The following is a 115,343-nucleotide window of genomic DNA, read 5'->3' as shown; positions in this document are numbered from 1 at the left end:
TATACTTCTTATGCTGAAGAACCTGTGAACATTGGCGTATTATACAACGATGTGGTTTCGAAGAATTCAGCAGGGGTTGAACAGGTTATTAAATATGCGGGATATCGCCAATTATATATTTCTTATGTCTACAACTTTTCAAACGAAAGTACGGCTACGAATTTTATCAATGCCCCAGTAGCGACCTCTGATTTGCAGACATCTACTGGCGTATTACATGTCCTCAATTTTAGCAAACATAATTTTGGATTTAATGCATATGAATTTTCTTCCACCGCCTATAGTACGGGCATAAAACCAGCAAGTAAATAATGAATAAGCTCTTTATATATCGCCTACTCATCGCTTTGATTGCGTTGGTAGTGACATCAAGTTGCCATAAGGATGACCCGATAGGAGAAGATCCTTATGCAGGTGGAAAAAGCCCTTTAGGTGTTTTTTTTCTAAATGAAAAGCCTATCCCTGAGACTGCAGCACCTGGAGAAGTTGTAAGGTTTCTAGTAAAAGGGTTAAAGAAATATGAAAAGAATTTTAAGTTCTTAATCAATGAGATGGAGACTGAAATTGTAGAATTAAGTGACTCTACCATTGATGTTCGTATTCCAAACCTTGCAAGTACAGGTGGTGTTTCCGTCAAATTACAGAACCAAGTATTCTTTGGTCCAAGGTTTTTTGTGGGAGGGAAGGTTTCAGTTGATGAGGACTTTGGAATAAAAAGTGGATTCGATGGTTCTGTTACGGATATATTACCATTTGGAGGAGGATTCATTGTGACGGGAGATTTTACAGATTTTGATAATGAGAAAGCTGAAAATATTTATAGAAACGGGATTCATTATATCAATAGTTTGGGTAAAACAGATGGAGGGTTGAATTTCGGATATGGAAGCTCTGACGTAATCAGTTCAATAATTCGGTTTCCAAGTGGGAAGTTTTTAATCGCCGGTGCTATGACTAACTTCAATAAGAGGTTGGTGTTGAATGCTGCGCGTTTGAATGCAAACGGCTCATTGGATACATTAGTTACCCCGGTAATTAACCCAAATCCTGAAAATGAATTAAATGATATTGATACTGTAACAGCTTTTAATGGCGGTTCATTGGACGGAGCAATTCTAAAACTTATTCCTACTTCTGATGAAGGAGCAATTGCATTTGGACGTTTTTCAAATCATATCAAGATTGACTACAGGTATTCCTCAAGAGAGAATAAGCGTGCTGTTTATACAAAGGTTCGCAACATCATGAAGTTTCAACCAAATGGATCTTTGGATTCAACCTTTGCCTCTAAAAACAGTGGAACTACAGGAAATATAGCTGGGGCAGCTCAGAATGAATTAGGACAAATAGTCATTGTTGGTGATTTCACGAACTTCAACAATCAAGCTAAAGGAAGAATCGTTCGTATTAATTCGGATGGGTCTGTTGATCAGAGCTTTAGTGTCGGTTCCGGAGCAAACAATACCATATTTTCTGTGAAATATAACAGCGTAGTTAAGAAGTATGTTATTGCTGGTAATTTCACCCAGTTTAATGGCCAGGCAATGAAAGGATTAGTTGTGTTAAATGCTGATGGCAGTATAGACAATGGCTTTAAAATGGGCGATTTAGGAAATGGTATTCCAATTTTTGCTCAAATCTTAAATAACGGTAAAATCGTTGTTTCAGGGTCATTCACTAGTTATAATGGTATTAAAAGATCGCAACTATTAATTCTTGAACCAAATGGAGACGCCTTGCAATCCTATAACAATATTGGAGATTTTGATGGTTTCGTCAATACCGTTGTTGAAACAACATCAAGTCAAGGGTATCCAGCAATCCTGATTGGAGGATCATTTAATCAGGTAAATGGAAAACGAATTAGAAACATTGTAAAACTGGAAATAAGAAATTAACATGAAAGCGATATTTATAAGATTATTAATATTAATTCCTTTTATAAGCTCATGTAATAAGGAATTTCCAAATCGTTTGCTTGAATATAGTGAACAACAAGGCTATGATGCTGGTACTTCTAAAGTGCTCTATATTATAGTCGATGGATTAAGAGGGGAAGCCGTTCAGGAAATCCTTCCAACCCAATTAGTGAAAATGCAGCAAAATTCTATGTTTGGCTATGGTAGTTTGATTGATTTTAAATCAAACCCTCATACAAAGGAGATTGGCTGGACTAATTTATTGTCTGGAACAACCTCGGACAAACATGCGGTTGTAAACTCAGATTTGAGCACTTATAAAAGCAAAGAATATCCAAACTTACTAAGCAGGATCAAAGCCCTTGATTTGGGTTATGAAATAACTGCAAATTCAAGTTCTGATGAGTTCACAAACACTTTCATTAAAGGGGTTACGGATGCTTCAGTTTCTAAATCTGATCAGGAAGTTGTAGATAAGACAAAAGCTGCATTGAAAGAAAATGAAAGAAGTGTATTCTTGGCTCATTTTTCAGAAGTTGATAAAGCTGGGCAGTCTGGAAGCTATGAATCAAGTGATGCTAAATATATCGCTGCCATTAAAGCATTTGATAAACAAGTTTCAGAATTGATTACAGAAATTCAATCTCGTCAAAATTTCAAGACAGAAAACTGGTTAGTTATTGTTACTTCAAGTGCTGGAGGTGCAATTGAAAACAATGGCGAAATTAATAACACATCCTATGGGGATTCTAAACGTAATATCTTTACGCTTTTTTATTCTCCCAAGTTTGATCGTAAATTCTTCCCAACTCCAAACTCATCTTCTATTCCATATCAAGGAGCAGCAGTTCGTTATACCTATGGGACACCATCTACGAATGCAGTGCTTCAGGATGCAGCGGCATTTAATTTTGCCAACAATAAAAACTTCACTATTTCCTTCAATTTTAAATCGAATATTAAAGATGGCAACTGGAACTACCCAATTTTCCTTTCCAAAAGGGATGCTGGATTTTCGGGTCCAGGATGGAATATTTTTGGGGAAGTGAGGAATGGTAATATGGCTCTTGGTATGAACTCCAATATCGGCGGTCAGGCATTTGGAACGGCTGTAAATAATGGGGAGTGGCATAACTTCACCGTAACAGTTACAAGAGGAGATTCATTAAGAGTGTTTACAGATGGAGTTCCTAACGATAGGCAAGCATTAACCAATGGAAATAATCTTGACAATAATGCACCACTTGTCGTTGGAAAAAAAGCAGGTAATGACAACTCTGCTCCTGATGTTTTGATTAGTAATATTCAGATTTATAATGTTGCTATTCCAAAAGAAAATATCAAAGCCGTTTATGGTAAAACTTTAATCGATGACAGTCACCCTTACTATGAAAATCTGATTGGTTATTGGCCAGGATATGACGATATAGGCAAGGGGCAGATTCGTGACATGACAGGCAATGGAAGACATTTAAACCTAACGGGGAATTATAATTGGGTTTCATTCAACGATATCGTGAGTTATTTCTCACCTCCGATTTCAGATTCATTCTACAAAATTGTTCCAAACGGAGTTGATGTACCATTTATGATTTATCAATGGTTGGGAATTATTCCACAAAAAGAATGGAAACTAGATGGTAAGAGCTGGACTCCAGTTTATAAAATTATGAAATAAATTATGAAAAGGATTTTAATACAAAGCGCAATTTGCGTCTGCATCTTTGCAAGTTTGATTTCCTGCGGCAAATATGGCTATGATTTTGTTGATGGTTATCAAAAAGGGGATACTACTGCGACTCCAATAGAAACGGATACAGCCATGAACGTTGCAGATAGGAGTATGTATAGTAAAGCAAGGATCTTTCCAGGTTTAGTTGGTGAAAATGTAAAAAGAATAGCTGATACGACAGTAACCTTTGATCTTGATTTTAAATGGGTTCAATCCTATGATATCAAGGTTAGTACAACGCCAAAGCCTATTTTTAGTACTGGTTTATATGCTCCTGCTGGAGAGAATATCAGAATTGTTGTACCTGAGAATGTGATAGGTCTTACAGCACAGATTGGTGTTCATACGGACAATCTTTCTGGCTCGGAGTCCTTAAGAAGAGATGCTATTATTTATACTGTAAAAGAGTTATTCCCTGGGGTTAATTATATCAAGAATCTTTATGGTGGAACTATCTGGATTAAACCATCAATCTCCATTGATAATCCTGTAAAATTAAAGTTTGCAGGGGCAGTTCGCTCGCCAGATTTTATTCTTGGAAAAACGAATGTTGCGCAATGGTTGAAGGATGTAGAGAATACAGAAGTTCCTTGGATAGAACTAAGATCCGAGAGAGTAGTGTTCTCCGTTCCGCGTCGATTTGTTTTGACCTATAGAAACGAAAGTTCTCAGGTTGAAAAAGCCTTACAAGAATGGAATGAAATCTATGTGAAGGATTATTATGACTGGATGGGGTTAGAAGAAAATTCTTCAGATCTTAAAAATTCATATCCAGATCTACCAGAGCGTGGGGTACTTGATATTCAGCCGGTAGTAGGATATGGTCATAACGGAAATCCATGGGTTGGAATGATGGATAGATACTGGTATTCTACATTTGTTCAATGGGATGCCTTGATGGGTAAAACTGGCGGAGCCTGGGGAACCTTCCACGAGGTAGGACATAACTATCAACAGACAGGAACATGGAGTTGGAATGGATTGGGGGAAACCACAAACAACTTATTTGTATTCAAAACGGCGAATCGTCATCAAGATTTTAGTATAGCAACACATCCAGCATTGGCAGAACAATTTCCATTAGCTCTGGAGTATGCTAAGAGAGATGGTTCTAAAAATATTATTGCTGACAAAGAATCTCAGGATCCATTTTTCAAGATTGTACCGTTTCTTCAGATCTTCAATAAAGCAAAAGGCAAAAAAGGGGAGTCAGGATGGGACTTTATGCCTTATGTATATCGTGAAGCAAGAAATACAGAGTATGGATTTGGTTTAGACGAAGCAAAACGTGATTTCTTCTATAGAGCATTATGTGACTTTACAGGTAAGGATTATATCAGGTTTTTTGAAGCATGGGGGATTCGTATCAGTACCATTGCTAAACGCGAGATGAGGGCTAAATACCCACCTATGTCTCAAACTATTTGGACTTATGATCCATTAACAAATAAAGGTGGTGAAGATCCATTACCGAGTAAATATGACCTAGACCCATTGGATTTCGTTTACTCATCTAATGCAGCTACTGCTACAGGTGAGAGTACAGGAAAAATTGATGCAATGAAAGACGGGGATAAATCCACCTATTGGCACACCTGTTATTCAGGATGTAATCCACAAACAGTACTTCCAGTTCATGTAGATATGGATATGGGTGCAATTACAAGTATTCGGGGGGCTTATTTTGTGAATCGCCAAACTGCTACATTCCATAAATCAGCAAAAGTTTATACGCGTGAAACCACAAATGACAACTGGAAACTGCAGGGCGAAATCAGGCTGTCTACATCTAATTCTGATCCTACGCGTGCTGATCGTAAGGAAATAAAATTTGATAAAATTGAGGATGTTCGTTTTGTAAGATTTGAATTCACAGAGCAAAACTGGGTAGGACAACCGCATGTTGCAATTGCAGAATTAGGGGCCTTCTTTGATATCAATTAACCTAATAATTATGAAAATGAAATTTCTTAAATATTGTGTTCTTGCTGCTGTAATTCTAGCATCAGGTAACTCATGTACAAAATATTATAATCCTCCACAAATTTTTGAAGACTATGAACAAGAGTCTGAAAAATCTGTGAAAAGGAAAGTGTTGGTGATCTCTATTGACGGTTTAGTGGGGGAAGAGATGAAGAAGAAAACACCGGCAAAAATTGCCTCCTTAATGAAGAAGGGGAAATATTCCTTTCAAGCTCTAACTGATGAAAACACCTCTGATGCTGCGACTTGGACAACAATGATGACAGGCTATAGTTCAAGCAAACATCATGTATTGGACGAGAATTTCCTTCCAACTGAGAATCCAGATGATCCACATGGTGAACTGGAGTTTTCTCCAACCTTGTTTGCAAGAATTGAAAGCCAACAGCCAGAGTTAAGTACTGTTGCCATGGTTCGCCATGAAAGTTTAGCAACAATCCTGTTAATGGATGCTGACCAAACAAATAATTATAAATCTGATGAAGCCGTTAAAAATGCAGCTGTTGATTTATTAAAGAAATCGGCTCCAGATTTATTTGTACTTCAATTTACAGATGTGTTGGAAGCTGGCAAAAATGGTGGTTTTTTGATGTCTAACAGTAAATATCAAACGGCGCTTGAAAAAGTAGATGTTTATGTTGATGAGGTAGTTAAGGCTGTTGAGTCTCGTGAAAATGCTGAGTTTGAAAATTGGCTGATTATCATTACTTCTAACCATGGTGGTCTTGAGAATGAGTATGGTGGTGATAGTTTTCAGGAAAGAAATATCTTCACGCTTTATTACCAAAAGGATTTAAAAGGTCAGGAGATTGTTCCTGAAATTATCAGTTCGCCACGTTTTTATGGCTACAATGGTCAGGAGAACGGGCCAAAAGAAGGTGTAAGGGCTAGAAATGATGTTGCAGAAAATGAGCAAGATTATAATCCTAATCCAGAAACAGGATTGACTATAGAAGCTAAAATTAAGGTTAACAGAAATGCCAAGGGTAATTTTAGTTATGTATATCCTCCGTTTTTGAGTAAAACAGATGGAAGAACGGGATCAACTCCAGGATGGTCATTTTTTAGAGGAGGAAATAATGTTCATTTTTGGATGGGTGATGGCGGTAAATCAATAGAAATTTCTGCTGGTCCAGCGTCAATTGATGATCAATGGGCACATATCAGTTCTACTATTCAGAAAGTGGATGGAGGCGTGAAAGCAACACTTTATATTAATGGTGTAAAAGCATCTGAGAAAACAGACGGATTGAATATTGCAAATATAAAATCTAATAGTCCTTTGACTTTCGGATTTCAACCTTATGTGTTTTTGGGTGAATTTATTGACCTTCAAATATCAGATGTCCATATCTGGAATACGGTATTAACTGAAGGAGAAATTTTGGCAAACTCACGTCGAGTAGGAATAGCTCCTGAACATGCTAAATATAAAAACCTTAAAGGATTTTGGCCATTAAATGATGGGAAAAGAGTTTTACAAAATAAGATTGAAGGTATGCCTAATATCAATCTTCAGGGTGATTTTCAATATAAAGTAACCAACAATAACCTACCATATGTGGATCCCAATGCGATCCTTATGCAGAACTTGGATATTTCAAGCCAATCTCTTTATTGGTTAGGAATAACGCCAATGGAGAATTGGGCATTAGAGGGAAAACCATTTCTTACAAATTTTGAAATAGAATTTTTAAAATAATATCATGAAGCATACTCTAAAAATTTCAAGCTTCTTAATGATTTTATTAAGCTTGGTTGTCAGCTGTAAAGAAGAAGACATTGTATTTCCAAAGCAAATTGCTGAAGAAAATCCTGCTGAAAGCAATAGAAGACCTGTAAAACCAGATTATCTGGCTTTCGTAACGGACTTTAATGAAACAGTAGAAATTAATTTTGAAAAAACCGATACTGAAAGGGTTTCAAAATTACATCTGGTTTATCAATCTGACAGTAAAAAAGATAGTATTACAGTAACAGATTTTAGCAAGGTGTTGAAATTAAACAATTTTCAAATTGGTAAAGCCACAGATCTAACTGTAATAGCAGAGAACAAGGAGGGTATTTTCTCTAATCCTTTTATTTATAAAATTACAGCTAAACCTTATCCTTCAAGATCGGTGTTTGAGTCAATTTCTATGTTAGGTGGTGAAGGTGAGATTACTATCCTTTGGGAGAATCAAACTAAAGTTCCTGTAAATATTAAGGTTGATATATCCGGGAAGCAATATGAATCTGGAATGAATAAATTAGGATCTTCTGAAATGTCTATTGCCTTAAAAAGGGGAGTTTATAATTTAAAACTTAGTGTATTGGATAGTCTTAATAAGGTTTCTTCGGTGAAGGATACCAGTATCAGAGTTGTTGAGGAAGTCGCAATTGATAGAAAAGATTGGACTGCTACGGCTTCATCATCATATCCTGGCGAAGGTCCCGGTACTCCTGAAGGGGTCCTTGATGGAAATCTGAATACAAAATGGCACTCATCGTATTGGCCTGAGGATCTTCCATATCCACACTGGTTAATGTTTGACATGAAAACAGAATATCTCGTTTCTAAAATTCAATTGGCACCAAGGAATGATAATAATTCATCGGGTTTCAGAACTTTTAGTCTCGAGGGTAGCCTAGATGGTAAAACATGGTTCATGTTGCATGCAAATGGTACTCATGACCCTGCTGTTAAAGGTTTGCAGTCAACAATCTTGAATAATCCTGCAAAAGCACGTTATCTAAGATTAAATATGCTTACTGGAGGTTCTAACAGCACCCATCTATCTGAATTTGTTGCGTTTTCGATATATTAAGGCTTGGAAAAAAGGTAAAGTTTTGCTCGATAATACTTGATAGTGTGGTATTGGCTTTACCCTAATGATATGCAGGATCTAATAAGTTAAATTCTGTTGTTGTCTTAATCCGTGACTCCTGAGTTCGAGCCTCAGCGTAGTCACTTTTCAAAAAGCCGCTTCATGAAAATGAAGCGGCTTTTTTTGTGGATACTCATAAGTTAATTCCCAATAATTTTCCTTTCTCATTATCTACTAACTGCGTTTGATTTTCTTAGCCTTATTGGATTTCACATAAATTCAGTTATTTTTATATTGAACTTTTTCACCCTCACTACATCCTAATAAAATAATATAAACCGCATAATTTCCAATCAATTATGAACAGATTCAAAAGCATATTTTTTTTAGTTATTGTTTTGTTATTTATAATTGCTAATCAGTTAGCAGCACAAACTAAGTCTGCGGGGATATCTCTAAAATCAGCTTTTGCTGGGAAATTTGACATTGGAGCAGCATTGAACTTGAAACAGATTTATGAGCGGGATGAAAAGGCTACTGCATTAATTAAGTCGCAATTTAATTCCATTACAGCGGAGAATTGCATGAAAGCAATGTATCTTCAGTCTCGAGAAGGGGAGTTTAATTTCAAAGATGCTGACCGATTTGTAGAACTGGGGGAGAAATTTGGAATGCGAATTATTGGGCATACCTTGATTTGGCATTCACAGGCTCCGGATTGGTTCTTTATTGATAAAGACGGCAAGGAAGTTTCCCGGGAGGTTTTAATTGAGAGGATGAGAAAGCATATTCACACGGTTGTATCAAGATATAAAGGACGGATAAAAGGCTGGGATGTCGTTAATGAGGCAATATTGGACAATGGAGATTGGCGACAAAGCAAGTTTTATCAAATCATAGGTGAGGAATTTGTTCGCTTGGCATTTGAGTTTGCTCATGAGGCAGATCCGGATGCTGAATTATATTATAATGATTATTCCATGTTTTTGAAGGGAAAAAGGGAAGGGGTTGTTAGAATGGTTCGTAATCTCAAGGATAGTAGAATGAAAATTCATGGGATAGGAATGCAAGGACATCTTGGTTTGGGATACCCTGCTGTAAGTGATTTCGAAGAGAGTATATTAGCATTTTCTACCTTGGGTGTCAATGTTATGATTACTGAGTTTGATATCTCCATTTTACCAACACCTAATCATACTCAAAGTGCTGAAGTCAGTGATTCTTATAAATATGATAAACAACTTAATCCTTACTCAGAAGGATTGCCGGCGGAGGTGGAAAGCAAGTTAGCACAACGCTATAAAGACTTTTTTGCCTTGTTTTTAAAGCATCATGATAAAATTGATCGAGTAACCTTTTGGGGGGTTACTGATGCTGATTCTTGGAAAAACAATTGGCCTATAAAAGGGAGAACAGATTATCCATTGCTGTTTGATCGGAACTATAATTCAAAGCCTTTTGTAAGGGAGATTGTGGAAAAGACTATTCAGAATACAGGGTCATAAATTTTAATCTATACTCCATAGGTGTCATTCCAATTAAAGTCTTGAATTGTTTGTTGAAGTTGGATAATGTATTAAAGCCTGATTCATAACAGATCTGTGCTACATTCTTGGATTCGGCGACTGAAAGAAGCTTACAAGCATGTTTGATTCGCAATTCTGTAATAAAATAAGAAAAGGTCTTTGAGGTCTTGGCGTTAAAATATCTACTAAAGGAGGTTGGTTTCATATTTAATAGGGCGGCGACCTCCTCTAGGGTAATTTTATTTCTGAAATGATTTAAAGCATAGTTATAGACGATGTTGATGCGGTTAGTTTCTAGATCTTTGGGTTGATATTGGAACTCATCATAATGTAATAACGTAAAATCCTTCCCTTTGGCTAGAACATTCATGATTTTTAGTAGATGAATGATGCTTTCCATACCGTGTAGATTTAGGAGTTCATTCATTAATTTGATAATTTCCTTTGCTGTAGATCCTTGAATTTCCATTCCACGTCTTACTTTTTCCAACAGAACCTTCAGCTGATTAAACTCTTCTTTTTCTATGAATTTCTCTAATGCTGAACCATTAATATAAATAACCAGACCCTCACTGTTTTTCTTTGATTGAGGATCAAAGTAAATATCATCACTACGCCATAGATGTGGAATATTGGGTCCGATAAAAGAAAGGTCTCCTTTTACAAAGGATTTCATGGTATTTCCTATAAATCTAGTTCCCGATCCTTCAATAACAAGAAAGAGTTGATATTCCGAATGAGCATGCCAAGTGGTATCAAAATGCTTATCAGAAAGCCTTCGCACAAAAAATATGCGAGATGAAGGAATCCTGGTTTTCTGGACTGCGGTTTTTTTGAAGTTGATATCCATGATGGAGTATAAATGGTTGCCCCATAGAATAGCTTTTGGGGATTATTAAAATTAAGTGTTTTGATGTCAACTATCAAGATTTTCTATGGGTAAATGTCTGATTGTTATCCATTGTACTCCTGATTTGTAAATATCTGTGATAAAATACAGTCATCATTGGGCATTAAATAGGTATGTTAAATTCTTGTTGAGTCTTAATTTAGAGTATTAGGATAACCATTTTAAACCAGCCTTGAAAATGATTTAGAAATGTTCTATTTCATTTGATAAGGACAATGCTATACTGTATGGCCTATAAACCTTTAAGAATCATTAATTTATTTAAAAGATAATATGCAATTACCTGTAAAATTAGGCGTAAGTACATGGTTATGGACCTCTCCATTCCGAACGGATGATGCGGCAAACTTGTTTGAGAAAATAGCAAGTTTGGGGTATGAAGGAGTGGAAATAGCTGTAGAGGATCCCACACTTATCGATAGCGAAAAGATTTATAAAGAACTTAAAAAGAATGGCTTGCAAGCTATTGTCTGTGGTGCCTTTGGTCCAAGTAGAGATTTAACCAGTGATGATGAAGATTTACAAAAGAATGGCCTCTTATATATTGAAGATTGCTTGAATATCTCAAATGATTTGGGTGCTAATTTTTTCGCAGGGCCGATGTATTCAGCCGTAGGCAAAGCAAGGATGGTTCCGGATGCACAGCGAAGAACAGAATGGAACCGAGCGGTTGATAATTTAGGAAAGGTTTGCGAGATGGCGGCTAGTAAAGGTTTGGAATTAGCATTGGAGCCATTGAACCGTTTTGAATCTGATTTGATCAATAACGTAGATGATGTTCTGCGATTGATTGATGAACTCAATCACCCAGCAGCCAAAATATGTCTTGATATGTTCCATATGAATATTGAGGAACCAGATCCCGGTTTAGCTATCCGTAAGGCAGGTGATAAATTGCTGCATGTTCAGGTTTCAGAAAATTATCGGGGAACTCCAGGAACAGGGAATGCAAGTTGGGGGGCATTTTATGAGGCACTTTTAGCCATCAATTATAAAGGTGCGGTATCGATTGAGAGTTTTACACCAGAAAATAAGGAGTTAGCAGGGGCAGTCTGCATCTGGCGCAATCTTGCTGAAGACCAAGATACATTTGCTAGAGAAGGGCATGAATTTTTGAAAAGATGGGCTGCTAATCAATTAGACTAATATAATCAATGAACGAAATGGAGAAGAAAGAAAAAATTAATGTTGCCATTATTGGTTTAGGCTTTGGAGCAGAGTTTATTCCTATTTATCAACAGCATCCTGATGCGAACTTATATGCTATTTGTCAAAGGAATGAGGAAAGTCTGAATGAAATTGGCGATGCCTTTGCAATTGAAAAGCGATATACCAGTTACGATGAACTTCTGAAAGATGAAAATATTGATGCCGTTCATATCAATACTCCTATTCCAAATCATGCCGAGCAATCGATTAAGGCGCTTCGGGCAGGCAAGCACGTAGCTTGTACTGTTCCAATGGCTACGACGGTTGAAGAATGCCAGCAAATCGTGGAGGCTGTCGAGGAAACAGGACTTACTTATATGATGATGGAAACCGTGTTATATGCTAGGGAATTCCTGTTTATGAAAGAACTCTATGAAAAAGGTGATCTTGGAAAGATTCAATTTCTAAAGGCGAGTCATCAACAAGATATGGATGGCTGGCCAAACTATTGGCCGGGACTTCCACCCATGCATTATGCTACACACTGTGTAGGACCTGTGCTGGGACTAACTCGCAATGAGGCAGAATATGTGTCATGCTTTGGGTCAGGAACTATTCGAGAGGATTTAGTAGGACATTATAACTCTCCATTTGCCATCGAGTCCGCACATATAAAATTTAGGAACTCAGATTTAAGTGCCCAGGTATATCGGTCCTTATTTGATACAGCGAGGCAATATCGCGAAAGTTTTGAGGTATATGGATCCAAGCAATCGGTGGAATGGCCATTGATTGAAGGAGAACCTTTGGTTTTACATGTGGCAAAAAGACCTGAACCTGAAATTCCGGAAGAGGTAAATTGCCCGGATTATGCGCACTTACTTCCGCAATCCATACAGCATTTTACAAGAGCAGGGGTTTATGATGAAGGCGAGAATCAACATCTATCTTTTTTACAAGGAAGTGGGCATGGAGGCTCGCATCCGCATTTAGTTCATGAATTCATTAGCGCCTTGAAGGATGGTAGGTCGCCATTTCCAAATGCCCGACAATCAGCAAATATTACTTGCGTTGGTATTTTGGCGCATGAATCGGCCATGAAAGGGGGAGAGATTATTCCTTTACCTGAATTTACTTGGGAAACAACCTAATATATTGGAGTTTGCTGACTAAAGAACCTATATCTCAATATTATTTAAAATGAATAAGATTTTAAAAATATGCCTTCTATTATGCATTGTTTTGTCGGTACTGGGATGTACTGAGGATAACAAGCCTAGAAGACTAGAACTATTTTTTCTGGGACATGATAGTAAGCACCATGACTCAGAACTGCTTGCCGATATCTTGGCGAAAGAGTATTTTAATGATGGAATAAATATTACTTATTCTATCGACCCAGATGATTTGACACGTCCGGATCTGAAGAAATACGATGGCTTGATTTTGTATGCGAACCACGATACAATTAGTCCGGCACAAGAAAAAGCATTGTTGGATTATGTTGCTTCAGGCAAAGGATATATTAATATCCATTCTGCATCCTATTGCTTCCGAAATTCCGATGAGGTAGTAGCCTTGATTGGTGGTCAATTTAAGAGTCATGGAGGCGGTTCGTTTGGCACTGAGATCATCAAGCCAGATCATCCTGTTATGCAAGGATTATCACCATTTGTCACCGAATGGGATGAAACTTACGTTCATGACCATCTTGCAAAAGATATTGATGTCTTGATGGAACGTGTGGATAGTTCACATAGAGAGCCATATACTTGGGTAAAGGAACATGGAAAAGGTCGGGTGTTTTATACAGCTTTTGGTCATGATGAACGCACCTTTCGTAACCCTGGATTTCTACAGTTAGTGAAGAATGGGATTCTTTGGGCAGTGGGTGATAAAGCGGTGGAAAGAATGAAGAAATATGAAATCGCGAAACCAGAATATGAGGAAGCTCGGATGCCAAATTACGAACGTAAAGATCCAGCTCCTCGCTATCAGCAACCATTGGACCCTGTGCAATCGCAGACACTAATACAAGTACCTGTAGGCTTTCGCCTGGAGCTCTTTGCTAGTGAGCCTGACATTAAAAAGCCTATTTCAATGGATTGGGATGAAAGGGGAAGGCTATGGGTAATAGAAACAGTGGATTATCCTAATACAGTAAAAAGTGATAAAGGAACAGGAGATGACCGGATTACGATCTGTGAGGATACAGATAATGATGGAAAGGCGGATAAATTCACGGTATTTGCTGAAGGGCTTAATATTCCAACTTCTTTTGTTTTTGCTGATGGTGGAATTATTGTTGCTCAGGCTCCTCACTTTTTGTTTTTAAAGGATACCGATGGGGATGATAAAGCTGATGTTCGGACGGTACTGATTGACGGATGGGGAACATTTGATACGCATGCTGGTCCATCAAACCTGAAATATGGCTTGGATAACAAAATTTGGGGAACCGTAGGATATTCAGGTTTTGAAGGCACTATAGCTGGGAAACCCTATAAATTTGGTTCCGGGGCATATCGATTTAATCCCAAAGCTCAGGATTTTGAGTTCTTAGGGAATACCAGTAATAACACTTGGGGATTAGGATTCTCTGAAGACTTTGATGTTTTCTTGTCAACCGCGAATAATGAGCACAGTAATTTTATGGCTATTCCAGCTCGATACTATGAAAAAGCAAATGTTAATGAGCGGGGAATTGAGAAAATAGATGCCCATTACAAGATCCATGAGTTGACCAAGGAGCTGCGACAAGTGGATGTATTTGGAGGCTTTACAGCGGCATCAGGTCATAATCTATATACTGCACGTGCATTCCCTCAAGAATATTGGAACCGGGTAGCATTTATCGCTGAACCAACCGGTCGCCTAATCCATCGACATATCCTAGAGCCATCAGGTTCTGGGTTTAAAGAAAAGGGTGATGGTTGGAATATGGTAGCGAGTTCGGATAACTGGTTTGGTCCTGTGGAAGCTAAAGTAGGACCCGATGGATCGTTATGGTTCTTGGACTGGTATAACTTTATTATCCAGCATAACCCAACGCCTCAAGGCTTCGAAAACGGCCCTGGGAATGCCTATATCGATCCATTACGAGATAATACGAAAGGACGGATTTATAGATTAGTTTATGATGATGCTGCCAAACAAAAGAAGTTTAATTTAAAAGGTAAAAAGGGCTCAGACCTAGTTGATGCCTTATCAAGTAATAATATGTTTTGGCGGACAACAGCGCAAAGATTATTGGTAGAAGCTGCTGATAAATCTGTTGCTGATGATCTACATAAGCTTATCAATGATAAGTCGGTCGATCAGGTCAATGTCAATGGTGCTGCCATTCATGCCATCTGGACCTTAAAGGGCTTAGGATTATTATCGAATGGAGAAAGTCCTAGTGTTTCAGTTGTTCTTAAGGCTCTCAAACATCCTGCTGCAGGAGTGAGAAGGGCGGCCATACAAACCTTACCTAAAGATGCTAAGGTTATCGATGAATTGATATCCTCAGGGGTTGTTCAAGACAAGGATCTTCGCGTTAGATTAGCGGCTATTTTAGCTTTATCAGAAGCTCCATCTAGTCAAAAGGTTGCGAAAGTGATTTTTGATGCCGTGCAGGATTCTGAAAATGAAAAGGACAAATGGATATTCCATGCTTTGATGATTGCAGGTAGCCTTCATCAACCAAATATGATGCATGAATACCATTCGAAGTTTGGCCATCCTCACTTTTCAAAGGCTACAGGTTCCTTGGCGGAAAGAATTATTGCCGGTAATAATATGAGTGTTTTACCTCTTAATAGTTCGAGAGATGGGATTATTAGTTCCAGACAGATCCCTGAACTTTCAAACCGTGAAATCCACTTTGTAAGTACCGTTCGTCAAAAGGATCAGCATCCTCTAAATGGAGCCCTACTATCATATGGTACGAAAAGGGATGGTTATGCTGTTTATATCAAGGATGGTATAGTAGAGTTTAGAGTAAATCAAAAAGGAAATAAGTCCATCATTCAATCGGAAAAACTTACTAAACCGAATTTTAAAGTTAAAACTTCATTGCTTGCTGATGGTAAGATGTTACTATTTGTAGATGATGTGAAAGTAGCGGAAGGTAAAAGTTTAGGTCTGTTTCCAGAGAAACAGGACGGTTTTCTTTTAGTAGGAAGAGCTAGTGCCACGAAAGAATCGGCTCAAGATTCTAATGGAAACGCCGGTGAATTTCCTGAGGATTTTAACTTTACAGGGATCCTGGAAGATAGCCGCTTAATTGCAATGAATAAGGCCGTCGGTGCAGAAGGTAATACCATTGAAGCCGATAAAGTATTAAAGATTAAGGCTGTCGTGGGTGAAATGAAATATGATATTACTAACTTTTCAGCTAAAGCAGGCTCAAATCTGAAAATAATATTTGAGAACCCTGATCATATGCAACATAATATGTTGATCTTAAAACCAGGTAGTTTGGAGCGGGTTGGGGAGGCCGCAGATAAATTGGCGACACAAAGCAATGCAATTGAACTTCAATACATCCCTAATTCGGCAGATGTGTTATTTAGCACCTCTCTGATTGATCCAGCAGGTTCCTACGAATTGAATATCAAAGTGCCGAATGAACCAGGAGATTATCCATTTGCTTGTACATTTCCGGGACATTGGCGAATAATGAATGGCGTGATGAAAGTAATTCCATAATTAAAAAGGGGAATAGATATTGAAATCTATTCCCTTTTTTTACTACCTGTTGGTTTTTGAGTGTTCAATTTTCTTTTCGGAAATAAGAAATCTACACATTTTATTGATTCTTAGTATATTTAGTGCTATGAAAAAGATTATTTACCTAATCCTGGCGATGGTTATTATTTGCAGTAACTTAACTGGTCAGGTTAATTATTCCAATGATATTATTAAGATTGGCGCTGAGCGAACCGACCAATATATTCCAAAGCTTGAAGGAAAGAGGGTTGCATTGATTGCTAATCAAACTTCTTTTATTGGAGAAACACATTTATTAGATAGTTTGGTTCGACGTGGAATCAATATTGTAAAAGTATTTGGCCCTGAGCATGGATTTCGTGGGAATGCTAGCAATGGTACAGCAGTTGGCGACGAGGTAGATGCAAATACAGGAGTCAAAATTGTATCCCTATATGGTAACAAAAGAAAACTTACAAAGGATGACCTAGCCGATGTAGATATCTTGGTTTATGATATTCAAGATGTTGGTTGCCGTTTTTATACTAATATCAATGTTTTACGGGATGTGATGCAGTCTGCAGCTGAAAATGGAAAAGAGATGCTTATCTTGGATCGTCCTAATCCGAACGCTTATTTTATTGATGGTCCTATTCTGGACATGAAAAATAAATCAGGTATTGGACAGTTTCCTATCCCTATTGTTCACGGTCTTACTATTGCTGAATTCGCACAAATGGTTAATGGAGAAGGTTGGTTAGGAAATGGTTTAAAATGTAATCTAAGTGTTGTGAGAAATGGAAATTATAAGCATAGTATGTTGTATAAATTGCCTGTGCGGCCTTCACCAAATCTCAATACTCCTGAAAGTATATTACTATACCCAACTACTTGTTTATTTGAAGGTGTTTCTTTAAATCATGGACGTGGTACAGACTTCCCATTTACGGTTGTTGGAGGTCCAATGTATAAAGGGATTTATGAGTTTTATTATACTCCGATTTCGATGCCTGGTCGGGCAGAGGATCCCCTTTATCAAGATCAGGTATGTTATGGCCTTGATCTTCGAAATATTAATTTTGAAGAGTTGGTAAAGTCTAAAAAGATTAACCTGCAATGGATGATAGAACTTTATGCCAAACATCCCAATAAAGATCAGTTTTTTGAACGATTTCATCGCCAAATCGGGAATATAGATTATCTCGCAGGAGTATCAGAATTTAAGGATCAAATCCGCTCTGGAATGAGTGAAGAGGAAATCCGAAAAACATGGCAACCAGGGATAGATAAGTATAAAAAGATGCGTAAAAAGTATCTTCTTTATAAGTAGGAAATAATTATTCCAATTCATAATGATCTCTCCTCTAAAATATTAATCTGATGTTATTTAAACTAGAACAACTGAATATTTTAATAAAGAATAGTACCCTATTATTTTTTTGGATTATGACCATATTGATTAGTAAAGGGCTTACCATCTACGAATACCAACCAAAAAATATAAAATGGAATTAGTTGAAGCCATCCAGAATTCCCGATGTCATGGCTCCTTTTCGCTGCTTGGGCACTTCCAAACCACATAGCTGGAATAATCAGAAATAGAAAGGTAAAAACTTCGCTGTCATCGACATTTGCACTGTAGGGGTCTCTTAGTATTTCACCAATTATACTCAGGTATATCGAGCAGATAATAAAACTAATTATGAATTCAGATCTTCGAATTCTGCCTTCAAAACCAAATGGATTCGAGAAATAACCTTGGGGTTCTTGCGGAATAACTGATTTTTCCTGATTACTGGTCTGATGTAGATTTTGCTGTATGTTATTGATTGGGGGTGGAGTATTAGGATTGAAGAGGTGTCTTAGATCATCCACTTCAACTGCTCGTTCCCAGGTTTGTAATCCTTGGTACCACACCAAGGTATCCCGATAAATATTTTTGTTTTTTAGCTCTTCAAGAGTATAAGGTCCTACTTTTTCAGCATCCTTTACATAGTAGTATAGCCGCATATGTTAATAAATAATTTGGTAGATTGAGTCAATTTGTGCCGCAAATTAGTCAATAAACCGTAGTGTATTTATGGGAAACCGTAATACTCAGACTTTTCTATGTTTTGGATATTAAGTCTTTTATTTATCTTGTGAAATCTAATTATTTGCCGAATGTTAATCGCCCTAATTATTATCAGTTTAATCTTTGTAGGAGTTGGATTTCTCTTAAACACTGAAAATGCCGATAGCTTGCTATCAGGCTATAATAGCATGTCTGTAGAGGAGAAGGAAAATTTTGATATCAATTCCTTTGTGCCCTATTTTAGAAAGTTTCACTTACTATTGGGCGGAACTCTATTAATCATAGGCCTACTCCTTTATTATTTGATTAATCCTCATTGGACAGGGGTTTTTATGTCTACTTATCCCTTGATTGCCTACTGCTTTTTAATCTGGAAGACCAATAAGTTTTACAAGGTTCCTAATAAAAAAGACCGAGTTAAATCTTTTGTGGTTATGGTTTTTATCCTTGCAGTTTTTGTAGCTATTGGAGGTATGTTTATTTATACCTTACAGGAAAACCAAGTCATTGTTGAAAAAGAGATGATAAAATTTACTGGAGATTATGGACGTGAAATTGAAAAGTCTAAAATTAAGTCTATTTCTCTTGTTGATACCTTGCCGAATATAAAAGTTAAAACCACTGGATTTTCTCTTCAGAAAATTAAAAAAGGAGCTTATAAAACTGAGGATGGTGAAGAGATAACTTTACTCATCAATTCTGATAAAAAACCTATTATATTAATTGAAGAAATTAATGGACATAAAATTTATTATTCAGCCAAGGAACGTCCGAATCAGAAGGTTTTTGTCGAGTTGATAAAGGGTATCAAATAGCATAAAAAATGGAGAATATTTAATAAATCAAATATTCTCCATTTTAGAAAATAGAAGTTGTAATGAATAAAGGATACCTTCCAAAATAATCCTGTATATTGCAATGAAATCAACCTAATTACCAATTACATGAAAAAAAGTATTTATGCCGTATTGTTTGTCTGCCTAGCTTTAATGGGCTGTAAAAGTCATGTTTCTCAAAAAAATATAGGGGAATGGAAACCTCTATTTAATGGTAAGGATATCCACGATTGGTTTGTTAAGATTCATCACCATGAAGTAGGAGAGAATTTTGGAAATACTTTTCGGGTAGAGGATGGAATTATTAAAATTAGATATGACCAATATGAAGACTTTAATGATCAATTTGGACATCTTTATTATAAAACTCCTTTTTCATATTACCATTTAAAGTTTGAATATAAATTCGCTGGCGAACTACAACGTGGGGCACCGGAATACACTTTATTAAATAGTGGAGTAATGTTCCATTCTCAAGATCCTCGTACCATGTTGAAAGAGCAAGATTGGCCAATCTCGGTAGAAATGCAACTCTTGGCAGGCTTAGGCGATGGAGAACCAAGACCTACAGGAAATATGTGTTCTCCTGGAACTAATGTGGTGTATCAAGGTAAAATCGCAGCCTCACATTGTTTGAATTCTACTTCTAAAACATATGATAAAGATCAATGGGTAAAAGCCGAGCTTATTGTCCTTGGAGATTCCTTGATCCAACATATTATTGAAGGAGATGTTGTCCTAGAATATTCAAAACCTCAAATCGGTGGTGGTACAGCCAATGGTTTCGACCCAAAGATTAAAATTGATGGTAAACTATTGAGCAGCGGCTTTATTGCTTTGCAAAGTGAAGGGCAGCCTGTAGATTTCAGGAATATTTATATCAAAGATCTTTCGAAGACCTTTTAATCGCATATAGCGAAATGCCCACTAGGAATAATACTATGGTTCAAAGACCTTAAAATTTCCAAAAACTAAGCTGTCTTTATCCTATATGGTTTTCAATAACTGCATACCAAAACCCGGTAGATCAGGCGGAATTAATTTTCCGTCTTTTACCGCATAGGCTGTGAGGTCCATATCATCTGAACTGCTTGTTACGCCTTCAATGGTGACGGTGTTGCCCAAACCACCAGCCAAATGCGCTGTATAATTGGTTTTAAGTAATGAACCCCAAGCATGTGGAGAGGCGAGGGTGTCAGTCTTAACCAGTTCAGGCATCATCCTTCTCCAATTGGTAAAGCCTAATCCTTCAATATCACTCAACTGCACATCCAGGAGTTTCTGTTCAAAGAGTTTCTGGAGGAAGGCTTGGTCTGGATCTGCTTCTCCATCTGCCAATAAGGTGTCCAACTTTTCCTGTTTGACAAAGTCCCGAAGCTTTTTATAGTCTTCTACCGTTTCATGGAATGGCTCTTCAATCCAGAAAAGCTTAACCCCGGCAATCCCCTTTAAATATTGGATAAACTCATCACTGGTAAAGCCATTATTTCCGTCGACCAGGATCTCACAATCTGGAAATGCTGCCGCAACGGCTTTAGTGACCTCGATATCCCTTTGCATACCTTCGGCTTTCGGCATCCATTTATTTCCACGTCCTATTTTTAACTTAAACTGTCTGTATCCCACGCCATAATCGAAAAGACACTCTTCTAGGATTTTATCAATTCCTGCAGGTTTATCCTTTGGCTCTAGATCGTCAAAATAGATCATGCCGCTGTAATACTTGGTGATAAAAGGATCTTTCTTGCCAAGCAAAGCATAGACAGGTTTCTGTAGAACGACACCGGCTAGGTCATGCAGGGCCATGTCAAAAGCGATATGTTTTTCAGAGAGGGTCCCAGCATTGGGGGTAAAGAGATCCGATATTTTTTTACCAACTAACTCAGGGATCAACTGTTCGGCATCTTTTTTTGATCCACGAAGGGATGCCCAACCCATTGCTCCTTGATCCGTTCTCAAACAGCAGATGTCTAATTCAGGCCCATGACCATGTAGGTCTAGTCTGGCATTTTTTCCAACCAGTCTAGGATAGTTTAGTTTTACTTTGGAAAAGACAATACTATCTATTTTATGTTCGGCAAGTTCCCTCTCGTCTGCTGCCAATTCCAATAATTCTGACAAAGGATTTCCATATCCATTGAAATTTAAGAGTAGGGAGGAGGCAAAGCCAATACCTAAGGAGTTGATAAAGAATCTTCTTTTCATAGGTTTTTTGTGGTAAGTTGATTATACAAAATTACAACAAAAATTATTTCCTTATGTTTGGTTATTAGTTATTTAGCTTAGTTTTTTAAAGTCAATTAATTGTAATTAAAGTTTTTGAATAATCAATTTAAGGTTTTTGCCAGGTTTTAAATTAATTTTGATCCCATGAAAGATCTTTTGCTTGATATCCGGCAAACCTTAATGGACAATGCTGATAAGACTACCTCAGATGCCATGACTCGTTTTTTTAAAGAAGGTGAAGGAGCCAAGCGTTATGGTGTGCCCATTGAAATCGTACGGAAAATCGGCAAGGAGGTTTATCAAGATATCAAGAAAGATCCTAAGCAGGAGATCTTTTCCCTTTGTAACGAGCTTTGGATATCCAAGATCTTTGAAGAAGCTTATATTGCTTGTATCATCACCAAATCCATCCGCAAACAATACGAAGCGAAAGACATGGAAATCTATGAAAACTGGGTCAATCTATATGTCAACAATTGGTCGGATTGCGATACACTTTGCTGTACGACCATTGGTTATAATCTAATTCAATTTCCAGAAAATGTAAATGTGTTGAAGACCTGGGCTAAATCCAAAAATCGCTGGACCAAGCGTGCCGCTGCGGTAAGTTTAGTTGTGCCGGGTAAAAAAGGTTATTATCTGGAGGATGTTTTTCATATTGCTGATATCCTGATGATGGATCCTGATGATATGGTTCAAAAGGGGTATGGATGGATGCTGAAGGAAACTAGCAAAGCCTATGAAAAGGAAGTTTTTGATTATGTAATGAAACATAAATCTAAAATGCCTCGAACGGCTTTGCGATATGCTATCGAAAAACTACCCGATGAAATGAAAGTCGAGGCAATTAAAAAATAGAATACTATTAAAAAGATAAGCCTATTCGAATATAAGGAAGTACTGCTTCTTTACTCACCCCAACGGTTGCTTGGATGGTCATCAAATCCGCCGGCATAAAATAAATTCCTCCACCAGTACCCATATGCCATTGATCAGACTGCTCATTCGGCATCCAAACACGACCCACATCATAAAACCCAATTAATCCAACTGTTCCTGGGACCAAATAAGAACTGTAACTAAATAATTTAAGCCTGGCATCCAAATTATTATAAACTGCTGTTTTGCCTGTAAAACGCTGTGAGTTAAATCCTCTTAAGCTTCGCTCGCCACCAATCTGCGCATGTTGATAGAAATAAGGGTCGCCCCAAACAGTATGAACTCCGGTCCGGTTTGCAAGGGTAAGATGGTCATTAAAGATGGTTTTATACAAGCTTAAGGAATTGTCCCAAGATGTAAATTTTCTTTTCAAACCTTTAATCTCTGCCTTCCAATCGAACCTTGAAAATAAACGAATCCCTTTCTTAGCATTGTTTTTATTATCTCGGCTATCATAATCGAAGCCTACTGTCGCTCCAGTAAAGAATTTACTGTCGAAAATATTTTCTTCAGGATGTAAAAGATTAAAATCGTTGAAAAACTTTTCAATATTGTTCTTCATCCGACTAGTATAAAACTCAGAGCTTGACCCATAGAAAAGCTTTAGTTTTTCCAACGGTGAATATTCTAAAAAGATATCGGTGTTTATTAAATCATATCGATTTCGGTAATATGATATCTCAAATTCCTCACTTTTATTATAGATTGAGTTATTTCCATAACCAAAAAAGTTGCTTTGATTAAATGGTCCTAATGCTCTAAAATCAATTGCTAAATCTTGTTCTCCAACGAGCTTTTTGATATTCCCTTTGTATTCAAAAATAAAGGATTGCCTTCCAGTCAAGTAGCTCGCCATAAACTCATGGCGGTAGGCATAAGGGCTCTTTCGGAATCCTTGGTTCTCGATCAGATAACCAGCCCCAATTATTAATCCGCGATCAATTCCGTAATTAAAGTTCACTAATACGCCTTTCCTGTCATAGACAAAATTGTCATATTGAAATTGATGTACAGAACTATCATTCTTAAGCCGATAGTGAATATTTCCTAAACTATTAAACGTATTGCTCTTGTCAACTTTGCTATCGTATAAATAGGTCTTTCTTCCATTGCTGAAAGCATCCGTTGCGCTGTATATATCATGCCCTGAACCTCCAATTATCCTTAGCTTAATAGGCGATTTTCCTTTGCCATGCAGCTTGTACTCATCCTCCCCAGCCATTCCATATATTCGGATTTCCTCGGTCTCCAAGGGATGGAATCTACGTTTAAATATTCTAGCACCTTCTGTTCCATCCTTCTTCTTATTATGAATGTCAATGCTGATACTCCCGTCCTTTTGAAAATCAATGTCGATGAACTCTCGCTTAGCAGACAAGGGAAGATCAACAACCTTTGCCAAGGAATGATAATAGTCTGTTGCTGCGCTTTGCAGCTCATCTCTTCGCGACTTGATATTAGTTTCAAGTTCTTCAGCACTTAATTTCACAATGGTATCAGGCATTTGAAGCATCGCCCGATGGATTAATGAATCGGTTAATGTGTTTTGAAGGATTTGAATTTCTTCATTCCAGTCAGATTCATTCAAATGATTCAAGAAAAAACGATCAAAGTGTCTAGCATTAAAATTCCAATGAGCAACATTTCTGATATGTGGACTAAATGGCTGTAAATGCGCCTTTAGCCATTGGTATGAAAGCAAGACCGGAAAGATTCCCGATGTTTTGTAATATACTTTATCACGGTCTCGAGGAACTGGCGAATAGATTTTCTTTCCTTTTTCTTTCTCAGGATCCCAACGCCAATTATCCTCATGCCGATCCCAATCACCCAGCACAAAATCCAATAATCTAGCACGTAGGGTAAGCCTTTGGTCAACTTTAGTATCATTATCGTCCAGTACCTGGGAAATAACTTTCAGTGTATTGTCTGTTTTCTCATTCTCAAAAGGCATCCGAGGCTCAAACATATACGGTCTATTTCTGAATATGGGTTGGAATTCACCTAATCGAGGATCATCCGCGACATAAACCAATTCTGGAGCCGCATGCGGTATTGCTAATGCAGTGTTAAAAGTCGGGACAGTCAATGCTCCGAATGGATGGGCAATGGAAATCTGATCTTGAACAATGTCCTTTGCAATAGTCTTCCGCAGGCTCTCAGGTAAACTCCGCTCCGGATATTTCTGAATAGAACGCAATACCCATTCCGCACCATTGCCATCCAGCAAACGCAAGGATTGAGTTTGCATACCGCCACCCAACTTGACAATATTCAATCCTCCTTTCTCTTTAGATAAATCCATAATCCGCATCTTAACCGGCGTATTGTACAGCTTTCTATAGCTATCGCCCAACCAATAGCGATGTATCATAGAAACCTGATCATATTCTGGTGCTATAACCGTCGTGATGCTATCCTTTGATTGCGAATGTAGATTTCCAGCAATAAAAAATAGGATTAAGAAAATATATATTCTAAATGGAGTATGCATGGATTAATAACTAGTTTCTTCAAATTTTATTCTGACACGCATGGCTTTCAAATCACTGATCCCCTGTAAGTTTTCTAGTTCCAGTTCCTCTATCTCCGGTTCAATAAACCCTAACTCTGAAACCTCTTTTAAGCAGGCCCTCAATTCTTTGGCAATCTTATTTCTACTATAAACAATAGCTATCGTATCTGGTTTAACCAATCTTTCCGATGAGTTTTTGATGAGTGCTTTATCAATTCTTTTTTTGATGATCTGATACCTGATATTGTAGGACCCTTCTACATCAAATCGCCTCTCATCTTCCCGAAAACTAATGTCTATTGGATTCGGATGGATAAAGACCAATTGTGTCGTTTCAAGGGGTATACCCAGATTCTTTTTCAATCGTTGGGTTTGTTGACCAATCTTGGAAATATTGATAATCTGTTCCTTTCTAAAATCCCGCAATAACTTCGGATTAAATGGAGTTAATGGAGAAATAGATTGCCCAACATAAAGGTCATATTCAATCCCATCAGTACGAAAAGATTCAAAATAAGATGGATAGATTTCTTGGACCTTACTATTGAATCTCTTTAATTCCGCGTTGATTGTTTGATTCAGCTTCTGCAGCGAATTTTCAAATTGTTGACTTTTTGAGTGCAACTCATTTTGACTATAGCTTAGTTTTCTGCGGCACTCCCTCAGATCCGAAAGAACCTCAGGATGTTTCTTTTCGAGTGAATCCAAGAAGTTGGAAACATCTTCCTGAAAAAATGAAAGGGTATCCAAGAGATAATGATCCAAATTAGGACCACTAATCCATTTCTTGGTTTCCAAAAATCGCTCCTCGAAATTAGAGTCAATATTAAATTGTAATTGCTTCTCGGCTCTTTCGATTAACTCCTCAACATAACCAATCCGAATCATCAGATCATCCCGATATGATTTATTACGTAGAAAACTTGAATCCTTAACATCTACCGCTGCATAAAACGGATAGACTTGCTTGAAAACTATTTTTGGAGGCTCAGGCTCGGACTGATTATTTAATAATTCACCCAGATATTCCGCCGCAACCTGATTGAACCTCCATTCTACTGCAGGTTGTAGGGCAGTATATTGATGAAGAATTACATTGTTCAATTCGTTTTTGAAGCTATAGACAATTTCATTGGCCAGCTGAGCCATTAAGCTGTAATAGGACTGAACCTGAACCAACATGTTTCTAGTCAGTTGCGTTCCGTTGCGACTATAAACCTCAAATATTCCAACAAGATTATCATTATGGATTAATGGAAAACAAACGTAAGAGGATATGCCAGTTCGTTTCAAGCTGTTCTTTAATTTGCTATCCTCAGATTCTAATCCTTCTAGAACCCCAAAGGAAAGTATAGTTGGATTCTCCATAAATTGGAGAAGCTCCCCCTGATTAAAATAATGCTCATAGAACAATTCATCACTCAGAATAACGCTATTCTTCGCAAGTTCAGTGGATAGAATTGGCGCACCATTTAATTTTAAGATTGGATAAAATGATGTTTGAATATCTTCAATGGAAAGCATTCCTCTTAAGATCTTATTTAACTTGCCCAATCCATCAGCACCCTTATAGATACTTAGGTTATTGACCAAATCCTGCAAACTTTCCGTAAGAAACTCCTGCTGATAATCCTTGATGGTACAAATGGTAAATCCAGAGAAAATAAACTTGCTGAGATCGAATTCCTTCAATATCGGTGCTAGATCATCATAATCCAATGATTCCTTATTCTTCAAAGGCGTAAGGTCAATCTTTGGTATTTCTCCCTTCACCTCAATTTCTACAAAGGTATAATCGATATCAAGTTCATAATAACGGTCAAAAACACCTGCTTTTTTAACATACCTCAGTTTTGTATTAAAAGGCCCAATATTATACAGCCGTCCTAATACGAGTTGGAATAATTGTTTGTTGGTAAATTCAATATCCCAAAAACTAACTTTTGAATAGGAGAGGATCTTCTTAAAATCATTTTCTACCAACTCATAAAACGCATCCGTGCCATAAAATACTCGATCGGGAATCGGAAATCCCAAGCCCCATTTGATATTCTTATCAAGCGGTACACCTTTTGCTAAATGATAGATGACCTCGAAAACATCAATAAATGAAGAAATATTATCAGAATTGATATCTCCAAATTGCTCCATTTGTTTTCGGATGATATCCTCCGTCAATTTGGGGATCAACATTCCAGAATCCTGGGTAGTCTTAGTCAGATAGTTTAGGAATGGCCATAAAGATAGATTCTCCTCAAGGTTCCCATCTTGGAGTATATCATTATCAATATGTACGGTTTTCAGCAACATAAAATTGGATTGGTAGCAAAACTATTTCGTGACGTTGAAGTCGATGATAGTCTCATATGATTTAGTCAAGGAGTCTTTAGGATTATCGATATAGAAGGTTAATCGCAATTGATTATTGTCTAAAATATCAATTATACTAAATCCTTGTTTGTTATATCCATACTTCAATGGCTCGCGCTTATGGATGTCAGATTGCTTGGAACCCGATCCACTCACCACCTGACGAATATTGTCCTTTTCTATATATTGAAGCCCGTGATCATGCCCCGAGATAAAAACGACCTTAGGATGATCTTCACAAACTGTCGTAACGCGTTTGATCATATCCTGATAGATTGGATGTTTTAAATCTTCAGCAAATTTGATTACATGACTTCGGAGTAGGGGATAGAGCGATCCAATTCCCGGAAGTGGAATATACAAGGAAGACTTAATATCTGTTAAGGGGAAGATATGATCTTTCCAACCATAGATTAAACTATGATCCCCATAAGATACCATGGGATGATGCGATATCATCAATACCGTTTTATCCTTGTTTGCTTCTAAGATCTCTTTAATTTTCTGAATAAATGCTTCTTTTTCTGGCTCAACATCGCGGTTATGATATGGGAAAAGCCAAAATTCGCTATCATAAAGTATAGCGACAGTCTGATCATTCAAGGTTAGTACCTCCGGACCTAAAGTCCCCGCTTTTTTAGGGAGAAACTGCAATCCTGAATCCCCATAATTGTTGAGGTAATTTGCTTGAGCCTCTACTTTCGCTAATCCTTTCTTTCCAGATTTATCCCAGTCGTGATTCCCCGCTAAAAAATATACAGGTACATTCAGTTTACGGAATCCCTCGAATTGAGATTTTAAGATCTCGGCAGTTTCTTCCTTCCCAGGGCTTGTTAATCCCAAGCCATCCGGATAAATATTATCCCCAATGAAAAAAGCTCTCGTTTTCGTCGGAATTTGTAACCCGTTCGCCTTCTCTATCAAGAAACTTTGTTTGGTATTTATCTCCCCAGCATCTCCAAAAATGATTAATCGCTGATCAATCTCCTGTGCAGAAGCAAAGTGATAAATAAATAAAAGTAATAGGTAAAAAAGCCTTCTCATTAATTTAAGTTAATCTGATAAATAAATGCATTCTTCGACTTTCCTTTTTCACTGCTAATAAATAGCTTGTCCTGATTGTTGAAGCTAATTCCTTCAGGTTGTTCAAACTGTTTTTTCTTGAATCGATGAACCTCCCTAGGAACAAAATTCTCATCTAATATTAACAAGAGATTATCAATAGATGACAACAAGTACCATTGATTGTCAGAATTCCTTTTAGAGATTGCAGAAGGCTTCAATGACTCAATGTTTTTGGAATCTATCTCTGCAATTCCACTTAAATCAATCGAAAATGGATTCTTTAAACTCACTTCACCCATTTCCGCAATATTCAGAACATAGCCTGTAAGCTTGGGTTCACCTTTGTCTAGCTTACAAGTTTTACAAATCACCACTAAGCTTTTGGATTTTGAATCATAAGACATCGATTCATATTCTCCTTTATCCAATAGACCCTTGAAAACTGAAACTTTTCCTTGATCAATATCCATTGTTACTGGAAAACTAAAGATCGTCCCATTGCTTTGCAGCACATAAAAGTATTCCCCATCTGTAGTAATTTCTTCATAATCCGCATCGGGACCAAACTCAAATTGTGATTTGATAACCCCATTTTTGAGATCATAGGTAAAGACAATTCCATCTTCATCTTGAATAACATACGTTATATCATCACTGTTTGATAGAAAGGTCATTCCTGAAATTTCATTCAGTTCTGTTGGAAGAGTATAGGTCTTCTTAGCATATAGTTCCGATGAACCTGATTTTACTTGGTCCGTGTCATTGTAAGTTGTTTCTCGCGTCTGTGTTTGACAAGCAGACAAACTTGAAACCATCAAAAAACTCAATAAAAATTTATATCCCATCATTATTTTGCGAAAAGTACTGCAATGCAAAATGCAGCGATTGAAAGAATTAATCCACCCATAAATATAGCATAGGCATATCGGAGCAATTGGTATTTTCTGCCGAGAACGACTCCTTGGGAATAAACATCCTTGGTTAGCATTCCATATAAAAACTCCTTATCATCCATTGCTTTATTCATAGCCTCTTGATATTCCTCAAATTTGGTTTTATAGAAGTTGCCAAAAAACAGGAGGTTAACTGATTTGTTCTGAACTTCCGTAGGGCTAAAATGACCTTTAGGAATTTTTGGAATCGTAGCCAGGATAGCTAAAACCATTGTTGAGACCGATGTGCTCATTAGTAAGACTGTAGGTACAATCAAGTGTGAGTTGCTGTCCAAGGCCTTGAGTAATACTGCGACAATGATGGATAGAATAATAGAATTAACTGTCAGGAGGATATTGGATTTGTTATCCGCCATATCACTTAATCGCTGGCTATTGGCAGAGGTAATTCTAAACATAGTTTCAATCCCACGTTCTGGTTTTTTCAACCTATCTGTATCCTCTCCTTGCTTTGTTTCCCTTTTCTTTTGTTTTCTAATCAGGGATTCAAGGTTCTCCAACTTTCCTGCATTTAATTTATTTTGAGCATAATCTGTATGGTAGACGTGATTTTCCATTAGTTTGATGGTTCTATCTCGCCAAACTGATTTGTCGATTTTGATGCCTTTAACATATTCAGCTTCCTTCTGCATCAATTTATTCCGCCCATCAAAATCCTTTGTCCCCAAATGGAATAAGTCAGCATCACAGATGATGCTTTCCAATAGGGTCCGTGGAGACTGAGGCATCTTGGTCGCCAAAATACAGGACTTTACTTTTTCAATAACATCTCCAGGAACTTGATTCTCTTTCAGAAAGTTCTCAGCAATTTCCTCACTTCGCTTTTCATGCCCCTTTGCACCACCAAAAATATAGCCTATATCATGAAAGTATGCCGCACAGATGACCACAAACCTATCTGTTGCATCCAAGGCATAATGATCCGCCATTTCCTTAACCGCAAGAACGACATCCTTGGTATGCTCGTCATTATGAAAGCAAAATTCTGCCTTATGCTCAAAAGCAATCTTTCTTAAATAATCAACAATCTTTGGTATTAAAAGCTCATAATCCATATTGTATTGTGTATATGCCTAATTTTATCCAAAATTAATGAGATAAACCTTGTTTTATGCAGGTTAACTGAAAAATGACCGTAATAACGAAAATCCATAAAAAGTAAAGAAAATTATTTTCATTACATTATTTAGATTCGTTGGAAAATAAAAAATCCCCAGGATTACTGGGGATTATGTTAAAGTTTTAAAGGCTTTGTATGACCTTATTTGTCTACTTTGATGAAAACGCCATCAAGATCGAAATCCAAATCTGTACCATCAGTTAATTCAATCTCATACCCATCATCTTCAATCTCGATACTATTAATGCCTAATCCAAGATAATGCTCTGTAACGTAGTCTAGAATATCCTTAGGAACAAATTCTGAAGGAATTGTACCAACGTCTTTTACAGCTTCAATTTCAACCCAATTGCCATCCTTATCAAACTCAATCTTAATTCCGTTGTCAAGAATAACTTCAAATTCTTTCTTCGTTAGGTTATCATTTACTTTGGATAATTTAACATTCTTAGATCCTTTAAAGCTTGCTGTTAAAAAACTGTTTGCTTTACCTGGTAAAACAACATCGTTTCCATTGTCATCTTTGCTACATGATACCGCAAAAATTGCAATCGCCAGTAGTAATGATAATCCTAGTAATAATTTTTTCATAAATTTTTTTTTTGTTATCAATAAAATGTTTTTCATGCAGTGTCAAAACCTTATTTAGATAGTTTCTACACTGTTGATGTCTTATTAACGATATCAATTCCAATCCATTAGGCATTACCACTTATCAATATTTAATCATTAAACTATTTGATATAAAATTGGTAAAACATTGAATTATAGCGGTTATTGCATTGAGTAATAATTTAATTCGACCATTTTAATATGTTAAATTTATGTTGCCAATATGTTATGTAATTATCCTTATTAATATTCAGTTTGTATCATTTCGAAAACAATTTGAAAGAAAAACATAGTTTAAATGCAGTAGGGGCAGTTTTTGAAAGGCTTTTTTCTTTTAGCATCACCTATAGACCTTATCATTTTATGAGAATTTGAATAAAAAAGAAAGGCTGCCTAATTATTAGACAGCCTTCAATCAAATTTCTTGTAATTGGATTATTTCTCCCACCAAACTTTGGTATGGTAAGTATCACCTCCCATTTGTTCTACTGCCTTTGCGTAGTTCGTAGGGTTGAATCTTCTTACCTCATTTTTATACATAAATCTTGATGGCATAACCCCATCATGTAGCATAAATTCTGTTTTTGGTAATTTCGGAAAACCTGTTCTTCTATATTCAAACCATTGCTGATAGTCTACCATAAACAAACCCAAGTATTTCTGTAACATAATTCTTTCCAATGTTCCATTAAATTGTGCCTCTGGCTTGTCAAAGTAATTCGCTGGAAGAACCCCACCATATTGTTCTATGGAGGCTTTTACTCCTTTTTCATATGCCGCCTTTGCTTCTGCAGTCTGTCCCAAGGCTAAATAGGTCTCTGCCTTGATAAATTCAACCTCTGAATAAGGCATGATGATTTCCTTTATCGGAGTACCAACTACATTAGGATACATTAAATCTCCATTTGGTGTACTTGGACTATATTTAATCCCAGATAAATCGCCAGAATGACCCGCCGGTATGCCTTTGTATCCTATTTTAACAATCTTGTTATCCACTAATTCCGTGGCTTCGGTCATAATAAATGGTCTTCTAGGATCCTCTAAACTATTTAAATGATCAACAAAGAAGGAGGCCATTGCTGTAAAATTCACATAATCTTGACGACGACCCCAAGCATAATCATAGGGTGGAATTCCAGTGATGGTTACCATAGCAGCCTCGTCATTGGATGTGAAAATTGGATAATTCTCAGGATCATCTAGAATAGCCTTGATCTTAGCATATGCATTTGTCCTTTTTGATGTCCTTAAAATATAACGTAGTAAGATGGAATTGTTGAATTTCCGCCAATTCTCCTTTTTGTTATTATATAAAAGATCATTTCCATTCATGGTTGAAGGATCCGTATATGTTGTGTTCGCCTTTTCTAAGGCCGCAATCATATCCATATAAATCTTTTCTTGGGTGTCGAATACAGGTTGATCCACCCCTTCCTCAGCTTGCATAGCTTCTGAAAGTGGAACATCTCCAAAACTATCGGTAAGGATTCCTACAATATATGCTCTTAGAGTAGTTGCTACAGCTTCATACACCGGGAGCTTGGTATTCCCATTAATTGCTGCACTCTCTAACTCGCGTACATTTCTTAGAAATCGGTAGCAATTGTTCCAGGTTCCATCACCCGAGGTTTCCGTAAAGTAATAGCGATGGGTCCCATTTGCAGCACTTGGATTTGATAAGCCATCCTGCATAATTTCCCAGGTAAAACTGTTGCTCCTTGTGGTAAAATAGGTCGACATACCATAAACCGTTGGTGTTACTAAGGTTCCTGGGGCAACCACCTCTAGTTTATTTGGATCTGTGTTCAGATCATCAAAATTTTTGGTGCAACTTGTTAATCCTCCTGTCAATACAAGAGCAATTAATATATTTTTATAGTTGATTTTCATTATTTTCTGCTTAGAAGTTTACTTTCAAATTCATCCCAAATGTTCTTGTACTTGGCATCTGCCCCATTTCAACACCAGGCATAATGGTAGCACCATTCAAAGCTGCTGTTTCAGGATCGTACATCGGAAAATTGCTAATCATGAATAGATCTCTTCCAAAAAAGGCGACCGAAGCGCTATTCATCTTCCATCTTGATACCCATGTTTTTGGTAATGCATATTCAAATCTAACCTCGCGAAGTTTCAAATAGGAAGCATCAAAACTGTTGGTTTCAACATTCGCTCTTCTATAATAATCGGCGTAGTAGGTGTTAATTGCAACTTCTTTCGTATTTGGACTGAAAGACCCATCTTCATTCTGAATAACTCCTTCACCAACTAATTTCCCTGTCTCACGGCCACGTAATGTGTGCTCCAACTTTCCTTGCTCCGTCATCTTATGATGCGTTTGAGAATAAACAATACCGCCGTATTGGCCATCAATTAAGGCGCTAAGGGATAAATTCTTATACCTGAATTCATTGTGGAAGCCCCCACGCCAATCAGCATAGGCATTGCCAATTTTCACTTTATCCTCAGGACGAACTGGCAACCCAGTTTTCGCATCATAGATAACCTGCCCTTGATCATTGCGAACTAAGCCATAGCCCCATAGGTCTCCTGTAGAACCACCAACAGTGGCAATGATCTCTGCAACTCCTGATCCGCTGGATGCAATTATCTGCTGTGGTGTCTCAACACCTTCACTCAATTCTAATATCTTGTTGTTGTTCTTCGCCCAGTTTGCACTTACATTCCATTGGAAATTTTCATTTCTAACTGGAGTGCCTGATAAACTCAATTCCCAACCCCTATTCTGAATCAAACCACCATTGATAATCTCTGAACTAAAACCCGTCGTCACATCTCTGGGGACCCGTAATATTTGGTTTCTCGACCTGTTGAAATAATAGTTTACATCTGCGGTCAAGCGATTGTTAAAAAAGGAAATATTCAATCCAGCTTCTGTAGAGTTTGAAATCTCCGGTTTTAAATTAGCATTATGCAACAAGGATGGTGCCTCCGCTGAACCTGGAAAAATCGAGGAATTAAAATATTTGATAGTTTGATATGGATCGGCATCATTACCTACCTGAGCCCATGAAAAACGTAGTTTCGCAAATGAAATTGAACTCGGCATCTCCAGCATCTCACTCAATACAAAACTACTGCTTACGGATGGATAAAAATATGAACGGTTATTACTTGGCAGGGTAGATGACCAGTCATTTCTTGCTGTTAAATCAACAAAAATCATCTCTCTCCAACCTAAGTTGACCATTCCAAAAATACTTTGAATCTCTTTTTGCGTGATAGTGTTGTCAGCAAATGGAGAAGTGGAAGCGTTAGAAAGTTTATAAACTCCAGGAGATGTCAGGCCACGTGCTAAACCTATGTTTTCTTTGAGATCTCGTCTCATCAAATTTCCCCCTAGGGATGCACGTATGCTGAAATCCTCATTGATCTTATCATTGAAGGAAAGTAACGCATCCGTATTTGATTCCATATAGAATAGATCTTGTTGTTTGTAATATCCTAAAGGAAAGTTCGCGGTATCCCAAGGTCTCCGTTGCTGTCTCTGATCGGAACGCATAGAAATACCCGATCTTAACATGATCTCCCATTTTGGGTTAAAAGTATACTGCCCCTGCAACATCCCATCAATACCATGACTCTGCAGTGAGTTTGTCATCTCATATGCAATGATGAATGGATTCTCGATGTAGGAACTGAATGGATGGATTTGTTCAATGTTTTCTCTATCCTTCTTCCACATCGGACGATACCAGTCCAAACTGATACTTGGATTTTGGAAAATCATAAAGTATGCAATAGATTGATTGTTATATCCTGTCCCAGGTAGATTATCACTACTCTTATTTGTATAGTTCACCTTCATATTGATGCGCAATTTCTCACTGAGCTTTGCTGAAGAGTTAATGGCAGCTACCAATCTTTGAAAGCCTGTATTCGGCATGATCCATGAATTCTTGGTATGGGTTAAGGATGCCCTTGAGCTAAATACCTCATTCCCTCCATCCAAGGAAATACTATTCATATAGGTTTCTCCGACATTGAAGAAATCTTTTACCCCGCCTTTATATGCAACCCAAGGTGTGCGTGTTGTTCCACCGGTTTCTGTATTTGGATCATATTGGAAATATTCTTGGCCATTAAACTTAGGTCCATAGGCACTGGAAGTAGATCCTGTGTTCTTTCCGTCTTCGGTAAGTCCGTATGAATAATATTGCTCTCCATCAGCATTTCGGTCCAAATTTCCTTGACCATATTCGTATTGAAAGTCTGGCCATTTCAATATGGATTGAAAACTGCTGTTTGAATTGATGGAAATACCAATTCCTTTTTTATTCTTATTCCCTGACTTAGTGGTAATAATCAAAGCTCCATTTCCTGCTCGGCTACCATAAAGCGCAGTCGCAGCAGCTCCCTTTAGTACCGAAATCGATTCTATGTCGTCGGGATTGATATCCCCTAAACCATTTCCAAAGTCAATCGGAATATCTTTGTCCGGTCCGCTTGAGCCTGCACCATATGCATCAGTAACGCCTGAACTAAAGCGGCCATTCACCATTGGGATACCATCCACAACTATTAAAGCCTCATTATTTTTAGGATCCAATGAACGGTCACCTCTTAAATTGATCCTAGCGGTATTTAATGGACCTGAACTTGCTTGGGTAATAGACAATCCTGCAACCTTCCCTTTCATCGCATCTACCCAATTGCTAGGTGTCGCATCCGTCATTTGCTTACCTGTTACCTGACTTACTGCATATCCTAATGATTTCTCCTCCCTCTTTATCCCCAATGCAGTAACAATTACTTCCTCAATCGACTCATCTGAAGTAGTCAAATTTATGCGGACTGATTGACTATCTGAAGTCCATTGCTGTGTCTTTGAATGGTATCCTAGACTCTGAAATATGACTGGCTTGCCAGCTTCAACTTGGATAGAAAACTCGCCATTAGCATTGCTGCTTGCGATGACTTTGCCCTCTGAAAGAATGGTTACCCCACTCAAACGGGTATTAGTACCTTCGTCATAAATAACCCCAGAAATACTAATCTTTTGTTGATTGGCCCAGACCTTTTTGGCAACCTCGGTTGGATAGGAATTAGCCAAAGACGGACTAAAGCCTAAACCTAATAGTAAAATAAGTGTACTGTAGGTTCGTGTGGAACCTCGATGAAAATCAGAAAAAACCTTTTTCATAAAATTTGGATGTTAGATGGAGAGGGGTTCATGGTTGAATTCCTCAGCAGGCTCAAAATTAATTAGGTGTTGTTAAGATAATGTTATCAAACGGTTAACAATTAATAAATCAATAATACTGAAAAATGTTTTAGCTAATTAATAATAAATAATTATTGATTTTAGGCAATGCTAGAAGGGCTGTTTTTGAGAATTGTAAAATTTAGGTTAACCATATAACCCTTGTCATGATTGTAATAATCATTCAGTAAATCCTGTTCTAAGTAAAATTGAATGCTTCCAATGGACTTTGGAAGAAAAGGAGAGGTGAAATCTTGTGTTGAAATAAAGCTTTGATATTTTTGGCTTTCCCTGGAGCTGATTTAAGAATTCTTAAATCAGCTCCAAAGAGTTTTTATAATAGACGAGCAACAATTTTTTTATAGATCCTTTCGAGGATAGGTTTTTTTCTGCTACCTTCTTCAAAGGCTTTAAAAGCATTTGAATCTTCAGCTGAATCTTTTCTTTTTACAAAAATTGAATTGTGCCCATCCCTAAAAGCAATTGATTCGGCTTCTGGCCTTCCATAGGAATAGTAATATAAAGCCAAAGATTTTCTGCTGTCATCTTCCGGACATGTAATAGGATTGGGTAATCCATGATAGGAAATTGAAGTCGTTGAAAACATAGCAATCGTATTGAATGAAGGTAATACTTTCTCAACACAGCCTGTCAATTCCTTATTCCATAACTCAAAATGACCACCATACTCTTCTTTCCAATCTTTGTTTAAATACACAATAAAGTTGACCCTACGATCTAATCCATTGATAGGATGTTTATTGAAATCAGCATGAACCTTTAATAAACCTTCTCTTTTCATCTCATGTAAACCCGCTCCTGAAAAATAAGGATCCCCAAACAAAGTCTCGTCAATCTCTGTGATCTCCTTCACAAAATTTAAAAACGGCTCCGAATTCAGAAAATGCATTAAGGCCTTGGTCTTTGGTCCAAATAATTCTTCCCCATTCCCAGCAAATTTCTTCTGCAAAGGGTCATTGTAAACAATGTTGTTTCCTTTGGATAAATCCGGAAATTCTGCCAATACCTCTGATAAAAATTTAGGGTTGAAAAAGTTCTCAAAACTGATGCTTGGAAAGGGATTCGCATTCCTGTATTTGGCCTTATACTGTTTAGCATATGCCATTAAATCTTGATTATGTGAATTAAGATAAGGGTTCATAGTAGTAAGTATGATTTCGGCTTTTAGCCTATTAAGTTAAAATTGATTTGATTACATAAAGTTCGACAATAATATTTCTTTACTTAGAAGCATTAATTGATTAAACTTGCTTTTGTCAACTTTTATCTACAGCCTTTTCGATAATTATTTAACCCCATATTAAAATTTGACATTTTTAAACAAACTATTGAATACTAGTAGGTTAAGGTTTCGCGCTAAGGCCATATTTTTAAATAAAAACATTTGTTGTCACAAACTGTTATTCATGGGATTATAAACTTTAAAACATCGAATATGAAAGGAAATTGGATTCTAAAATTCCGCCCATTAGCATTCATTATGCTCTTATTTGTTTCATTACAATCATGGGCTCAAGACAAAGGATTAGATATCAATGTAGATATTGATAAAGGGGATGATGGTATGTTCTCCAAACCCTGGGTATGGGTAGTCGGAGGTGCTGTATTTATTCTACTACTCGTAGCTTTGTTGAGGGGTGGGGGAAAAAAATAATAAGAAATAAAAAAGGCTTTCATTCGAAAGCCTTTTCTTCTGAAATTAACTTTATAAACAGTTAGTGATTTCCCATCCAAAACCCAAAATAGGTTCAATCTCACCCTCCTGAGTTAACTTTTCTTGATAAGCATCCATTTCTAAATATTGGCTACTCGTCAATCCTATTTTTTTTAATTCTAAGCGGAAATCCTTGGAAATAGAATTGGATGTGCCTAATAGAAATGTCCCCATTACTATTAATATGCTTATGCTCTTTTTGTTGGTGATACTTGACATATTTGCTTCCTCCTAATTTCTGTTTCTCAAATATGTTTCAATATCAGCTCTCTAACAAACAATGGATTGGCGGATTTATATATATCAAGGAATATAACTACTCAAATTATATAATTTAAGCAGAGATATGCCTTTTTACAAGTCTTATTGCTATGCCAACCCCTGAAATTATGCGCTTTTAAGAACTTTACTCTTTCTTTTTCTTATCTTGAAATTAACAATACCTGATCTAAACCATCATCGTGTTTATTGCATTTATAAATCTAAAACTTACTTAAACCCATGCTAATGAAAAAATTCTTGAAACCCTCTTCGCTAAAAATCCTCCTGTTTTTAAGTCTATTTCTTGGAATAAAAAATCATTTGATCGCCTTCAATAGCGTTGATCAACCTAAAAAAGTCAAGGTCATTTTTGATACAGATATGGGGCCAGATTACGATGATATCGGTGCAATAGCTATATTGCATGCCCTGGCTGATCAGGGTAAAGCAGAAATCCTAGCAACGGTAGCAAGTGATGCTCACAAGGATATCCCTGCAACTATTGAAGTCTATAATAAGTATTATAAGAGGGATGGAATTCCAGTAGGAAAAACTTCGAATCCATTGGCTCCTAATTTTACGGCTCCTAACAATTGGAATGAAAAAATTATTAAAAAATTCTATCCCGAATTGCTGAATAAAAATTATGAAAATGCGGTCTCTATTTATAGAAAGGTGCTGGCAGAACAACCTGATAATTCTGTTACCTTAATTACAGTTGGTTTCATGACAAATATCAGTGAGCTATTACAATCCTATGCCGACCAATATTCTAAATTAAATGGAATGGATTTGGTCAAGAAGAAAGTTAAGAATTGGGTAGCAATGGCTGCTGCATTCCCCCAGGGAAAGGAGTTTAATGTTTTTAAAGATGCTGAGTCAGCCAAATATGCATTCGATAATTTCCCGAAACCTATTTTGTTTTCTGGATTTGAAATTGGTGACCGTATAAAAACAGGTGGTAAAATCGCTGAACGTAATCTGCTAAATAGTCCGGTATCTGTAGGATATAAAATCAATTTAGAGACTTATGCAAATGAAGCCGTAAAGAACAGAAGCTCTTGGGATCAAACCGCCGTACTGATCGCCATTGAAAACCCCGAAGACTACTTCTACCTAAGCGGACCCGGAAAACTAATCGTTGATGAGGAAGGAAATAACCTTTGGGAACCAAATAAGAATGGGCTACATGAATTTATCATACATAAATACCCATATGATAAATTAGAAAGTGTTATAGATGAATTGATGTTGCAACAACCAAAGTAAGTTTGAGCAATAATTACCCTTTCCCAATAAATACCATTTTTGGGCTACTGCCTGAATAGTTAAATTCAGTAATTTGGTTTGGCGGCTGGTTCCTTAAAATTTTCCAAAATCTATGTTTATTTGAAAGAATACTTTGAATCTGGAGAACTTATAAGAACTTTTTAATGTAATAACTGAAAAAATAATGAATGTTAGTGTGATCACTCATTAACCTCTTTCTCGTAGAATGTACGATGTTTTATTGCATTGATTGCAAGAATACCGTTTAACCGGTAGAAAAAACAAGAATGATTTCACCCACCATGGCCTGCGAACTCGTGAGTAGAGATAGGCTTCTCCACAGTGAGGACACAAGGGGTGTGATTGACTCATCGCAGTTGTTTTTAAACTGATAATTTTCATATATTATTGTAATAAATTTTAATGAATTAATATAATACCATCATCCCGGAAAAAGATTGGTTTAGGGTCTAGTAATACTATTAACGCCCAAACTATGTATTTATTTTGTCTTTTTAAGGGAGAAATAATACTCGTGAAAACATACTTGATTAACCAGCAAAATTCAAGTCGTTTAAACGCATGTAAGTTAGCCGATTGAAATTAAGACGCTGTTAAGTAAATCCTAAAAAATAATTAAATATTGCAGGAAAGAAAACCCACAAATTAATGGTTTACGTGCTTAAATAACTAAATTGATAAACAAATGTTTACATGTGTTACCAATTCTTGTTAATGGTTTCGTGTGATAGCGATAATACTTTTTAAAAGTAACAAAAAGCAATGAAATTTGTTCTGTATTTAAATCAATATTTTATCCAATATATGACTAGAATATTAACATTCATCCTATTATTCTCCTGCTTGTGCAGTATTACTTTGGCTCAAGAGAAAAATCCTAAAGCTAATGGCTGGATATTCGGACCCTCATTAGGCTATCAATATCAGAGTGGAAGCTTCCTGAAAGCCTCTGCGTGGACTTTATTCGCCCCCAATCAATCCCAATACATAAAATTTGATGCCGGCGCCAACTTTAATTGGATGATGAATCAAACAACGGTTATCCCTGAGTTTGGAATCACATATTATTTAAATAATGTAGCTGTTTGGCCACTCCTTAAAGGTGAAATTACCCCATATACCGCAACTGCCAAAGCTGGAATTAGTGTTTTTTCTATTCTTGAACTTTCCGCAGGTTATGGTTTTGATATAAATACCAAAGAAAATTTTAAGACAATTGATGGTTTCACCGTTGGGGTAGGGGTGAATATCCCACTGAAATTTCACCTTTACTAAGGGTTATTCTAACCAGTCTTTAAAATCATTCACCCGTTCTCGGCTGACAATTAATTCATCCGATGGAAAATGTTGAAGCTGAACCCTTAGACGTGAACTCGTATGAACCGAGATGCTGGTTATTGATTTAATATTGATTATAGTTCCCCTGCTGATCCTGAAAAACTGTCGCGGGTCTAACATCGCTTCAATTTGCTCCAAGCTCTGGTCCAGTAAATAAGAGGTATTCCCTGTGCCATAAGCATAAGTGCCCTTATTCTCTGAATAAAAACACTCGATCTCATCCACTGCTATTAATTTTATCGTATTGCCAACCTTGATGCTGAACCTCGTTTTGTAATTTCCTTTTTCAGAATGGATAAGGTTTTTTATCTGTTCAATATCTACAGCAGGTGGTTTAGAACTTATACGTTCAAATTTCTCAATAGCATTTTCCAGCTCCTCCTCGGAAATAGGTTTTAATAGATAATCAATACTGTTCAACTTGAAGGCTCGAATGGCAAATTCATCGTACGCAGTCGTGAAAATAATTGGACTTTCAATGCTTAGACCCTCAAAGATTTCGAAAGATAGACCATCAGATAATTGAATGTCCAGAAATATCAATTCAGGTGCTGGATTCTCTGCAAACCATCGCTTTGATTGCTCTACAGAATGACACATCTCAATCTGATTGATACCTAAATTATTTAACTTCCTGCTCAGTAATCTTGCCGCCGGCTTTTCGTCCTCAATAATTAATGTTTGGTAACTTCTCATGCATGAAGGATTGGCAACTTTACAACAAACTTTTCCATAGTCTTGATAACCTCAATCTCCTTTTTACTCGTCAATTGATAACGTTCTCTAATATTTCTTAATCCAACTTTCGTGGAAGGCGTTTTGTTTTCTTTTTCCTGAAGATTGTTCTCAACTACCAAAAAATCATTCTCCCGATAGATATCTATCTTCAATGGTGATTCCTCCGTGGCTTTATTATGCTGAATACAGTTTTCCAACAGTAATTGTAAGGCCAAAGGCACTGTTGAATAGGAATCGTCTAGGTCCTCAACCTTACTCTTTTTATAAATTATGGCATCCTCGAATCGAATTTGTAATAGGGAAATATAATTGTTCGCAAATTCCAGTTCTTGCTGGATGCTAACGTATTCCTTGTCCTTATGTTCCAGAATATAGCGATATATTTTTGATAGTGACTTCGTATAGGTAATCGCATTCTTCTGATCCTCTTCAATTAATCCAATTAAAACGTTCAAACTATTGAATAAAAAGTGTGGATCGATCTGGTTCTTTAAGGATTCCAACTGTGCAGTTGCTTCTCCTGCAATCATTTTCTGTTGCGCAATTTGCTTGTTCTTATGAACTTTATAATAGTAAAAACCATAGAACCCCAATCCGATGAAAATCGAAATTATGGTTATTGGAATATAGCTGAACCAATATTCGTTTTTTAGAAAATAATCCAGTGAATTCCCTTGCCAAAGGACAGAAATCGTCACATTAATGCAAAATATGACAATGGGAGCGAGGATGCAGGTTAGTAGGATATATCCAATTACCCGTTGGACGGCTCGGCTTTTATCCGGAATAATAAAGTTGAGAATTTTACCACTGGCTATACCTGTCAGATATAAACAGATTCCATAGGCTATCCCAGTTATGGATTCGGGAGCAGTGATAAAAGACATTTCTAAACTCCCTGTACTGAACAATACTATGATCGCAATAATACTATAGATTGCTAAACTGATGAGGACAGCTGTAAGTATGGAGATTAGAAATGTCTTCATTGATACTTTATTTGCATTCTTTTAAAAGTGCTTCTGCTCTTTCTTTTCCCCATGATGGATAAAAAGGTTGATCCGATTTCTTAGTGTCATATAAAGGTAGCGCTTTTTGAATACTTTCGCATTCTTCCTTGCTGTCTCCTCCCATAAACTTTTTGGATTGCATGCTGAATTCTGCTAACCCGACAATGGCGCGAGGATTGTTAGGATCCATTTTTATTGCCGTTTCATAATCCCCCATGATGGATGGAGCCAATATTGCAGCCTTGCCTGCAGGATCGGTAATCATATCCGAAGTCGTTGCTAAGGCCCGAACAACAAGCCATTCTGAATTGAGATCCTTTTCATCTGTCGGAATTAATTTGCCGATCTTCTTTAACACATTGGATTTCTCAGTTTCATCATGAATCTGAAATGAACTTGTCACCAAGGTTAATGCCTGATAATATTTTGGCAACCAATTGTCTTTCTCCACCTGTGCAATTCGTTCAAATTGAGCGCTCGCCTCTTTTGCATTCCCTGAACTCCAGGTCTTTAAAGCTTCCCCCATCGCTTTTTCGTATTTACCTTGGCCATAGCTTGATAAGCTAAATATGACCATGAATGTGAAGATTAGTGTTTTCATCGTTTTTTCGTTTTTATTTATTTAAAATTCTGCTTTCTGAAATTATCCATCAAACTTGCTTGGATGAACCGTCGTTTTTTATGGATGAATGGTTATAATTGATCCAATTGATTGTCCTTTTTATTTTTGCTGATTGTCCAAAAGAATCCTACAAAGGCAAACCGCTTAGCTGTTGGAATAATTGCCCTACCTTTATATTGACCTGATGGGTTAGCAACTGAACTGTATTCATACCCAAATACAGGCTTATTTCCCAATATATTAGTGACTGAGAAAAATAATATCTTTTGTTGCGTCAATAAAAAGGACCAACTAAAGGAAAGATCATTCTGAGCTTTTGTCATCGACTGCATAAACCCACCCAGGTTCGGATTATCATATGGACGGCCAGAAATAAAGGTGTTTGTCAGTCCTAGCTGGGATCGAAGCCCCGAAATCCAATATTTGCCAACAAGGGAAAAATAATGCTTCGCTAAATAACTGGGTTGAACAGCATACTCATAATTTCGCTCCAATTTCTTAGGATCGGTATAAGAGTAAGATATCCAATATTGAAGATTCGGAATAGTCTTGCTATCCTTCCAGAAAAAATCAATCCCTCTTACCTTGCCATACCCATTATTGCTGAACTCGGAATTATATTGTGGAATCTGATTATTATACGTGATCAAATGGTCATAATCCTTAATGAATCCTTCGAGTCGAAGCATCCGACCTTTCTGATTAAAGGTGTAATTGAAGATATAATGATCAGCAGATTGCCAATTTAAGGCTGGGTTAAATTTTGAATATTCGGTATTGGGTTCCTGATGATACTTTCCATAAGAAATGGATAAGACATGTTGGGTGCTAGGTAAATAGGCAATAGATGCCCTTGGTTCTAAAAATCGTTGTGACTTGAAGTCATCGGAATACCTCAAACCCAAATCCAAACTCATCTTTGGTAAAAATCTATAACTTCCTTCTGTAAAACCAGCAATAACAGAACGTTTGAAACCGTAACTGATAGGGCTTATTTCCGATTGTTGGAACTTCTCATCGATATCTTTAAAGAAGTGCTCCGCACCAATTAACCAGGTCCATCGATTTGCATTTTTCTTGATCAGTAATTTCACATGCGATCCAATCTCTTGATTCGGGATGTTGAAATTATAATAATCTAGCTTCCTATCTAGATAACCTACACCTATCCCGGTTTCAAGCTTCCAGTTTGAAGGTAGATAGTAGGATAGGTTGCTGTTTAAATAGTAATTGTTGGACTTAATTGCCGTCTTTACTTCTTGGGAATATAGTACGCTGTAATCGCTACAACTAAAGTCTTCAGCAGCAAAGGATGCATATAGATTAAAAAAATGATGCTCCCCCTTGTTTCGGAAAATAGCCTCTCCAGAGGCTTGTTCATACGGTTTTTGCCAAACGAGGTTTTGTTTGATCAAACCGTTATAAGGCTTAAGGTTGGTATAACTTGCATTTAGGCTCAATGAGCTATTTCCCCATTTTTGTGAATTGCTCAAGCCTAACCCAACGGTAGAAAATGAAAGCTCTGTTTTGGGCTCTTCAATGGCTTGCGAGCTGCTGAGATTTAGGATTCCTGAAATTGCATTCCCATATTCTGCGCCATACCCTCCGGTGGAAAAGTTTGTCCCTTTGAATAAAAAAGGAGAGAACCGACCTCGAACTGGTACTCCATTGGCTGATGCGGTATAGGGTTGAGTTACTAGGATGCCGTTGATGTAAGTTTGAGTCTCACTTGGATCACCTCCTCGAACCATCAAGCGACCATTCTCACCTGCAATCTGGGCTCCAGGTAGTTTGCCTATGGCCGCAACTATATTTCCCATACTCCCTGCAGTCGTGACAATGTCCAATGGTGTCAATACTGCACTGCTCTGATTCCCAACACTTAGTTGTCCTGCACGAATCACGACTGTTTCTATCTTATTGTCATCACTTACAAGTTGCAAATCAATGATTACACTATCCTTGACCTCGAAGGGGACCTGTTGACTTATGTAGCCAACTGAACTAACCATCAGCATTTGTTGACCTGTTTCCTCTGTTTTGAACTGATAATATCCTAAACTATCTGTGTAACCACCATCATAACTCCCTGAAATAAAAACATTGATATTGGCCAAACCCTTATGTTTTTGGTTGGTAATCCTCCCTTTAATGGTTTGAGCATATAGGGAGACTGAAAGTATACTACAGCAGAATAAGAAGAGGATCGATTTCATGGTACAATTTTTTACAATACTATCTTATCCTGCTCAGCTCTAGAATTTGAAAAGGCTCAATGGTAGAAAAGATGGGATGAAATGCTGGATTTGCAGTTTGAAAGGTTTTCGTACATTTGCTTTCAGATAACATTTACCATGACCTCCTTTAGAAATCTGAATCAAACTACTGGAAGAATTATTAGCCTCGACAATGCTGAATACTTATTTTTTGGTGGAACTGCATACTTAGGTTTGTTAGCAAATCCTGAATATATCGAACTCTACAAACAAGGGATTGACCGCTATGGATTGAACAATGGAACCTCGCGAACCAACAACGTGCAGTTGGGAATTTATAAGGAAGCTGAGGACCACTTGGCTAAACGCTTCGTCTTTGAATCTGCAGCCTTGCTTTCCTCTGGTTATCTCGCCGGTCAAGCGACTGTCAGAGCCTTGACGAAAGGCAAATCGGTCCTGTATGCTCCCGGAAGTCACCCTGCTCTTTGGTTGCAGGATTCTCCTTTGCAAGATGGCGACTTTGACCAGTGGATTTTAAATACCATCGATTTTATCAATAATACTAATCAAGAAGAATTCGTGGTTATTTCTAATTGCATTGACAATCTGACGCCACAACAATTCGATTTCTCCCCATTCAAAAGTTTGAATGCAAATAAGAGAGTTACTTTGATTCTTGATGATTCTCATGGTATTGCTATTCTGAAAAAGGATGGTATTTCAACAGAATTATCGGAATTGAAAAGACCAAATATTGAAATTGTTGTACTTGCATCCTTAGCAAAAGGTCTTGGAACGGATGCAGGCTTGGTTTTGGGATCGAAGGAAATTATCAATGAAATTAAAAAGCACCCGATATACAATGGCGCTTCACCAACAGCGCCTGCAGCATTTTATGCTTTGATGGAGGGAGCGAATTTGTATGAGGAAGCCTTTGATAAAATGCAAAGTAATACGCGATTATTGGCTGAAATGGTAACCAATACAAACTTGAGTCATATTGAGAATTTCCCAGTGTTTAGTTCCAAAAAACCCGAACTTTACAAGCATTTATTACAAAAGAAGATCCTAATTTCTAGTTTTCCTTACCCATTAGCGACAAGTCCACTACTAAATCGCATTGTTATATCAGCCTTGCATACTGAACATGATGTTCGTCATCTTGGAGAAGTATTGTGCTCAGAAAGTTCATTAATTCTTTGATTGTCAACAAAATAATTGTAGCTTTGCAAGCCTTTTGAAATGTAATATTGGGGAGTGCTATACTAAATCATTGAATGATAGTGGTTTGGATTTTAAAAAAACACAAAAATATTTCCATTACTCATTTTAAAAAGATACTTTTGCATCCCCAAACGGGCTAATAGGCTTAGGGTATAGATTAATTAGAGTAAAAATAGATATGACTAAAGCAGAAATTATTGCAGAGATCTCTAACAAGACTGGGTTAGAGAAGGTTGATGTTCAAGAAACCGTTGAAGCATTCTTCAAAGTAGTTAAAAGCGCTATGATTGGCGGTGAAAATGTGTACGTAAGAGGTTTTGGAAGTTTTGTAGTAAAAAAGAGAGCTGAAAAAACAGCACGTAACATTTCAAAAAACACAGCTATTATCATTCCTGAGCACTACGTGCCTAGCTTCAAACCTGCAAAAGTATTTGTAGAAAAAGTAAAGAACGGAAATAAGAAATAATTCATCTTTATGAAAAACTCCAAGCAAATTCAGATTATCGTTATAACAGCAGTAGCCCTTGTTGTAGGATTTCTTCTGTTTAAACCTGTAAAAGGCTTGGTGACTAAAGAAGAAAACACTGCTGCAACTTCATCTGCCAAAGATGACGCTGCAGCAGCTCAGTTTAATCTGAGTTCTGTTTCTGAAGCTGCAAAGCGAGGGTTAAACCCAGCTTTAGCCAATGAAATCAGCGAATTAGAGGCTAAAGCAAATAAAGCAGATAATGCCGAGAAAGTCAAAATTTATCAGCAAATTGCTGACAAATGGAACGATCTTGAAAAACCTGCTCCTCAAGCGTATGTATATGAGGAAATGGCCAAAATTGACCCTAAATTCGAATATTGGTTGAAATCTGGGGACAACTTCAGAAAAGGGTATACCAATCTTCAAGATACTCTATTAGCTTCAGCATTAAATCAAAAAGCCATTGAAGTTTATCAAAAAGCCGTAGATTTAAACGCTGCAAGTTTAGATGCTAAAACTGGTCTTGGGGCCGCAATGGTTACTGGAACCAATAACCCTATGGCTGGAATTGCTATCTTGAGAGAAGTTGTTCAAACTGACCCTAAAAATCTCGAGGCCAACAAAACCTTAGGGTTGTTCTCATTACAGTCGCGTCAATTCGACCGAGCAATCGATCGTTTCAAAGTTGTAATTGAACAAAAACCTGATGCCGAATCGTATTTCTATTTAGCAACAGGATATGAAAATATAGGGATGAAGAACGAAGCTATCGCCGCTTTTCAAAAAAGCAAAGAACTGGCTGCCGATCCTAGTCTCTCCCAGTTCATCGATCGTAGGATTGAAGAACTTAGTAAGTAATTAACAATTTTTTTTAAAATCATTTAAAAACATTAAAGCTATGCCAAGCGGAAAAAAAAGAAAAAGACACAAAATGGCTACTCACAAACGTAAAAAACGTTTAAGAAAAAATAGACACAAGAAAAAATAACATAAGGCTCAGCCCTTATTAATCATGTGACAATCTATGATCGATTATCCATCATCATAGATTGTTTTTTTTCATTAAACGGTTTTATGTTTAACCGGACATTATTCGTTGTGGAGCGAGTCCACAACTGTCCTTAATTAAGTAGCTGTTGGTAAAGGAATTAATTATCGATTCAGTCCCCGATAAGGGGGTGACTATTGCTTTACTACAGGACAAACAACTAGTTGAATTAAACAGGGAACAAGCTGGCAATCACTATGCCGTGGGTGATATTTACTTAGGGAGAGTAAAGAAAATCATGCCCGGACTGAATGCCGCATTCGTAGATGTAGGCTACGAAAAAGACGCTTTCCTGCATTACCTCGACTTAGGGCCTCAAGTACAATCCTTGATCAAATTAACAAGGGTAGTAAAGAATGGCAGTTATCAAGAGAAACTGCTCAATAGTTTGAAGCTTGAAAAGGACATTGACAAGGCTGGAAAAATATCTGATGTTTTAAGCCGTAACATGTTATTGCCAGTACAGATAGCGAAAGAACCTATCTCAACAAAAGGACCTAGGCTAAGCTCCGACTTATCCATCGCAGGCCGATTTGTTGTCCTGGTACCATTTTCAAGTTCGGTTTCCATTTCCAAGAAAATCAAAGGCAGTGCCGAAAGAAATAGACTCAAGAAAATTGTAGAAAGTATTAAACCTGCAAATTTCGGCGTCATTATCAGAACGGTATCCGAAGGTAAAGGAGTCGATGAACTCCAAAAAGACCTCCTCGACCTGATTTCTAAATGGGAATTGTTTACCAAACGCCTTAAAACAGCTGAACCCCCTCAGAAAGTGCTCGGTGAGTTGGACAGAGCATCAACCATCTTGCGTGATATCCTCACCGATGAATTTACTCATATCTATGTAAATGATAATGAAATCTACGAGGAAGTAAAATCATATATTCAAGAGATTTCGCCTGATCTGGAAAAAATAGTCAAATTCTATAAAGGAAAAGAACCTATTTTCGACCACTTCGGCGTAGAAAAGCAAATTAAGGCGTCGTTCGGCAAAACTGTAAACCTCCAAGGTGGTGCCTACCTCGTGGTAGAACATACCGAAGCCCTTCACGTTATCGATGTGAATAGTGGTAACAGAATTGCCAACAAAGAAAATCAAGAAGATAACGCGCTCCTTGTGAATAAGGAAGCAGCAAAAGAAATTGCCCGACAGCTTAGGCTTAGGGATATGGGTGGTATAGTGGTAATCGATTTTATCGATATGCACAAAGCATCCAACCGGAAAGAACTTTATGGATTCTTGAAGGAATGTATGGCCAGCGATAGAGCTAGACATACGATTCTCCCTCCTAGTAAATTCGGACTCGTCCAAATAACTAGGCAAAGAGTTCGCCCCGAAATGAGTATCGTCACGAATGAAAAGTGCCCTGCTTGTGACGGGACAGGCGAAATTAGATCAAGTATCGTTTTATTAGATGATATTGAAAACAATTTGAGTTTTATTCTTCAGGAACAGAACGAAGTAGGGGTAACCCTTTGTGTGCACCCTTATATCGCTGCCTACATCAAATCTGGTTTTATCTCCAGGAGAATGAAATGGTTTTTAAAATATTGGAAATGGATTAAAGTAAAAGAAATGAGCTCATACCATTTGACCGAATTTCACTTCTTTAACTCTAAAGACGAAGAGATAAAATTGTAAAAAAAGCTGGTTACTTTCCGTAACCAGCTTTTTTGCTTTTATAGCTTGTCGATCCAATGGATCTTGAGTCCGTCTTTTTCCATTTTTCTAAAGTAGGTCATCTGTCGCTTTGCAAATCGATGAATCTCTGTCCTTAACTTCTCCCTGAATTCTTCCATCGTCAATTCCCCCAATAAATATAAAGAGGCGTATTTGTATTCCAAGCCAAACCATTGTAATTGCTCATGACTGATTCCCTGAGATATCAAACCCTCAACTTCCTCAATTAATCCCGAGTCTATTCTACTGTCAAGACGCTTGTCTATCCTGCTTCTTCTTTTGTCTCGTTCTGGTGATAAGCCGATGATTAAATAATGTTTAATGCTTTTTTTATCTGAAATTGGCATTGGATGATGATCCAGGTACATTAATATCTCTAATGCTCGGACCAAACGCTTATGGCTATTCCAATCTATTGTGTAATCTTCCGGTATATCCCTGGATTTGAGTAGCGAAATAAGTTCTTCCTTGCTCAATCTTGAAAGCTCAATTTGTAAATCCTGGATTTTTGGAACCTGACTATAAGTCTGATCTTGTAAGAGACTCTGAATATAAGATCCTGTGCCGCCACAAAGGATGGCTAGCTTTTTACGCTCTTGTATTTCTTGAAAGGCAGAAAGGAAGTTTTCCCTGAATAAGTCAACATTGTACTTTTCAGTAGGTTCGATAATATCAATCAAATGATAAGGTACCTCCTGATACTCGATTAAATCCTTGCCGGTTCCTATATCCAATTGTTTATAAACTTGTCTTGAATCAGCCGAAATAATCTCTCCATTCAAGGCCTGTGCAAGTTGCACGGCCAGTTTAGTCTTTCCTGAAGCAGTCGGACCCAATAGGATTAAAAGAAAATCAGGCGAAAGAAAATCTTCCGCCTGTTGTATAAATTCAATAAGTTCTTGAATACTTGTTAGATCACGAACTTGGTCCATTTTTCATTACTTTCGTTGCTCGCAACTACTGTGTCAATAAAGGCCATACCGCGAACTCCATCGTTTACATTTGGAAAATCCAATTGCTCAGGGGTAGGGGTTTTACCATCTTTCTTGGCAGCAACAGTCGCAGCAAAATTACGGTAAATATTTGCAAATGACTCTAGTAAGCCTTCTGGGTGACCAGCCGGAATTCTAGTGTTATGTGTTGCAAATGAACTTAACGTATATGGTGCAGCATACGCATTTCCTGTACGATAGTATTGTCTAGGCTGATCCAACATTTTTACGATCAAATTATTAGGATCTTCATTAGCCCATTCAAAACCACCTTTTTCCCCATAGATACGCATTCTTACAGCATTCTCTTCTCCTGCACAGATTTGTGATGCTGTCAAAACTCCTTTTGCACCTTCTGTAAAATGTAATAATACAGAACCATCATCATCTAATTGACGGCCTTCAACAAAGGATGTTAAATCCGCACAAACTTCAGTGATTCTAAGTCCGGTTACATATTCCGCTAAATGTGCTACGTGTGTTCCGATATCGCCCATTGCCAAGGATTTACCTGAGCGTTTTGGATCAGTACGCCATGCTGCGCCAGCATTACCTTCACGTTCTGTTAAACGACTCAACCAGCCCTGTGGATATTCTACTAATACCTTGCGAATCTTGCCAAAATGACCTTCTTTCACCATGGCCTTAGCCTGTTTTACCATCGGGTATCCCGAGTATGTATGAGTTAAACATAAGGTGCGACCTGTACGTTCTACAATCGCTTGTAATTCTAAGGCCTGCTCTAGATTTAAAGTCATCGGTTTTTCAACAACAACATCAAATCCATTTTCCAATGCTAATTTTGCAGGTTCGAAATGTAAGAAGTTCGGCGTAACGATGGTCACGAAGTCCATGCGCTCTCCTTCTGGAAGCTGTCCTTCCTTCTCGATCATCTCTTGGTATGTAACGTAAACTCTCTCTTCAGGAACAAATAAGTCCTCGCCCGATTGTAAGGAAATCTCTCTGTTAATACTAAATGTACCACATACTAATTCTATTTTGCCATCCATAAAGGCAGCAATCCGGTGTACAGCTCCTATAAAGGCATCGTTTCCACCACCGACCATGCCCATGCGAAGTTTTCGTTTCATAAGGAATAAATTTCGATTGATTAAGGAATAAATATAATAAAATAATGCCGCTTTTAAACAGCTAATACTAATTTAATGCTCCCTGTATTCTGAGTGAGATATCCTTCTGGGTACTGACCCTCGACTACTTTCAACTCTGCTAGACTACCTATTTGAAATTGTTGATTGTCGCTAATCCAATATTTCCCCCCTTCGCGAACCCCTGCTTCTTCAAAGCCAATGGTCTTGAGTGAGGAGTCCTGGGACCAGTCTTTATCCACATAGGTCATGATATCTCCAGGTTGGAATTCTGTAATAAAACGACGGATTAATTTCGATAAGCCTCCAATGATAAGGTAATCGGATTTATGGCAGAATCGAAGTAGTTCAAAGGACCTATATCCCTCAGCTTTATCCCGCATTTTGCGACCAGCACTAAAAATCGCTAGGGAAACCAGTTCGCCTTCATGAAATAGACCATAACGATATTTGCCCGGTAAAGCGACTTGTAAATGATTCTCTTCTTGAAAGCTCATACCTTGACCCTTATCGACCCTCGCTACTACCGTTTTTCTCGCATGAACTTTCCTGGCTTGACCCGCCAACACTTTCAATCGATTCTTTATTTTTTCGGATTGTTGCTCCAATTGCCCTGCGGAAAGCATGATATATCGTTTGTCGGTTTCTGGAACCTCTATGAATAATTCCTCTGTAATGAAAATATCAAAAATTAGATTTGGGCAAATGATATGGCCATATCCATGTTCTTGGATATAGATGGGTTCAGCATCGAGCTCACCTTGGATAAAGCTTATTATTTCGCTGATAACCGGGTTTTCCATTTTGCAAAAATAAGGCAAATTAATCAATATGTGCGCTGTGCTAAATTATTAATACCTTTGTACCGTAAACAATAACAAATGAAATTACCTATAGTAGCATATGGAGATCCGGTTTTGCGTCAGAGAACCGAAGAGATCGATGAGGATTATCCAGAATTAAAACAATTGATAGATAATATGTTTGAAACCATGTATGCAGCAAATGGAGTAGGTCTTGCCGCTCCGCAAATTGGTTTGCCTATTCGTTTATTTGTCATCGATGCAAGCCCTTTCGGTGAAGATGATGAAGATGGTCCCGGCGATCCAACTGCTAAAGATTTTAAACGCGTTTTTATTAATCCTATTTTAGTCGAAGAAAGTGGCGAAAAATGGCCATTCTCCGAAGGTTGTTTGAGTATCCCTCATATCAACGAAGAGGTATTGAGAAAAAAAGACGTTGTCATCAATTACTTGGATGAAAATTTTGAAGAACAAGAAGAAGAATTAACTGGTCTGGCAGCTCGAGTTGTTCAGCATGAATATGATCATATTGAAGGGAAATTATTTATCGATAAACTTGGACCTTTGAAAAAAGCCATGTTGAAAGGTAAACTCGATTCTATTTCGAAAGGACAAATTAGGGTATCCTATAAAATGTCTTTCCCGCAATTGAAAAAGAAAAGATAATAGAAGGGCCAGATTTACTAATCTGGCCTTTTTTATTTTCTATAACCTAGTTCGATTTTCTGATTATTGTTTGTCCTCAAAATAATTGAATGCATCTATAATGTCCAGGTAAACTCCATCATAACCTGAGTCTAATATTCCTTTTAAATAACTCTTATCATTACCATATATAATGGCCTGCCACTCCTTATCCCAGTATTTTACTTTATAATTCCCCTTCCACTCTGGATTTTCCTCCATTAACCATGTCGGTTTTTGCTGTTTCCATGATGGATTCCAATAAGATCTATAATCTTCAGCTTCGCCAATGGACATATAGGATATGACCAATCTTTTCCCTCCATTTGCCTTGTTTTTTAATTGTCGAACTTCCTCTTGATTAAAGGATTGCCCATCTGTAAAATAAAGGTCCATAATCAATACATCATAATTGGTAGCGGTCACAGCTTGTATAAATGCCTGCTTGGATGAAAACTTGGATGGATTGATTAAATAAAGGAAGTTCTTGGCTTCGGAAAGTTTACTGATATTATTCTTGTTCTCTTGATGAATAGCAACTTTCGGAATAATATTCAATTCACGCTCAGTTGATGCAAAGGATATGAATCCATTTTGGTCATTCTTCGAAAATGAATTGTTTATGTTGGCCGCACTGGATCAATAATCACTGACCAAAATGCTGTTTCCAGCTTGTTTTGAGATATTCAAGTATTGAATAAGTCTATTGCTTTCTGATGTTGGAGTTGCCTTATCATCTTCATCATAACCATAAAATAAATCCTCCTGACCATTCCCATCAATAGCAGCTAAATACTTTTGGGCTAGACTCCCATTCGGTTCGCCATCTTGCGTTACGAGCTCTATTCCATTCTGTGGAATGACAATAAAGTTAGTGCTGGATTTTTTTGCGTACTCACTCAGGCCGATGACAAAATTACGCATCTCCTCTTTGTAATTCTGATCGCCTAACTCTGGATCGAATACCTCATTCTTTGAGCAGGATGATAGTAAACTTAAACTAATGAGTAGGATTAAAATTCTAGTTGTTAGCATATATCTATTACGTATTGGATTAACAACGGAATATCTGACTAATAAATAAATGCGATGAACAATTTAATTTATTGGTCGAACTGTCGGTAAGGATAGATTATATCGAACGGATAGAAACCTAATCCCGAATACAACTGACGCAGAGATAAACGCATTTAAGTTTGGGTCCAATGGGATAAATGTCAGCAGTACATAGGTTATTGCGCCCGCCAGACAGGCTGAAGCATAGATTTCCTTTCGTAATATCAGGGGGGTAACATTCATTAAGACGTCTCGGATTACACCACCCATGCAGGCTGAAAACATGCCTAGCATTACGGCAGCAATCGCACTGCTCTCGTAAGCCAGAGATTTCTCAACTCCAACAACGGTGAAAAAACCAATCCCCAAGGCATCAAATAGAAATAGGGTTCTGGCGAAACTATCCAATTGCTTGTTGAATAAAATGGAAATAAAGACGCCAACGAAAATGGCAATCAGATAATTTCCATCTTCAACCCATACCGGACGAATATTTAAAAAAACATCCCTTAATGAACCTCCCCCAATAGCAGTAACAAAGCCCATAAAGGTTGCTCCAAAGATATCAATGCCATATCGGTTTGCCGCCATAGCTCCCGAAATGGCAAAAACCATTGTCCCTAATAAATCAATGTAGTAAATCAGTTCCATGCAAGTATTTTACTTCCTTTTGCAATAATACATAAAATATAAAATTACTTCCCAATAATTAAGAAAGGCTCCGAGCGGAGCCTTTCTAGTAAACTAAACAACGAAACAATGATTATAAATTAAATTCCTGTTAATCCTTTTTTGGATTTTAATTCTTTAAGTTCTTTCTGGTATTTTCTGTCGATTTCCTTGTATTCTTCTGAATCTTGTAATTCTTTCCACTGTCTGCTTTTTTCTTTCCATTCAGGGCTATTGAAATACTCTTGGATCTTTTTACCATCCTCCTGCATTTTTCGAATATCCGCTTTCCATTCAGCTGAATTGAAATGTTCTTTCAGTTTAGCAGATTCCTTTTCTATGTTGGCAATCTGTCTTTTCCAGTCCTCACTTTCAAAGTATTTCGAAACATGGGCAGATTGATTTCGAATATTTTCAACCTGTTTTTTCCACTCCGGTGAGGTAAAATACGCATTTACCTTGCTGGATTCTTTTTCGATATTGACAATCTGCTTCTTCCACTCAAGCGAATTGAAATAATCCTTCATTTTTGCAGATTCCTTTTCAATTTTAGCCATCTTGTCTTTCCATTCCGGACTTTCAAAGTAGGCACTTACCTTTTTACTTTGTTCTTCTATATTTTTTATCTGGGCGTTCCATTCTGGTGAATTGTGGTATTCTTGGATCTTTTTGCCTCGTTCCTCAAGAGATCTGATGCTATTTCGGACATCTAGGGGTAGTTCATTAGTGTCTTGAATCCCTTTTCCATGATAAACTATTTCTGATTTTACCTTCTTAGGCGCAACTGGTTTTTGTGCAGTCTCCGGGATTGGCGGTTTCACGGTATCAATGCTTAACAACATCGAATCTTCAGTCGAAGTCAAGTCAACTTTTATTTCCTGAGGCTTTACCTCATTTGATGGAATGATCCATGCTAAGGTTAGTATGGCTAAACCGCTAAGCAATACAGCCAATAATTGCGGTCTTACGTTTTTATAATTAGTTTCCATTTTTGTGATTCTTTTAATTCTATTCAATAAATGATTTTTGTTTCCAGATGCCGCAAGGGTTAAACTTGGATTCATGCTCATTCGCAATTCCTCCAACTCAACCAAGGCTTGGGCATAGGAAATAGGGGTGGATACATGTTCTATGACCATATCATCACAAGCATGTTCCCTTTCTCTTTCTAGTACTTTTGATAAGGCCCAAATAAATGGATTAAAGAACAATACCGTTTCTATCCCCACTTTCAGAAGGTTGAATAGATAGTCTCTACGTTTTACATGGGCAAGTTCGTGCAACAGGATAGCCTCTACCTGTGCCAGATCCATTTTGTTGGCATGAGCAACAGGGAAAAGGATAAATGGTTTCAGATAACCCAAGGTAATCGGAACGCTGATCTTATTGGAAAGATAAATCCCAACGGATTGCCTGATATTAAGCTTCTTCTTTGCTTGGTAATATAGGTTAGTCCATGATGCTGGAATGGAATCCAAGCCTTTATACTTTAGCCTTTTCAATTGGATCAAACTATTGCTCAACAAAATTATTTGAACAATGAATCCAAAAACATAGCCTGCCACTACATAAGGTAATACTCTCTCTAATCTAATACCATCCTGTTGTATGTTGACCATGATGTTCTTCAGGTCTTCCGGATTTAAGGTTCTTAAGTCGATAAATTGACTGGAATTCTGAAAGAAGTAAATAAAAGTCGCAATAAAGCTGATAAATATGGATACCTGGGTGGCTAATGCAGCGTTATGTCTCGCTTTGGCACTGATGTTTGATATTGAAAGTGTATATATACTATATATAATATACCAAATTGCAGCTTGCCATATAGAATGCAGAATGCTCCAGCCTAATGCATTGCCAATATTGAATGTTAGATTTTCCATGGCTAGTTTTGTTCAAGTTTTTTTAAAAATGCTTTGATTTCGTCAAGTTCTTCTTTGCTTGCTCGCTCATTTCCCAAAGCTTGCATGACAAGTCTTGCGGTTGATCCATTGTACACTGAATCAATCATTTTGTCCAACATCTTTTCTTGAATTTCCTCTTTCACCAATTTCGCTACATAAAGGTGTGTTTTTGAACTGGTGTCGCGAGTCACCATCCCTTTATCATGCATGATCTGCATCAATTTCAAGATTGTAGTATAACCTACATCCTTTTTATCCAAGGCTTCAAAAACTTCCCTTACACTGCTTTGTCCTTTATCCCAAAGAACTTGCAATATTTCCATTTCGCTTTCTGTCGGTTTCATACGATGATTGTTAGTATCTACGAATGTTTTCGTACTCAAATCTACGAAGTCTTTCGTATAATCCAAATGTTTTAATAAATTTTAACTAAAAAATTTTCTAAATGTCTGTTAAACAATTTGAAAACACGTTTTTATTTATCGATTTTTTTTGTGTTATAATTATTTTTAGGATTTATTCTTTGAAATCTTAGCCATAGCTCCTTAAATTTATTACTAATCCAAACCAATAGGAGCGAGGAATGGTTGTATAGGTATTGTTGTTTGAGAACTAGTAAATGAGTTTAGCACTACTATATATAATAAGAACAGAAATCAATTATGGCATATGACGAGAAGTTAGCTGACTTGGTCAGAGAATACCTGGTAGAACATTGTGACAAAGAAATTATGGAGAAACCCTTGTTTTCAGGCTTGGCATTTCTTGTTGATGATAAAATGTGTATTAATATATCGGGGGATCAATTGATGTGTCGATTTGATCCTGCCAAGACAGCAACTTATAAAAAGCACAAAGGATTCCAACCGATGATTATGCGAGGTAAGGAATTAGATGGTTATTGCCTTGTCGATCCAGATGGATACCGAAATAAAAAGGATTTCGAATTCTGGATGGACCTTTGTTTAGCCTATAACCCTTTTGCCAAATCTTCCAAAAAGAAAAAAACCAAGACTTCTTAAGAATAGGCCCTGAAAAAATCTCATAAAATAGTCTCAAAAAAGAGGGGTTGGAAAGTCCTCAAAATCAGTCTCAAATAGAAAGGTCTGGAAAGTTCTCAAAAACAGTATCAAAAAAAGATTTTGAAAAAGATCTGGTAAAAAGTTTTGAAAAAAATCTTCCTAAAACTTCCCATATTCCCCAATATCTAATTATTCTCGGTAACGTACTAACCTATTAATAGAGGAGGCTTTTTCTTCCATATATAATATGTGTATATATAGTAGCTGTATTTCTTACTGGTCAATTTATTATAAGAGAATATATCAATTCATTTCCTGATAACTTTTTAAAATGATTCATTTAAATAAATTTCTAGGAGTTTCTATTTAATCTGGTATCTCATATTTAAGGATACTATCAATTGCTGTTTTCAAATACTTCTTTTAAGTATACCTTACAAATAAACCTTTCTATCATTTATGTAGATTATTCTTTTAAATCAAGCTATCAACTTTTTCTTTCAATAAGACCTTGGATCATTTCTTTCGATCTTGTTTTCAAATCACGTTTTTTAATCAGTCCTTATAGATATCTCTTTCAAATAATAATAACAGTTTCATAACAACTTCAGATTTCCTAGTTATTTATTCTGAATTCGGGATTAATGTAGATTTTGAATACTGTAATAAGGTAGGTTTTATATACAAGTAATAATGTAGCCTTTGAATGTTGTATTAATGTAGCTTTTGAATATTCTAATAATATATAGGTTTTAAAAACTGTATTTATATAGTTTTTGAATACAGTGATCAAGGGAGCTTTTATATCCTGTAGTAAGTCGATTTCGAATTCATTAATACTACAGTTTTGAACTACTAATAGTTTCGAATTCAGCGATAATTCTGTCCATCTTATGCACAAATCAGGACCTCTACCGCACCTTGGTCGGACCTTCTTCGGATCTTTTCCTGACCTTGGCCGAATTTTTACGGCCGAGGTCCGGCGGATCTGCGGGGGATCTGCGCTAGTGATGCGGCGGAATATCGAGTTTTGTATGGCCTGCTCCCGAAGTATTTCCGATAATGCCAGGGTAAATGAATACCCTTCGAAAAGGAACGAGCTATGATCCCCTCCAAAAAACACACATCCATGATCCCAACCTTACCATAGCACTTTACCTCCCTTTCCCGCCGTTCATGCCCCCGCAACCATCCCTGGGCAATGAAAATGCAGCACTGCTGAAAATTTATCGTGCAATGTGCTAGCGAGTTACGCTGTGCTGCCAAAAATTGTTTGTGGGATGTCTTGGAAGTATGGATGTTTTGTCCCTATCTTTGCACCACTCCGCAAGGGAGGGACGGCTGAAAGGCCACTGACAACAGGGAAGGAAACACGGTAAAAAAGGGGTCAGACCCGATGCACCGTATCTTTTGAAAAAAGCGCCTCAAAATTATTTTAAAATAAATTTTGCGGAATCAAAAAAGGTTTCTACCTTTGCAGTCCCAACCGAGGGAAACAGCAACGAGCGCGATGCTCGGAGCGAGAAAAAAATGACACATCAACCCTACGAGAGTAGGGACGATATACAAGCCGAAGCGAGATGCCCAGGCGATAAAGTTCTTTATAATGATCATGTAGCGCAGCGACTCGTACGAGAGTACGATAGCTGAACAAAGATTTCAAGAAATCAATTCAGATATCCCGGAGCGGGAGGAAAACATTAAAACAAGACAATTCTATTTATTATAAATAGTCTTGATCTTACACTTCATTTTACAATGGAGAGTTTGATCCTGGCTCAGGATGAACGCTAGCGGCAGGCCTAATACATGCAAGTCGGACGGGATCCAGCTGGTAGCTTGCTACCGGCTGGTGAGAGTGGCGCACGGGTGCGTAACGCGTGAGCAACCTACCCATATCAGGGGGATAGCCCGAAGAAATTCGGATTAACACCGCATGACACAGATTTACCGCATGGTTTATTTGTCAAATATTCATAGGATATGGATGGGCTCGCGTGACATTAGCTAGTTGGTGGGGTAACGGCCCACCAAGGCGACGATGTCTAGGGGCTCTGAGAGGAGAATCCCCCACACTGGTACTGAGACACGGACCAGACTCCTACGGGAGGCAGCAGTAAGGAATATTGGTCAATGGGGGCAACCCTGAACCAGCCATGCCGCGTGCAGGATGACTGCCCTATGGGTTGTAAACTGCTTTTGTTAGGGAATAAACCCCACTACGTGTAGTGGGCTGAATGTACCTAAAGAATAAGGATCGGCTAACTCCGTGCCAGCAGCCGCGGTAATACGGAGGATCCGAGCGTTATCCGGATTTATTGGGTTTAAAGGGTGCGTAGGCGGCACTTTAAGTCAGGGGTGAAAGACGGCAGCTCAACTGTCGCAGTGCCCTTGATACTGAAGTGCTTGAATGCGGTTGAAGACGGCGGAATGAGACAAGTAGCGGTGAAATGCATAGATATGTCTCAGAACACCGATTGCGAAGGCAGCTGTCTAAGCCGTTATTGACGCTGATGCACGAAAGCGTGGGGATCGAACAGGATTAGATACCCTGGTAGTCCACGCCCTAAACGATGATGACTCGATGTTTGCGATATACCGTAAGCGTCCAAGCGAAAGCGTTAAGTCATCCACCTGGGGAGTACGCCCGCAAGGGTGAAACTCAAAGGAATTGACGGGGGCCCGCACAAGCGGAGGAGCATGTGGTTTAATTCGATGATACGCGAGGAACCTTACCCGGGCTTGAAAGTTACTGAAGGATGCAGAGACGCATCCGTCCTTCGGGACAGGAAACTAGGTGCTGCATGGCTGTCGTCAGCTCGTGCCGTGAGGTGTTGGGTTAAGTCCCGCAACGAGCGCAACCCCTATGTTTAGTTGCCAGCACGTCAAGGTGGGGACTCTAAACAGACTGCCTGCGCAAGCAGAGAGGAAGGCGGGGACGACGTCAAGTCATCATGGCCCTTACGTCCGGGGCTACACACGTGCTACAATGGATGGTACAGCGGGCAGCTACACAGCAATGTGATGCCAATCTCGAAAAGCCATTCACAGTTCGGATCGGGGTCTGCAACTCGACCCCGTGAAGTTGGATTCGCTAGTAATCGCGTATCAGCAATGACGCGGTGAATACGTTCCCGGGCCTTGTACACACCGCCCGTCAAGCCATGAAAGCTGGGGGTACCTAAAGCATGTAACCGCAAGGAGCGTGTTAGGGTAAAACCGGTAATTGGGGCTAAGTCGTAACAAGGTAGCCGTACCGGAAGGTGCGGCTGGAATACCTCCTTTCTAGAGCCCGCTCTGGGATCGCTGCGCGACATACATGATCGTATAAAAAAAAAGACATTCAGAAGAAAGTGCCCACCCTGTGAGGTAGTATTTAGTATCTAGTATTTAGTATTTAGATAGTGATGCTCCTGACAACCGGTGACACCGAGAGATGAGAGAGATAAGCTAGTCCCGTAGCTCAGTTGGTTAGAGCACTACACTGATAATGTAGGGGTCAGCAGTTCAAATCTGCTCGGGACTACCATCACACGGGGAATTAGCTCAGCTGGCTAGAGCACCTGCCTTGCACGCAGGGGGTCAACGGTTCGAATCCGTTATTCTCCACAGGTTGGATGTGAGAAGTGAGATCTGAGATCTGAGAGAGCGCAAGGCCGACTCAGGAGGGAAGAGACCACTGTGAGCCATGTAGGATGGGAGATTTGATATCTCAAATCCCACATCTCGATACTCATGTCCATACAAAGAGTTCTTTGACATATTGGAAGAAAAGAGATTAACAAGAGAAGACAACAGAGGCCTGTCGTCCAGTGATGGATGACGGCCAATAAGCAACCTATCACTTGGCAAAAGGGGTGATAGCGTGAAGAAAGTAAACAAGGGCACACGGGGGATGCCTAGGCTCTCAGAGGCGATGAAGGACGTGATAAGCTGCGATAAGCCACGGGGATCGGCAAATGCGACTCGATCCGTGGATTTCCGAATGGGGCAACCCGGCATGTTGAAGACATGCCATCAAATGAAGCGAACGCGCTGAACTGAAACATCTAAGTAGGCGTAGGAGGAGAAAATAACAATGATTTCCCAAGTAGTGGCGAGCGAACGGGAAAGAGCCCAAACCAGTATTGTTACGGCAATACTGGGGTTGTAGGACCACGCCATTGGACTGTGCTATGAACTGGAAGCAGGTGGGAAACTGCGCGATAAGGGTGAGAGCCCCGTACAGGTAAAGAATGCAGCCATAGTGGTATCCTGAGTACCGCGGGACCGGAGAAATCCTGTGGGAATCCGCCAGCACCATCTGGCAAGGCTAAATACTCCTGAGAGACCGATAGTGAACCAGTACCGTGAGGGAAAGGTGAAAAGAACCCCGAACAGGGGAGTGAAAAGAACCTGAAACCGTGTGCTTACAAGCGGTCGGAGCGGAGTGATTCCGTGACGGCGTGCCTTTTGCATAATGAGCCTACGAGTTACTCTTGTCCGGCAAGGTTAATGGCTTAAGGCCAGGAGCCGAAGCGAAAGCGAGTCTGAACAGGGCGTATAGTCGGACGAGGTAGACGCGAAACCTTGTGATCTACCCTTGGGCAGGTTGAAGGTGCGGTAACACGTACTGGAGGACCGAACCGATAAACGTTGAAAAGTTTCCGGATGACCTGAGGGTAGGGGTGAAAGGCCAATCAAACTGGGAAATAGCTCGTACTCCCCGAAATGTTTTTAGGAACAGCGTCGGCATATGAGTCTAGCAGAGGTAGAGCTACCGATTGGGTGCGGGGGAGTCAAATCCTACCAAATCCAGACGAACTCCGAATGCTGCTAGATATGGCCGGCAGTGAGGCTTTGGGTGCTAAGGTCCAAGGCCGAGAGGGAAAGAACCCAGACCATCAGCTAAGGTCCCCAAATTCGTTCTAAGTTGAACTAACGAGGTCCGGTTGCCCAGACAGCTAGGATGTTGGCTTGGAAGCAGCCATTCATTTAAAGAGTGCGTAACAGCTCACTAGTCGAGCGGCCGGGCGTGGATAATAAACGGGCATCAAGAACGATACCGAAGCTATGGATTGCAATTTATTGCACTGGTAGGGGAGCATTCCATCGGGGGTGAATCCGCGGGGTGACCCGTGGTGGACCTGATGGAAAAGCAAATGTAGGCATAAGTAACGATAAGGCGGGTGAGAAACCCGCCCACCGAAAGACTAAGGTTTCCTGATCAACGCTAATCGGATCAGGGTTAGTCGGGACCTAAGGCGCATCCGAAGGGAGGCAGCCGATGGCCAACGGGTTAATAATCCCGTACTATTGATAACTGCGATGTGGTGACGGAGTAGTGACACTGCCGCGAACTGACGGAATAGTTCGTTGAAGGGCAAAGGTATTGGACCGGTAGGCAAATCCGCTGGTACAGCTGAAGCCCGATAGTACAGCAAACCCTCGGGGGCGCTGATAGCGCAGGTAAGCAGACTTCCAAGAAAACCCGCTAAGCTCCAGGTTATCAATACCCGTACCGTAAACCGACACAGGTAGTCGAGGAGAGGATCCTAAGGTGCTCGAGTGAATCATGGCTAAGGAACTCGGCAAAATGGCCCTGTAACTTCGGGAGAAGGGGCGCTTCCTCCAGCGATGGAGAAGCCGCAGTGAAAAGGCCCAGGCGACTGTTTAGCAAAAACATATGGCTTTGCGAAATCGAAAGATGAGGTATAAGGCCTGACACCTGCCCGGTGCTGGAAGGTTAAGAGGGGATGTCATCCGCAAGGAGAAGCATTGAATCGAAGCCCCAGTAAACGGCGGCCGTAACTATAACGGTCCTAAGGTAGCGAAATTCCTTGTCGGGTAAGTTCCGACCTGCACGAATGGTGTAACGATCTGGGCGCTGTCTCAGCCATGAGCTCGGTGAAATTGTGGTATCGGTGAAGACGCCGGTTACCCGCAACGGGACGGAAAGACCCCATGAACCTTCACTATAGCTTAACATTGAAATTGGGTACAGGATGTGTAGGATAGGCGGGAGTAATTGAAGCGGTTTCGCCAGGAATCGTGGATACGACCTTGAAATACCGCCCTTTCTGTATTCGGTTTCTAATCCCGCTAAGCGGGAGACATTGTTTGGTGGGTAGTTTGACTGGGGTGGTCGCCTCCAAAAAGGTAACGGAGGCTTTCAAAGGTAAGCTCAGTACGCTTGGTAACCGTACGAGGAGTGCAATGGCATAAGCTTGCTTGACTGTGAGACCTACAAGTCGACCAGGGTCGAAAGACGGACATAGTGATCCGGTGGTTCTGTATGGAAGGGCCATCGCTCAAAGGATAAAAGGTACTCTGGGGATAACAGGCTGATCTCCCCCAAGAGCTCATATCGACGGGGAGGTTTGGCACCTCGATGTCGGCTCGTCACATCCTGGGGCTGGAGAAGGTCCCAAGGGTTGGGCTGTTCGCCCATTAAAGTGGCACGCGAGCTGGGTTCAGAACGTCGCGAGACAGTTCGGTCCCTATCTGTTGTGGGCGCTGGAAGTTTGAGTGGATCTGACCTTAGTACGAGAGGACCGGGTTGGACGGACCGCTGGTGAACCTGTTATGCCGCCAGGTGTACGGCAGGGTAGCTACGTCCGGGATAGATAAGCGCTGAAAGCATCTAAGTGCGAAACTAGCCACGAGATGAGACTTCCTCATAAGGGTCGTTGAAGATGACAACGTTGATAGGTCACAGGTGTAAAGGTTGAAAGACCAAAGCCGAGTGATACTAATAGCCCGAAGCTTTCCAATGCGGATAGTTCTGTTGTCCTCTCTCTTTTTAACATCCTTTCTTCCAATAACATGTCAATATAGTATTGAGTAGTTAGTATTTAGTAGTTAGACCCTGGGTCTGCTACCAGAGAACGCTCGATAGTACTTAAAAGATATTCAGGTGCCTATATCGGCGGTGTCCACCTCTTCCCATTCCGAACAGAGAAGTTAAGCCCGCCAGAGCCGATGGTATTGCCGTAACAGGTGGGAGAGTAGGTCGGTGCCTAATTTTATACGAAAGCTCGTTGTCAGAAGACAACGGGCTTTTTGTGTTTTCAGGGGCCTGGGTGAATGCAACGGATGGACCGGTCGGTAGGGGCGTATCGCATACGCCCTTTTGTATGGTTATTGGGTCATGGTTTGATAAATATGTCGCCCCGCTGGGGCTTTACAACCTTGCTACCTCTCTTCTAATTTTAATAATATAGTCTAACAAATGGTTAACATTGATTTAGTACCATTTATTTAATATTTGCATTTTTAGTAGTTGTATAATTTCAATCCTTAAATTGCTGTTTAGAATAGTTTTTGATATTTTTATACATACTAAGGCTTTGGTCCTTAGTTTTTTTTAAACTTAAACCTGGGTAATAATTCCTGATGATATCAAGAATCTAAATCAAAAGCCATTATTTTCCCTTTATTTTTTAATAGTAATTTTTAGAATGAAAAGAACATTTAATCTATTGGTTCTCCTACCTCTTATGCTAGGTTTTACCAATAATTTTGACAAACCTGAACCCCCTATTTTAGCAACCAATTATTCGTATTTCAAATCAGTCTTTAATAGACAAGATAGTTTAAAGTTAGTTCCAGGTGCCCCTGAGGATCTAATCATGACGGAATATACACGTCCTGATTTAACTCCTAGTCCTGCATGTTTGGCTGTAGCGCCAACCGGAGAACTGTTTGTGGGAGTAGATATGATAGGTTCCCTAGGTAAGGATATGGGAAAAGGATTTATCCGTCGCTTCGTTGACTCGGATAATGATGGGGCTATGGATAAACATACTGATTTCGCACGTGTGGATAACCCTCGTGGAATATTTGTGCTAGGTGATCAAGTCTTTGTTTTGCATACAACTTTCGACACAAATACTGGTATCGCTACTGGAATGGACCTTGTTGTTTTCGATGATAAAGACCAGGATGGTGTGGCTGATGCTGACCCGAAAGTGTTGATTAAAGGATTGAGTAATGCTAAATATATTCAGGAACGCGGTACTGACCATGCTACGAATGGAATTAGAATGGGAATCGATGGCTGGATCTACATTGCTGTAGGGGATTTCGGTTTTCATAACGCCACTGGCGCTGATGGTAAAAAATTAACGAACCTAGGTGGTGGAGTTCTGAGAGTTCGACCTGATGGAACGGAAATGGAATTGTATACCCATGGCCTACGTAATATTTATGATGTGGCTATAGATCCATATATGAATATCTTCACCAGAGATAATACGAATGATGGTGGAGGATGGGATATCCGTTTTTCGCATCAAATTCAATCTGGGGAATATGGCTACCCATTATTATTTCAAAATTTTACAGAAGAAATCATTCCAGCTTTAGCCATGTTAGGGGGAGGATCTGGAACGGGTTCATTATATATGGATGAGGATACTTGGCCTGATAAATATAATAAAGTACCTATGATGGCAGATTGGGGACGCAATTTCCTATATATGCATCATGTGACTCCTGATGGACCTAGTTTTAAACAAAAGGAAGAGGAGTTTATTAAACTTCCTCAGGTTACGGATGTTGATGTGGATGGATCGGGTAGACTTTATTTGTCGGCTTGGGATGGTGCTGGTTACTCAGGGAATCCTGATAAAGGTTATGTAGTTCGCGTAGTGCCTAAAGGCTGGACTTACAAAGCATTTCCTGAGGTTAAAAATGCATCTATTGATGACTTGAAGAACTTATTGAAATCTGGAAGCTCTACAACTAGGCTATATGCTTCTCAAGAATTAGTTGCAAGAGCTAATGAGGAAGCTTCAACCGCTGCATTGGGAATTGCTGAGGATAAAAGTTTAGCATTAAGTACACGAGTAGCCGGAATTTATACTTTTGCCCAAATCGCAAAAGATAAAGGTATTTCAGAATTAGTTCAGTTGGCTAAGGAGCCTGAGGTTCGGGAATTTGCTTTACGAGCATTAACAGATCGTTTGGGAAGTTTAGATCAGGTGCCTACTGATCCATTTATCGCAGGGTTAAAAGACCCTTCAGTTCGTGTTCAGGCAGTTTCAGCAGTTTCATTAGGTCGCTTAGGTCGTCCGGAAGTAGCGAATTCATTATTACAGGTTGCTGTTCCGGCTTCATTTATTGCTCCTCCAAAAGGAAAAGAGGGGCCACATGATGTACCTAATTCAGCTATTATTTTTCCTCACTTAGCAGTAAAAGCATTGGTGAGATTGAACGCTGTTAATCCAAGCATCGGATTCCTGGGAACTGAAAATCCTGACCTAGCTTTATGGGCCTTACGTTATATGCATGATCCTAGAGCTGTTGAAGGGTTAATTGCTGCTTACGGAAAGACGAAAGATCAAAAATTGAAAGATAAAATTCTAGTAACGTTGGCTCGCTTGTATAAAAAAGAGGCTGATTATGATGCTTCTTGGTGGTGGGGTACACGTCCGGATTCGCATGGCCCTTATTACAAAGCCATTGATTGGGAATCCTCACCTGTGATTGAAAAATTCTTATTAGCTGAGAATGCAAAATCTGGAGCTTCTAAGAAAGCATATTATGCAGACCTGAATGAGAAATTCCGTATGGAAATTGCTGCATTTAATGCGCCAGAGCCTAAGGCTGTTGCAAGTAAGGAGCCTACAGAGAAAAAAGTTGACTTAGATAAAATCAAAAATCAAAAAGGACAGGTTGGTAAAACATCAATCGAAGATGTGATGATTGCTTTACGTAAGGTCAAAGGTGATCCTGCAAAGGGAAAAGCATTGTTTACCAAACAAGGTTGTCATGCTTGTCATAGCGTAAATAAAGGTGAGGCCATGAAAGGTCCATTTATGGGACAAATTGGAGGTATTATGAATAGAGAGCAAATTGCAGAATCTATCCTTAAACCAAATGCTTCCATTTCCCAAGGATTTTCAACGGTATTGGTAAGTACTAAAGATAAAAAGAATTATATGGGCTTCGTGACTCAAGAAACTGCAAGTAAAGTGGTTTTAAGAGATATTGCAGGTAATGTGACTACCATCAATAAAACGAATATTGCCAGTAGAAAAGAAATGCCAAATTCAATGATGCCAGCAGGATTGGCAAATTCATTGACCATTGAGGAGTTCGCTTCTCTAGTTTCCTTTCTCGAAAAACAAAAATAAAATCTTAACCGTATTTTTTAAAAGCCATGTTTTGAACATGGCTTTTTCTTTTTCCATCAATGCTACCAAAAAGTAGGGAAACTGAAGTCAAAACCTGTAAATAGGGTGCCCCTTTTTGTTAATTTCTTAATATTCTTATAAAAATCAGCTTTTTTAATTGTTTAACTTGAATTAATCTTCATTTTCTACAGTGTTTAATATGTTTTAGGTCTAAATCCATCTGTTAATGTTGGATATTTTTGTTTTCTATGTAAATATTGGGAATAAAAATTTAAAATATTCAAATAAATATCGAGTATCCCTGCTTAGTTGTTATATAATACTCCTTTATTTTGTAAAAAACACATAAATAATTGTGTAAAATAAATTATTTTACAAATTAATTTGTAACATTGGATTATAATTTAGTAAAAAATATAATTTCCGATATTTTTTACAAAGTTTTTGTTTTCAATTTTTATTTCTGTCTGTTATTTGGTTGTAAAAAATGTCTTTTTATTGATTTTTACTGGTTAGGTCACCTGAATTTTAAATATTAACCACTAAAAAACGTATCATGACAAGATTTTTTCCCTCATTTGTACTATTATTTCAATTTTTCACATGTATTTCTCAAGAAGTCGATACATTTCGAATCAGTGCTTATGCTGATGTGTATTGGAAATATGATTTTTCTGGTAAAGAGAATATCAAAACTTATTTTGCTAATGATCATAATTCCATTTCTTTGGGAATGATAGGGGTCGGTCTCTTAAAATCATTAGGAAAAGCTTCTTTTGTTGGGGAATTAGGTTTTGGTCCAAGAGGCCAATATTTAAGCATTCCTAACGGCGATGCCATTGAAAATGATTTGAACAATTCTTTTCATATTCAAAATTTATTCATCAAATATGCCTTCACTGATAAGTTTAGTATGACAGCTGGTTATATGGGGACTTTCGTAGGTTATGAAGTCATTTGCCCAGCCACAAACTTTCATTATTCCACTTCTTATCTTTTTGCGGCCGGTCCTTTTCAAAATGCTGGAATTAAAGCTAATTACGTCTTTTCAAAACATATTTCCGCCATGCTGGGACTATTTAATGATTGGAATGTCTATAGGGATTTAAATGGCGTATCCCATATCGGTGCGCAAATAGCGGTTACTCCAACAGAAGATTGGAATGCTACACTTAACTTCTTGACGGGGAGTTCGGATAGAGGTCCAAATAATTATAGTTCGGGTACTTTAATTGATTTGGTAAGCAGCTACCATATTTCAGATAGATTGAATTTTGTTGTGAATGCTGCGAATTATAACTTTAAAGAAGGTGGTGGCTATGCTGGAGTAGCTGTCTATCCAAAGTATGATCTTAATGAAGCCATTGCAGTGGGGCTTCGGGCAGAATTGTTTCATACGAAGGATCATGCTGATTTTAAGGGTAGTACTATTAACTCATTTACTTTGTCAAGCCAGTTTAAACATAAAGGATTGATTTTGATTCCTGAGCTGAGGCTGGATCATGATGATCAGCCAACATTTTTGGAAAAGGATGGATTGAGTCCAAGTAATCAAGCAGCTCAGGCTTCTATAGCTTTGGTTTACTCTTTTTAAAACAAAAAATCCGTCGCTTATTTGAGCGACGGATTTGTTTTTTATTCTGTTGATTTAATCCTCTTCTTCATCGTAAAATTCCATTAATGATGAAATATAAGGATCATCCCAGCCATCTAGAATGTCATCAAATGCTTCATCTGGAATATTGGTCTGTCTAACCTCTAATGATGTGCCTTTTTTATGCTCATGTAATTTGAGGGTTACGATGGAAGGTTCGTCCTGTTCACCAAAGTACCACTCTTGGACAATTTTGGAAAAAGGTTCTAATTCAAGAAATTTTCCCTCAATAGCTCCATCCCACATCGAAAACTCTCCTCCTGGCACTGGATCGATCTCCACGAGGTCCCCAGTCCATAATCTGATGGTAATTTCAGTAGTTAATGCTCTGTATAATTCCTCAGGTGTAGCCGGGATTATGTAATATTTTTTAAAATCTTTCATTCTAATTATTAACTGAAAAAGATAATTCCTGTAAATTTACATAGATTTATTAGTAATATATGAGTAATATTCTTCCGAATTCCTTAATTAAAAAACTTGGAACCAATCCATTCTTTGATCAAGAAGCTTTCAAAGCAGCACATGAAAGTGGAGAAAAACTTACCTCAATCCGGCTAAATCCCCAAAAACCTACCACACTTGATTTTGAATTAACAAAACCTGTTCAATGGTGTAACTTGGGGTTTTATCTGAAGGAAAGGCCCAAGTTTACTTTAGACCCATTGTTTCATGCTGGCTGTTATTATGTGCAAGAAGCATCTTCCATGTTTATTGCTCATATATTAAGGCTATTGAAACTGGATCAAAATGAGATTAAAGCTCTTGATCTTTGCGCTGCCCCAGGAGGAAAATCGACTCTGTTAAATGCAACGATTAATTCTGATAGTCTGCTTGTTGCTAATGAGATCATTAAAAGTAGGTCTGTTGTGCTTCAAGAAAACCTAATGCGTTGGGGATATCCCAACGTTGTTGTAACCAACAATGATCCTACAGCATTTCGAAGACTGCCAGGATTTTTTGATTTAGTGCTTGTTGATGCTCCTTGTTCTGGCTCTGGTATGTTCAGAAAAGATGAAGATAGCATTGATGAATGGTCAGAAGCTAACGTTAAATTATGTAGTGAACGGCAGCAAAGGATTCTTTCGCAAGTAATGGGGGCAATTGCTACTAATGGGTATTTCCTTTATTCTACTTGTTCTTATTCTTCGGAGGAAAATGAGGATATTTTGGAATGGTTGATTGATGAATATGAGTTGGAATCCATAAAAATCCCTTTGGAAACGGATTGGGGAATAGAAGAAACTCTTTCTAAGTCTCATAAAGCCGCTGGCTATAGATTTTATCCGCATAAAACTAAAGGAGAAGGATTTTTTATTGCTGTTTTAAAAATGAAACGTATTCAGCCTAGTTTTTCTTTAAAGAAGATAAAACTTGAAAAATCTCCAATTCCAAAAGATGGTCTGAAAGGATGGGTTGAAAATGATCAAGAGTTCTCCACATTGCTACATAACGAAAATGTTCACATTTTTCCGAAAGATATGGAAGCGAGTGTGAAGGCGTTGCAACAGGTTCTGTACCTTAAAAATGCAGGAACGATGGTTGGGAAATGGTTGGGAAAGGAATTAGTTCCTTCCCATGACTTAGCTTTGAGTATTTATAAGGATAAAAACTTAACTTCAGTTGAGTTGTCTTTGGAAGATGCACAGAACTTTTTGAGAAAGGAACAATTGGATATTGCCTTATTTGAAGGGGTGAAAAAAGGTTGGTGCTTAGTGAATTATAAGAATGTTTCTTTGGGATGGGTGAAGGTCTTGGGAAATAGAATCAATAATTACTACCCTAGGGAAGTGAGAATAGCAAATATGTAGGGTCTATTTGCTTAATTGGGCAATAATTAAATCGCAGATATCTTTTGCGACTTCTTCTTTTGATTTAAGATCAAATGATAAAATCTCTTCTTGTCTATTAATGACCGTAATTTTATTGGTGTCATGAGCAAATCCAGCTCCTTTGTCCTGCATGGAATTCAAGACTATGAAATCAAGATTTTTCCTTTTTAGCTTATCCTTTGCATTTTCCAATTCATTATTGGTTTCCAATGCAAAACCTACTAATATTTGCCCTGATTTCTTTATTGCCCCTAAACTGGCTAAAATATCTGTCGTTTTCTTTAAAGAAATGCTGAAATCTTCTGCTTTTTTCTTAATCTTTTGATCAGCTACTTCAATTGGAGTATAATCCGCAACTGCAGCACTCATTACCGTAATGTCGGCCTCCTGAAATGAATTACTACAGGCAGCATACATTTCCGCTGCCGTTTGGACATTCACTCTTTGTACTCCTTCTGGACTCTCAAGTGCGGTTGGTCCGCTGACCAAAGTAACTTCTGCTCCTAATTTTCTCAGTTGGTTGGCTATGGCATAACCCATTTTGCCACTGGAATGATTTCCAATAAAACGAACTGGATCAATTGCCTCGTAGGTAGGTCCAGCAGAAACTAATGCTTTCTTACCCTTTAGAGGTTGATTAGCTTGTAAATGATCTTCAATAAATTGGAAAATCTCCTCTGGTTCTGCTAATCTGCCTTCTCCCACTAATCCACTCGCCAACTCTCCTTTTCCCGGAGGAATAATCAAGTCGCCGTATGATTTTAATAGTTGTATGTTGTTCTTAACAGATGGATGAATCCACATGTCTAAATCCATTGCCGGAGCGATACAAACATCACTTTTTGCCGATAAATAAACGGCTTGTAATAGATTGTCGCAAATGCCTTGGGCGCATTTGGCCAAGGTATTAGCTGTAGCAGGTGCAATTAGAATTAAATCTGCCGACTCGGCAATATGGACATGGTTATTCCATTCCCCAGATTTTTGATCATAATAATCAACATACACGGGGTTATTTGAAAGGGTAGAGAGAGTAAGGGGAGTAATAAATTGAGTGGCTTCCTGGGTCATGATAACCTGAACAGAAGCTTCTGCCTTTCTCAGTAATCTTACCAATGTTGCAATCTTATAAGCGGCGATGCTGCCGCTTATACCAATTACAATATGTTTGTCTCTTAAAGACATGGTAAATATCTTACTCTTGTTCTTTTGAAGGGTTTCTGAAGTATACTTTCTCGTGTAAGAATTCATCAATCGCTACTAATGTAGGTTTTGGCAACCTTTCGTAGTGCTTAGAGATTTCAATTTGTTCACGATTTTCAAACACTTCTTCTAAGTTATCATTGCTGCTAGCAAATTCTGATAACTTTTGATTTAATTCCTCTTTCATATCTACAGCGATTTGATTAGCACGCTTGCTGATTACCACGATTGATTCGTAAAGGTTATCAGTTGTTTGGTCTAACTCTCTTAAATCGCGAGTTACTGTTGAATTTGGAACGGTATTTTTATTCTGATTCATATATAAATAAAAATGGATGTACTAAAGATTATTGTTGATTGTTATTGTTGTTCTCAATTGGAACACCGTTAGATGTTGAAATTCCCAAATCTTCTTCACGTTGCTTTCTAGCTTTCTCATCATTAGCCATGATTTTTAAAGCTGCTGCAATCTTGCGATCTGCACTGCCGCGAAGTCCATTTAGCTCAGAGCTATATTTACTTTCCGGAAAGTGCTCAGTGAAGCTGTCATAATAGTCAATCATTTGATTGAAACGTTCTTCCTGACGATGTGGGTAAGAGTTATCTGCAAATAAATATTGTGATTTTACTAAAAGATATTCAATATCTTCAGCGTGTTTCGTATCCGGATAAACCCGCAATACATTCTCTAATGCAATTACAGCTGCACGATAATCATCTGGTAATCCCATGTTATAGTACAACTTCGCATTGTCAAATGCTTTTTTCTCCAGCTTATCACGTAGATTTTGAATTAAATCACCTGCTTCTTTCGCTCTTTCTGACTCTGGGTACAAGTTTACAAACAATTGCAATTGATCAATTGCTTTACGTGTGTTATCTTGATCCAGATTAGAACGTGGAGAATCTAAATAATAACAATATGCCGACATAAATCTACACTCTTCAGCTCTCTGGCTGTTAGGGTAATTGTCCGCAAAGGTTTTAAAGTGGAAACGAGCAGAGATATAGTCCTTTAATCGATACGCTGAATAGGCAGTATAATAACTAAGATCCTCAGCATCTGCTGTGCCTCGGTATTTCGCTAATAATTCTTGAAATAAAGTTAGAGCCTTGGAGTACTTCTCTTTTTCGTAGTACTTTACAGCCTCCTGATACTTCATTTGTACATTATTGCTTGCACGTAGTTTTTCGAATTTACTCTTGCAACTACCCAAGCCTAATAAAAGAAACAAGCCAACAATTAGGCTAAATACATGATTCTTTAAAAACATCCCACAAAGATACGTGAATTAATACTAATTTTCAATTATTTAATAATACGCGAAAATACTTGATTTCAATAAGGGAATCTTTGAAAACATTAGCTTTTAACAATCTTTAACTTAAAGGCGCTAATTTCATTGTCCATGAAAGGTTTGCTGGAACAAAAACGTTGTTTTCTTAAGTCAAATGAATGTTGAATTAGTTTTGCAGATGTCACAAATAAATAATTATTGACTATATTTACGTTTAAATAATTTATCAGAATTTATAATGACCTTATTTGAGAGAGTAGAGCAAGCATTGGATTCTATCAGACCGTATTTACAGACTGATGGTGGTAACGTTTCTATTGAAGAAATCACTGCAGATAATGTTGTGAAGCTTAAATTGTTGGGGACCTGCGCAAACTGTTCTATGAGTATCATGACTTTTAAAGCTGGTTTAGAACAAGCTATTAAAAAGGCCGTTCCGGAAATTGTTGCCGTCGAAGCAATCAATATTACGGATATGAATGACCCCAATGCAATAACCCCCAACCAATTGTAATAAAATTATTAGATGTAGTTAACACTATTTAACAGCATCTTACGTTTGTTTTTCCCTAGTTTTGTTGGTAGATGAAACTTTTACACCAATTTATCATATTAGCTGTGCTTTTGACAGTCAGCTTGAGCACTTTCGCCCAAGACAAGAAAATCGTACAAGTTTCTGGGTATATCTTGGCGGAAGGTACTGAAATCGCCGTTCCTTATGTTACTATCCGAAATGAAAGTTATGGAAATGATGGATTTGTAGCTAACCATGAAGGATATTTTTCCTTTGTAGCTTACGCTGGTGATGAAATAGCATTTTCTTCAATCGGTTATCGGACTGTCCGAATTACTATTCCTGATGTAAATGGCGATAAATACACTGCAAGAATAGAATTGACTCCGACTGTTGAAGAACTTCCAATGGTTACAGTAGGACCACCTCTTCCTTGGGCTAGTATTGAGGAGTTTAATATGGAATTCCTAGCATTAAATATTGGCAATGATGATGTGCTGACAGCGAAAAGGAATTTATCGCCTCAAGCTTTAGCATCCCTATCTAAGATTGTTCCTAGAAGTGCCGAAGAAATTCAAGCTTATAATAGTTTCCAGAGACATATCAATATGTCGAATAGAGCGATCAACCAAAACATGGCAAATCCTTTATTGAATCCTTTCGCTTGGGGACAGTTGATTAATCAAATAAAAAGAGGAGATTATAGTAGACAACGTCTGAAATACTAATTAGACTCTAATGCTCCACGTTTGTTAATACCCCTGATATTTAAACGTGATGCCATATACGAAACCAAAGTGGATACAACCATTACGGTAACAAAAATCAACACCAAGTCCATATATCGGATATCTACCGGATAAGCATCAAATAATGATCCCTCACTAGTGGTTACAAAACCAAAATGCTCTTGTAGTAAACAGAAAAATAATCCTATCAACGCTCCAACTAAACTTCCTATCAAAGCAATTAGTATTCCTTGATAAAAGAAGATATTCTGTATTAAATTATTATTAGCTCCTAAGCTGTTTAGAACAACCATATCTTGTTTTTTATCTATTACAAGCATGGTTAATGAGCCGATAATATTGAAAATTGCAATTATTCCTATAATAGTTACGATGAAGAATACAATCCATTTTTCCGATCGCACCGTTTTATATAAGGTAGGGTTTTGTTGCTCTCGGTTTTTTACTAAGTATTCTTCTCCAACAATTGATTGTATTTCTTTCTGAAGGGCTCTGGAATTGTCGTTTTTACCATATAGCTCAATTGCTGAAATTCCATCATGTTCGTTTAATAGATCCTTCGCAAAATCAATTGGTACTATGATCAGGTCTTCAAAACCGGGTTGGTAACCTAAAATAGCATTCGGCGTGATTACCCTGGTACGAATATCTTCTAATGGGTTGATGTTATTGGGAGAAGCATTTTTATCTGGAATATTTAAGAAAATCTGGTTATCAGTTCCTTGCAGTGGAACTTGAAGATTCGCTTGTACTGTTGTGCCTAAAATAGCATAATTAGTGCTGTCAGTTTTAATTTCCAGATTACCCTCTAATAGAATGTTTTCTTTTTCTAAATGATGCAAACTATTAGGTTCAACCCCTTTTAATCTCCCTATAAATTGTTGTTGGTTGAATTCAGCTAATACCTTATCCTCAAGAACTTCACTGTAAGACGAAATATCATGAAGAGTCCTTAGCTTGGTAAAGGATTCACTTTTGGTGGAGAATACTTTACCCGATGCTGGTTCTATGCGATATTCCGGAGAGAATGTGCTGTATTGAGAAAGGATGAAACGTTCTAATCCATTGTAGAACGACAATACGATTACTAAAGCAGCTGTACTCACCAAAACACCAATCATACTAATTGAGGAAATGATGTTGATAGCATTTACTGATTTTTTAGAAAACAGATATCGTTTTGCAAAGAATATTGGGAGCTTCATCTTTTATGCTCTAATAAATGGATTCGTTTTTTTCTCTTCTCCAACTGTCGTACTTGGTCCATGCCCAGGATAAACTACTGTTTCCTCAGGGAGTGTATAGATCTTTGTAGCTATGCTATCCAATAATTGCTGATGATTACCGCCTGGAAGGTCGGTTCTACCAATACTATTCTTGAATAATACATCACCACCAATTAGAAAGTTATGTTTCTTGCTATATAGACATAAGTGAGCTGGAGAATGACCTGGAGCCAATATTAAAGATAGTTTTTCATCTCCGATTTCAATAATATCCTCTTCCTTTAAAAAGGTTTCAGGGATAGGAGAAGGCTCATAACGGATTCCCATTTGGGGAGCATAATTCTGCACTTGGATAACAAGAGGGAGTTCTCCTTCATGAAACTGCGGAATCAAATTATAGGTGTCAGCAACAAATTTATTTCCTAGAACATGGTCAATATGCCCATGGGTGTTTATAAGATAGATGGGTTTTAAACCATTGGACTCAATATATTCTTTAAGATGATTTTCTTCTTGATAATTATGCATCCCGGGATCAACGATAATGCAGTTTTTGTGATCATCATAAATTAAATAAGTGTTTTCCTGGTATGGATTAAAAACAAAAGTCTTAATATGTAGCATGTTCAAAAATAGGAAATATTTCTAAGCAAATGGGTATTGCTATTGATTCCAGATTTCCCAGTTTTTTTCTGCTTGAAGAATCAACATTTCGTAACCATTCTTAATCTTAGCACCTTTTTCTTTTCCTTTTTTTAAGAATAATGTTTCTTCTGGGTTGTATATCAGATCATATAATAAATGCTTTTCCGTAATCGCTTCATAAGGAAGGTTGGGGCATTCTTCAGTTTTTGGAAAAGTTCCTAAAGGAGTGCAATTTACCAACAAGGTTGATTCTTGTATTAAATCTGGGCTTAGGTCTTCGTAGGTAATATTCTCAGCAGACTTTGTCCTGCTTACCACTTGATAATCAATCCCCAGTTTCTTTAATGCATAAGCAACAGCCTTTGTGGCTCCGCCATTACCAAATATTAAAGCTTTTTTGTGTTGAGGTGTAAGTAAAGGTTCCAATGATTTTTGGAAACCGAATGCATCAGTATTAAACCCCTTCAAATGGGTCGTTCCATCAACGTTTCTTATCTGAATACAATTGACAGCTTCAATTTCTTTCGCCTCCTCAGACAGCTCTGTTATATACTGCATAACATCCTGTTTATATGGAATAGTCACATTGACTCCATAGAATTCTGGATGGTTTTCATAAAGATTTGGAAAATCTTGAATTGAAGGAAGAGGGTATAAGTCATAATCAATGTTCTTAATACCCTCTTTCTCAAATTTTTCTAGATAATATTTTTTGGAAAATGAGTGTCCTAGAGGATAACCAATTAACCCTAATTTTTTCATCTTCCTTCTGAATACTTTTTAATGATATCGACTATTATTTGGTTTCCTTGAAGTTGAGGCAAGTATTCAAATAAAATGTAATGCTTTTCAGGATCAACATTCAATGCTAATTCTAAGAAGCTCAGCGCATCAGTATATTTACCAGCTGCAAACATATAAGCTACCATTCTATAGTATAGGGTTGCCTCATCCGGATTACATTTTATCGCTTCAGAAATTACTTCAATAGCTTCAGTTACTCTCGTTTGTTCGAAAAGTAAAGAAGAATAATCTAACCAAGCTTCAGCATCAGTTGGATTCAGTTCAACCACCTTGGCATATGCTTCGATGGATTGGTTGAATTGCTTTAATTTATATCTTGCATCTGCAATGGCAAACCAATAATCTGGATTTTCGTCGTCGATTTCCAGAGCTTTTTTATAGAAATGTAAAGATTCAAAGTAGCGTTCTTCAAAATCAAGTGTTACTCCAATTCCAAACCATGCGTCACTTTGATTGCTGTCAAGTTTTACAGCTTTTTTATAATACTGTCTTGCTTCATCCATGAGTTCCAATTTCTCATAACATTCACCGATTGCACAGTAAGTGTCAGCGTTTGGCGTTTCATGTTCAAAAGTCTGTTTATAAACTTCGATAGCTTCCGAATAGCGATCAAGATTTACCAAAGCATTTCCTTTGTTGAAATAAGCAGAGGAAAAGTTTTCATTGATCAAGATTGCATAATCATAAGCATCTATTGCTGCTGGGAAATCCCCCAGTTTATGGTATGCATTTCCTAGATTATACCAAGCTGCGTATGAATATGGATCAGTGTCAATATATTGCAGGTAGAATTGAATACTTTCTTCCTGTTGTTCCATGACATCATAGCAGAATGCAATTTCGTATAGCGCATCTTGGTTATCTTTATTTGCTTTAAGACTTTTTTTCAAGAATGCGATTGCCTTTTCGTAGGATCCTTGCATTTGATATAAACCTGCAATTTGATAATAGACTTCATCTTTTGCATCGCTTAATTCAAGCGCCTTAAAGAAATTTTCTTCAGCAAGGGTATGTTCTTGCAATGAAGATAGGATAGTTCCTTTGATTAGGTAAATGTCGCCTTCCGAAGGTTCCAAAAGTTCGGCCTTGCTAAGAGCTTCTAAAGCAGGTTCATATTGAAGTGTACTTGCTAATAGTTGCGCTTTTTTAATTAAGAACAAGGTTTCGAATGGATGTTGGGCGGACGCGAATTCAATTACTTGTAAAGCTTTGACTGGATCGTTTTTAGTAATATAATAGTCTATGATACTCTCGAAAGCTTTTGTGTCAAAAAAGTACTGGTCTTCGTTTCGAAGCATTTCCTCGTAGCGATCCACTGAGAATTTTTGTTCCTCAGGGGTTCCAAATTCAAAATCTTCTTCCATTATACTCCTCTTTTAAATTTTATCGTACTCTCCAATTCCTAAATGAAAATACTATTTTTTGAACATCTGAATATGTAATTGTTTTCAACATATTCACAATTTTAGACTACCTAATTATCCAAAGGTAAAGTTTAATAAGTAATTACATTGTAAATACTTGATTAAAACAGCAAAAAGCCAGCTTATTCAGCTGGCTTTCTTTATTTTAAATTGTTATTAACTAACAATTATTTTTTGATTTCAACACGACGGTTTTGAACACGACCTTCTTCAGTATCGTTAGAAGCAACTGGGTTAGCTTCTCCGTATCCTGTAGCGTTGATGCTTGATGCAGATACACCAGCGTTAACTAGGTATTGTTTAACTGCATTAGCACGGTCTTTAGATAAGTTCATGTTGTAAGCTTCAGTACCTTCAGCAGATGCATAACCATCTAAAGTAACTGATGCATTGTTATCTTTCAATTCTTTAGCTAATTTATCTAAAGTAGAGTAAGATTCAGTTTTCAATACTGAGCTATCAAATTCGAATTGAATTGGAGCGTAGTATCCTGAAGTAGTTCCTTCAGTAAGTTGTTGCTCTGGGAATTTGATTGGACATCCTGAACCATCAACTACTGTACCAGCAGGAGTTCCTGGACATTTATCAAATTTATCAGATACACCGTCACCGTCTGAATCTTTGCTTAATTGATCAACAGTACCTTCTAATGCAGATACGCGTTGTTTCAATGCTTCAACTTCGTTACGTAATGAAGGGTCTTTCAACTCATCATATAATGTAGCAACTGGGTTTGTGAATGTTAAGCTTTCTTTATCACGAGAACCTAAAGTGAACTCTAAACCACCGTATACGTTAGAGAATTTTTGTTTTCCGTCGTAACGAACTGGTCCGTATAATAAGTTATCATCAGTGAAGTTCATTGTGTAACCTAAGTTCAAGGCAACAACTTCAGATAATTTAAATTTAACACCAACACCAACTGGTACGAATCCAGTTAAACGGTTGTCACGGTCACCAACTTTTTCACGGTCACCGAATACTTCTTCACCCCAGTTTCCTTTGTTGTTGTAAACTTCGTTACCAGTGAAATCGTTGTTAGCGAATTGAACAGGGTTATGAGCCATAACACCTAAACCTACTTTAGCGTAGAAGTTAACAGCGTTTTCTCTTCTCATGAAGTCGATAGTACCTAATTGGAATACACCATTTAAGCTAGCTGCCCAGTTAACTGAAGTTTCAGCAGATCTTGCACCTAAACTGTTCTCAGGGTTAGTAACTAAGTCATGGTTGTAAGTTTTGATACGACCACGGTTACCTTCTAATTCTAAACCGAAAAGGTGAGAGAATTGTTTACGGATAGTTAATCCATAATATTCACCAACTTTGTTTTGGAAATATCCAACTTTTTGTCCGAAACCGTTTTGGCCACCTAAGATAGTGTTAGGAGTAGTGATACCACCTTGAACACCAATTGACCAAGTTCTGTATTGTGATCTACCACCAAATACAGTTGGGGTTTGTGCTTGAGCAGTTTCTGCGAAACCTAAAGCGGCTACTAAAGAAGCTGCAACAGCTGTTTTTTTAATTGTAGAATAGTTCATACTCTTTTTTTTAAGGTTATTAAAATTTTTAATTGTTTCTAGTTGTCAATCAATTTAACATAACTTAACAATAACGATGCCAAAAAATGTTAAATTGGAAAATGTACGTTGGAGATGTTTATCTTTGGTACTTTTGCCGCGTAAAAATACTTATTAACATTAAATAACACAAATATTTTATTAAAACTTTATTATTTGTCAATAAATAAGTGCATTATAGCCATGCTCTGTATGATTTTTACTACAAAATATAATGAATAATAGCTAAAGTTAATCCTCCTAACAATGCACTAACTGGGATTGTTAATATCCAAGCCCATAATAAACTAATGGTCACTCCCCAACGAACCGCTGAAACCCTTTTTACAATCCCTACTCCGATAATCGATCCAGTGATGGTATGAGTAGTTGAAACTGGAATACCAAAATGTTCTGTAATCCCTAAGGTAATGGCACCTGCCGTTTCGGCACTTACACCTTCCAATGGGGTTACCTTAGTGATTTTGGTTCCCATCGTTTTGACGATTTTCCAACCTCCACTCATCGTACCTGCTGCAATAGCAAAGTAACAAGCTAATGGAACCCATTCTGGCATCTCTTCAAAACTACCAATTACTCCTTGTGCGATTAAAGCTGTGGCAATAATACCCATAACCTTCTGCGCGTCGTTACCTCCGTGAGCAAAACTTAATCCTGCTGATGAAACTAATTGTAGAATCTTAAACCATTTCTCTGCAACTGCAGGTCTTGCCTTTTTACAGATGTTAATAATGATCAACGTGATGATAATTGATATTGTCATACCTACTAATGGAGCCAGAACGATAAAAGAAACAATCTTTAAAGTCGCGCTTAAGTTGATTGCTTCCATAGGATTTGCCCCTAAAAAAAGAGCGTATGCCATTCCTGATCCTGCAAAGCCACCAATTAAGGTATGGCTGGAGCTGGATGGAATACCATAATACCAGGTAAATAAGTTCCAGGCGATAGCTGCAACTAAACCTGCAAAAATGACCTCGAGGGTGATATATTCTTCTATGACCGTTTTTGCGATAGTATTAGCAACCTTATGGTCAGTGAAAACAAAATAAGCAACGAAGTTAAACAAGGCTGCCCATAGCACTGCCATAAAGGGGGTCAATACTTTGGTCGAAACGATGGTCGCAATGGAATTGGCTGCATCATGGAATCCATTGATATAATCAAATGCAATAGCCAGTACGATTACGACAATTAATAATGTGGTTATACCCATAATATAATATTGTTGTGAATCTTATTAAAAAATTAAGCGTTCTTCACAAGAATACTCTCTAATACATTGGCAACATCCTCACATTTATCCGTTGCGTCTTCCATTGCAGATAAAACTTCTTTGTTCTTGATTAGGTTGATGGCATCCTTTTCATATTCAAACAATTCCGCAACGGCTTTGTCAAATATATAATCTGCTTTGTTTTCAACACTATTGATGCGTACACAAGAATCAGTAATGTTTCTGATGTTTTTTAAATCTTTAAGCTCGAACAATGCTTTTGCAACATGTTCAGTAGCCTCTAAGATTAAACTTGAAATCTCTTTCATCGCTTCACTAGGCTCTGTAACCTTGTAAAGTTCCATTCTGTTGGATGCGCCATGAATAAAATCAGCCACATCATCCAAAGAACTCGCCAAGGCGTGGATATCCTCTCTATCAAATGGGGTGATGAAGTTTTTTCCTAATTCTAAATGGATTTGGTGGGTAAGATTATCTCCTTTGTGTTCCAGGTCTTCCAATAATTTGGAATTATCCTTTCTAAGTTGAAGATCAGTAGTATGAACGCTTTCTTTTAGAAGCTTAGCCATATCAATTAAGTTTGATCCAGCTTGTTCAAATAATGGGAAAAATTTCTTGTCCTTTGGGACAAAGTATTGAAAAATGCTATTTAAAGACATGACTCTTATTTTAAGTAGCGCAAAAATATGCACTTAATGTTAAGTTAATGTTAAGTTTTAATAAATCACTGAAATTAAGCTTTCTCCAATGTAAAAGAAAAGGTCGTCCCTATCCCCTCTGTACTACGAACATGTACATTTTGCTGATGCGCTTCAATAATATGTTTTACAATAGCAAGACCTAAGCCTGAACCTCCAATTTCCCTTGATCTACTCTTATCCGTCCTGAAAAAACGTTCAAATACACGTGGAAGATTCTTTTCCTCAATTCCTTGTCCATTGTCAGTGATTTCAATAAGTATTTGATCTATTAATAAGTGAACCTTGATAATTGTTTTACCGCCTTTCTGCCCATACTTAATAGAGTTATCAATTAGATTCACTAAAACCTGTTGAATTTTCTTTCGGTCAGCAATGACTTGGATAGGATTATTCCCTTTCGTATTGAAAATTAAATTGATATTATTTTCATTGGCCTTATATTCCAAATCATCAATTGCTTCACGAATGAGCGCAACAATATCAAATTTCTCTTTCAGAATGGGAACTTCCCCTGATTCCAATTTTGCAATCTCATCAAGGTCATGGATTAAATAGCTTAATCGGTCTAGGTTTCTGGCTGCTTTATTTAAAAACTTTTCCGCCATCTCCGGATTATCTTCAATCATACCATCCTGTAGGGTTTCAATATAACCTTGGATGGCAAATAACGGAGTCTTAAATTCGTGGGAAATATTGGAAAGAAATTCTTTGCGGAACTTTTCTTGTGCTTTAAGTTGATTGATTTCTATTGTTTTTTGTTTTGCCCAGTCACGAACCTCTTTTTCAGCATCGCCAATAGGATCTTCAGATTTGTGATCCCCCAAGGCATCTTTAAGCTCTTTTCCAAGTTTAAGATTGTGGATTAATTTGTATACAGATTTTATTCTTTCGTATACAAATTTTTGAAAAACATAGTTTAGGAGACTAAACGAAAGGACAAAACTTAGGATTAGGATAAATGAAAAGGTAGGGATGTCACGCTCGTGATAGTAGTTCATCCCTGATAACGTCAGTGAGAAAACGAAACTTATTACGAGGATTAGTGTACGAAAGTTCATGGCATACCTTGTATAAGTTGAAATGTTTCTAAAGGTTTAAAAACGTGCAATAATAGTTTTTCCACCTGTAACCTTATCACCTATATTCACATTGATTTTTGCATCAAGTGGTAAGAATAAATCCACCCTTGATCCAAATTTAATAAATCCAAACTCTTCACCTTGTTGCACATCCTGGCCTTCTTTCACATACCAAACAATTCTTCTGGCCATTGCACCAGCGATTTGACGAAATAAAACTTCAACGCCAGATTTGTTCTTTACAACAACAGTTGTTCTTTCATTATCTGTCGAAGATTTTGGATGCCAGGCAACTAAAAATTTTCCAGGATGATATTTGAAAAATGTAACAATGCCAGAAATAGGATTTCTATTCACATGCACATTGACCGGCGACATAAAAATTGAAACCTGAATCCTACGGTCTTTCAAATATTCAGTTTCTTCGGTTTCTTCAATAACAACCACTTTTCCATCAGCAGGACATAAGATTACCCCTTCATCCAATTGTATGGTTTTCTTAGGGCTTCTGAAAAATTGAATAATCGTAATTAATAAAAATGCCGAAGCGATATAGATAATCCATTTTACTATTGGTCCAGCATTATAATAATGCGCAATCGCATTTATGATAAAAATAAATAAGACTACTATCGCTAAACTGGTATAACCTTCTTTGTGAAATTTCATAATGGAATATTTGTGCAAATATAATTATTCTTACTAAATGTCCTATTGTTCGTTTTTCCGACTTATTTTCAAGCTATGGAAGATTAATTTTCCTTCCGCATTACTATTGACCTTTCCATTTACAGTAACCTCATCCTGAATGTATTCAGCATTTACAAAGGATGGAATATAGCGTTCAACCCCTTTTAATACCAAGCCAAAGGATCTGCTTAATTCATAGGGAAGATCCTTGGTAACATGCAATTTCGAAGGATTTCCATCTTTGCTTACCTGCACCGTATATTCAAATTCCTGTTCAAAAGGAGCAACCGTCTCAAATGATTCGAATGAATTTGTTAAATAATCCGATAAATAAGCATTGTAACCAGCTATTTCATCATAATTACATCCTTTTGAAATGAATTTCTCTGCTCTAAAGAAGTTTTCTATGGGTAAAATGCTAAAAACAGGAGATTGATATTCATAATCATTGATCAAATCATAACCAGACTTAAATATACCTCTATAATAAACCTCTTCCGCCACTAAATCCCTTACCTTATCAGCCTCATAGTAAATTTGCCAAACCCCATCAGGTACACCATCCTTTAACTGACCCTTTTGTTTTACAAATGGAAATCCATAGGGGTTGTAACCTTGGAATGGAACTTTAAAATCAAACCTTCCATTGCCATTTTCAACCAACTTTCGCCCCCTGGTATCAATAAATTCCATTACTTTAATATAATCTGTACCAAAATCCACTAACATCATCAGTTGGCCATCAGGGTAATAATATCGCCATTCTCCCTGCGGTTTATTATCAACAAAAGTTGATTCCCATTTTAATGAACGGTTTGGATGATAAGCCTTGAAAATCCCTGATTTCTTCCCGTCAATATAATTACCTTCCAAAATTGGATGTCCATTCAAATCAAAATCGGTGAATGAACCAATAAATTTACTGCTAGAAGCATCAAAACTAGCTACTCGCTCGATACTCTTGTATTCACAGTTTTTATCAACCAAGTAATAATTGCTGTCAAAATAGAATCTGACCAAGTCATTTCCAGTATTTTCAAAATAAACAGGCTTTGATTCTTGAGCCGATCCATTCAAAAATGTAATACAAATAATTATTATACTGAAAACTAATCTCATCGCTTATTAATGGGCTTCTAACCAATTTTTACCTTCTCCAATTTCTATTTCAATTGGAACTTGAAGTTCAATCGCATTTTTCATCCTGTTTTCAATGATCGATTTGAATATATCGATTTCATGATTTGGAACATCGAAAACAAGTTCATCATGCACCTGCATGATCATTTTGCCTTCCAATCCCTTTTCATCGATATCCTTTTGGATATTGATCATCGCAATTTTTATTAAATCCGCCGCTGAACCTTGAATCGGAGCATTGATGGCATTTCGCTCTGCGAATCCTCTAACCGTCATATTTGCCGAGTTAATATCTCGCAAATAACGTCTACGTTTTAAGATTGTCTCCACATAGCCGTGTTCTTTCGCAAACTCAATCACCTCGCCCATGTATTTCCGAATTCCGGTATACTGACTAAAATATTGGTCAATAATCTCTGCAGCTTCTTTTCTACTGATTCCAAGGTTTTGAGATAGTCCAAATGCCGATTGACCATAAATAATCCCGAAGTTTACCGCTTTGGCATTTCTCCTCATGTCCGAATTAACCTCATCCAAAGATACTCCATAAACACGAGCTGCTGTAGCACGGTGAATATCCAAGCCTTGTTTGAAAGCCTCCAACATATTTACGTCTTGACTCAATTCAGCCATTATTCTTAACTCAATCTGTGAATAATCGGCAGATAACAAGGTCCAGTTTTCATTTCTACTGATGAATGCTTTTCTCACCCCTCGACCTCTTTCAGTACGGATAGGAATATTTTGAAGATTCGGATTGGTAGAGCTTAAACGCCCTGTAGCAGCCACAGCCTGATTATAAGAGGTATGGATTAATCCTGTATTCGGATTAATCAAAATTGGAAGTGAATCCACATAAGTGGACTTTAATTTCTGCAACTGCCTAAAATCCAAAATATCTTGAACGATATCCGATTTGTTGGCCAATGCCAATAACACATCCTCGCCAGTCTTGTACTGACCGGTTTTTGTCTTTTTAGCTTTCGGATCCAGTTGAAGCTTATCGAATAATACTTCCCCAAGTTGTTTGGGAGAGGCAATATTAAAGGTAACTCCTGCCTTCTCATATATCTGCTGCTCTAATTTTTTGACATCCTTTTCAATTTCTATCGAATATTGCTTTAAGGTATCAACATCTATCTTAACTCCATTTCTTTCCACTTCCGCCAAAACCTTTAACAAAGGAAACTCAACGGTTTGAGCCAATTGAAGAGTAGATGTCTCTTCCAGTAGTGGAGCAAATTTATTTTTTAATTGAAGGGTAATGTCCGCATCTTCAGAAGCATATTCTTTCACCAACTCAACATCAACATCGCGCATGTTGCCTTGGTTTTTACCTTTAGCACCAATTAACTCGGTGATAGAAACTGGAGTGTAATTTAAATAGGTCTCCGAAAGGTAATCCATATTATGGCGAGTGTCCGGGTCTATCAGGTAATGTGCTAGCATGGTGTCGAAAAACTCACCCTTCACATCAACATTATACCTGGATAAAAGTAAAATATCGTATTTTAAATTCTGACCAATTTTAGAAATGCTTTCATTTTCTAAAATTCCCTTGAAAATATCTACTGTCTTTTGTGCTTCAGTTGGATCCGCACTAACTGGGATATAATAGGCCTCATAATCTTTTATTGCAAAGGATAAACCAACTAATTCCGCTTGCAGCGCATCCAAACCTGTGGTCTCCGTATCAAAACAGAAAGATTTTTCCTTCTCAAGAATTTTGACGAAATCTCTTTGCTTTTCTTCTGTATCCAGTAAAATATACTGGTGAGTAGTGTTCTGAATATTAGTAAAAGACTGTGGTTCTATGCTTTCAGCATTTCCATTGTTTCTAGAAGCATCTATATTTGCATCATTGTGTATAGAAAACAAATCCATTTGAGCAGATTTTGGATTTCCGGTATCTGCCATGCTGAATTCATCCCCAAATACTCGCTTTCCCAAGGTTCTGAATTCAAGCTCCACAAACAAAGGCTCCAAGGCATCTTTGTTAGGTTTTTCTAATTCCAATGATTTCTCATCAAATTCAACTGGTACATCCAATAAGATTGTTGCCAATTTTTTGGAGATTAACCCTTGCTCAGCATGATTTTCAACATTTTCCTTAAGTTTTCCTTTTAGTTTATCTGTATTTTGTATCAGGTTTTCAATTGAACCAAACTCTTGAATCAATTTTTTAGCTGTTTTCTCACCAATCCCTGGTATTCCAGGAATGTTATCTACAGCATCGCCCCATAGACCAAGAATATCGATTACCTCATGTACATTATTGATTTCCCATTTTTCCAAAATCTCAGGAACGCCCAATGTTTCAGCGCCATTTCCCATTCTGGCAGGTTTATAAATAAAGATATTTTCGGAAACCAGCTGTCCAAAATCTTTATCCGGGGTCATACAATATACCGTATAATCCATCTTTTCACCTTTTTTAGCTAGGGTACCAATGATATCATCTGCCTCATAGCCATCCATGGTAATAATAGGAATATTAAAACCTTCGATTAATCTATATATATAAGGTATGGAAGCGGCTAGATCCTCCGGCATTTTCTCGCGTTGAGCTTTATAGGCTTCAAATTCCAAATGTCGGTTGGTTGGGGCAGCAGTGTCAAATACTACAGCGATATGTGTGGGCTTTTGATTGTTTAATACCTCTAGCAAGGTATTGGTAAAACCCATAATTGCTCCTGTATTCAGTCCATATGAAGTAATTCGTGGCGTTTTACTCAATGCAAAGTATGCACGATATATCAAGGCCATCCCGTCTAAAAGAAATAACTTTTTCAAATTCTTTGTTTTTTTATAGCTGTAAAACAAAGTTAACAAAATCAAATAGACCTAAAGATTAATTATTTTTTTCCATTTTTGCGGGTATTGCTTGTATTTTTAAAAAATATGAAAAACTGATATGCGCGGACTTGTAACGAAATCTACTGGTAGTTGGTACCAAGTTTTGGCCGAAAGTGGTGAAAGATTGGAATGTAGGATTAAAGGTAAATTCAGAACTCAAGGTATTAAAACAACTAACCCTATTGCCGTAGGAGATTGGGTGGAATTCGAAATTGAACAAGGCCTACAAAGCGCTGTCATTACAAAGCTGGAACCTAGAAAAAATTATATCATTCGACGTTCCGTCAACCTTTCTAAACAGACCCAGATTATTGGGGCTAACCTGGACCTCGCCATGCTGGTGGTGACATTGGCATCCCCACCGACTTCAACTGGTTTTATTGATCGGTTTTTGGTTACTGCCGAAGCATATGGTATACCGGCAGCACTGGTTTTCAATAAACTCGATTTATTCTCTGAAGAAGGCTTGGAAATATTAGCTGAGTACATTGCCATCTACAAAGATCTGGGATACCCTTGTTACACCGTGTCTGCATTGGAAAAAGAAAATATTGATGACTTGAATGAGGTATTGAAAGATAAGATAACTTTAATTTCAGGACATTCAGGGGTCGGTAAATCCACCCTAATCAATGCTATTATTCCGGGTTCCGATCTAAAAACCGGAAATATCTCGGATTGGTCGGATAAAGGAAAGCATACCACCACCTTTGCGGAAATGATTGATTTGCCCTTTGGAGGAAAATTGATAGATACACCAGGAATTCGGGAATTGGGGATTGTGGATATTGAACCGCAAGAACTTTCCCACTATTTTCCAGAAATGAGAAACCTCCTCAATCAATGTAGGTTTCACAACTGTAGACATATCAATGAGCCGGGATGTGCGGTGCTCGAAGCATTGGAAAACGGTGAAATTGAACCCTCTCGTTACGATAGTTATTTGAGTATCTATAACAATGAAAATAACAGGAATTAATAATTCAAGTTTCTTGTACTAAATTCAAGAGAATATTTTCCTTTATTTTACCTAATTTAATTTCAATAAAATTTTCTTGGACAAATAAACATATTGGCTGAATTGTTGTTAGACAATAACACAAGCTAAGATAAACCGCTTTATTGATATTTATGAAACCTATTTGGAAATGGATTATTGGAATTGTAGTCGTCATCATTGTGGCTATAATCGGAGTAGGGTGGTACTATAGCCGAAATTGGAAACCAATTGTCGAGACTAAACTCAAGGAAACTGTTACAAATGCCACCAATGGACTATATTCTTTAAAGTATGATGACCTGGACCTGAATGTTGCTCTAGGAAATGTAACCTTAAAGAATGCAGAGCTAATTCCTGATTCTGCCGTCTATAAGAGGATGGTGCTCTCCAAAGAAGCTCCAAATAGCCGATATCATATTAAACTATCGGCCTTGAAAGTCCGTCGCTTTAATATTTGGGATGTAATCAAGAATCGAAAACTATATATTAAAGAAATCAATTTCGACTCCCCGGATATCCACATGATATCCGAAAGACATGCTTATAATGATACCATTCAACCTAAGCAATCCAAAACGCTATATGATAATATTAAAGATGTTTTTAGCTCCATCAATGTTAGGGATATCCACATCGATAATATAAAGTTTAAGTTTTCAAAGATCGAAGAAGGGAAATCCAGTGATATTGAACTGGATAGCATTGGGATCAAGGTGCATGATATCTTAGTCGATCAAGCTTCCATCCATGATACCACCCGTTTGTTCTATACAAAAATGGTAGAAGTAGATGTTCCAAAGTTTGAATACGAGCTATCCAATGGAATTTATAAAGCAAAATTCGACCGACTGTTAATGAATACCAGGGACCAAAATGTCTTGTTAACAAAGGTTGAATATGCGCCTAAGATGAATAAAGCAACCTATTTCAAAGCCAGAAATCAAAATATAACCATGGCTGTTATGAAATTCGATACCCTTCGCTTTGAGAAATTAGACTTTAAGGAGCTTATTGATAATCAACAGACCATTGCCCAACATGTGCAAATTAAAAACGGATCAGTTTCATTGTATAATGATAAACGATATCCTAAAAAAAGTGCGTCCAAAATAGGTAAATCTCCTCATCAACAATTGATGAAAGTCAAACAGCTAATCCGTATTGATACAGTTTATGTTGATAATATTGATGTTTTATATGGTGAGTATTCCGCAAAATTCCATAAAGAAGGGGTAATTACCTTTAATAAGGCACGCGGAACATTAACAAATGTCACCAATGACAGCACCCTCTTGGCAAAGAATAAATTCATGCGGGCAGATTTGCAGGCTAAAATCATGAATTCAGGACTATTGAAAATTCAATTTGGCTTTGATATGTTGAGTAAAGATGGATATCATACCTATAACGGAAGTCTAGGAAGAATGCAGGCCACTTCGTTCAATAAAATCCTGACTCCTTTGTTGAATGCTGAAATATCTTCAGGTAACATCCGGAGCATCAGTTTTAATTTTCAAGCCAATGATTACAGAAACTGGGGTGATTTCAGATTTGATTATGACCATCTGAAACTGAATTTAATGAATGCCGTAGACCCAGGAATGAGCAAGACGAAAAAAGGCGTTTTATCCTTTGTGGTCAATAATATCCTGATTAACGATAGTAATCCAGATGCTAATGAGAAATATCATATAGGGAAGGTGAATTATAAAAGGGTGCCGGAGCATACTTTTTTCAAAACCATGTGGCAGAGTTTACTGGACGGTATAAAACAATGTGCTGGTATCAGTAAAGAACGTGAAGCCAAATTAATGGGAGCTGCCGAAAAAGGAAAAGAAGTGATGGAAGAAACAAAAGGAGTAATCAAGAAAACAGGTAAATTCTTCAAAGGATTATTCAAGAAAAAAGATAAAAAAGAGGAAGAAAATAAAAATTAGTTTCACGTGAAAGATTTTTAAAACTTAGGGCTTCAGTATGATATTGCTATGTTTGTAGATAGATGGATTCAGTTTATAGCTTCCTAAAATATATTTTCCGGTATAAAAAGAAAACCGTTGATCAGATTGTTTTTTATGTCAGTTTGATCAGCGCCGTTACGATGGTCGTGCATGTTGGTTATATTACTGATCCAATCATCGCTAAAACCACAGACAAAGCTGTTGTTATCTTATACTACGGTCTTTTTCTTTTTGAAATCATTCGAACCTCTTCCTCCATTTTAGTTGCCAGACGAATCAATGTCTCGCATTATACAGGAGTAATGGTCAGTGCCTATTTTTTATTGATCACTATCTCTAGAATGACTGGCGGATTCCTCTCGACATTCGCCAAGGATGAATGGCTTTATCTCGGTATTGCCATTATTTTCCTCTCAGAACTTTCTAAGAATAGTCTTTTCTTCGACAATTTTTATTTTAATCCAACCATACTATTTGTCATCAGTTTCTTGGGCTTAATTATTCTTGGTGCATTTCTACTTATGCTTCCCCGAACCACTATAGTAGCCCCCTTGAGCTTTGTGGATGCATTTTTTATGGCAACCAGTGCAGTATGTATTACCGGACTCTCAACAACGGATATTTCGACTAATTTCTCCGTATTCGGTCAATCCGTAATCATGGCACTCATCCAGGTGGGTGGATTGGGAATTATGACCTTTACAGGTTTCTTCGGATATTTCTTCTCCGGAGGTTTCTCCTTTAAGAATCAATTGATGTTCGGTGAGATATTGGGGGAAAATAAACTGAATTCCGTTATTTCAACCTTATTGACCATCATCTTTATAACACTACTTTTTGAGTTTATTGGAGCCATCTTAATTTTTAGTTCCTTGGATGCGAAACATTTCGATTCCCTCGGTGAAATGGTGTTTTTCTCCTGCTTCCATGCAATCTCAGGATTCTGTAATGCTGGATTTACAATTATTAAAGATGGTGTCATGAATGATTCCTACCGTTTTAATTATAACTTTCAGTTAGCAGTGGCCTCCATGTTTATTTTAGGGGGCTTTGGATTCGGTACTATCTTCAATTTCTACACCTGGGTTCAGGAAAAAGTAAAGTCTATCATACAGCGATTGATCCAGAAAAAAAGCTACCGCTATAAACCTCAGGTATTCTCTTTTAATTCGCGTTTTATCGTAGTCTGTAATGTGACTGTTATTCTCTTAGCTACAATCTCGTTCTTTGTTTTGGAACAAGATCATAGTTTGATGGCTGATAAATCCTCCTTTGGAAAGTGGGCCACTTCCATTTTTATGGCAAATTCCACCCGATCGGCAGGATTCAATAGTGTAGATTTAAATTTTATCAATATCCCAACATTAATCATGTTTGTGACGTTAATGTGGATAGGGGTTTCACCTGGTTCAACAGGTGGCGGAGTAAAGGTCACCACGATTGCAATCGCGTTAATGAATATTGTCGCACTAGCTAAAGGCAAGGAATCTATTGAAATCTATAAACGGAAAATCGCTTCTGAATCGGTAAACAAGGCTTTCGCCATTATCTTACTGTCAGTATTAACGATTACGCTGAGTTTTATCTTATTGAATTTCTCAGATCCGAATCAACAAATGATACCCTTATTGTTTGAATCGGTTTCTGCATATACAACTTGTGGGCTATCCATGGGAATTACATCCTCATTGACGGCAACAAGTAAAATCATTTTAATGTTTACCATGTTTGTAGGTAGGGTAGGGATGTTGACTCTCCTGGTGGCATTCATTAAAAACACAAAGAACAAAAGTTATATTTATCCAACTGAAAAAGTACTGTTTTAACATATGAAGTATATTGTATTAGGCTTAGGACATTTTGGACGGTCATTGGCGATTCACTTGACGGAGCTAGGCCATGAAGTGATTGCTGCAGACAAGAATATGAGTATTGTGGAGCAAACTAAAGATCGTATTACGCATACGGTTTGTCTTGATAGTACTGACCGAGATGCGGTAAGTTCCTTGCCACTACGAGAAAGTAACGCGGTAATTGTCGCAATTGGTGAGGAAGAAGGCGCCAGTTTAATGACAGTAGCACTGTTAAAACAGCTTAAAGTCAAAAGGATCATTGGTCGTGTTGTTTCTGAGCTTCAAAAAACGGTGCTTGAAGCCATGAATATCGATGAATATATCATGCCTGAGGAAGAAGCAGCTGAACGATTAGCCATGCGTTTGGATAATATCGATATCGTTGACTCTTTTAAAATTTCTGAGAAATACAGTATTATTGAAACGAAGGTCCCAACTAAATATATTGGGATGACCCTTAAAGAGGCTGATTTGACCAATAAATATAAAGTAATTGTATTGACCACTGTTCATGTGGAAAATCAAACCACCAGAGAAGGAACGACAAGATTAAGCAAGGAAGCATCGGGTATTGCTAAATCTGATACAGTCCTTATGGAAAATGATTTATTAGTCTTGTTTGGAGAGCTGGCAAACATTAAAGACCTGATACAAAAGGGTTAAGATGCTGGTTTTTCTTACTATATCGTGGAAAGATTAACTTCTGCAAACAATGTGTTCGGATATTAACGGCATTGCTGCTCTTAATTTTCAACTTTCTCATCCCATATAACCCAAATCTCACATCAATTCTATATTTTTGGGGCTATATCATTAATAATCCTATTCATTACTAGATGAAAACTTGGTTTAAGGAAAATCAGAATCACTTAATCATTATAGGCATCTTCTTGCTTTTAGTGGTGTTTTATTTTACGCCAGTTTGGCAAGGAAAAACTTTGTTGCAAAGCGATGTGATGCAAGCACGTGGTAGTCAAAAAGAAATTTTTGAGTACAGGGAAAAAGATGGAACTACTCCGTTATGGACCAATTCCATGTTTGGGGGTATGCCAACTTATCAAATTTGGTATGATCATGCCAGTAACATCACAACACATATTGGACCAGCTATCAGAGCCGTATTTCCTCCTCCTTCCGATGTATTATTATTATTCTTATTAGGCGGATATTTCCTGTTCTCGGTCTTACGATTACGACCTTGGGTAGCGGCAATCGGTGCTGTTGCACTCGCCTTCTCCTCCTACAATATGATATATGTCGAAGCAGGGCACATCAATAAAGCCTATGCAATCGCCTATTTCGCTCCAATTATTGGTTCTGTAATCCTCTGTTACCGCGGAAGTAAATTCTGGGGACCAAGCCTCTTGGCATTGTTCCTAGCGCTCGAACTCAGAGCTAACCACATTCAAATGACTTATTACCTGTTCATTGCCTTAATGGTTTTGGTGGGTTTTGAGTTGTATTATGCAATCCGCGATAAAAAACTGAATAAATTCCTACAAGCCACAGGGCTTCAATTAATAGGTGTTGTTATAGCAGTATTAGTCAATGCATCGGTTTTATTTCCAACCTATGAATATAGTAAGGAAACAATCCGTGGTAAAGCTAATCTTACGAAAACAGATGCTTCTGGAAAATCAAACGCTGGATTAGATAAGGAATATGCTTATGAATGGAGCCAAGGAATCGGTGAAAATATTACCTTCTTGATCCCTAATGCATATGGTGGTCGCTCTGGTGGTACAATGACCGAAAAGTCAAATTCCGTAAAAGTAATTGAGAAAATAGGAGCTTCAAAAGCTGAAGCTGTGCAATATGCTAATAGAGCTTTATCAACTTACTGGGGCGATAAGCGTTTCACTTCCGGACCTTGGTATTTTGGTGCTGGAATCATCTTTTTATTCGTCCTTGCTTTATTCGTTGTGAAGGATCGCTTAAAATGGTGGATTCTTGCAGCAACCGTACTGACTATTTTCCTTTCTTTCGGTCGTCATCTTCCTTTTATTTCTGATTTGTTCTTTGACTATTTGCCAATGTACAACAAGTTCAGAGCGGTTGAATCGATATTGGTGATTCCATCTGTATTGATTCCATTACTTGCAATAATGGGATTGAATGAAATCATAACCAGAGGAAATGAAATTAAGGATTTAGATAAAAAAGTATTGTATTCTGGGGGAGCAGTAGCCATTATTTGTTTAATGATTGCTTTAATGCCAAGTATTCTTGCATTACGCACTGCTAATCACCAAGAATTTGTTGCGGCATTGCAACAACAAGTTCAAGACCCAACTTTAGGTGCTGAATTGGCGAATGCCTTATTAAAAGACCGTGCCGATCTAGCTTCTTCTGATGCTTGGCGCTCATTCTTTATTGTCGTTTTAACAGCAGGATTTGTATGGTTCTATGTTAAGAAGAAACTTACAGTGGCTGTTCTTACTGCTGCAATTGCGGTGATCACTATTGTGGATCTATGGGCAGTTGATAAAAGATATTTAAATTCAGAGTCCTTCGTTGATAAAAGTATTTATGAAAAACCTATTCCTGAACGGGAGGTTGATCAGTTGATTCATTTGGATAAAGACTTGTCATACCGTGTATTTGACCTGACTACAAGTCCATTCAACGATGCAAGCACATCCTTTTTCCACAAAAGCATTGGTGGATATCATGCCGCAAAATTGATGCGTTTCCAAGAGTTATTGGAGAATCAATTTAATGGTGATTTTAATGAGGATGTATTGGATATGTTAAATGTTCGCTATATCATCAGCAAAGATCAAAGCAATAATTCAGATAGAATCCACCGTAGAAGCTCAGCTTTAGGAAATGCTTGGTTTGTAAACAACATTAGGTTTGTAAATAGCAACCAAGCAGAGATGGACGCCTTGAATACCTTCGATCCGAAAAAGGAAGCAATCATCAATGAAGGATTAAAAGGGCAGATAGGCAATGCAAGCATTGGTCAACCAACCAACGCAGAAATCAAATTGACTTCGTACCATCCAGATACCTTGAAATATGAATATTCAGCAGGAAACAATGTGTTCGCCGTATTCTCTGAGATTTTCTATGATAAAGGCTGGAAAGCTTATGTAGATGGCGAAGAAGTGCCGATTATCCGTACAGACTATCTATTAAGAGGACTTTCATTACCAGGCGGTAACCATAAAGTAGAATTTATTTTTGCCCCTGACTCCATGCGCATCAGTAATATCATATCCTTGGTAGCATCCATTATCCTAGTATTAGGATTAGGATTCGCCATTTGGTTATCACTAAAACATAGAAAAGAGAAAATTTAGAAATACATATTCCAATAAAAAAGGGATTCTTTTCAGAATCCCTTTTTTATTGGCTTTACATCCCGTTTAATCAATCAGTTGGCTGATTAATTCAAACGATTCATAAATAGGAAGCGGAGTCAAGAACCCCAGAGGGGTTCAATATTAGTAACAGATAGCCTAAAAAATAATAGCCCGTCTCCAAAAAAACCAATCGCTAAAGCGATTGGTTTTTTTGGAGACGGGCTTATCTCATTGATAATATCTACTACTAACATTAAACTCCTCTGGAGTTTTCCCTTTCACCCGCCAATTCCTAATATAAAATAACAATTAAAATCAAAAACCATGAATGCTTTTCCACCTCCACTTTCTAAAACAGCTTCAACTGCGGTTCGCTAACCCTAAATGTCTTTCTATGATGTGGCGTTAATCCCAACTTCAACACTGCTTCCCGGTGTCTTATGGTAGGATAACCTTTGTTCTTCAACCAATCATATTCCGGAAAATCAACCGCAATATTGTCCATATATTCATCCCTATAGGTTTTTGCTAGGATAGAGGCTGCAGCAATGGATAGGTATTTCCCATCACCCTTTACAATACAGGCGTGTGGAACACTGCCATATGGGATAAATTTATTGCCATCAATAATTAGATATTCAGGTTTTACCCCCAGAATATCCAAAGCCTTATGCATCGCTAAATAGGACGCCTTATGAATATTTATTTTATCAATTTCCTCCGCAGACACGCTGGCAACAGCGTACGCTAATGCCTCCTTCTCAATAATAGGACGCAGTTCCATCCTTTTTTTTTTCGACAATTTCTTGGAATCGTTCAATACCGGATTCGAATATCCCGCCGGAAAAATCACCGCCGCCGCAAATACCGGACCCGCCAAACACCCACGCCCCGCCTCATCACAACCCGCCTCTAAATATTCCTCCTGATATGTAGATAGTAAAGTAGAAATCATCCCTAAAGATAGTATTTAGTAATTAGATTGATCGAACTTCCAAAAATAACCCCGCTCCAATTTAAATTATCCTCATAAAAGATCAACTTGAAAGGCAAGTCTTACTACTAAATACTTAATACTTACTACTATAAAAATCTGTAACATCTCCGTGATTAATTTCCTTTTACACTAATTTACACTTTTTGTGTTTTTCTTTGTGAGGTATTCGGGAATATAATTTTTTTTCTTATACTGCTGATAGAAAGAAGAATACTTAAAAAGTATGAAAAGGAATATCATTATTGCCATTTTAATCTTTGCTAGTTCAAATTTGTTGGCCCAGAAGAAAAAAGATCGATACGCGATTTTACCCAGTTTAGAGGTTGCAGTGGATGGGGATATTAAGGAATGGGGAAATCAGTTATCTATAATAGGTCAAGATTCCAGCTGGAGTTTCGCTGTTACAAACGACGCTAACTATTTGTATACAGCAGTTCAAATTAAGGACCTTGCATTACAGCAGGAAGCAACCCGAAATGGTATCATCGTGAATATCAACCCTGAAGGTAAAAAGAAAGATGGGGCATTATTAATCTTTCCTATTCCGGACAGTGAGTCTATCAGGGCTATGCGTAACGATGAAAACCTCCCGAATATGAATGTTCGCGAAGAGTTAATCAAGCGAAGCAGGGGTTATGGGGTGAAGGGGTTTGCAAGAATTGTAGATGGAAGGCTGTCATTTGAAAATACTTATGGCGTGCATGCAGTAGCAAAACTGATGGATAATGATGTTTTGGTCTATGAATCAAAAATTCCGATTCAGGCAATTGGTATCAAGGATTTGAAAAATCCAATCGCCATTCAAATCATGATTAACAACAGATTTTCCATATTACAAAAAACAATTAAAAGCAGACCGGACCCTCGAGGATCAATGTATGGGCAATATACCCCTACAGTAAAAAGTCCTTATAAATTCAAGCTCGATGCTTGGATTTTGGGGACTCTGAACTAGAATTAGTTTAATTGATATATGGATAAATTATTGAAAGCCTTGACTTGCTTTTGCTTCTTGGCTATGGGAATTACTGCTTACGGTCAATCGGGCCGTGAAGTTTCTGGAATGCTGAGGGATACTGAATCCCGACCGATATCTGGTGCTTCTGTACGTTTAATTACAGATACTGATACCGTCGCAACCAGTTCCAGCAATGCTGGTTTCTACACTTTTACCAACGTTAAAGCCACAAAATTTAAAATCAGAGTCAGTAGCCTTGGCTTCTCACCTTACGAAAAGGAATTCGATTTCCCTCAAGGGCAAAAGGAATTACAAATCCCTAGTTTTGAGTTAGATGTTAATGAAAATCAAATTGAAGAAGTTGTAATTGAAGGTGTACCAACGGTACAAGTGAAAAGTGATACTGTCGAATACAGCACCAGGGACCTGAAACTTAGAGAAGGTTCAGTGGCTGAAGATGCCTTGAAGAAATTGCAAGGGGTGGAAGTGGATAAAGATGGAAATGTCACTGCCCAAGGGGAAAGCGTTACTAAAGTGAGAATCAATGGTAAGGACTTCTTTGGGGGGGATGTGAAAACGGCAACCCAAAACTTGCCGGCAAATATTATTGAGAAAATCCAAGTTGTAGATGATTACGGTGATATGGCCAATATTACCGGAAATAAATCAGGTAACTCTGAAAAGATCATCAACATTCAAATTGACCCGAAATACAATAAGGGTTTTATGACCACCCTGCGTGCTGGATATGGTACAGAAGATCGGTATCAAGCAACCGGTATGTGGATGGGGATGACGGATAAAACTCAAGTCTCCGTTCTTGGTAACCTAAACAACGTGAATGCAAACCTGTTTGACTTCCGTACTATCGGTGGTGGAGCTAGAATGCGTCAAGGTGGCGGTGGAAGACCTGGTGGTGGCGGCGGAATGTTCGGCGGTGCTTCAGGAATTACTGATGTCGGTTCAATTGGGGTCAATATCCGTCATGATTTTTCTGATAAACTGAAAGTCTATGGTAGTTACTCCTTCGGTAGAGACGACAATACTACCTTGACCAACAGCTTAACCACCAACTTTATGGAAGGTGGAAATCTAGAACAAAGTTCTGACTCTACTTCCAATAATATTGTTTCCAGCCATCGTTTGGAAGCAAATTTAGAATGGAATATTTCAGACAATGATTATATCAAGCTAACCCCACAATTCGGATTCACAGGCAATAAAGCGAAATCGAACTCCGAAGGAAATTGGTTTGACTTTAGTGATGCTACGGAAACCTTTGATACCCGTGTGGAAAACAGTGTTTCTGATGTTCCAAGATTTGGTATTAGTGGACTTTATAATAGAAAATTGAGTGATAAAGGAAGAAACTTGTTCATGAATTTCAACTATGATAATGCTGCCACAACAGAAGATTATCAAGGAGTACTGGATCGTTTGGTGACAGATCCAAATAATTCCAATTCTTCGATGGCTGAGATCTATGAGCAGACCATTCGTGAGGTCAATAATAAAAGTTGGAATGCTGGGGGAAGTCTTTCCTATTTGGAGCCCGTTTCTGAGCATGGAAAAATTGAGATCTCTTATGATTTCAATAAAAACAACTATGTCAACAAACAATATCAAGATGCCTTTGATGAGGATGGTGCTGCCCTACCTAATCTTGATAATCGTATCCTTAATTATCATTATGATCAGGATTATTCCTTTACGACTCATCGTATCGGAGCAAACTATGCCTTCGAAAATGATAAAGTGAAATATTCCATCGGTGCAGCAGTTCAACCATCTCAATTAAAAGGGGATGTATCCAGTGATGATAACAGTGCGGTCATTGATCGTTCTAACTTAAATTGGATGCCAATCGCTCGCTTTGAATATAAGTTCTCCAGACAGAAGAATTTGAGCTTGAATTATTCAGGTTCCTCAACTGAACCTAGTATCAATCAGGTGCTGCCTTATGCCGTAGGTAATACTTCTACAAACCTCGTATTTGGTAACCCTGATTTGAATCCTGAATTCAGACATCGCATGATGATGAGGTTCCGTGCTGGCGATTTTCAAAAAGGAAATACTTTCTTTGCCATGTTGAACGGTAATGTAACAACTGATAAAATTGTGTCTTTTGTAAAACGCGAGAATGTTCAAGGTGCAGGTATGGTTTCTGAAACAAGGTATTTGAACGAATCAGATCCAGTTTATAATCTAAGTTCATTCTATCACTTTGGTAAGTCTCTGAAACAAAAGACCTACAACCTGATGTTAATGGGTGGTGTCAGCTACAACAAGAATATTTCTTACACGGCAAGAGAGCTGAGTGCAGTTGAAGGAATTCAGAATATTTCCAATAACTGGGTATTCATGCAAGGTTTAATGTTCAGATACAATCCATCTGAAAACTTTGAATTGAATCCTGGAGTAAGGTATTCTTATAATTATACCAGAAACTCATTGGGAGACTTTAATAACAATGTGTCTTCATGGACTCCAACCTTGATTGGTTCCGTAAATATTACTCCAACGACTATTTTTGGAGCAGATTTATCAAAATCCTTTAATTCGGGTTACGGACCTTTGACAAGTGCAAATCCTTTTATTATCAATACATATATTGAGCAAAAATTGTTAAAGGATCAACGTGGTACACTTCGTTTTCAAGCATTCGATTTGTTGAACGAACAAACCAACCTTTCTAGAACGGTACAAGAAAACATGACCATCGATAGGCAAACCAATCGTCTAGGTCGTTATTTTATGCTAACCTTTACATTTAAACTTCAGAAATTCTCTGGAATCGCACCGACCGAAGATACTGGTATGCCTCCGGGAATGAGAAGACCGAGAATGTAAGTGTAGTATTTAGTATTTAGTATAGAGTATTTAGATTTTGATGGGTAAAAAAAGATTTGAGTATTTAAATAGATAATAATGAATGGCCTAAATTTTAGGCCATTTTTTTTTGATAGAATGTGGTCTAATTACTAAATACTTAATAATAAATACTATTCCTTACCTTTGTCATTCAATTTTTCAATATGGATCATAAGATATTCCAACTTGATAACGGGTTGCGAGTTTTGTTTCAGCCACATTCTTCTTCTATTACGCATATATGCCTTATTGTGGATGCCGGGTCCAGGCATGAGGAGTCAGGTAAATTTGGGACGGCACATTTTATTGAACATCTATTGTTCAAAAGAACGGAACGCCGTAGCACAAACCAGATTCTGAATAGATTGGAGGCCGTGGGTGGCGATTTAAATGCTTACACCACAAAGGAATATACTTGTATACATGCCTCTTTCTTGAATCCTTATCTGGAACGTGCATTGGACTTGTTCGAAGATATTCTGTTGCACTCGACCTTTCCGGAAGATGAAATGGACAAGGAAAAGGAAGTAATCCTAGATGAAATGGCCTCCTACCTCGATAGTCCTGAGGAATCGATTATGGATGAGTTTGAAGATCAGATTTTTAAAGGTTCAGGCTTAGGACATAATATTCTAGGATTAGAAGAGGATTTAAAAGCTATCCAGCAATCTGATATCAAAAGATTTATAGACCAACATTACGATGCCTCCAAGATCGTGATTGCTATTTCAGGAAATTATACCGACAAAAAAGTCCTAAAGATTGCTGAAAAGGTTTTTGGCAAGCCTAATAACCATCAATGGTCACATGCAGCAGAAGATATTATGCTTCAGCCCGTGGAATTTGTGGAACGTGCCAGACCAATCAATCAGGCGCACGTAGTTCTGGGTGGACCTGCCTATGGAATTCATGATTCTCGTAAAACCGGACTGTTATTATTGAATAATCTATTAGGTGGCTACGGCATGTCTAATATCTTGAATTTGAATATTAGAGAGAAATATGGAATTGCTTATACCATTGAATCTAATTATAGTCTTTATTCGGATACTGGCTTATTTAGTATTTACTTCGGGACGGATGATGAAAAGGTTGATAAAACCATCAAATTGATCCATAAGGAATTGAATAAGCTAAAAGAGCAGGCATTAAGCCCGCAGGCATTAGAAAAAGCTAAGAATAAGTTCAAGGGTCAAATTGCTTTGGCTGAGGAGAATAGAATGAGTTTGATCATAGCGGAGGCGAAGAATATTTTAGATTACGATCGGGTTGTAGGTCTGCAAGAGGTTTTTGAGAAAATAGATTTAGTAAGTTCAAAAGAACTGTTAGAGATATCAAATGATATTTTTAGTGAAGAAAATCTTTCCTCACTTTCTTTTCTACCCGAAGATTAAGTATATTTTTGTTTAATTAAACTATTGGATATGAAAACAGCATATATTTTTCCTGGTCAGGGTGCTCAATTTGTGGGCATGGGCAAGGACTTATACGACTCAAATGAAGAGTGCAAAGCCTTATTTGAAAAAGCAAATGAGATCTTAGGTTTCCGTATTACGGATATTATGTTCAATGGAACAGAAGAAGACCTAAAACAAACCAAGGTTACTCAGCCGGCGATATTTTTACATTCCGTTATTCTTGCAAAGGCCTTGGGTGATACATTTCAACCAGCAATGGTTGCAGGTCATTCCCTAGGTGAATTCTCAGCTTTGGTTGCTGCAGGTGCTTTATCTTTTGAGGATGGATTAAAGTTGGTTGCCAAGCGTGCAAATGCGATGCAAAAAGCTACAGAGCTGGAACCAGGTACCATGGCTGCAATCTTAGGATTGGATGATGTCATTGTTGAGGAAGTATGTGAGCAGGTTGATGATATTGTTGTTGCTGCGAATTATAACTGCCCGGGACAATTGGTGATCTCAGGTTTAGTATCTGGTGTAGACAAAGCTTGTGAGAAATTATTGGAAGCAGGAGCTAAGCGTGCCTTGAAATTAAATGTTGGTGGAGCCTTCCACTCTCCGTTGATGGAAGCTGCCAAGCAAGAATTGCAAGCCGCAATTTTGGATGTTGAAATCCAGATTCCTGTATGTCCGATTTATCAAAACTATGATGCATTGCCTTATCAGGATCCTACAGCGATTAAAGATAATTTGATTGCTCAACTTACAGGTGCTGTTCGATGGACGCAATCTTTGGAAACCATGTTGGCAGATGGGGCAGAAAGCTTCGTTGAAGTAGGTCCAGGAACTGTTTTACAGGGTTTGGTTAAGAAAGTCAATCGTCAAATTCCTACTTCTTCAGCCTCTATCGCTGAGTAGTAGAAACAATGATTACAAATATTCTAAGGAGCAATGAACATTGCTCCTTTTTTATTGAATCAATATCTCCTTTTTTTATTTTAAGTGGGGATTACCCTGAATTCGACTCTATATCAATAGCAATTCAAGAATTATTATAGTTTTCGCCAGATTTTCTTCGGAATTGGGCCGGACCTTGTTCGAAAAAATTCGAACGAAATCCGACGATTGTCCGAGGAAGGTCCGGAAGAGGTCCGGTAAAACAGTTAATTTGTTCATAGAAAATCCTGAATAAAGATAGGATTCAGTGGCTACAAGAATTCTTTGGAAAATAGCTGTTGAAAATAAAAAAAGAAACGCGCTTGAAAGCTATTTCAAGCGCGTTTCTAAATATTTAAGAAGTCCCTTAGCGGTTTAAAAGCTAAAAGAACTTATTACATCCTTGAAGATTAAATTCCGAATGCTTTTTTTACCTCATCAACGAAGTCTAATTTTTCCCAAGTGAATAAATCTACATCAAGGGTCTTAGTTTCGCCATTGGAGTTTTCAAAAGTTTTGGTAACCGTTTTTGGGGTTCTACCCATGTGTCCATAAGCTGCGGTTTCAGCGTAGATTGGGTTGCGAAGGCCTAAGCGTGTTTCGATACCGTAAGGAGTCATGTCGAAAAGCTGACCTATAATAGTAGCGATTTCACCATCAGTTTTGTTAACCTTGCTGGTACCATAAGTGTTTACATAGATTCCCATAGGATCTTTCACACCGATAGCATATGAAATCTGAACTAAGATTTCATCAGCAACACCTGCTGCTACTAGGTTTTTCGCGATATGACGGGTTGCATAGGCTGCAGAACGGTCAACCTTTGAAGGGTCTTTTCCTGAAAAAGCACCACCACCATGAGCACCCTTACCACCATAAGTATCCACGATGATTTTTCTACCTGTCAATCCTGTATCTCCATGAGGACCTCCGATTACGAATTTTCCTGTTGGGTTGATATGGTATTTGATTTCATCCGTAAATAAAGCCTGTAACTCAGGTTTCAATTGGGCTTTAACCCGAGGGATTAAAATATTGATGATATCGGCTTGGATTTTCTCCTGCATTTCCTTTTCAGAAGCAAAATCATCATGCTGGGTAGAAATTACGATTGTATCGATACGAACGGGTTTATGGTTGTCGTCGTATTCCAAAGTCACCTGCGACTTAGCGTCTGGGCGAAGGTATTTAATTTCGCTATTTTCGCGTCTTAAGTCCGCAAGTTCATACAATAAACGATGTGAAATATCCAATGCCAAAGGCATATAGTTTTCCGTTTCGTTATTTGCATAGCCGAACATAATTCCTTGGTCACCAGCGCCTTGTTCTTGTTTAGTGACGCGGTCAACACCTTGATTGATATCAGCAGATTGTTCGTGGATAGCAGATAATACTCCACAGGAGTTCGCTTCGAACATATACTCGGATTTGGTGTATCCGATTTTCTCAATAACCTGGCGAGTGATTTTTTGCACGTCCAAATAGATTTTGGACTTCACTTCACCTGCTAAAACCACCTGTCCAGTAGTAACTAAGGTTTCAATAGCTACGCGGGCATCTTCATCCCATGCGAGGAAGTTGTCGATTAAAGCGTCCGAAATCTGGTCTGCGACTTTGTCAGGATGTCCTTCAGATACCGATTCGGAGGTAAATAAATATGCCATAAAAATAATAAACGTTTGAAGGGAAAAGCAGGCAGTATGTGAAAAATCATTTGTCCCGAATGGTTTTAGCACTTTTTTACTGTGGTTGCAATCTCCCATTTACATTATGATAATGCTAAATGCAAATCAGTCCACATTTTGTGTGGCACAAAGCTACGATACTTTGCAATATTTAAAAAGTATTTCATTCAAATTATTATCTTTAGCGGAATTAAATGACGTAAATGAGAAAGAAGCGCATACTGTTTGTAATCAATCCAGTATCTGGCGGCAAGAAGAAGACAACGTTTAATAAACAGGTACTCGAAGTACTGGATTTAAACAGGTTTGAACCGACCTTTAAGGTCACTAATCACCCTAACCATGCCTTTGAACTTGCTCAATCTGCGATTGAGGAGCAATACGATGCTGTAATTGCGGTAGGGGGAGATGGTACTATCAATGAAATTGGAACCGCGTTAGTCGGGTCGGGTATTCCCTTGGGGATTGTGCCGGAAGGCTCAGGAAATGGATTGGCTTATTATTTAGGGATCCCGATGAATGAATCTGCAGCCTTGCGTAGGATCAATCGATTTGAATCTGTCGAAATCGACTGCGGTAAAATCGCTGATCGCTGTTTTTTCAATATTGCCGGTATTGGTTTTGATGCCTCAGTGAGTGATCGCTTTGCCACTGAAACCATCCGAGGTCCGGTGGGATATTTAAGGACAGTCATCAATGTGATCAGTAATTATAAGCCGAAGAAGTATACCTTAAAGATTGATGGGAAGACTTACGAAAGGGAAGCTTTCATGATTTCCGTAGCGAATTCACCACAATATGGCAATAATGCCTATATCGCACCCAATGCTTCGATAAATGATGGGCTATTGGATGTATGTGTTGTGCATAAATTTCCGTTATATACTTTACCGATGATGATTTTTCATCTATTTAATAAGACTGCGGACCAATCTGAATACGTTGAGATTATTCCTGGTAAAGAAATTTGCATTGAGCAGGAGGGTAAAGCTCCGGTTCATTTAGATGGTGAACCGATGGATTTAGGGAATAAAATTGATATTAAGGTACAAGGGAACGCATTAAAAATAATTTGTTAGAAATGGCTAAGCAGAAGAAACAAAGGTTTGAGGGGATCGTTTATTCCACTTCCGATGATTTTGAATATAATGATACTGATGCTCAGGAGGAGGTAGAAACGCTTCCGAATGAAAAGCAGAAATTACGCGTAGGGATTGACAAGAAACAGCGTAAGGGGAAGGTTGTGACGTTTGTGTCGGGTTTTGTGGGTTCGGACTCTGATTTAGAGGATTTAGGTCGGGTTTTGAAGCAGCGTTGTGGGGTTGGGGGTAGTGTAAAGGATGGAGAAATCTTGATACAAGGTGATTTCAAGGAAAAAATTATCCAATATTTAAGTTTGGAAAAGTACGGGGTAAAATCTGTGACGGGCTAGGCTTCAGATTGGTATGTAAACGTTTATAAAACAAAGAAATAATGGGTATTTATTTGGATTTGAGTTTTGGAAAGGCGGGCATTATTGTAAGTAAATGCTCACTTATTTTTAGCATTTAACGATTTGATAATTTGCAATTCAAAAAAAAAATGGTTTTCATTGTAAAAAATATGGAATATTCAACCGTTATGTGATACGACAAATGAAGCATTGATTTGAGAGCTGCTGAAGAACGTCAATGAGTAGGTAACACGACCTAAAAATTAAATAATCAGATATCTTCAAATTAATTTTGTTTTTAACAGAAAATGCTATATTTGTTTTGAATTAATGTAAAATAACGGCAATTAGCTTGCATTAAATTGAATTTAACTTAATAATTAAACAACAGTAAAAAATCTAAAAATTAGTAAAAAATGGCAAACGCACCAAAAACTACAACAGCCCCAGCTAAACAAGAGAGTGGCAATGCGGGTAATCTATTTGCAAGTTTAGCAATTATCATTTGTCTAGTAATTGGTTTCTTGGTTTACAAATATGTAATGGGTGATCCTAGTAACTTCGTTGACGGAAATGTTGAGAACAGACCTTTACCTGGAAACTATTTAGGAATGGTATACCATGCAGGATATGTGGTACCAGTATTACTTGGTTTATTCTTAATGGTATGGGTTTTTTCAATCGAGCGTCTTATTGTTATCAGTAAAGCGTCTGGAACTGGAAACGTAGGTAACTTTGTAAGAAAAGTACAAGGTTTATTAAGATCAGGTAATATTGACAATGCTATCCAAGAGTGTGACAAACAAAAAGGTTCTGTAGCGAACGTAATCAAAGCTGGTCTTTTAAAATATAAAGATGTTGAAGCTCATCCAGGATTAGATACAGAAAAATCAGTATTAGCAATCCAAAAAGAAATTGAAGAGGCTACTACTTTAGAGATGCCAATGTTAGAGAAAAACTTAACAGTTATCGCTACATTAGTATCAATTGGTACATTAACAGGTCTATTAGGTACAGTAACAGGTATGATTAAAGCGTTCTCGGCTTTAGCAACAGGTGGTACTCCAGATTCAGCACAATTAGCAAACGGTATTTCTGAGGCCTTGATTAACACGGCTACAGGTATCGGTACATCTACTATCGCGATTATTTTCTACAACATCTTAACTTCTAAGATCGATACATTAACATATTCTATTGACGAAGCTGGTTTCTCAATCGTTCAAACGTACGCAGCAAACCACAAATAAGAAGATTCGAAAAAAAGTTGAATTTATTTTATGCAATGTTCAACGGTTTCGCATCATTATTAAAACGAAATAGAGTGTTTACATTAAAGAAGTAAAGAAATGGGAAAAGCAAAAGTAAAAAGAGCCAGCACAGCGATCGACATGACCGCAATGTGTGATGTGTCTTTCTTGCTTCTTACCTTCTTCGTATTGACGGCGACAGCACGTCAGCCTGAGACACTTATGGTAGATACCCCAGCGTCTACTACTTTAGATAAATTGCCGGATGATAACTTGGCGATTATTACAGTAGGAGAACAGGGTAAGGTTTTCTTCACGATCAAAAACCCGAATGTAAGGGAAAGAACGTTGAAAAACATGTCTGCTAAATATAGTGTTCCATTTTCGGATGAAGATTATAAGAAGTTTAAAGGACTAGAGGACTTTGGTGTGCCTTTCAAACAGTTGAGACCTTTGCTAGCACAAGAGCCAGCGAAGCGTACGGTAGAGATCCAATCAGGTATCCCAGTGGATAGTACTGAGGCTTTATCGAACGAATTGTATCACTGGGTTCAGCAAGCACGTTTAGCAACGGTTGAATTTAACCGTGACCGAGAAGCAGAGGAGAAGAATTTCACGAATCCAGGGCCATTGGTTGTAGCGATCAAAGCAGATGCTGAAGAAAAGTACGCAGTAATGAATTTGATTATCGAAACCCTGAGAAACCAAAAACAAAACAAATTTAGTTTTGTGACTGGATTACGTCAGGAAAAATAAGAGGATAAAAAATGGCAGAATTAAATCAAGACTCCGGCGGCGGCAAAAAAGGCGGCAAAGTAAGGTCGAAGAAAAACGGTGGACGTGTGGATTTAACCGCGATGGTGGATCTAGCATTCCTTCTGATTACCTTCTTCATGCTTACAACGTCCTTGAATAAGCCTCAAGCGATGGATGTTAACATGCCTGATAAGAATAAGGATATGAATGAGAAAAATCCCGAGATTGAAATCGCGGATAACCGTTCTATCACCTTATTGTTAGGTTCGGATAATAAGATTGCTTGGTATTACGGACAATTAGCAAACCCAATCTCGGCACCAGCTGTCGTAGATTATAGCAAAGAAGGAATTAGAAAGATCGTTTTAGAGAAAAAAGCGCAAGTTCCTCAAGTGTCAGGTGGTAAAGATCTAATTGTTGTAATTCGTCCAAGTGACAGATCTATTCAACGTAATCTCGTTGATATATTAGATGAAATGAAAATCACTGATGTTAAACGTTTTATGATTTCCAAAATTAAACCTGAAGAGGTTGAGGTTTTAAAGACCAATGGAATCTACAACGAATAATATCAGCTAAATCGAAAGAAAATGATTGGTTCAAAATTAGATTTATTTAGGAAAGAATGGCTAGATGTCGTTTTTGAAAATAGAAATAAAGAGTATGGTGCGTATGAACTACGTAAGTTTGCTCCAAAGGCAACAAACATCGCTTTATTTTCAGTTTCGGCGATAGTCCTTGCTTTCGTGGCTATAAAAGCCTTTGATATAAAGCTTTTTCCTGAGAAACCAGTTGAAGAAGTTGAGGTTGTTACTCCAGTAACTTTGGAAGACTTAGAGCTTCCCGAGCCACCTGAAGAAGAAGAACCACTTCCTCAAGAGGAAACCCCGCCTCAACGTATTGCTGAAGAGCCACCTGCGGAAGACTTAATCCGTTTCCCAGAGCCTAAGGTTGTTGATGCAAGACAAGTAAAAGAAGAGGTTGTTTCTCAAGAAGAAATTAAGGAAAAAAATGCGACTCCAGCGCGTATTACCTTGAAAGGTACTCCAGGTGCCTCAGGTGTTCCGACAGGAGAGTTTGGTCCTAAGAAAGTAGAAGGTGCTATTACTGGTAGTACAAAAGGTGTAGAAGGTGGTGACCCGAATAAGGTTTACGATTTCGAAGCCGTTGAAGTACCAGCTTCGTACCCAGGAGGTATCAATGCCTTCCGTCAGTTCGTGTCTACGACACTTGTTTATCCAGCTGCTGCTAGTGAAGCAGGAGTAAAAGGTACAATCGAATTGTCATTCGTAATTGACAAAACGGGTGCTTTGACAGATATCAAAGTGGTAAAAGATCTTTCTTATGGAACAGGTCAAGCAGCAATCACTGCATTGAAGAAATCCAAGAAATGGCAACCAGCTATCCAGAATGGTCGTCCGGTTCCAGTTCGTTATTCATTGCCGATTCGCTTAGACTTGTCGCAAATGTAATTCGATATGTCGAATCCTTCAACAAGAAATAATTTTAGACAGAAATCGCCCACACAGCGATTTCTGTCCATTTTAGGACTATTCATGTTCTTCTTTTATTTCGTGGTGGGATTATTAATTATCTTTTGGAAAGGTTTTCCAATCGAAATTGATCCTACTTACAAGAACATATTTGGAGTCCTTCTAATCGTATATTCATTTATGCGTTTTGCCCGACTTTGGCAAAATAATTTTAGAAATAATTAATCCTTAGCGAACTATTTCATTCTAATAATCATGAAGCGAATATTAATCTATGCATTCATTGGCTTTTTAATGTTGTCTAATGGCGCATGTTCCAATAGTAAAAAGAAAGGTCAGGATGTAACAGATAGTACTCAGAAGAAGCAGGGCGTAGGAACTGGCAAGATTTTAGCAGGAGAACTGGCAGTAATCGTAGATGAGTCGATTTTGCCGATCATGCTAGAACAAGCTGATGTTTTTAAAACATCCTATGAGAATGCAAATATCAGGCTGATTCCATTGCCTGAAAAGGAAGCAATCAATGCGTTGATCACTGGACAAGCAGATATTGCAGTCCTAGCGAGGTCTCTAAGTACTGAGGAGAGTGCAGGTTTTGTAAAACGACAATTGAAACCTCGTACCTTTCCAATTTTCTATGATGGCGTTCTTTTTTTTAATAATCTTTCGGCAGCAGATACTTCAATCGATATTAATACGTTAAAATCATTGTTGAAGGGAGAATCTAATTCAGGAAAGCGTTTGGTATTTGATAATATCAATTCCACAAATTTTAGAAAAGTTAAGGAATTAACGAACTTGGAAAAGGTTTCTGGCCAATCTGTGAAAGGGATGAAGACTTCCAAAGAAGTTATCGATGAAGTTTTGGCGGATCCAAACAGTATAGGTGTGATCTCTTATGGGCAGTATTTAGATTGCATAAAGCAGTTTGGAGAAGAAAATAAAATTCGTATCTTAAGCCTTCAAAGTATAAAAGATGGTAAAAATCTCGGTTTCTTTAAGCCTTCTCAGACCACATTTGCTACCAATGAATACGCTCTGAAATCAGAATTTCAAGTGTTGAATTATCAGCCAAAGATGGGATTGGGGATAGGATTTTCTGCGTTCATGACAGGAGATCGTGGACAAAGAATCGTATTAAAATATGGCTTACTGCCTTATACGATGCCAGGTCGAGAAATCATTATTAGAGAAGACAACATAAATTAGTTTATAACAAAGAGTAAATAACAGATTATGACAAACAGCAAATTATTTTTAAGCCTTTTAGTTGCGGGGGCTGTTGCTACAGGTACAGCACAAGCTCAAAGTATCAAAGATGCAAAGGCTGCAATTCAAGCTGAACAATATGACAAAGCTAAAGCAATGTTGCAAAATTTGGTTCAGAAGAAGGCAAAAGATGGTGAAAACTATTTTTACTTAGGACAAATTCACTTGATTAACGATAAAGTTGACTCAGCTCAAATCGTTTTCCAAGAAGGTGTAACAAATGCTCCTAAAGAAAAATTGAATACTGTAGGTTTAGGTATAGTAGACCTTGAAAAAGGTAATGTGAGTGCAGCAGAAACGAAGTTTGCTACAGCCTCACAAGGTATAGGTAAAAAGGAGTATGAAATCCCTTACTTTATTGGTAGAGCATATATTGATTCGCCAAAACCGGATTATAAAAAAGCGGTAGAATATTTAACTAAGGCTAAAGAAATGAATGCAAAGGATGCTTTAATTCCTAATGCATTAGGTGATGCTTATGCTGGTCTACGTGAAAGTAGCCCTGCATACGTAGCTTACCGTGATGCCTTGACAATTGACCCTAAACTTTTAGCGCCTAAAATTGGTCAAGCAATCATCTCTAGAAGAGCACAAGCTTATGATGTAGTATTAGAGCAATTGACTACATTGGCAGGTGAGAACCCTGAATATGGTCCGATCTACCGTGAATTGGCAGAAACTTATTACTTATCATCTATCAAGGCACCAGAAGATCAGTATCGTGAAATCAACCAAAAGGCAGTAGAGAACTACAAAAAATACTTGTCGTTGACAGGTGATGCTTCAACAGATGCTAAGGTTCGTTACGCTGACTTCTTGGTTTATTCTGGTAACTATGATGAATTGAAAACTGTAGCTCAACAATTATCAACTATTGAAGGTGTTGATGCTAAAGTTTATCGATACTTAGGATATATCGCTTTTCTACAAGATAAAGATTATCCAAAATCATTAGAGTACATGACCACTTTATTCAGCAAAGTTGATACCTCCCGTTTGATCGGTCGTGACTACTTATACGCTGGTTTAGCAAACTTAGTTGCTGGAGATGCCGCAAAAGGCGCTGAACTATTGAAGGTAGCTGAAACTAAACAGACTGAGGATGAGAACTATGATGAAGAAATTTCCGAGACTGCCTTTGAATACTTCAAGAACGGTGAGAACGAAATCGCAGCTAAGATCTTCAGGATCCCTGCCAGTAACGACAGCTCTGATTATTTCTTCGATTCAAACTTCTACCTGGGCCAAATCGAGTACGGTATCGGTTCTAAATTAGTAACTGTTCCAGAAGGTACTGAGTTGACTCCTGAACAAGTAGCTGAAAAAATGACTGAAGCTAAACCACACTTGGAAGCAGCAGTGAAATCATTGGGTCTTGTAGCAAATTCAACTAAAAAAGAAGTTGTTGACAAATACAAAATTCCAGCGTTATACTACAAAGGATTAACTGAACTAGCTTTGGATAACGTAATGTACGATCCTGAAAATGCTAAAGGTATTTTTGTTGACTCATTCACTAAATTATTGGAAGCGATCAATGCTTCTGGTAAAGCTGAAGAAGAAGCTAACAAAACTTATGCAGCTGATGCACATAACTATATCGGTTATTTCGCATACCTAAAAGGTGATACTGCAAAAGCAAAACAACACTTCAGTGAAACATTGAAATTGAAAGCAGATGATGCATTTGCTACTCAAATGATGGGAGCTTTGTAAGCGACCAGCACATACAACAAAAAAAGCCCGCAATTTGCGGGCTTTTTTTGTTGTATGTGCTAGATGTGAGATGTGAAATGTGAGATGAATTGAGAGAGTGGAAAGAAGGGAGGGGGCTGGTTGTGTATTAATGCATTTTTTTTCTACAAATATTCCGACCCGCTGGGGCTTGATAGGATTCATTTTTTCAGCGCCACAATTATGCCCTCGAACTTGCTCAAGCAGGGATGTAGACTTTTCTACCAATTGTACGGATTTGGAGCCCATGATATATTTCTTTTTGACTCGGCCCGATTTCTTATCCATACAATTCTCATGACCTATTGGCTTTTGTTATTTGTCAGGAAATCAATTAGATGTTTAGATAAAATTAATCATACATGGACTTTATATTCTTTGGTAAAACATCTCTAATTTATAATGATTCAAAATAACAAAAAGCAATGCCTCAGGCTGGGTCTATCCTTTTTTTATTGACATATTTTGTTATTTTTGCTATACTACTAATAGCAATAAACTAAAGATATGGATGGACTAGCAGGGCAAAGTGCGCCTATAGATTATATTCCTATATTAATTCAATTGGCGGTGGCCGTAGGTTTTGGTGTTACAACAATTATTGGGACACATCTTATTGGGCCAAAAGTACGTACCGAGAACAAGTTAGGTGCTTTTGAGTCTGGTGTTGAGGTCGTTGGTAATGCGCGTCAACCTTTTTCAATCAAGTATTTTTTGGTAGCCATCTTATTTGTCATTTTCGACATCGAGGTGATTTTTATGTATCCATGGGTTGTTAATTTCCGCGAATTTGGGGTGCAGGGATTGATTGAGATGTTTGTATTCATGGGCTTATTGCTTTTAGGGTTTATTTATATCATTAAGAAGAAGGCATTGGACTGGGACTAACCGCAGGTTAATTCAAAGCCAATCATTTAATAGACAATAAGATGAGTAATATTACCTTATCAGATGCGCCTCCAGGTGTAGAAGGAGCAGGATTCTTTGCAACGACATTGGATAAGGCCATTGGGTTGGCACGAGCGAACTCATTGTGGCCATTACCATTTGCAACTTCCTGTTGTGGGATCGAGTTTATGGCGACTATGGGTTCCACATATGATTTAGCAAGGTTTGGTGCGGAGCGTCCTAGTTTCTCGCCAAGACAAGCGGATATGTTGCTAGTAA

At 37.9% G+C, this 115,343-nt stretch carries 90 protein-coding genes, 2 tRNA genes and 3 rRNA genes (2 of these 95 cut by a window edge); 53 read left to right on the top strand and 42 right to left on the bottom strand.

What is annotated here, in order from left to right; all coding sequences use genetic code 11:
- From PZ892_RS17370 to PZ892_RS17340, 7 genes are all read left to right on the top strand, one after another.
- Positions 1 to 312: the 3' end of a fasciclin domain-containing protein gene (locus PZ892_RS17370; protein ID WP_094258717.1), read on the top strand. Its footprint begins 438 nt before the window's first position; only the last 312 of its 750 coding nucleotides appear in the window; its start codon lies beyond the left edge, outside the window; it ends in the stop codon at positions 310 to 312.
- Positions 312 to 1,898 carry a DUF5008 domain-containing protein gene (locus tag PZ892_RS17365; RefSeq protein WP_277711719.1) on the top strand — a complete coding sequence of 529 codons (1,587 nt, stop codon included), beginning with the start codon at positions 312 to 314 and terminating at the stop codon, positions 1,896 to 1,898. The genes PZ892_RS17370 and PZ892_RS17365 overlap by 1 nt, the downstream gene beginning before the upstream one ends.
- 1 nt (position 1,899) lies before the next feature.
- Positions 1,900 to 3,597 carry a LamG-like jellyroll fold domain-containing protein gene (locus tag PZ892_RS17360; RefSeq protein ID WP_229678262.1) on the top strand — a complete coding sequence of 566 codons (1,698 nt, stop codon included), beginning with the start codon at positions 1,900 to 1,902 and terminating at the stop codon, positions 3,595 to 3,597.
- A 3-nt stretch (positions 3,598 to 3,600) separates the two neighbouring features.
- The gene (locus PZ892_RS17355) at positions 3,601 to 5,595 is read left to right on the top strand and encodes a M60 family metallopeptidase (RefSeq protein ID WP_277711718.1); all 1,995 of its coding nucleotides are present in this window, start codon (positions 3,601 to 3,603) and stop codon (positions 5,593 to 5,595) included.
- A 10-nt stretch (positions 5,596 to 5,605) separates the two neighbouring features.
- Complete coding sequence (locus PZ892_RS17350) at positions 5,606 to 7,336, top strand: LamG-like jellyroll fold domain-containing protein (RefSeq protein ID WP_094258719.1); 1,731 nt, start codon at positions 5,606 to 5,608, stop codon at positions 7,334 to 7,336.
- 4 nt (positions 7,337 to 7,340) lie between these two features.
- Positions 7,341 to 8,441: a discoidin domain-containing protein gene (locus PZ892_RS17345; protein WP_094282025.1), complete on the top strand. Its 1,101-nt coding sequence runs from the start codon at positions 7,341 to 7,343 to the stop codon at positions 8,439 to 8,441.
- Positions 8,442 to 8,800: 359 nt separating this feature from the next.
- Positions 8,801 to 9,946 (top strand): endo-1,4-beta-xylanase, encoded by a 1,146-nt coding sequence (locus PZ892_RS17340; RefSeq protein WP_094282026.1) that lies wholly within the window; start codon positions 8,801 to 8,803, stop codon positions 9,944 to 9,946.
- Here the strand turns inward: PZ892_RS17340 and PZ892_RS17335 are convergent.
- The gene (locus tag PZ892_RS17335; RefSeq protein ID WP_277711714.1) at positions 9,924 to 10,817 is read right to left on the bottom strand and encodes an AraC family transcriptional regulator; all 894 of its coding nucleotides are present in this window, start codon (positions 10,815 to 10,817) and stop codon (positions 9,924 to 9,926) included. The genes PZ892_RS17340 and PZ892_RS17335 overlap by 23 nt on opposite strands.
- A 333-nt stretch (positions 10,818 to 11,150) precedes the next feature.
- On the opposite strand from PZ892_RS17335, the gene PZ892_RS17330 reads away from it, so the two are divergent.
- From PZ892_RS17330 to PZ892_RS17315, 4 genes are all read left to right on the top strand, one after another.
- Positions 11,151 to 12,023, top strand: coding sequence for a sugar phosphate isomerase/epimerase family protein (locus tag PZ892_RS17330; protein WP_277711713.1), 873 nt, complete (start codon positions 11,151 to 11,153; stop codon positions 12,021 to 12,023).
- Between the two features lie 17 nt (positions 12,024 to 12,040).
- Positions 12,041 to 13,177, top strand: coding sequence for a Gfo/Idh/MocA family oxidoreductase (locus PZ892_RS17325; RefSeq protein WP_277711711.1), 1,137 nt, complete (start codon positions 12,041 to 12,043; stop codon positions 13,175 to 13,177).
- 49 nt (positions 13,178 to 13,226) lie between these two features.
- Positions 13,227 to 16,718: a PVC-type heme-binding CxxCH protein gene (locus PZ892_RS17320; protein WP_277711710.1), complete on the top strand. Its 3,492-nt coding sequence runs from the start codon at positions 13,227 to 13,229 to the stop codon at positions 16,716 to 16,718.
- 127 nt (positions 16,719 to 16,845) lie between these two features.
- Complete coding sequence (locus tag PZ892_RS17315) at positions 16,846 to 18,048, top strand: DUF1343 domain-containing protein (protein ID WP_277711709.1); 1,203 nt, start codon at positions 16,846 to 16,848, stop codon at positions 18,046 to 18,048.
- A gap of 101 nt (positions 18,049 to 18,149) precedes the next feature.
- Here PZ892_RS17315 and PZ892_RS17310 read toward each other — a convergent pair whose 3' ends face one another.
- Positions 18,150 to 18,728 (bottom strand): DUF805 domain-containing protein, encoded by a 579-nt coding sequence (locus tag PZ892_RS17310; protein WP_094282031.1) that lies wholly within the window; start codon positions 18,726 to 18,728, stop codon positions 18,150 to 18,152.
- 153 nt (positions 18,729 to 18,881) lie between these two features.
- Here PZ892_RS17310 and PZ892_RS17305 point away from each other — a divergent pair, with 153 nt between their 5' ends.
- Both PZ892_RS17305 and PZ892_RS17300 read left to right on the top strand, forming a co-directional pair.
- Positions 18,882 to 19,607 (top strand): DUF3784 domain-containing protein, encoded by a 726-nt coding sequence (locus PZ892_RS17305; protein WP_277711708.1) that lies wholly within the window; start codon positions 18,882 to 18,884, stop codon positions 19,605 to 19,607.
- A gap of 129 nt (positions 19,608 to 19,736) precedes the next feature.
- Positions 19,737 to 20,534, top strand: a complete 798-nt coding sequence (locus PZ892_RS17300) for a DUF1080 domain-containing protein (protein ID WP_094258729.1) — start codon at positions 19,737 to 19,739, stop codon at positions 20,532 to 20,534.
- Between the two features lie 81 nt (positions 20,535 to 20,615).
- Here PZ892_RS17300 and PZ892_RS17295 read toward each other — a convergent pair whose 3' ends face one another.
- Positions 20,616 to 21,833 carry an enolase C-terminal domain-like protein gene (locus PZ892_RS17295; RefSeq protein WP_094282033.1) on the bottom strand — a complete coding sequence of 406 codons (1,218 nt, stop codon included), beginning with the start codon at positions 21,831 to 21,833 and terminating at the stop codon, positions 20,616 to 20,618.
- A 165-nt stretch (positions 21,834 to 21,998) separates the two neighbouring features.
- On the opposite strand from PZ892_RS17295, the gene PZ892_RS17290 reads away from it, so the two are divergent.
- On the top strand, positions 21,999 to 22,712 hold the full coding sequence (locus PZ892_RS17290; protein WP_094258731.1) for a DNA alkylation repair protein: 714 nt from the start codon (positions 21,999 to 22,001) through the stop codon (positions 22,710 to 22,712).
- Between the two features lie 7 nt (positions 22,713 to 22,719).
- Here PZ892_RS17290 and PZ892_RS17285 read toward each other — a convergent pair whose 3' ends face one another.
- From PZ892_RS17285 to PZ892_RS17245, 9 genes are all read right to left on the bottom strand, one after another.
- Positions 22,720 to 25,287, bottom strand: a complete 2,568-nt coding sequence (locus PZ892_RS17285; RefSeq protein ID WP_094282035.1) for a BamA/TamA family outer membrane protein — start codon at positions 25,285 to 25,287, stop codon at positions 22,720 to 22,722.
- Positions 25,288 to 25,290: 3 nt separating this feature from the next.
- Positions 25,291 to 27,618: a GAF domain-containing protein gene (locus PZ892_RS17280; RefSeq protein WP_094258733.1), complete on the bottom strand. Its 2,328-nt coding sequence runs from the start codon at positions 27,616 to 27,618 to the stop codon at positions 25,291 to 25,293.
- A gap of 21 nt (positions 27,619 to 27,639) precedes the next feature.
- Positions 27,640 to 28,722: a metallophosphoesterase gene (locus PZ892_RS17275; RefSeq protein ID WP_094258734.1), complete on the bottom strand. Its 1,083-nt coding sequence runs from the start codon at positions 28,720 to 28,722 to the stop codon at positions 27,640 to 27,642.
- Positions 28,722 to 29,591, bottom strand: a complete 870-nt coding sequence (locus PZ892_RS17270) for an SdiA-regulated domain-containing protein (RefSeq protein ID WP_094282036.1) — start codon at positions 29,589 to 29,591, stop codon at positions 28,722 to 28,724. Before PZ892_RS17270 ends, PZ892_RS17275 begins: the two co-directional genes overlap by 1 nt.
- A complete protein-coding gene (locus tag PZ892_RS17265) occupies positions 29,591 to 30,751 on the bottom strand; it encodes a Pycsar system effector family protein (protein WP_182497661.1) in 1,161 nt (386 codons plus the stop codon). Before PZ892_RS17265 ends, PZ892_RS17270 begins: the two co-directional genes overlap by 1 nt.
- 206 nt (positions 30,752 to 30,957) lie before the next feature.
- Positions 30,958 to 31,407 carry a PepSY-like domain-containing protein gene (locus tag PZ892_RS17260; RefSeq protein WP_179221522.1) on the bottom strand — a complete coding sequence of 150 codons (450 nt, stop codon included), beginning with the start codon at positions 31,405 to 31,407 and terminating at the stop codon, positions 30,958 to 30,960.
- Between the two features lie 456 nt (positions 31,408 to 31,863).
- Positions 31,864 to 33,321, bottom strand: a complete 1,458-nt coding sequence (locus PZ892_RS17255; protein ID WP_094282039.1) for a SusD/RagB family nutrient-binding outer membrane lipoprotein — start codon at positions 33,319 to 33,321, stop codon at positions 31,864 to 31,866.
- Between the two features lie 10 nt (positions 33,322 to 33,331).
- Entirely contained in the window at positions 33,332 to 36,595 is a 3,264-nt protein-coding gene (locus PZ892_RS17250) for a SusC/RagA family TonB-linked outer membrane protein (RefSeq protein WP_094282040.1), read from the bottom strand.
- 394 nt (positions 36,596 to 36,989) lie between these two features.
- Positions 36,990 to 37,817: a 2OG-Fe(II) oxygenase gene (locus tag PZ892_RS17245; protein ID WP_094282041.1), complete on the bottom strand. Its 828-nt coding sequence runs from the start codon at positions 37,815 to 37,817 to the stop codon at positions 36,990 to 36,992.
- A gap of 294 nt (positions 37,818 to 38,111) precedes the next feature.
- On the opposite strand from PZ892_RS17245, the gene PZ892_RS17240 reads away from it, so the two are divergent.
- Positions 38,112 to 38,330 carry a hypothetical protein gene (locus tag PZ892_RS17240; RefSeq protein WP_094258741.1) on the top strand — a complete coding sequence of 73 codons (219 nt, stop codon included), beginning with the start codon at positions 38,112 to 38,114 and terminating at the stop codon, positions 38,328 to 38,330.
- A 51-nt stretch (positions 38,331 to 38,381) separates the two neighbouring features.
- Here the strand turns inward: PZ892_RS17240 and PZ892_RS17235 are convergent, their stop codons facing one another.
- Positions 38,382 to 38,564, bottom strand: coding sequence for a hypothetical protein (locus tag PZ892_RS17235; RefSeq protein ID WP_094282042.1), 183 nt, complete (start codon positions 38,562 to 38,564; stop codon positions 38,382 to 38,384).
- A gap of 333 nt (positions 38,565 to 38,897) precedes the next feature.
- On the opposite strand from PZ892_RS17235, the gene PZ892_RS17230 reads away from it, so the two are divergent.
- Together PZ892_RS17230 and PZ892_RS17225 are read left to right on the top strand one after the other, a co-directional pair.
- Positions 38,898 to 39,920 carry a nucleoside hydrolase gene (locus PZ892_RS17230; RefSeq protein ID WP_182497659.1) on the top strand — a complete coding sequence of 341 codons (1,023 nt, stop codon included), beginning with the start codon at positions 38,898 to 38,900 and terminating at the stop codon, positions 39,918 to 39,920.
- Positions 39,921 to 40,745: 825 nt separating this feature from the next.
- Positions 40,746 to 41,216 (top strand): hypothetical protein, encoded by a 471-nt coding sequence (locus PZ892_RS17225; RefSeq protein ID WP_094282044.1) that lies wholly within the window; start codon positions 40,746 to 40,748, stop codon positions 41,214 to 41,216.
- A gap of 3 nt (positions 41,217 to 41,219) precedes the next feature.
- Here the strand turns inward: PZ892_RS17225 and PZ892_RS17220 are convergent, their stop codons facing one another.
- The 4 genes from PZ892_RS17220 to PZ892_RS17205 form a co-directional block, all read right to left on the bottom strand.
- Complete coding sequence (locus tag PZ892_RS17220) at positions 41,220 to 41,975, bottom strand: LytTR family DNA-binding domain-containing protein (protein ID WP_094258745.1); 756 nt, start codon at positions 41,973 to 41,975, stop codon at positions 41,220 to 41,222.
- Positions 41,972 to 43,006, bottom strand: coding sequence for a sensor histidine kinase (locus tag PZ892_RS17215; RefSeq protein WP_277711704.1), 1,035 nt, complete (start codon positions 43,004 to 43,006; stop codon positions 41,972 to 41,974). Before PZ892_RS17215 ends, PZ892_RS17220 begins: the two co-directional genes overlap by 4 nt.
- A gap of 7 nt (positions 43,007 to 43,013) precedes the next feature.
- Positions 43,014 to 43,628 carry a hypothetical protein gene (locus PZ892_RS17210; RefSeq protein ID WP_094258747.1) on the bottom strand — a complete coding sequence of 205 codons (615 nt, stop codon included), beginning with the start codon at positions 43,626 to 43,628 and terminating at the stop codon, positions 43,014 to 43,016.
- Positions 43,629 to 43,720: 92 nt separating this feature from the next.
- Positions 43,721 to 45,865, bottom strand: coding sequence for a carboxypeptidase-like regulatory domain-containing protein (locus tag PZ892_RS17205; RefSeq protein WP_094282045.1), 2,145 nt, complete (start codon positions 45,863 to 45,865; stop codon positions 43,721 to 43,723).
- Between the two features lie 138 nt (positions 45,866 to 46,003).
- Here PZ892_RS17205 and PZ892_RS17200 point away from each other — a divergent pair, with 138 nt between their 5' ends.
- The 5 genes from PZ892_RS17200 to PZ892_RS17180 all read left to right on the top strand — a co-directional run bounded on the left by PZ892_RS17200 (position 46,004) and on the right by PZ892_RS17180 (position 50,248).
- On the top strand, positions 46,004 to 47,068 hold the full coding sequence (locus PZ892_RS17200) for an 8-amino-7-oxononanoate synthase (RefSeq protein ID WP_277711701.1): 1,065 nt from the start codon (positions 46,004 to 46,006) through the stop codon (positions 47,066 to 47,068).
- Positions 47,069 to 47,267: 199 nt separating this feature from the next.
- Positions 47,268 to 47,555, top strand: a complete 288-nt coding sequence (locus tag PZ892_RS17195; protein ID WP_093099732.1) for an HU family DNA-binding protein — start codon at positions 47,268 to 47,270, stop codon at positions 47,553 to 47,555.
- 9 nt (positions 47,556 to 47,564) lie between these two features.
- The gene (locus PZ892_RS17190) at positions 47,565 to 48,416 is read left to right on the top strand and encodes a hypothetical protein (RefSeq protein ID WP_094258750.1); all 852 of its coding nucleotides are present in this window, start codon (positions 47,565 to 47,567) and stop codon (positions 48,414 to 48,416) included.
- A 40-nt stretch (positions 48,417 to 48,456) separates the two neighbouring features.
- Positions 48,457 to 48,546, top strand: coding sequence for a hypothetical protein (locus PZ892_RS17185; protein WP_008506795.1), 90 nt, complete (start codon positions 48,457 to 48,459; stop codon positions 48,544 to 48,546).
- A 148-nt stretch (positions 48,547 to 48,694) separates the two neighbouring features.
- A complete protein-coding gene (locus PZ892_RS17180) occupies positions 48,695 to 50,248 on the top strand; it encodes an Rne/Rng family ribonuclease (protein ID WP_094258751.1) in 1,554 nt (517 codons plus the stop codon).
- A 38-nt stretch (positions 50,249 to 50,286) separates the two neighbouring features.
- On the opposite strand, the gene miaA is transcribed toward PZ892_RS17180, so the two are convergent.
- Genes miaA through PZ892_RS17165 form a run of 3 tightly spaced genes read right to left on the bottom strand, consistent with a single transcriptional unit; the run spans position 50,287 to position 53,191 of the window.
- On the bottom strand, positions 50,287 to 51,219 hold the full coding sequence (gene miaA / locus PZ892_RS17175; RefSeq protein WP_094258752.1) for a tRNA (adenosine(37)-N6)-dimethylallyltransferase MiaA: 933 nt from the start codon (positions 51,217 to 51,219) through the stop codon (positions 50,287 to 50,289).
- Entirely contained in the window at positions 51,198 to 52,370 is a 1,173-nt protein-coding gene (locus PZ892_RS17170; protein ID WP_094282047.1) for a Gfo/Idh/MocA family oxidoreductase, read from the bottom strand. Before PZ892_RS17170 ends, miaA begins: the two co-directional genes overlap by 22 nt.
- Positions 52,371 to 52,423: 53 nt before the next feature.
- Positions 52,424 to 53,191: a hypothetical protein gene (locus PZ892_RS17165; RefSeq protein WP_094258754.1), complete on the bottom strand. Its 768-nt coding sequence runs from the start codon at positions 53,189 to 53,191 to the stop codon at positions 52,424 to 52,426.
- A 78-nt stretch (positions 53,192 to 53,269) separates the two neighbouring features.
- On the opposite strand from PZ892_RS17165, the gene def reads away from it, so the two are divergent.
- Entirely contained in the window at positions 53,270 to 53,857 is a 588-nt protein-coding gene (gene def / locus PZ892_RS17160; protein ID WP_094258755.1) for a peptide deformylase, read from the top strand.
- 63 nt (positions 53,858 to 53,920) lie between these two features.
- Here def and PZ892_RS17155 read toward each other — a convergent pair whose 3' ends face one another.
- The 5 genes from PZ892_RS17155 to PZ892_RS17135 all read right to left on the bottom strand — a co-directional run bounded on the left by PZ892_RS17155 (position 53,921) and on the right by PZ892_RS17135 (position 57,848).
- Positions 53,921 to 54,433, bottom strand: coding sequence for an endo alpha-1,4 polygalactosaminidase (locus tag PZ892_RS17155; protein WP_277711694.1), 513 nt, complete (start codon positions 54,431 to 54,433; stop codon positions 53,921 to 53,923).
- 81 nt (positions 54,434 to 54,514) lie between these two features.
- On the bottom strand, positions 54,515 to 54,910 hold the full coding sequence (locus PZ892_RS17150; RefSeq protein ID WP_218823998.1) for a hypothetical protein: 396 nt from the start codon (positions 54,908 to 54,910) through the stop codon (positions 54,515 to 54,517).
- A 63-nt stretch (positions 54,911 to 54,973) separates the two neighbouring features.
- On the bottom strand, positions 54,974 to 55,582 hold the full coding sequence (locus tag PZ892_RS17145; protein WP_094258757.1) for a trimeric intracellular cation channel family protein: 609 nt from the start codon (positions 55,580 to 55,582) through the stop codon (positions 54,974 to 54,976).
- Positions 55,583 to 55,701: 119 nt separating this feature from the next.
- The gene (locus PZ892_RS17140) at positions 55,702 to 57,483 is read right to left on the bottom strand and encodes a M56 family metallopeptidase (protein ID WP_277711691.1); all 1,782 of its coding nucleotides are present in this window, start codon (positions 57,481 to 57,483) and stop codon (positions 55,702 to 55,704) included.
- A 2-nt stretch (positions 57,484 to 57,485) separates the two neighbouring features.
- A complete protein-coding gene (locus PZ892_RS17135) occupies positions 57,486 to 57,848 on the bottom strand; it encodes a BlaI/MecI/CopY family transcriptional regulator (RefSeq protein WP_094282052.1) in 363 nt (120 codons plus the stop codon).
- Between the two features lie 318 nt (positions 57,849 to 58,166).
- Between PZ892_RS17135 and PZ892_RS17130 the strand changes: the two genes are divergently transcribed.
- The 8 genes from PZ892_RS17130 to PZ892_RS17095 all read left to right on the top strand — a co-directional run bounded on the left by PZ892_RS17130 (position 58,167) and on the right by PZ892_RS17095 (position 70,238).
- On the top strand, positions 58,167 to 58,526 hold the full coding sequence (locus PZ892_RS17130; RefSeq protein WP_094258760.1) for a TfoX/Sxy family protein: 360 nt from the start codon (positions 58,167 to 58,169) through the stop codon (positions 58,524 to 58,526).
- 1,755 nt (positions 58,527 to 60,281) lie between these two features.
- Positions 60,282 to 61,811: ribosomal RNA gene (locus PZ892_RS17125) — 16S ribosomal RNA — on the top strand.
- Positions 61,812 to 61,978: 167 nt separating this feature from the next.
- Positions 61,979 to 62,055: transfer RNA gene (locus PZ892_RS17120), tRNA-Ile, on the top strand.
- Between the two features lie 6 nt (positions 62,056 to 62,061).
- A tRNA-Ala gene (locus tag PZ892_RS17115) sits at positions 62,062 to 62,135 on the top strand.
- Positions 62,136 to 62,394: 259 nt separating this feature from the next.
- Positions 62,395 to 65,279 (top strand): 23S ribosomal RNA (locus PZ892_RS17110).
- A 138-nt stretch (positions 65,280 to 65,417) separates the two neighbouring features.
- Positions 65,418 to 65,529, top strand: a 5S ribosomal RNA gene (rrf, locus tag PZ892_RS17105).
- Together the 16S, 23S and 5S rRNA genes with 2 tRNA genes alongside form the textbook arrangement of a ribosomal RNA operon.
- Before the next feature lie 436 nt (positions 65,530 to 65,965).
- Positions 65,966 to 68,644: a c-type cytochrome gene (locus PZ892_RS17100; protein WP_277711689.1), complete on the top strand. Its 2,679-nt coding sequence runs from the start codon at positions 65,966 to 65,968 to the stop codon at positions 68,642 to 68,644.
- A gap of 556 nt (positions 68,645 to 69,200) precedes the next feature.
- Complete coding sequence (locus PZ892_RS17095) at positions 69,201 to 70,238, top strand: outer membrane beta-barrel protein (RefSeq protein ID WP_277711687.1); 1,038 nt, start codon at positions 69,201 to 69,203, stop codon at positions 70,236 to 70,238.
- Positions 70,239 to 70,292: 54 nt separating this feature from the next.
- On the opposite strand, the gene PZ892_RS17090 is transcribed toward PZ892_RS17095, so the two are convergent.
- Positions 70,293 to 70,682 (bottom strand): SRPBCC family protein, encoded by a 390-nt coding sequence (locus tag PZ892_RS17090; RefSeq protein WP_094257470.1) that lies wholly within the window; start codon positions 70,680 to 70,682, stop codon positions 70,293 to 70,295.
- A gap of 59 nt (positions 70,683 to 70,741) precedes the next feature.
- Between PZ892_RS17090 and PZ892_RS17085 the strand changes: the two genes are divergently transcribed.
- Entirely contained in the window at positions 70,742 to 72,109 is a 1,368-nt protein-coding gene (locus PZ892_RS17085) for an RNA methyltransferase (RefSeq protein ID WP_277711686.1), read from the top strand.
- A 3-nt stretch (positions 72,110 to 72,112) separates the two neighbouring features.
- On the opposite strand, the gene coaBC is transcribed toward PZ892_RS17085, so the two are convergent.
- The 3 genes from coaBC to bamD are packed head-to-tail and all read right to left on the bottom strand — an operon-like array spanning position 72,113 to position 74,607.
- Complete coding sequence (gene coaBC, locus PZ892_RS17080) at positions 72,113 to 73,315, bottom strand: bifunctional phosphopantothenoylcysteine decarboxylase/phosphopantothenate--cysteine ligase CoaBC (protein WP_277712933.1); 1,203 nt, start codon at positions 73,313 to 73,315, stop codon at positions 72,113 to 72,115.
- Between the two features lie 10 nt (positions 73,316 to 73,325).
- Positions 73,326 to 73,652, bottom strand: coding sequence for a DNA-directed RNA polymerase subunit omega (locus PZ892_RS17075; protein ID WP_094257467.1), 327 nt, complete (start codon positions 73,650 to 73,652; stop codon positions 73,326 to 73,328).
- Between the two features lie 28 nt (positions 73,653 to 73,680).
- Complete coding sequence (gene bamD / locus PZ892_RS17070; protein ID WP_094257466.1) at positions 73,681 to 74,607, bottom strand: outer membrane protein assembly factor BamD; 927 nt, start codon at positions 74,605 to 74,607, stop codon at positions 73,681 to 73,683.
- Positions 74,608 to 74,869: 262 nt separating this feature from the next.
- On the opposite strand from bamD, the gene PZ892_RS17065 reads away from it, so the two are divergent.
- Together PZ892_RS17065 and PZ892_RS17060 are read left to right on the top strand one after the other, a co-directional pair.
- Positions 74,870 to 75,145, top strand: coding sequence for a NifU family protein (locus PZ892_RS17065; RefSeq protein WP_094257465.1), 276 nt, complete (start codon positions 74,870 to 74,872; stop codon positions 75,143 to 75,145).
- Positions 75,146 to 75,216: 71 nt separating this feature from the next.
- A complete protein-coding gene (locus PZ892_RS17060) occupies positions 75,217 to 75,873 on the top strand; it encodes a carboxypeptidase-like regulatory domain-containing protein (RefSeq protein ID WP_094282115.1) in 657 nt (218 codons plus the stop codon).
- Here PZ892_RS17060 and PZ892_RS17055 read toward each other — a convergent pair.
- The 11 genes from PZ892_RS17055 to polA all read right to left on the bottom strand — a co-directional run bounded on the left by PZ892_RS17055 (position 75,870) and on the right by polA (position 89,216).
- Entirely contained in the window at positions 75,870 to 77,099 is a 1,230-nt protein-coding gene (locus PZ892_RS17055; RefSeq protein ID WP_094257463.1) for an FtsX-like permease family protein, read from the bottom strand. The two genes, PZ892_RS17060 and PZ892_RS17055, sit on opposite strands and share 4 nt — an antisense overlap.
- Before the next feature lie 3 nt (positions 77,100 to 77,102).
- Entirely contained in the window at positions 77,103 to 77,744 is a 642-nt protein-coding gene (locus PZ892_RS17050) for an MBL fold metallo-hydrolase (protein ID WP_277711682.1), read from the bottom strand.
- Positions 77,745 to 77,783: 39 nt separating this feature from the next.
- On the bottom strand, positions 77,784 to 78,527 hold the full coding sequence (locus PZ892_RS17045; RefSeq protein ID WP_277711680.1) for a shikimate dehydrogenase: 744 nt from the start codon (positions 78,525 to 78,527) through the stop codon (positions 77,784 to 77,786).
- Entirely contained in the window at positions 78,524 to 79,933 is a 1,410-nt protein-coding gene (locus PZ892_RS17040) for a tetratricopeptide repeat protein (protein ID WP_094257460.1), read from the bottom strand. The genes PZ892_RS17045 and PZ892_RS17040 overlap by 4 nt, the downstream gene beginning before the upstream one ends.
- A gap of 227 nt (positions 79,934 to 80,160) precedes the next feature.
- Positions 80,161 to 81,537 carry an OmpA family protein gene (locus PZ892_RS17035; RefSeq protein ID WP_277711677.1) on the bottom strand — a complete coding sequence of 459 codons (1,377 nt, stop codon included), beginning with the start codon at positions 81,535 to 81,537 and terminating at the stop codon, positions 80,161 to 80,163.
- 241 nt (positions 81,538 to 81,778) lie between these two features.
- Positions 81,779 to 82,792, bottom strand: coding sequence for an inorganic phosphate transporter (locus PZ892_RS17030; RefSeq protein ID WP_094257458.1), 1,014 nt, complete (start codon positions 82,790 to 82,792; stop codon positions 81,779 to 81,781).
- A 32-nt stretch (positions 82,793 to 82,824) separates the two neighbouring features.
- Complete coding sequence (locus tag PZ892_RS17025) at positions 82,825 to 83,472, bottom strand: DUF47 family protein (RefSeq protein ID WP_094257457.1); 648 nt, start codon at positions 83,470 to 83,472, stop codon at positions 82,825 to 82,827.
- A gap of 74 nt (positions 83,473 to 83,546) precedes the next feature.
- A complete protein-coding gene (locus PZ892_RS17020; RefSeq protein WP_277711674.1) occupies positions 83,547 to 84,572 on the bottom strand; it encodes an ATP-binding protein in 1,026 nt (341 codons plus the stop codon).
- Positions 84,573 to 84,608: 36 nt separating this feature from the next.
- Positions 84,609 to 85,262, bottom strand: coding sequence for a phosphatidylserine decarboxylase family protein (locus PZ892_RS17015; RefSeq protein WP_094257455.1), 654 nt, complete (start codon positions 85,260 to 85,262; stop codon positions 84,609 to 84,611).
- A 42-nt stretch (positions 85,263 to 85,304) separates the two neighbouring features.
- Complete coding sequence (locus PZ892_RS17010; protein ID WP_277711672.1) at positions 85,305 to 86,402, bottom strand: hypothetical protein; 1,098 nt, start codon at positions 86,400 to 86,402, stop codon at positions 85,305 to 85,307.
- A 6-nt stretch (positions 86,403 to 86,408) separates the two neighbouring features.
- Positions 86,409 to 89,216 carry a DNA polymerase I gene (gene polA / locus PZ892_RS17005; RefSeq protein ID WP_277711670.1) on the bottom strand — a complete coding sequence of 936 codons (2,808 nt, stop codon included), beginning with the start codon at positions 89,214 to 89,216 and terminating at the stop codon, positions 86,409 to 86,411.
- Between the two features lie 121 nt (positions 89,217 to 89,337).
- On the opposite strand from polA, the gene rsgA reads away from it, so the two are divergent.
- The 5 genes from rsgA to PZ892_RS16980 all read left to right on the top strand — a co-directional run bounded on the left by rsgA (position 89,338) and on the right by PZ892_RS16980 (position 97,395).
- A complete protein-coding gene (gene rsgA, locus PZ892_RS17000) occupies positions 89,338 to 90,258 on the top strand; it encodes a ribosome small subunit-dependent GTPase A (protein WP_094257453.1) in 921 nt (306 codons plus the stop codon).
- 152 nt (positions 90,259 to 90,410) lie between these two features.
- Positions 90,411 to 92,216: a hypothetical protein gene (locus PZ892_RS16995; RefSeq protein ID WP_277711667.1), complete on the top strand. Its 1,806-nt coding sequence runs from the start codon at positions 90,411 to 90,413 to the stop codon at positions 92,214 to 92,216.
- Between the two features lie 62 nt (positions 92,217 to 92,278).
- Entirely contained in the window at positions 92,279 to 94,063 is a 1,785-nt protein-coding gene (locus tag PZ892_RS16990) for a potassium transporter TrkG (protein WP_277711665.1), read from the top strand.
- A gap of 3 nt (positions 94,064 to 94,066) precedes the next feature.
- Positions 94,067 to 94,753: a TrkA family potassium uptake protein gene (locus PZ892_RS16985; protein ID WP_094257450.1), complete on the top strand. Its 687-nt coding sequence runs from the start codon at positions 94,067 to 94,069 to the stop codon at positions 94,751 to 94,753.
- 173 nt (positions 94,754 to 94,926) lie between these two features.
- Complete coding sequence (locus tag PZ892_RS16980; protein WP_094282122.1) at positions 94,927 to 97,395, top strand: YfhO family protein; 2,469 nt, start codon at positions 94,927 to 94,929, stop codon at positions 97,393 to 97,395.
- Between the two features lie 352 nt (positions 97,396 to 97,747).
- Here the strand turns inward: PZ892_RS16980 and PZ892_RS16975 are convergent, their stop codons facing one another.
- A complete protein-coding gene (locus PZ892_RS16975) occupies positions 97,748 to 98,353 on the bottom strand; it encodes a ribonuclease HII (protein ID WP_277711663.1) in 606 nt (201 codons plus the stop codon).
- Positions 98,354 to 98,618: 265 nt separating this feature from the next.
- Between PZ892_RS16975 and PZ892_RS16970 the strand changes: the two genes are divergently transcribed.
- The 4 genes from PZ892_RS16970 to fabD all read left to right on the top strand — a co-directional run bounded on the left by PZ892_RS16970 (position 98,619) and on the right by fabD (position 104,539).
- Complete coding sequence (locus PZ892_RS16970; RefSeq protein WP_094257447.1) at positions 98,619 to 99,350, top strand: hypothetical protein; 732 nt, start codon at positions 98,619 to 98,621, stop codon at positions 99,348 to 99,350.
- Positions 99,351 to 99,368: 18 nt separating this feature from the next.
- Positions 99,369 to 102,203 (top strand): TonB-dependent receptor, encoded by a 2,835-nt coding sequence (locus PZ892_RS16965; RefSeq protein ID WP_094282124.1) that lies wholly within the window; start codon positions 99,369 to 99,371, stop codon positions 102,201 to 102,203.
- Positions 102,204 to 102,388: 185 nt separating this feature from the next.
- Positions 102,389 to 103,618: a pitrilysin family protein gene (locus PZ892_RS16960; protein ID WP_094257445.1), complete on the top strand. Its 1,230-nt coding sequence runs from the start codon at positions 102,389 to 102,391 to the stop codon at positions 103,616 to 103,618.
- A 30-nt stretch (positions 103,619 to 103,648) separates the two neighbouring features.
- On the top strand, positions 103,649 to 104,539 hold the full coding sequence (gene fabD / locus PZ892_RS16955) for an ACP S-malonyltransferase (RefSeq protein WP_094282125.1): 891 nt from the start codon (positions 103,649 to 103,651) through the stop codon (positions 104,537 to 104,539).
- Between the two features lie 428 nt (positions 104,540 to 104,967).
- Here fabD and metK read toward each other — a convergent pair whose 3' ends face one another.
- Entirely contained in the window at positions 104,968 to 106,221 is a 1,254-nt protein-coding gene (gene metK, locus PZ892_RS16950) for a methionine adenosyltransferase (protein ID WP_094257491.1), read from the bottom strand.
- 224 nt (positions 106,222 to 106,445) lie between these two features.
- On the opposite strand from metK, the gene PZ892_RS16945 reads away from it, so the two are divergent.
- From PZ892_RS16945 to PZ892_RS16900, 10 genes are all read left to right on the top strand, one after another.
- Positions 106,446 to 107,321, top strand: a complete 876-nt coding sequence (locus tag PZ892_RS16945) for a diacylglycerol kinase family protein (protein WP_277711659.1) — start codon at positions 106,446 to 106,448, stop codon at positions 107,319 to 107,321.
- Between the two features lie 2 nt (positions 107,322 to 107,323).
- Complete coding sequence (locus PZ892_RS16940) at positions 107,324 to 107,674, top strand: translation initiation factor (protein WP_094257442.1); 351 nt, start codon at positions 107,324 to 107,326, stop codon at positions 107,672 to 107,674.
- 416 nt (positions 107,675 to 108,090) lie between these two features.
- Positions 108,091 to 108,924 carry a MotA/TolQ/ExbB proton channel family protein gene (locus PZ892_RS16935; RefSeq protein ID WP_094257441.1) on the top strand — a complete coding sequence of 278 codons (834 nt, stop codon included), beginning with the start codon at positions 108,091 to 108,093 and terminating at the stop codon, positions 108,922 to 108,924.
- A gap of 99 nt (positions 108,925 to 109,023) precedes the next feature.
- A complete protein-coding gene (locus PZ892_RS16930; protein ID WP_094257440.1) occupies positions 109,024 to 109,680 on the top strand; it encodes a biopolymer transporter ExbD in 657 nt (218 codons plus the stop codon).
- 11 nt (positions 109,681 to 109,691) lie between these two features.
- Positions 109,692 to 110,249, top strand: coding sequence for a biopolymer transporter ExbD (locus PZ892_RS16925; RefSeq protein ID WP_094257439.1), 558 nt, complete (start codon positions 109,692 to 109,694; stop codon positions 110,247 to 110,249).
- A 21-nt stretch (positions 110,250 to 110,270) separates the two neighbouring features.
- A complete protein-coding gene (locus PZ892_RS16920) occupies positions 110,271 to 111,152 on the top strand; it encodes an energy transducer TonB (protein WP_277711658.1) in 882 nt (293 codons plus the stop codon).
- Positions 111,153 to 111,428: 276 nt separating this feature from the next.
- Positions 111,429 to 112,382, top strand: coding sequence for a substrate-binding domain-containing protein (locus PZ892_RS16915; protein ID WP_277711657.1), 954 nt, complete (start codon positions 111,429 to 111,431; stop codon positions 112,380 to 112,382).
- A gap of 27 nt (positions 112,383 to 112,409) precedes the next feature.
- The gene (locus tag PZ892_RS16910; RefSeq protein ID WP_094282128.1) at positions 112,410 to 114,158 is read left to right on the top strand and encodes a tetratricopeptide repeat protein; all 1,749 of its coding nucleotides are present in this window, start codon (positions 112,410 to 112,412) and stop codon (positions 114,156 to 114,158) included.
- A gap of 525 nt (positions 114,159 to 114,683) precedes the next feature.
- Complete coding sequence (locus tag PZ892_RS16905) at positions 114,684 to 115,064, top strand: NADH-quinone oxidoreductase subunit A (protein WP_277711655.1); 381 nt, start codon at positions 114,684 to 114,686, stop codon at positions 115,062 to 115,064.
- Between the two features lie 41 nt (positions 115,065 to 115,105).
- On the top strand, positions 115,106 to 115,343 hold the beginning of the coding sequence (locus tag PZ892_RS16900; protein ID WP_093099582.1) for an NADH-quinone oxidoreductase subunit B. 317 nt of this gene lie beyond the right edge of the window; the window shows 238 of its 555 coding nt (coding positions 1-238); the start codon lies at positions 115,106 to 115,108; the stop codon falls past the right edge of the window.

Source organism: Sphingobacterium sp. WM (assembly GCF_029542465.1).
Lineage (GTDB): Bacteria > Bacteroidota > Bacteroidia > Sphingobacteriales > Sphingobacteriaceae > Sphingobacterium > Sphingobacterium cellulitidis.
The sequence above is the reverse complement of the archived record's forward strand: the minus strand, read 5'-3'. Positions and strand labels throughout refer to the sequence as shown.

Excerpts from the sequence above, each read along its gene's own strand:
- PZ892_RS17365 (WP_277711719.1), top strand. The coding sequence starts at position 312 with ATGAATAAGCTCTTTATATATCGCCTACTCATCGCTTTGATTGCGTTG.
- PZ892_RS17360 (WP_229678262.1), top strand. The coding sequence starts at position 1,900 with ATGAAAGCGATATTTATAAGATTATTAATATTAATTCCTTTTATAAGC.
- PZ892_RS17355 (WP_277711718.1), top strand. The coding sequence starts at position 3,601 with ATGAAAAGGATTTTAATACAAAGCGCAATTTGCGTCTGCATCTTTGCA.
- PZ892_RS17350 (WP_094258719.1), top strand. The coding sequence starts at position 5,606 with ATGAAAATGAAATTTCTTAAATATTGTGTTCTTGCTGCTGTAATTCTA.
- PZ892_RS17345 (WP_094282025.1), top strand. The coding sequence starts at position 7,341 with ATGAAGCATACTCTAAAAATTTCAAGCTTCTTAATGATTTTATTAAGC.
- PZ892_RS17340 (WP_094282026.1), top strand. The coding sequence starts at position 8,801 with ATGAACAGATTCAAAAGCATATTTTTTTTAGTTATTGTTTTGTTATTT.
- PZ892_RS17335 (WP_277711714.1), bottom strand. The coding sequence starts at position 10,817 with ATGGATATCAACTTCAAAAAAACCGCAGTCCAGAAAACCAGGATTCCT.
- PZ892_RS17330 (WP_277711713.1), top strand. The coding sequence starts at position 11,151 with ATGCAATTACCTGTAAAATTAGGCGTAAGTACATGGTTATGGACCTCT.
- PZ892_RS17325 (WP_277711711.1), top strand. The coding sequence starts at position 12,041 with ATGGAGAAGAAAGAAAAAATTAATGTTGCCATTATTGGTTTAGGCTTT.
- PZ892_RS17320 (WP_277711710.1), top strand. The coding sequence starts at position 13,227 with ATGAATAAGATTTTAAAAATATGCCTTCTATTATGCATTGTTTTGTCG.
- PZ892_RS17315 (WP_277711709.1), top strand. The coding sequence starts at position 16,846 with ATGAAAAAGATTATTTACCTAATCCTGGCGATGGTTATTATTTGCAGT.
- PZ892_RS17310 (WP_094282031.1), bottom strand. The coding sequence starts at position 18,728 with ATGCGGCTATACTACTATGTAAAGGATGCTGAAAAAGTAGGACCTTAT.
- PZ892_RS17305 (WP_277711708.1), top strand. The coding sequence starts at position 18,882 with ATGTTAATCGCCCTAATTATTATCAGTTTAATCTTTGTAGGAGTTGGA.
- PZ892_RS17300 (WP_094258729.1), top strand. The coding sequence starts at position 19,737 with ATGAAAAAAAGTATTTATGCCGTATTGTTTGTCTGCCTAGCTTTAATG.
- PZ892_RS17295 (WP_094282033.1), bottom strand. The coding sequence starts at position 21,833 with ATGAAAAGAAGATTCTTTATCAACTCCTTAGGTATTGGCTTTGCCTCC.
- PZ892_RS17290 (WP_094258731.1), top strand. The coding sequence starts at position 21,999 with ATGAAAGATCTTTTGCTTGATATCCGGCAAACCTTAATGGACAATGCT.
- PZ892_RS17285 (WP_094282035.1), bottom strand. The coding sequence starts at position 25,287 with ATGCATACTCCATTTAGAATATATATTTTCTTAATCCTATTTTTTATT.
- PZ892_RS17280 (WP_094258733.1), bottom strand. The coding sequence starts at position 27,618 with ATGTTGCTGAAAACCGTACATATTGATAATGATATACTCCAAGATGGG.
- PZ892_RS17275 (WP_094258734.1), bottom strand. The coding sequence starts at position 28,722 with ATGAGAAGGCTTTTTTACCTATTACTTTTATTTATTTATCACTTTGCT.
- PZ892_RS17270 (WP_094282036.1), bottom strand. The coding sequence starts at position 29,591 with ATGATGGGATATAAATTTTTATTGAGTTTTTTGATGGTTTCAAGTTTG.
- PZ892_RS17265 (WP_182497661.1), bottom strand. The coding sequence starts at position 30,751 with ATGGATTATGAGCTTTTAATACCAAAGATTGTTGATTATTTAAGAAAG.
- PZ892_RS17260 (WP_179221522.1), bottom strand. The coding sequence starts at position 31,407 with ATGAAAAAATTATTACTAGGATTATCATTACTACTGGCGATTGCAATT.
- PZ892_RS17255 (WP_094282039.1), bottom strand. The coding sequence starts at position 33,321 with ATGAAAATCAACTATAAAAATATATTAATTGCTCTTGTATTGACAGGA.
- PZ892_RS17250 (WP_094282040.1), bottom strand. The coding sequence starts at position 36,595 with ATGAAAAAGGTTTTTTCTGATTTTCATCGAGGTTCCACACGAACCTAC.
- PZ892_RS17245 (WP_094282041.1), bottom strand. The coding sequence starts at position 37,817 with ATGAACCCTTATCTTAATTCACATAATCAAGATTTAATGGCATATGCT.
- PZ892_RS17240 (WP_094258741.1), top strand. The coding sequence starts at position 38,112 with ATGAAAGGAAATTGGATTCTAAAATTCCGCCCATTAGCATTCATTATG.
- PZ892_RS17235 (WP_094282042.1), bottom strand. The coding sequence starts at position 38,564 with ATGGGGACATTTCTATTAGGCACATCCAATTCTATTTCCAAGGATTTC.
- PZ892_RS17230 (WP_182497659.1), top strand. The coding sequence starts at position 38,898 with ATGAAAAAATTCTTGAAACCCTCTTCGCTAAAAATCCTCCTGTTTTTA.
- PZ892_RS17225 (WP_094282044.1), top strand. The coding sequence starts at position 40,746 with ATGACTAGAATATTAACATTCATCCTATTATTCTCCTGCTTGTGCAGT.
- PZ892_RS17220 (WP_094258745.1), bottom strand. The coding sequence starts at position 41,975 with ATGAGAAGTTACCAAACATTAATTATTGAGGACGAAAAGCCGGCGGCA.
- PZ892_RS17215 (WP_277711704.1), bottom strand. The coding sequence starts at position 43,006 with ATGAAGACATTTCTAATCTCCATACTTACAGCTGTCCTCATCAGTTTA.
- PZ892_RS17210 (WP_094258747.1), bottom strand. The coding sequence starts at position 43,628 with ATGAAAACACTAATCTTCACATTCATGGTCATATTTAGCTTATCAAGC.
- PZ892_RS17205 (WP_094282045.1), bottom strand. The coding sequence starts at position 45,865 with ATGAAATCGATCCTCTTCTTATTCTGCTGTAGTATACTTTCAGTCTCC.
- PZ892_RS17200 (WP_277711701.1), top strand. The coding sequence starts at position 46,004 with ATGACCTCCTTTAGAAATCTGAATCAAACTACTGGAAGAATTATTAGC.
- PZ892_RS17195 (WP_093099732.1), top strand. The coding sequence starts at position 47,268 with ATGACTAAAGCAGAAATTATTGCAGAGATCTCTAACAAGACTGGGTTA.
- PZ892_RS17190 (WP_094258750.1), top strand. The coding sequence starts at position 47,565 with ATGAAAAACTCCAAGCAAATTCAGATTATCGTTATAACAGCAGTAGCC.
- PZ892_RS17185 (WP_008506795.1), top strand. The coding sequence starts at position 48,457 with ATGCCAAGCGGAAAAAAAAGAAAAAGACACAAAATGGCTACTCACAAA.
- miaA (WP_094258752.1), bottom strand. The coding sequence starts at position 51,219 with ATGGACCAAGTTCGTGATCTAACAAGTATTCAAGAACTTATTGAATTT.
- PZ892_RS17170 (WP_094282047.1), bottom strand. The coding sequence starts at position 52,370 with ATGAAACGAAAACTTCGCATGGGCATGGTCGGTGGTGGAAACGATGCC.
- PZ892_RS17165 (WP_094258754.1), bottom strand. The coding sequence starts at position 53,191 with ATGGAAAACCCGGTTATCAGCGAAATAATAAGCTTTATCCAAGGTGAG.
- def (WP_094258755.1), top strand. The coding sequence starts at position 53,270 with ATGAAATTACCTATAGTAGCATATGGAGATCCGGTTTTGCGTCAGAGA.
- PZ892_RS17150 (WP_218823998.1), bottom strand. The coding sequence starts at position 54,910 with ATGCTAACAACTAGAATTTTAATCCTACTCATTAGTTTAAGTTTACTA.
- PZ892_RS17145 (WP_094258757.1), bottom strand. The coding sequence starts at position 55,582 with ATGGAACTGATTTACTACATTGATTTATTAGGGACAATGGTTTTTGCC.
- PZ892_RS17140 (WP_277711691.1), bottom strand. The coding sequence starts at position 57,483 with ATGGAAAATCTAACATTCAATATTGGCAATGCATTAGGCTGGAGCATT.
- PZ892_RS17135 (WP_094282052.1), bottom strand. The coding sequence starts at position 57,848 with ATGAAACCGACAGAAAGCGAAATGGAAATATTGCAAGTTCTTTGGGAT.
- PZ892_RS17130 (WP_094258760.1), top strand. The coding sequence starts at position 58,167 with ATGGCATATGACGAGAAGTTAGCTGACTTGGTCAGAGAATACCTGGTA.
- PZ892_RS17100 (WP_277711689.1), top strand. The coding sequence starts at position 65,966 with ATGAAAAGAACATTTAATCTATTGGTTCTCCTACCTCTTATGCTAGGT.
- PZ892_RS17095 (WP_277711687.1), top strand. The coding sequence starts at position 69,201 with ATGACAAGATTTTTTCCCTCATTTGTACTATTATTTCAATTTTTCACA.
- PZ892_RS17090 (WP_094257470.1), bottom strand. The coding sequence starts at position 70,682 with ATGAAAGATTTTAAAAAATATTACATAATCCCGGCTACACCTGAGGAA.
- PZ892_RS17085 (WP_277711686.1), top strand. The coding sequence starts at position 70,742 with ATGAGTAATATTCTTCCGAATTCCTTAATTAAAAAACTTGGAACCAAT.
- coaBC (WP_277712933.1), bottom strand. The coding sequence starts at position 73,315 with ATGTCTTTAAGAGACAAACATATTGTAATTGGTATAAGCGGCAGCATC.
- PZ892_RS17075 (WP_094257467.1), bottom strand. The coding sequence starts at position 73,652 with ATGAATCAGAATAAAAATACCGTTCCAAATTCAACAGTAACTCGCGAT.
- bamD (WP_094257466.1), bottom strand. The coding sequence starts at position 74,607 with ATGTTTTTAAAGAATCATGTATTTAGCCTAATTGTTGGCTTGTTTCTT.
- PZ892_RS17065 (WP_094257465.1), top strand. The coding sequence starts at position 74,870 with ATGACCTTATTTGAGAGAGTAGAGCAAGCATTGGATTCTATCAGACCG.
- PZ892_RS17060 (WP_094282115.1), top strand. The coding sequence starts at position 75,217 with ATGAAACTTTTACACCAATTTATCATATTAGCTGTGCTTTTGACAGTC.
- PZ892_RS17055 (WP_094257463.1), bottom strand. The coding sequence starts at position 77,099 with ATGAAGCTCCCAATATTCTTTGCAAAACGATATCTGTTTTCTAAAAAA.
- PZ892_RS17050 (WP_277711682.1), bottom strand. The coding sequence starts at position 77,744 with ATGCTACATATTAAGACTTTTGTTTTTAATCCATACCAGGAAAACACT.
- PZ892_RS17045 (WP_277711680.1), bottom strand. The coding sequence starts at position 78,527 with ATGAAAAAATTAGGGTTAATTGGTTATCCTCTAGGACACTCATTTTCC.
- PZ892_RS17040 (WP_094257460.1), bottom strand. The coding sequence starts at position 79,933 with ATGGAAGAAGATTTTGAATTTGGAACCCCTGAGGAACAAAAATTCTCA.
- PZ892_RS17035 (WP_277711677.1), bottom strand. The coding sequence starts at position 81,537 with ATGAACTATTCTACAATTAAAAAAACAGCTGTTGCAGCTTCTTTAGTA.
- PZ892_RS17030 (WP_094257458.1), bottom strand. The coding sequence starts at position 82,792 with ATGGGTATAACCACATTATTAATTGTCGTAATCGTACTGGCTATTGCA.
- PZ892_RS17025 (WP_094257457.1), bottom strand. The coding sequence starts at position 83,472 with ATGTCTTTAAATAGCATTTTTCAATACTTTGTCCCAAAGGACAAGAAA.
- PZ892_RS17020 (WP_277711674.1), bottom strand. The coding sequence starts at position 84,572 with ATGAACTTTCGTACACTAATCCTCGTAATAAGTTTCGTTTTCTCACTG.
- PZ892_RS17015 (WP_094257455.1), bottom strand. The coding sequence starts at position 85,262 with ATGAAATTTCACAAAGAAGGTTATACCAGTTTAGCGATAGTAGTCTTA.
- PZ892_RS17010 (WP_277711672.1), bottom strand. The coding sequence starts at position 86,402 with ATGAGATTAGTTTTCAGTATAATAATTATTTGTATTACATTTTTGAAT.
- rsgA (WP_094257453.1), top strand. The coding sequence starts at position 89,338 with ATGCGCGGACTTGTAACGAAATCTACTGGTAGTTGGTACCAAGTTTTG.
- PZ892_RS16995 (WP_277711667.1), top strand. The coding sequence starts at position 90,411 with ATGAAACCTATTTGGAAATGGATTATTGGAATTGTAGTCGTCATCATT.
- PZ892_RS16990 (WP_277711665.1), top strand. The coding sequence starts at position 92,279 with ATGGATTCAGTTTATAGCTTCCTAAAATATATTTTCCGGTATAAAAAG.
- PZ892_RS16985 (WP_094257450.1), top strand. The coding sequence starts at position 94,067 with ATGAAGTATATTGTATTAGGCTTAGGACATTTTGGACGGTCATTGGCG.
- PZ892_RS16980 (WP_094282122.1), top strand. The coding sequence starts at position 94,927 with ATGAAAACTTGGTTTAAGGAAAATCAGAATCACTTAATCATTATAGGC.
- PZ892_RS16975 (WP_277711663.1), bottom strand. The coding sequence starts at position 98,353 with ATGATTTCTACTTTACTATCTACATATCAGGAGGAATATTTAGAGGCG.
- PZ892_RS16970 (WP_094257447.1), top strand. The coding sequence starts at position 98,619 with ATGAAAAGGAATATCATTATTGCCATTTTAATCTTTGCTAGTTCAAAT.
- PZ892_RS16965 (WP_094282124.1), top strand. The coding sequence starts at position 99,369 with ATGGATAAATTATTGAAAGCCTTGACTTGCTTTTGCTTCTTGGCTATG.
- PZ892_RS16960 (WP_094257445.1), top strand. The coding sequence starts at position 102,389 with ATGGATCATAAGATATTCCAACTTGATAACGGGTTGCGAGTTTTGTTT.
- fabD (WP_094282125.1), top strand. The coding sequence starts at position 103,649 with ATGAAAACAGCATATATTTTTCCTGGTCAGGGTGCTCAATTTGTGGGC.
- metK (WP_094257491.1), bottom strand. The coding sequence starts at position 106,221 with ATGGCATATTTATTTACCTCCGAATCGGTATCTGAAGGACATCCTGAC.
- PZ892_RS16945 (WP_277711659.1), top strand. The coding sequence starts at position 106,446 with ATGAGAAAGAAGCGCATACTGTTTGTAATCAATCCAGTATCTGGCGGC.
- PZ892_RS16940 (WP_094257442.1), top strand. The coding sequence starts at position 107,324 with ATGGCTAAGCAGAAGAAACAAAGGTTTGAGGGGATCGTTTATTCCACT.
- PZ892_RS16935 (WP_094257441.1), top strand. The coding sequence starts at position 108,091 with ATGGCAAACGCACCAAAAACTACAACAGCCCCAGCTAAACAAGAGAGT.
- PZ892_RS16930 (WP_094257440.1), top strand. The coding sequence starts at position 109,024 with ATGGGAAAAGCAAAAGTAAAAAGAGCCAGCACAGCGATCGACATGACC.
- PZ892_RS16925 (WP_094257439.1), top strand. The coding sequence starts at position 109,692 with ATGGCAGAATTAAATCAAGACTCCGGCGGCGGCAAAAAAGGCGGCAAA.
- PZ892_RS16920 (WP_277711658.1), top strand. The coding sequence starts at position 110,271 with ATGATTGGTTCAAAATTAGATTTATTTAGGAAAGAATGGCTAGATGTC.
- PZ892_RS16915 (WP_277711657.1), top strand. The coding sequence starts at position 111,429 with ATGAAGCGAATATTAATCTATGCATTCATTGGCTTTTTAATGTTGTCT.
- PZ892_RS16910 (WP_094282128.1), top strand. The coding sequence starts at position 112,410 with ATGACAAACAGCAAATTATTTTTAAGCCTTTTAGTTGCGGGGGCTGTT.
- PZ892_RS16905 (WP_277711655.1), top strand. The coding sequence starts at position 114,684 with ATGGATGGACTAGCAGGGCAAAGTGCGCCTATAGATTATATTCCTATA.